The sequence below is a fragment of the Pseudomonas serbica genome (assembly GCF_028823535.1).
Classification (GTDB): Bacteria; Pseudomonadota; Gammaproteobacteria; order Pseudomonadales; family Pseudomonadaceae; genus Aquipseudomonas; species Aquipseudomonas serbica.
On record NZ_JAQIYM010000090.1, the window covers coordinates 718,597 to 815,175 of the forward strand.

The 96,579-nt window shown below is 54.4% G+C and carries 176 protein-coding genes and 1 pseudogene (2 of these 177 cut by a window edge); 132 read left to right on the plus strand and 45 right to left on the minus strand.

What is annotated here, in order from left to right:
• The 11 genes from NQL71_RS34235 to NQL71_RS34285 all read left to right on the plus strand — a co-directional run.
• Nucleotides 1-589 carry the 3' portion of a DUF808 domain-containing protein gene (locus NQL71_RS34235; RefSeq protein WP_274644038.1) on the plus strand. 356 nt of this gene lie to the left of the window's left edge, so only the last 589 of its 945 coding nucleotides appear in the window; the start codon falls outside the window, past its left edge; the stop codon is at nucleotides 587-589.
• 15 nt (nucleotides 590-604) lie between these two features.
• Nucleotides 605-889: a hypothetical protein gene (locus tag NQL71_RS34240; protein ID WP_274644039.1), complete on the plus strand. Its 285-nt coding sequence runs from the start codon at nucleotides 605-607 to the stop codon at nucleotides 887-889.
• Entirely contained in the window at nucleotides 882-1,214 is a 333-nt protein-coding gene (locus NQL71_RS34245; protein ID WP_274644040.1) for a hypothetical protein, read from the plus strand. Before NQL71_RS34240 ends, NQL71_RS34245 begins: the two co-directional genes overlap by 8 nt.
• A gap of 59 nt (nucleotides 1,215-1,273) precedes the next feature.
• Nucleotides 1,274-1,543, plus strand: a complete 270-nt coding sequence (locus tag NQL71_RS34250) for a hypothetical protein (RefSeq protein WP_274644041.1) — start codon at nucleotides 1,274-1,276, stop codon at nucleotides 1,541-1,543.
• A 40-nt stretch (nucleotides 1,544-1,583) separates the two neighbouring features.
• On the plus strand, nucleotides 1,584-2,072 hold the full coding sequence (locus tag NQL71_RS34255) for a DUF4262 domain-containing protein (RefSeq protein ID WP_274644042.1): 489 nt from the start codon (nucleotides 1,584-1,586) through the stop codon (nucleotides 2,070-2,072).
• Between the two features lie 22 nt (nucleotides 2,073-2,094).
• On the plus strand, nucleotides 2,095-2,625 hold the full coding sequence (locus NQL71_RS34260; RefSeq protein ID WP_274644043.1) for a hypothetical protein: 531 nt from the start codon (nucleotides 2,095-2,097) through the stop codon (nucleotides 2,623-2,625).
• Between the two features lie 186 nt (nucleotides 2,626-2,811).
• Nucleotides 2,812-3,225 carry a CFI-box-CTERM domain-containing protein gene (locus NQL71_RS34265; RefSeq protein ID WP_274644044.1) on the plus strand — a complete coding sequence of 138 codons (414 nt, stop codon included), beginning with the start codon at nucleotides 2,812-2,814 and terminating at the stop codon, nucleotides 3,223-3,225.
• The gene (locus tag NQL71_RS34270) at nucleotides 3,225-3,803 is read left to right on the plus strand and encodes a CRISPR-associated protein Cas4 (protein WP_274644045.1); all 579 of its coding nucleotides are present in this window, start codon (nucleotides 3,225-3,227) and stop codon (nucleotides 3,801-3,803) included. The genes NQL71_RS34265 and NQL71_RS34270 overlap by 1 nt, the downstream gene beginning before the upstream one ends.
• A gap of 12 nt (nucleotides 3,804-3,815) precedes the next feature.
• Entirely contained in the window at nucleotides 3,816-4,172 is a 357-nt protein-coding gene (locus tag NQL71_RS34275) for a hypothetical protein (protein WP_274644046.1), read from the plus strand.
• Nucleotides 4,150-4,368 (plus strand): hypothetical protein, encoded by a 219-nt coding sequence (locus NQL71_RS34280; RefSeq protein ID WP_274644047.1) that lies wholly within the window; start codon nucleotides 4,150-4,152, stop codon nucleotides 4,366-4,368. Before NQL71_RS34275 ends, NQL71_RS34280 begins: the two co-directional genes overlap by 23 nt.
• Nucleotides 4,365-4,643: a hypothetical protein gene (locus NQL71_RS34285; protein WP_274644048.1), complete on the plus strand. Its 279-nt coding sequence runs from the start codon at nucleotides 4,365-4,367 to the stop codon at nucleotides 4,641-4,643. The genes NQL71_RS34280 and NQL71_RS34285 overlap by 4 nt, the downstream gene beginning before the upstream one ends.
• Nucleotides 4,644-4,727: 84 nt before the next feature.
• Here the strand turns inward: NQL71_RS34285 and NQL71_RS34290 are convergent, their stop codons facing one another.
• The 8 genes from NQL71_RS34290 to NQL71_RS34325 form a co-directional block, all read right to left on the minus strand.
• Nucleotides 4,728-5,066, minus strand: a complete 339-nt coding sequence (locus tag NQL71_RS34290; RefSeq protein WP_274644049.1) for a hypothetical protein — start codon at nucleotides 5,064-5,066, stop codon at nucleotides 4,728-4,730.
• The gene (locus NQL71_RS34295) at nucleotides 5,066-5,347 is read right to left on the minus strand and encodes a hypothetical protein (protein WP_274644050.1); all 282 of its coding nucleotides are present in this window, start codon (nucleotides 5,345-5,347) and stop codon (nucleotides 5,066-5,068) included. Before NQL71_RS34295 ends, NQL71_RS34290 begins: the two co-directional genes overlap by 1 nt.
• Nucleotides 5,348-5,409: 62 nt before the next feature.
• A complete protein-coding gene (locus NQL71_RS34300; RefSeq protein ID WP_274644051.1) occupies nucleotides 5,410-5,778 on the minus strand; it encodes a hypothetical protein in 369 nt (122 codons plus the stop codon).
• Complete coding sequence (locus tag NQL71_RS34305) at nucleotides 5,771-6,067, minus strand: hypothetical protein (RefSeq protein ID WP_274644052.1); 297 nt, start codon at nucleotides 6,065-6,067, stop codon at nucleotides 5,771-5,773. Before NQL71_RS34305 ends, NQL71_RS34300 begins: the two co-directional genes overlap by 8 nt.
• The gene (locus NQL71_RS34310) at nucleotides 6,064-6,297 is read right to left on the minus strand and encodes a hypothetical protein (RefSeq protein WP_274644053.1); all 234 of its coding nucleotides are present in this window, start codon (nucleotides 6,295-6,297) and stop codon (nucleotides 6,064-6,066) included. Before NQL71_RS34310 ends, NQL71_RS34305 begins: the two co-directional genes overlap by 4 nt.
• Nucleotides 6,298-6,346: 49 nt before the next feature.
• On the minus strand, nucleotides 6,347-6,646 hold the full coding sequence (locus tag NQL71_RS34315; RefSeq protein WP_274644054.1) for a hypothetical protein: 300 nt from the start codon (nucleotides 6,644-6,646) through the stop codon (nucleotides 6,347-6,349).
• Between the two features lie 87 nt (nucleotides 6,647-6,733).
• Nucleotides 6,734-7,087, minus strand: a complete 354-nt coding sequence (locus NQL71_RS34320; RefSeq protein ID WP_274644055.1) for an outer membrane protein assembly factor BamE domain-containing protein — start codon at nucleotides 7,085-7,087, stop codon at nucleotides 6,734-6,736.
• A gap of 116 nt (nucleotides 7,088-7,203) precedes the next feature.
• The gene (locus NQL71_RS34325) at nucleotides 7,204-7,431 is read right to left on the minus strand and encodes a hypothetical protein (protein ID WP_274644056.1); all 228 of its coding nucleotides are present in this window, start codon (nucleotides 7,429-7,431) and stop codon (nucleotides 7,204-7,206) included.
• A gap of 136 nt (nucleotides 7,432-7,567) precedes the next feature.
• Here NQL71_RS34325 and NQL71_RS34330 point away from each other — a divergent pair, with 136 nt between their 5' ends.
• The 4 genes from NQL71_RS34330 (at nucleotide 7,568) to NQL71_RS34345 (ending at nucleotide 14,230) form a co-directional block, all read left to right on the plus strand.
• Nucleotides 7,568-8,077: a dihydrofolate reductase gene (locus tag NQL71_RS34330; protein ID WP_274644057.1), complete on the plus strand. Its 510-nt coding sequence runs from the start codon at nucleotides 7,568-7,570 to the stop codon at nucleotides 8,075-8,077.
• Between the two features lie 446 nt (nucleotides 8,078-8,523).
• Nucleotides 8,524-10,428 carry a type II secretion system protein gene (locus tag NQL71_RS34335; protein ID WP_274644058.1) on the plus strand — a complete coding sequence of 635 codons (1,905 nt, stop codon included), beginning with the start codon at nucleotides 8,524-8,526 and terminating at the stop codon, nucleotides 10,426-10,428.
• Nucleotides 10,415-12,298: a type II secretion system protein gene (locus tag NQL71_RS34340; protein WP_274644059.1), complete on the plus strand. Its 1,884-nt coding sequence runs from the start codon at nucleotides 10,415-10,417 to the stop codon at nucleotides 12,296-12,298. The genes NQL71_RS34335 and NQL71_RS34340 overlap by 14 nt, the downstream gene beginning before the upstream one ends.
• Nucleotides 12,299-12,310: 12 nt before the next feature.
• Nucleotides 12,311-14,230 carry a type II secretion system protein gene (locus tag NQL71_RS34345; RefSeq protein ID WP_274644060.1) on the plus strand — a complete coding sequence of 640 codons (1,920 nt, stop codon included), beginning with the start codon at nucleotides 12,311-12,313 and terminating at the stop codon, nucleotides 14,228-14,230.
• Here the strand turns inward: NQL71_RS34345 and NQL71_RS34350 are convergent.
• Nucleotides 14,227-14,808, minus strand: coding sequence for a hypothetical protein (locus NQL71_RS34350; protein WP_274644061.1), 582 nt, complete (start codon nucleotides 14,806-14,808; stop codon nucleotides 14,227-14,229). The genes NQL71_RS34345 and NQL71_RS34350 overlap by 4 nt on opposite strands.
• A 438-nt stretch (nucleotides 14,809-15,246) precedes the next feature.
• On the opposite strand from NQL71_RS34350, the gene NQL71_RS34355 reads away from it, so the two are divergent.
• Together NQL71_RS34355 and ybiA are read left to right on the plus strand one after the other, a co-directional pair.
• Entirely contained in the window at nucleotides 15,247-15,783 is a 537-nt protein-coding gene (locus tag NQL71_RS34355) for a hypothetical protein (RefSeq protein ID WP_274644062.1), read from the plus strand.
• Complete coding sequence (gene ybiA / locus NQL71_RS34360) at nucleotides 15,774-16,424, plus strand: riboflavin biosynthesis intermediates N-glycosidase (RefSeq protein ID WP_274644063.1); 651 nt, start codon at nucleotides 15,774-15,776, stop codon at nucleotides 16,422-16,424. Before NQL71_RS34355 ends, ybiA begins: the two co-directional genes overlap by 10 nt.
• 174 nt (nucleotides 16,425-16,598) lie before the next feature.
• On the opposite strand, the gene NQL71_RS34365 is transcribed toward ybiA, so the two are convergent.
• Nucleotides 16,599-17,378 carry a hypothetical protein gene (locus NQL71_RS34365; RefSeq protein ID WP_274644064.1) on the minus strand — a complete coding sequence of 260 codons (780 nt, stop codon included), beginning with the start codon at nucleotides 17,376-17,378 and terminating at the stop codon, nucleotides 16,599-16,601.
• A 165-nt stretch (nucleotides 17,379-17,543) separates the two neighbouring features.
• On the opposite strand from NQL71_RS34365, the gene NQL71_RS34370 reads away from it, so the two are divergent.
• The 4 genes from NQL71_RS34370 (at nucleotide 17,544) to NQL71_RS34385 (ending at nucleotide 19,284) form a co-directional block, all read left to right on the plus strand.
• Entirely contained in the window at nucleotides 17,544-17,930 is a 387-nt protein-coding gene (locus NQL71_RS34370) for a hypothetical protein (RefSeq protein ID WP_274644065.1), read from the plus strand.
• A gap of 92 nt (nucleotides 17,931-18,022) precedes the next feature.
• Nucleotides 18,023-18,394, plus strand: coding sequence for a hypothetical protein (locus tag NQL71_RS34375; protein ID WP_274644066.1), 372 nt, complete (start codon nucleotides 18,023-18,025; stop codon nucleotides 18,392-18,394).
• A gap of 2 nt (nucleotides 18,395-18,396) precedes the next feature.
• Complete coding sequence (locus NQL71_RS34380; RefSeq protein ID WP_274644067.1) at nucleotides 18,397-18,600, plus strand: hypothetical protein; 204 nt, start codon at nucleotides 18,397-18,399, stop codon at nucleotides 18,598-18,600.
• 81 nt (nucleotides 18,601-18,681) lie between these two features.
• Nucleotides 18,682-19,284, plus strand: a complete 603-nt coding sequence (locus NQL71_RS34385; protein WP_274644068.1) for a hypothetical protein — start codon at nucleotides 18,682-18,684, stop codon at nucleotides 19,282-19,284.
• 79 nt (nucleotides 19,285-19,363) lie between these two features.
• On the opposite strand, the gene NQL71_RS34390 is transcribed toward NQL71_RS34385, so the two are convergent.
• Nucleotides 19,364-20,491, minus strand: a complete 1,128-nt coding sequence (locus NQL71_RS34390) for a helix-turn-helix domain-containing protein (RefSeq protein ID WP_274644069.1) — start codon at nucleotides 20,489-20,491, stop codon at nucleotides 19,364-19,366.
• Nucleotides 20,492-20,700: 209 nt separating this feature from the next.
• On the opposite strand from NQL71_RS34390, the gene NQL71_RS34395 reads away from it, so the two are divergent.
• The gene (locus tag NQL71_RS34395; RefSeq protein ID WP_274644070.1) at nucleotides 20,701-20,889 is read left to right on the plus strand and encodes a hypothetical protein; all 189 of its coding nucleotides are present in this window, start codon (nucleotides 20,701-20,703) and stop codon (nucleotides 20,887-20,889) included.
• A gap of 2 nt (nucleotides 20,890-20,891) precedes the next feature.
• Here NQL71_RS34395 and NQL71_RS34400 read toward each other — a convergent pair whose 3' ends face one another.
• The 12 genes from NQL71_RS34400 to NQL71_RS34455 form a co-directional block, all read right to left on the minus strand.
• Nucleotides 20,892-21,419 carry an ImmA/IrrE family metallo-endopeptidase gene (locus tag NQL71_RS34400; protein WP_274644071.1) on the minus strand — a complete coding sequence of 176 codons (528 nt, stop codon included), beginning with the start codon at nucleotides 21,417-21,419 and terminating at the stop codon, nucleotides 20,892-20,894.
• Nucleotides 21,416-22,015, minus strand: coding sequence for a hypothetical protein (locus NQL71_RS34405; RefSeq protein ID WP_274644072.1), 600 nt, complete (start codon nucleotides 22,013-22,015; stop codon nucleotides 21,416-21,418). Before NQL71_RS34405 ends, NQL71_RS34400 begins: the two co-directional genes overlap by 4 nt.
• A 17-nt stretch (nucleotides 22,016-22,032) precedes the next feature.
• A complete protein-coding gene (locus NQL71_RS34410) occupies nucleotides 22,033-22,299 on the minus strand; it encodes a hypothetical protein (RefSeq protein ID WP_274644073.1) in 267 nt (88 codons plus the stop codon).
• 3 nt (nucleotides 22,300-22,302) lie between these two features.
• Nucleotides 22,303-22,779 (minus strand): hypothetical protein, encoded by a 477-nt coding sequence (locus NQL71_RS34415; protein WP_274644074.1) that lies wholly within the window; start codon nucleotides 22,777-22,779, stop codon nucleotides 22,303-22,305.
• 24 nt (nucleotides 22,780-22,803) lie between these two features.
• Complete coding sequence (locus tag NQL71_RS34420; RefSeq protein WP_274644075.1) at nucleotides 22,804-23,127, minus strand: hypothetical protein; 324 nt, start codon at nucleotides 23,125-23,127, stop codon at nucleotides 22,804-22,806.
• Between the two features lie 39 nt (nucleotides 23,128-23,166).
• Nucleotides 23,167-23,370, minus strand: coding sequence for a hypothetical protein (locus tag NQL71_RS34425; protein WP_274644076.1), 204 nt, complete (start codon nucleotides 23,368-23,370; stop codon nucleotides 23,167-23,169).
• Nucleotides 23,367-24,194, minus strand: a complete 828-nt coding sequence (locus NQL71_RS34430; RefSeq protein WP_274644077.1) for a hypothetical protein — start codon at nucleotides 24,192-24,194, stop codon at nucleotides 23,367-23,369. The genes NQL71_RS34425 and NQL71_RS34430 overlap by 4 nt, the downstream gene beginning before the upstream one ends.
• A gap of 58 nt (nucleotides 24,195-24,252) precedes the next feature.
• Nucleotides 24,253-24,903 carry a hypothetical protein gene (locus NQL71_RS34435; RefSeq protein WP_274644078.1) on the minus strand — a complete coding sequence of 217 codons (651 nt, stop codon included), beginning with the start codon at nucleotides 24,901-24,903 and terminating at the stop codon, nucleotides 24,253-24,255.
• Nucleotides 24,904-25,019: 116 nt separating this feature from the next.
• Nucleotides 25,020-25,253, minus strand: coding sequence for a hypothetical protein (locus NQL71_RS34440; RefSeq protein WP_274644079.1), 234 nt, complete (start codon nucleotides 25,251-25,253; stop codon nucleotides 25,020-25,022).
• Between the two features lie 31 nt (nucleotides 25,254-25,284).
• Complete coding sequence (locus NQL71_RS34445) at nucleotides 25,285-25,638, minus strand: hypothetical protein (RefSeq protein WP_274644080.1); 354 nt, start codon at nucleotides 25,636-25,638, stop codon at nucleotides 25,285-25,287.
• 56 nt (nucleotides 25,639-25,694) lie between these two features.
• Nucleotides 25,695-26,126, minus strand: a complete 432-nt coding sequence (locus tag NQL71_RS34450; RefSeq protein ID WP_274644081.1) for a hypothetical protein — start codon at nucleotides 26,124-26,126, stop codon at nucleotides 25,695-25,697.
• Nucleotides 26,127-26,158: 32 nt separating this feature from the next.
• Nucleotides 26,159-26,587 carry a hypothetical protein gene (locus NQL71_RS34455; RefSeq protein ID WP_274644082.1) on the minus strand — a complete coding sequence of 143 codons (429 nt, stop codon included), beginning with the start codon at nucleotides 26,585-26,587 and terminating at the stop codon, nucleotides 26,159-26,161.
• A 171-nt stretch (nucleotides 26,588-26,758) separates the two neighbouring features.
• Here NQL71_RS34455 and NQL71_RS34460 point away from each other — a divergent pair, with 171 nt between their 5' ends.
• The 31 genes and pseudogenes from NQL71_RS34460 to NQL71_RS34610 all read left to right on the plus strand — a co-directional run bounded on the left by NQL71_RS34460 (nucleotide 26,759) and on the right by NQL71_RS34610 (nucleotide 43,473).
• Nucleotides 26,759-26,968 carry a hypothetical protein gene (locus NQL71_RS34460; protein ID WP_274644083.1) on the plus strand — a complete coding sequence of 70 codons (210 nt, stop codon included), beginning with the start codon at nucleotides 26,759-26,761 and terminating at the stop codon, nucleotides 26,966-26,968.
• 94 nt (nucleotides 26,969-27,062) lie between these two features.
• Nucleotides 27,063-27,407, plus strand: a complete 345-nt coding sequence (locus NQL71_RS34465) for a hypothetical protein (RefSeq protein ID WP_274644084.1) — start codon at nucleotides 27,063-27,065, stop codon at nucleotides 27,405-27,407.
• A gap of 251 nt (nucleotides 27,408-27,658) precedes the next feature.
• Entirely contained in the window at nucleotides 27,659-27,985 is a 327-nt protein-coding gene (locus NQL71_RS34470) for a helix-turn-helix transcriptional regulator (protein WP_274644085.1), read from the plus strand.
• Nucleotides 27,975-28,304 (plus strand): hypothetical protein, encoded by a 330-nt coding sequence (locus NQL71_RS34475; RefSeq protein ID WP_274644086.1) that lies wholly within the window; start codon nucleotides 27,975-27,977, stop codon nucleotides 28,302-28,304. The genes NQL71_RS34470 and NQL71_RS34475 overlap by 11 nt, the downstream gene beginning before the upstream one ends.
• Complete coding sequence (locus NQL71_RS34480; protein ID WP_274644087.1) at nucleotides 28,301-28,717, plus strand: hypothetical protein; 417 nt, start codon at nucleotides 28,301-28,303, stop codon at nucleotides 28,715-28,717. Before NQL71_RS34475 ends, NQL71_RS34480 begins: the two co-directional genes overlap by 4 nt.
• Before the next feature lie 20 nt (nucleotides 28,718-28,737).
• Nucleotides 28,738-29,028 (plus strand): hypothetical protein, encoded by a 291-nt coding sequence (locus NQL71_RS34485; RefSeq protein ID WP_274644088.1) that lies wholly within the window; start codon nucleotides 28,738-28,740, stop codon nucleotides 29,026-29,028.
• Between the two features lie 28 nt (nucleotides 29,029-29,056).
• Nucleotides 29,057-30,877 carry a hypothetical protein gene (locus tag NQL71_RS34490; protein ID WP_274644089.1) on the plus strand — a complete coding sequence of 607 codons (1,821 nt, stop codon included), beginning with the start codon at nucleotides 29,057-29,059 and terminating at the stop codon, nucleotides 30,875-30,877.
• A gap of 131 nt (nucleotides 30,878-31,008) precedes the next feature.
• Nucleotides 31,009-31,503, plus strand: a pseudogene (locus NQL71_RS34495) (nucleoside 2-deoxyribosyltransferase); the annotation flags it as partial.
• A gap of 157 nt (nucleotides 31,504-31,660) precedes the next feature.
• Nucleotides 31,661-31,909: a hypothetical protein gene (locus tag NQL71_RS34500; RefSeq protein ID WP_274644090.1), complete on the plus strand. Its 249-nt coding sequence runs from the start codon at nucleotides 31,661-31,663 to the stop codon at nucleotides 31,907-31,909.
• Between the two features lie 37 nt (nucleotides 31,910-31,946).
• Nucleotides 31,947-32,195, plus strand: coding sequence for a hypothetical protein (locus tag NQL71_RS34505; protein ID WP_274644091.1), 249 nt, complete (start codon nucleotides 31,947-31,949; stop codon nucleotides 32,193-32,195).
• Entirely contained in the window at nucleotides 32,185-32,703 is a 519-nt protein-coding gene (locus NQL71_RS34510; protein ID WP_274644092.1) for a hypothetical protein, read from the plus strand. The genes NQL71_RS34505 and NQL71_RS34510 overlap by 11 nt, the downstream gene beginning before the upstream one ends.
• Complete coding sequence (locus NQL71_RS34515) at nucleotides 32,700-32,966, plus strand: hypothetical protein (RefSeq protein WP_274644093.1); 267 nt, start codon at nucleotides 32,700-32,702, stop codon at nucleotides 32,964-32,966. Before NQL71_RS34510 ends, NQL71_RS34515 begins: the two co-directional genes overlap by 4 nt.
• Before the next feature lie 275 nt (nucleotides 32,967-33,241).
• Nucleotides 33,242-33,844, plus strand: a complete 603-nt coding sequence (locus NQL71_RS34520) for a hypothetical protein (RefSeq protein ID WP_274644094.1) — start codon at nucleotides 33,242-33,244, stop codon at nucleotides 33,842-33,844.
• A gap of 126 nt (nucleotides 33,845-33,970) precedes the next feature.
• Entirely contained in the window at nucleotides 33,971-34,234 is a 264-nt protein-coding gene (locus NQL71_RS34525) for a hypothetical protein (protein ID WP_274644095.1), read from the plus strand.
• Complete coding sequence (locus tag NQL71_RS34530; RefSeq protein ID WP_274644096.1) at nucleotides 34,227-34,913, plus strand: hypothetical protein; 687 nt, start codon at nucleotides 34,227-34,229, stop codon at nucleotides 34,911-34,913. The genes NQL71_RS34525 and NQL71_RS34530 overlap by 8 nt, the downstream gene beginning before the upstream one ends.
• Nucleotides 34,914-34,960: 47 nt before the next feature.
• Complete coding sequence (locus NQL71_RS34535) at nucleotides 34,961-35,182, plus strand: hypothetical protein (RefSeq protein ID WP_274644097.1); 222 nt, start codon at nucleotides 34,961-34,963, stop codon at nucleotides 35,180-35,182.
• A gap of 54 nt (nucleotides 35,183-35,236) precedes the next feature.
• Nucleotides 35,237-35,602 carry a hypothetical protein gene (locus tag NQL71_RS34540; RefSeq protein ID WP_274644098.1) on the plus strand — a complete coding sequence of 122 codons (366 nt, stop codon included), beginning with the start codon at nucleotides 35,237-35,239 and terminating at the stop codon, nucleotides 35,600-35,602.
• A gap of 10 nt (nucleotides 35,603-35,612) precedes the next feature.
• Nucleotides 35,613-35,840 (plus strand): hypothetical protein, encoded by a 228-nt coding sequence (locus NQL71_RS34545; protein WP_274644099.1) that lies wholly within the window; start codon nucleotides 35,613-35,615, stop codon nucleotides 35,838-35,840.
• Nucleotides 35,837-36,106: a hypothetical protein gene (locus NQL71_RS34550; RefSeq protein WP_274644100.1), complete on the plus strand. Its 270-nt coding sequence runs from the start codon at nucleotides 35,837-35,839 to the stop codon at nucleotides 36,104-36,106. Before NQL71_RS34545 ends, NQL71_RS34550 begins: the two co-directional genes overlap by 4 nt.
• 181 nt (nucleotides 36,107-36,287) lie before the next feature.
• Nucleotides 36,288-37,127 carry a hypothetical protein gene (locus NQL71_RS34555; RefSeq protein ID WP_274644101.1) on the plus strand — a complete coding sequence of 280 codons (840 nt, stop codon included), beginning with the start codon at nucleotides 36,288-36,290 and terminating at the stop codon, nucleotides 37,125-37,127.
• A gap of 36 nt (nucleotides 37,128-37,163) precedes the next feature.
• Nucleotides 37,164-38,087, plus strand: a complete 924-nt coding sequence (locus NQL71_RS34560; protein ID WP_274644102.1) for a hypothetical protein — start codon at nucleotides 37,164-37,166, stop codon at nucleotides 38,085-38,087.
• Between the two features lie 263 nt (nucleotides 38,088-38,350).
• A complete protein-coding gene (locus NQL71_RS34565) occupies nucleotides 38,351-38,809 on the plus strand; it encodes a hypothetical protein (RefSeq protein WP_274644103.1) in 459 nt (152 codons plus the stop codon).
• Nucleotides 38,810-38,854: 45 nt separating this feature from the next.
• The gene (locus NQL71_RS34570; protein ID WP_274644104.1) at nucleotides 38,855-39,190 is read left to right on the plus strand and encodes a hypothetical protein; all 336 of its coding nucleotides are present in this window, start codon (nucleotides 38,855-38,857) and stop codon (nucleotides 39,188-39,190) included.
• A 43-nt stretch (nucleotides 39,191-39,233) separates the two neighbouring features.
• Nucleotides 39,234-39,791 (plus strand): hypothetical protein, encoded by a 558-nt coding sequence (locus tag NQL71_RS34575; protein ID WP_274644105.1) that lies wholly within the window; start codon nucleotides 39,234-39,236, stop codon nucleotides 39,789-39,791.
• Entirely contained in the window at nucleotides 39,784-40,002 is a 219-nt protein-coding gene (locus NQL71_RS34580; RefSeq protein ID WP_274644106.1) for a hypothetical protein, read from the plus strand. The genes NQL71_RS34575 and NQL71_RS34580 overlap by 8 nt, the downstream gene beginning before the upstream one ends.
• Nucleotides 39,999-40,211: a hypothetical protein gene (locus tag NQL71_RS34585; RefSeq protein WP_274644107.1), complete on the plus strand. Its 213-nt coding sequence runs from the start codon at nucleotides 39,999-40,001 to the stop codon at nucleotides 40,209-40,211. The genes NQL71_RS34580 and NQL71_RS34585 overlap by 4 nt, the downstream gene beginning before the upstream one ends.
• A gap of 48 nt (nucleotides 40,212-40,259) precedes the next feature.
• Complete coding sequence (locus NQL71_RS34590; RefSeq protein WP_274644108.1) at nucleotides 40,260-40,502, plus strand: hypothetical protein; 243 nt, start codon at nucleotides 40,260-40,262, stop codon at nucleotides 40,500-40,502.
• Nucleotides 40,503-40,576: 74 nt separating this feature from the next.
• Complete coding sequence (locus NQL71_RS34595) at nucleotides 40,577-40,960, plus strand: hypothetical protein (protein ID WP_274644109.1); 384 nt, start codon at nucleotides 40,577-40,579, stop codon at nucleotides 40,958-40,960.
• Between the two features lie 42 nt (nucleotides 40,961-41,002).
• Nucleotides 41,003-41,785, plus strand: coding sequence for a hypothetical protein (locus tag NQL71_RS34600; protein ID WP_274644110.1), 783 nt, complete (start codon nucleotides 41,003-41,005; stop codon nucleotides 41,783-41,785).
• A gap of 78 nt (nucleotides 41,786-41,863) precedes the next feature.
• Nucleotides 41,864-42,700: a hypothetical protein gene (locus NQL71_RS34605; RefSeq protein WP_274644111.1), complete on the plus strand. Its 837-nt coding sequence runs from the start codon at nucleotides 41,864-41,866 to the stop codon at nucleotides 42,698-42,700.
• Between the two features lie 77 nt (nucleotides 42,701-42,777).
• Nucleotides 42,778-43,473 (plus strand): hypothetical protein, encoded by a 696-nt coding sequence (locus tag NQL71_RS34610; RefSeq protein ID WP_274644112.1) that lies wholly within the window; start codon nucleotides 42,778-42,780, stop codon nucleotides 43,471-43,473.
• 11 nt (nucleotides 43,474-43,484) lie between these two features.
• On the opposite strand, the gene NQL71_RS34615 is transcribed toward NQL71_RS34610, so the two are convergent.
• Complete coding sequence (locus NQL71_RS34615) at nucleotides 43,485-43,883, minus strand: hypothetical protein (protein ID WP_274644113.1); 399 nt, start codon at nucleotides 43,881-43,883, stop codon at nucleotides 43,485-43,487.
• Nucleotides 43,884-44,054: 171 nt separating this feature from the next.
• Between NQL71_RS34615 and NQL71_RS34620 the strand changes: the two genes are divergently transcribed.
• Entirely contained in the window at nucleotides 44,055-44,543 is a 489-nt protein-coding gene (locus NQL71_RS34620; RefSeq protein ID WP_274644114.1) for a hypothetical protein, read from the plus strand.
• Nucleotides 44,544-44,597: 54 nt separating this feature from the next.
• Here NQL71_RS34620 and NQL71_RS34625 read toward each other — a convergent pair whose 3' ends face one another.
• Nucleotides 44,598-44,921, minus strand: a complete 324-nt coding sequence (locus NQL71_RS34625) for a hypothetical protein (RefSeq protein ID WP_274644115.1) — start codon at nucleotides 44,919-44,921, stop codon at nucleotides 44,598-44,600.
• 67 nt (nucleotides 44,922-44,988) lie between these two features.
• Here NQL71_RS34625 and NQL71_RS34630 point away from each other — a divergent pair, with 67 nt between their 5' ends.
• Genes NQL71_RS34630 through NQL71_RS34640 form a run of 3 tightly spaced genes read left to right on the plus strand, consistent with a single transcriptional unit; the run spans nucleotide 44,989 to nucleotide 46,294 of the window.
• A complete protein-coding gene (locus NQL71_RS34630; protein ID WP_274644116.1) occupies nucleotides 44,989-45,192 on the plus strand; it encodes a hypothetical protein in 204 nt (67 codons plus the stop codon).
• 38 nt (nucleotides 45,193-45,230) lie between these two features.
• Nucleotides 45,231-45,662: a hypothetical protein gene (locus NQL71_RS34635; protein ID WP_274644117.1), complete on the plus strand. Its 432-nt coding sequence runs from the start codon at nucleotides 45,231-45,233 to the stop codon at nucleotides 45,660-45,662.
• Between the two features lie 53 nt (nucleotides 45,663-45,715).
• The gene (locus tag NQL71_RS34640) at nucleotides 45,716-46,294 is read left to right on the plus strand and encodes a helix-turn-helix domain-containing protein (RefSeq protein WP_274644118.1); all 579 of its coding nucleotides are present in this window, start codon (nucleotides 45,716-45,718) and stop codon (nucleotides 46,292-46,294) included.
• 178 nt (nucleotides 46,295-46,472) lie between these two features.
• Here the strand turns inward: NQL71_RS34640 and NQL71_RS34645 are convergent, their stop codons facing one another.
• From NQL71_RS34645 to NQL71_RS34655, 3 genes are read right to left on the minus strand one after another with little or no spacing between them, the layout of a single operon-like run.
• Nucleotides 46,473-46,811 carry a hypothetical protein gene (locus NQL71_RS34645; protein ID WP_274644119.1) on the minus strand — a complete coding sequence of 113 codons (339 nt, stop codon included), beginning with the start codon at nucleotides 46,809-46,811 and terminating at the stop codon, nucleotides 46,473-46,475.
• A gap of 56 nt (nucleotides 46,812-46,867) precedes the next feature.
• The gene (locus NQL71_RS34650; protein ID WP_274644120.1) at nucleotides 46,868-47,269 is read right to left on the minus strand and encodes a hypothetical protein; all 402 of its coding nucleotides are present in this window, start codon (nucleotides 47,267-47,269) and stop codon (nucleotides 46,868-46,870) included.
• Nucleotides 47,266-47,460, minus strand: coding sequence for a hypothetical protein (locus NQL71_RS34655; protein WP_274644121.1), 195 nt, complete (start codon nucleotides 47,458-47,460; stop codon nucleotides 47,266-47,268). The genes NQL71_RS34650 and NQL71_RS34655 overlap by 4 nt, the downstream gene beginning before the upstream one ends.
• Before the next feature lie 197 nt (nucleotides 47,461-47,657).
• Between NQL71_RS34655 and NQL71_RS34660 the strand changes: the two genes are divergently transcribed.
• A complete protein-coding gene (locus NQL71_RS34660; RefSeq protein ID WP_274644122.1) occupies nucleotides 47,658-48,104 on the plus strand; it encodes a helix-turn-helix domain-containing protein in 447 nt (148 codons plus the stop codon).
• A 53-nt stretch (nucleotides 48,105-48,157) separates the two neighbouring features.
• On the opposite strand, the gene NQL71_RS34665 is transcribed toward NQL71_RS34660, so the two are convergent.
• The 9 genes from NQL71_RS34665 to NQL71_RS34705 all read right to left on the minus strand — a co-directional run bounded on the left by NQL71_RS34665 (nucleotide 48,158) and on the right by NQL71_RS34705 (nucleotide 52,091).
• Nucleotides 48,158-48,643: a hypothetical protein gene (locus NQL71_RS34665; protein ID WP_274644123.1), complete on the minus strand. Its 486-nt coding sequence runs from the start codon at nucleotides 48,641-48,643 to the stop codon at nucleotides 48,158-48,160.
• Nucleotides 48,644-48,751: 108 nt separating this feature from the next.
• A complete protein-coding gene (gene coaD / locus NQL71_RS34670; RefSeq protein WP_274644124.1) occupies nucleotides 48,752-49,882 on the minus strand; it encodes a pantetheine-phosphate adenylyltransferase in 1,131 nt (376 codons plus the stop codon).
• A 28-nt stretch (nucleotides 49,883-49,910) separates the two neighbouring features.
• The gene (locus tag NQL71_RS34675) at nucleotides 49,911-50,183 is read right to left on the minus strand and encodes a hypothetical protein (RefSeq protein ID WP_274644125.1); all 273 of its coding nucleotides are present in this window, start codon (nucleotides 50,181-50,183) and stop codon (nucleotides 49,911-49,913) included.
• 23 nt (nucleotides 50,184-50,206) lie between these two features.
• Nucleotides 50,207-50,413, minus strand: a complete 207-nt coding sequence (locus NQL71_RS34680; RefSeq protein ID WP_274644126.1) for a hypothetical protein — start codon at nucleotides 50,411-50,413, stop codon at nucleotides 50,207-50,209.
• 8 nt (nucleotides 50,414-50,421) lie between these two features.
• Complete coding sequence (locus NQL71_RS34685) at nucleotides 50,422-50,766, minus strand: hypothetical protein (RefSeq protein WP_274644127.1); 345 nt, start codon at nucleotides 50,764-50,766, stop codon at nucleotides 50,422-50,424.
• 40 nt (nucleotides 50,767-50,806) lie between these two features.
• Entirely contained in the window at nucleotides 50,807-51,043 is a 237-nt protein-coding gene (locus NQL71_RS34690; RefSeq protein WP_274644128.1) for a hypothetical protein, read from the minus strand.
• A 181-nt stretch (nucleotides 51,044-51,224) separates the two neighbouring features.
• Nucleotides 51,225-51,446, minus strand: coding sequence for a hypothetical protein (locus NQL71_RS34695; RefSeq protein WP_274644129.1), 222 nt, complete (start codon nucleotides 51,444-51,446; stop codon nucleotides 51,225-51,227).
• A gap of 27 nt (nucleotides 51,447-51,473) precedes the next feature.
• Nucleotides 51,474-51,869, minus strand: coding sequence for a hypothetical protein (locus NQL71_RS34700; RefSeq protein WP_274644130.1), 396 nt, complete (start codon nucleotides 51,867-51,869; stop codon nucleotides 51,474-51,476).
• A 27-nt stretch (nucleotides 51,870-51,896) separates the two neighbouring features.
• Nucleotides 51,897-52,091, minus strand: a complete 195-nt coding sequence (locus tag NQL71_RS34705; RefSeq protein ID WP_274644131.1) for a hypothetical protein — start codon at nucleotides 52,089-52,091, stop codon at nucleotides 51,897-51,899.
• A 574-nt stretch (nucleotides 52,092-52,665) separates the two neighbouring features.
• Here NQL71_RS34705 and NQL71_RS34710 point away from each other — a divergent pair.
• The 35 genes from NQL71_RS34710 to NQL71_RS34880 all read left to right on the plus strand — a co-directional run bounded on the left by NQL71_RS34710 (nucleotide 52,666) and on the right by NQL71_RS34880 (nucleotide 68,297).
• Nucleotides 52,666-52,998 (plus strand): hypothetical protein, encoded by a 333-nt coding sequence (locus NQL71_RS34710; RefSeq protein WP_274644132.1) that lies wholly within the window; start codon nucleotides 52,666-52,668, stop codon nucleotides 52,996-52,998.
• A 20-nt stretch (nucleotides 52,999-53,018) separates the two neighbouring features.
• Complete coding sequence (locus NQL71_RS34715) at nucleotides 53,019-53,342, plus strand: hypothetical protein (RefSeq protein ID WP_274644133.1); 324 nt, start codon at nucleotides 53,019-53,021, stop codon at nucleotides 53,340-53,342.
• A 27-nt stretch (nucleotides 53,343-53,369) separates the two neighbouring features.
• Nucleotides 53,370-53,648 carry a hypothetical protein gene (locus tag NQL71_RS34720; protein WP_274644134.1) on the plus strand — a complete coding sequence of 93 codons (279 nt, stop codon included), beginning with the start codon at nucleotides 53,370-53,372 and terminating at the stop codon, nucleotides 53,646-53,648.
• Nucleotides 53,645-54,499 (plus strand): DUF6685 family protein, encoded by an 855-nt coding sequence (locus NQL71_RS34725; protein ID WP_274644135.1) that lies wholly within the window; start codon nucleotides 53,645-53,647, stop codon nucleotides 54,497-54,499. The genes NQL71_RS34720 and NQL71_RS34725 overlap by 4 nt, the downstream gene beginning before the upstream one ends.
• Nucleotides 54,500-54,543: 44 nt before the next feature.
• Nucleotides 54,544-54,909 (plus strand): hypothetical protein, encoded by a 366-nt coding sequence (locus NQL71_RS34730; protein ID WP_274644136.1) that lies wholly within the window; start codon nucleotides 54,544-54,546, stop codon nucleotides 54,907-54,909.
• 277 nt (nucleotides 54,910-55,186) lie between these two features.
• Nucleotides 55,187-55,441 (plus strand): AbrB/MazE/SpoVT family DNA-binding domain-containing protein, encoded by a 255-nt coding sequence (locus NQL71_RS34735; protein WP_274644137.1) that lies wholly within the window; start codon nucleotides 55,187-55,189, stop codon nucleotides 55,439-55,441.
• Nucleotides 55,438-55,782 carry a type II toxin-antitoxin system PemK/MazF family toxin gene (locus NQL71_RS34740; RefSeq protein ID WP_274644138.1) on the plus strand — a complete coding sequence of 115 codons (345 nt, stop codon included), beginning with the start codon at nucleotides 55,438-55,440 and terminating at the stop codon, nucleotides 55,780-55,782. The genes NQL71_RS34735 and NQL71_RS34740 overlap by 4 nt, the downstream gene beginning before the upstream one ends.
• A 17-nt stretch (nucleotides 55,783-55,799) precedes the next feature.
• Entirely contained in the window at nucleotides 55,800-56,378 is a 579-nt protein-coding gene (locus tag NQL71_RS34745; protein WP_274644139.1) for a hypothetical protein, read from the plus strand.
• Between the two features lie 60 nt (nucleotides 56,379-56,438).
• On the plus strand, nucleotides 56,439-57,008 hold the full coding sequence (locus NQL71_RS34750) for a hypothetical protein (RefSeq protein WP_274644140.1): 570 nt from the start codon (nucleotides 56,439-56,441) through the stop codon (nucleotides 57,006-57,008).
• 114 nt (nucleotides 57,009-57,122) lie between these two features.
• The gene (locus NQL71_RS34755; protein WP_274644141.1) at nucleotides 57,123-57,521 is read left to right on the plus strand and encodes a hypothetical protein; all 399 of its coding nucleotides are present in this window, start codon (nucleotides 57,123-57,125) and stop codon (nucleotides 57,519-57,521) included.
• Nucleotides 57,522-57,691: 170 nt separating this feature from the next.
• On the plus strand, nucleotides 57,692-57,841 hold the full coding sequence (locus NQL71_RS34760; protein ID WP_274644142.1) for a hypothetical protein: 150 nt from the start codon (nucleotides 57,692-57,694) through the stop codon (nucleotides 57,839-57,841).
• A 54-nt stretch (nucleotides 57,842-57,895) separates the two neighbouring features.
• On the plus strand, nucleotides 57,896-58,357 hold the full coding sequence (locus NQL71_RS34765) for a hypothetical protein (RefSeq protein WP_274644143.1): 462 nt from the start codon (nucleotides 57,896-57,898) through the stop codon (nucleotides 58,355-58,357).
• Nucleotides 58,347-58,748, plus strand: a complete 402-nt coding sequence (locus NQL71_RS34770; protein ID WP_274644144.1) for a hypothetical protein — start codon at nucleotides 58,347-58,349, stop codon at nucleotides 58,746-58,748. Before NQL71_RS34765 ends, NQL71_RS34770 begins: the two co-directional genes overlap by 11 nt.
• Entirely contained in the window at nucleotides 58,748-59,386 is a 639-nt protein-coding gene (locus NQL71_RS34775; RefSeq protein WP_274644145.1) for a thioredoxin fold domain-containing protein, read from the plus strand. The genes NQL71_RS34770 and NQL71_RS34775 overlap by 1 nt, the downstream gene beginning before the upstream one ends.
• A 12-nt stretch (nucleotides 59,387-59,398) precedes the next feature.
• On the plus strand, nucleotides 59,399-59,782 hold the full coding sequence (locus NQL71_RS34780; RefSeq protein WP_274644146.1) for a hypothetical protein: 384 nt from the start codon (nucleotides 59,399-59,401) through the stop codon (nucleotides 59,780-59,782).
• A gap of 19 nt (nucleotides 59,783-59,801) precedes the next feature.
• Nucleotides 59,802-60,020, plus strand: a complete 219-nt coding sequence (locus NQL71_RS34785) for a hypothetical protein (protein ID WP_274644147.1) — start codon at nucleotides 59,802-59,804, stop codon at nucleotides 60,018-60,020.
• Nucleotides 60,017-60,439, plus strand: coding sequence for a hypothetical protein (locus tag NQL71_RS34790; RefSeq protein WP_274644148.1), 423 nt, complete (start codon nucleotides 60,017-60,019; stop codon nucleotides 60,437-60,439). Before NQL71_RS34785 ends, NQL71_RS34790 begins: the two co-directional genes overlap by 4 nt.
• Nucleotides 60,436-60,687 carry a hypothetical protein gene (locus NQL71_RS34795; RefSeq protein WP_274644149.1) on the plus strand — a complete coding sequence of 84 codons (252 nt, stop codon included), beginning with the start codon at nucleotides 60,436-60,438 and terminating at the stop codon, nucleotides 60,685-60,687. Before NQL71_RS34790 ends, NQL71_RS34795 begins: the two co-directional genes overlap by 4 nt.
• 13 nt (nucleotides 60,688-60,700) lie before the next feature.
• Nucleotides 60,701-61,234, plus strand: coding sequence for a hypothetical protein (locus NQL71_RS34800; protein ID WP_274644150.1), 534 nt, complete (start codon nucleotides 60,701-60,703; stop codon nucleotides 61,232-61,234).
• A 20-nt stretch (nucleotides 61,235-61,254) separates the two neighbouring features.
• A complete protein-coding gene (locus tag NQL71_RS34805; RefSeq protein WP_274644151.1) occupies nucleotides 61,255-61,536 on the plus strand; it encodes a hypothetical protein in 282 nt (93 codons plus the stop codon).
• Between the two features lie 56 nt (nucleotides 61,537-61,592).
• Nucleotides 61,593-62,171 carry a hypothetical protein gene (locus NQL71_RS34810; protein ID WP_274644152.1) on the plus strand — a complete coding sequence of 193 codons (579 nt, stop codon included), beginning with the start codon at nucleotides 61,593-61,595 and terminating at the stop codon, nucleotides 62,169-62,171.
• A 285-nt stretch (nucleotides 62,172-62,456) separates the two neighbouring features.
• Entirely contained in the window at nucleotides 62,457-62,864 is a 408-nt protein-coding gene (locus NQL71_RS34815) for a hypothetical protein (protein ID WP_274644153.1), read from the plus strand.
• Between the two features lie 3 nt (nucleotides 62,865-62,867).
• Nucleotides 62,868-63,233: a hypothetical protein gene (locus tag NQL71_RS34820; protein WP_274644154.1), complete on the plus strand. Its 366-nt coding sequence runs from the start codon at nucleotides 62,868-62,870 to the stop codon at nucleotides 63,231-63,233.
• A gap of 137 nt (nucleotides 63,234-63,370) precedes the next feature.
• Nucleotides 63,371-63,982 (plus strand): hypothetical protein, encoded by a 612-nt coding sequence (locus NQL71_RS34825; protein ID WP_274644155.1) that lies wholly within the window; start codon nucleotides 63,371-63,373, stop codon nucleotides 63,980-63,982.
• Between the two features lie 182 nt (nucleotides 63,983-64,164).
• Nucleotides 64,165-64,326 (plus strand): hypothetical protein, encoded by a 162-nt coding sequence (locus NQL71_RS34830; RefSeq protein ID WP_274644156.1) that lies wholly within the window; start codon nucleotides 64,165-64,167, stop codon nucleotides 64,324-64,326.
• Between the two features lie 13 nt (nucleotides 64,327-64,339).
• Nucleotides 64,340-64,828: a hypothetical protein gene (locus tag NQL71_RS34835; RefSeq protein ID WP_274644157.1), complete on the plus strand. Its 489-nt coding sequence runs from the start codon at nucleotides 64,340-64,342 to the stop codon at nucleotides 64,826-64,828.
• 44 nt (nucleotides 64,829-64,872) lie between these two features.
• Complete coding sequence (locus NQL71_RS34840) at nucleotides 64,873-65,199, plus strand: hypothetical protein (RefSeq protein WP_274644158.1); 327 nt, start codon at nucleotides 64,873-64,875, stop codon at nucleotides 65,197-65,199.
• Nucleotides 65,189-65,398 (plus strand): hypothetical protein, encoded by a 210-nt coding sequence (locus NQL71_RS34845; RefSeq protein ID WP_274644159.1) that lies wholly within the window; start codon nucleotides 65,189-65,191, stop codon nucleotides 65,396-65,398. Before NQL71_RS34840 ends, NQL71_RS34845 begins: the two co-directional genes overlap by 11 nt.
• 354 nt (nucleotides 65,399-65,752) lie before the next feature.
• Nucleotides 65,753-66,112 carry a hypothetical protein gene (locus tag NQL71_RS34850; RefSeq protein ID WP_274644160.1) on the plus strand — a complete coding sequence of 120 codons (360 nt, stop codon included), beginning with the start codon at nucleotides 65,753-65,755 and terminating at the stop codon, nucleotides 66,110-66,112.
• Nucleotides 66,113-66,214: 102 nt separating this feature from the next.
• Entirely contained in the window at nucleotides 66,215-66,661 is a 447-nt protein-coding gene (locus NQL71_RS34855) for a hypothetical protein (protein ID WP_274644161.1), read from the plus strand.
• 66 nt (nucleotides 66,662-66,727) lie between these two features.
• Nucleotides 66,728-67,039, plus strand: coding sequence for a hypothetical protein (locus NQL71_RS34860; RefSeq protein WP_274644162.1), 312 nt, complete (start codon nucleotides 66,728-66,730; stop codon nucleotides 67,037-67,039).
• Between the two features lie 93 nt (nucleotides 67,040-67,132).
• Entirely contained in the window at nucleotides 67,133-67,309 is a 177-nt protein-coding gene (locus NQL71_RS34865; RefSeq protein WP_274644163.1) for a hypothetical protein, read from the plus strand.
• Nucleotides 67,310-67,313: 4 nt separating this feature from the next.
• Nucleotides 67,314-67,496, plus strand: a complete 183-nt coding sequence (locus tag NQL71_RS34870) for a hypothetical protein (RefSeq protein WP_274644164.1) — start codon at nucleotides 67,314-67,316, stop codon at nucleotides 67,494-67,496.
• A gap of 66 nt (nucleotides 67,497-67,562) precedes the next feature.
• Nucleotides 67,563-67,751 carry a hypothetical protein gene (locus tag NQL71_RS34875; RefSeq protein ID WP_274644165.1) on the plus strand — a complete coding sequence of 63 codons (189 nt, stop codon included), beginning with the start codon at nucleotides 67,563-67,565 and terminating at the stop codon, nucleotides 67,749-67,751.
• A gap of 126 nt (nucleotides 67,752-67,877) precedes the next feature.
• The gene (locus NQL71_RS34880) at nucleotides 67,878-68,297 is read left to right on the plus strand and encodes a hypothetical protein (protein WP_274644166.1); all 420 of its coding nucleotides are present in this window, start codon (nucleotides 67,878-67,880) and stop codon (nucleotides 68,295-68,297) included.
• A gap of 65 nt (nucleotides 68,298-68,362) precedes the next feature.
• Here NQL71_RS34880 and NQL71_RS34885 read toward each other — a convergent pair whose 3' ends face one another.
• Nucleotides 68,363-68,596, minus strand: coding sequence for a hypothetical protein (locus NQL71_RS34885; protein WP_274644167.1), 234 nt, complete (start codon nucleotides 68,594-68,596; stop codon nucleotides 68,363-68,365).
• Nucleotides 68,597-68,739: 143 nt separating this feature from the next.
• On the opposite strand from NQL71_RS34885, the gene NQL71_RS34890 reads away from it, so the two are divergent.
• The 16 genes from NQL71_RS34890 (at nucleotide 68,740) to NQL71_RS34965 (ending at nucleotide 78,273) form a co-directional block, all read left to right on the plus strand.
• Entirely contained in the window at nucleotides 68,740-69,573 is an 834-nt protein-coding gene (locus NQL71_RS34890) for a peptidyl-tRNA hydrolase (protein ID WP_274644168.1), read from the plus strand.
• Between the two features lie 52 nt (nucleotides 69,574-69,625).
• Nucleotides 69,626-69,883 (plus strand): hypothetical protein, encoded by a 258-nt coding sequence (locus tag NQL71_RS34895; protein ID WP_274644169.1) that lies wholly within the window; start codon nucleotides 69,626-69,628, stop codon nucleotides 69,881-69,883.
• Nucleotides 69,884-69,892: 9 nt separating this feature from the next.
• Nucleotides 69,893-70,462 carry a hypothetical protein gene (locus NQL71_RS34900; protein WP_274644170.1) on the plus strand — a complete coding sequence of 190 codons (570 nt, stop codon included), beginning with the start codon at nucleotides 69,893-69,895 and terminating at the stop codon, nucleotides 70,460-70,462.
• Between the two features lie 22 nt (nucleotides 70,463-70,484).
• Nucleotides 70,485-70,739: a hypothetical protein gene (locus tag NQL71_RS34905; RefSeq protein WP_274644171.1), complete on the plus strand. Its 255-nt coding sequence runs from the start codon at nucleotides 70,485-70,487 to the stop codon at nucleotides 70,737-70,739.
• 281 nt (nucleotides 70,740-71,020) lie between these two features.
• A complete protein-coding gene (locus NQL71_RS34910; protein ID WP_274644172.1) occupies nucleotides 71,021-71,221 on the plus strand; it encodes a hypothetical protein in 201 nt (66 codons plus the stop codon).
• A gap of 8 nt (nucleotides 71,222-71,229) precedes the next feature.
• Nucleotides 71,230-71,589 carry a hypothetical protein gene (locus NQL71_RS34915; RefSeq protein ID WP_274644173.1) on the plus strand — a complete coding sequence of 120 codons (360 nt, stop codon included), beginning with the start codon at nucleotides 71,230-71,232 and terminating at the stop codon, nucleotides 71,587-71,589.
• 68 nt (nucleotides 71,590-71,657) lie between these two features.
• A complete protein-coding gene (locus NQL71_RS34920) occupies nucleotides 71,658-72,095 on the plus strand; it encodes a hypothetical protein (RefSeq protein WP_274644174.1) in 438 nt (145 codons plus the stop codon).
• 83 nt (nucleotides 72,096-72,178) lie between these two features.
• Nucleotides 72,179-73,669: a hypothetical protein gene (locus NQL71_RS34925; protein ID WP_274644175.1), complete on the plus strand. Its 1,491-nt coding sequence runs from the start codon at nucleotides 72,179-72,181 to the stop codon at nucleotides 73,667-73,669.
• A 53-nt stretch (nucleotides 73,670-73,722) separates the two neighbouring features.
• The gene (locus NQL71_RS34930; protein ID WP_274644176.1) at nucleotides 73,723-74,760 is read left to right on the plus strand and encodes a hypothetical protein; all 1,038 of its coding nucleotides are present in this window, start codon (nucleotides 73,723-73,725) and stop codon (nucleotides 74,758-74,760) included.
• A gap of 49 nt (nucleotides 74,761-74,809) precedes the next feature.
• Nucleotides 74,810-75,223: a hypothetical protein gene (locus NQL71_RS34935; RefSeq protein WP_274644177.1), complete on the plus strand. Its 414-nt coding sequence runs from the start codon at nucleotides 74,810-74,812 to the stop codon at nucleotides 75,221-75,223.
• Nucleotides 75,220-75,387: a hypothetical protein gene (locus NQL71_RS34940; RefSeq protein WP_274644178.1), complete on the plus strand. Its 168-nt coding sequence runs from the start codon at nucleotides 75,220-75,222 to the stop codon at nucleotides 75,385-75,387. The genes NQL71_RS34935 and NQL71_RS34940 overlap by 4 nt, the downstream gene beginning before the upstream one ends.
• Nucleotides 75,384-76,169, plus strand: a complete 786-nt coding sequence (locus tag NQL71_RS34945; RefSeq protein WP_274644179.1) for a hypothetical protein — start codon at nucleotides 75,384-75,386, stop codon at nucleotides 76,167-76,169. Before NQL71_RS34940 ends, NQL71_RS34945 begins: the two co-directional genes overlap by 4 nt.
• Nucleotides 76,162-76,338: a hypothetical protein gene (locus NQL71_RS34950; RefSeq protein ID WP_274644180.1), complete on the plus strand. Its 177-nt coding sequence runs from the start codon at nucleotides 76,162-76,164 to the stop codon at nucleotides 76,336-76,338. Before NQL71_RS34945 ends, NQL71_RS34950 begins: the two co-directional genes overlap by 8 nt.
• Nucleotides 76,328-77,275 carry a hypothetical protein gene (locus tag NQL71_RS34955; protein WP_274644181.1) on the plus strand — a complete coding sequence of 316 codons (948 nt, stop codon included), beginning with the start codon at nucleotides 76,328-76,330 and terminating at the stop codon, nucleotides 77,273-77,275. Before NQL71_RS34950 ends, NQL71_RS34955 begins: the two co-directional genes overlap by 11 nt.
• 8 nt (nucleotides 77,276-77,283) lie before the next feature.
• Nucleotides 77,284-77,643: a hypothetical protein gene (locus tag NQL71_RS34960; protein WP_274644182.1), complete on the plus strand. Its 360-nt coding sequence runs from the start codon at nucleotides 77,284-77,286 to the stop codon at nucleotides 77,641-77,643.
• 276 nt (nucleotides 77,644-77,919) lie between these two features.
• Nucleotides 77,920-78,273, plus strand: a complete 354-nt coding sequence (locus tag NQL71_RS34965) for a hypothetical protein (RefSeq protein WP_274644183.1) — start codon at nucleotides 77,920-77,922, stop codon at nucleotides 78,271-78,273.
• Nucleotides 78,274-78,296: 23 nt separating this feature from the next.
• Here NQL71_RS34965 and NQL71_RS34970 read toward each other — a convergent pair whose 3' ends face one another.
• Nucleotides 78,297-78,830 carry a hypothetical protein gene (locus NQL71_RS34970; protein WP_274644184.1) on the minus strand — a complete coding sequence of 178 codons (534 nt, stop codon included), beginning with the start codon at nucleotides 78,828-78,830 and terminating at the stop codon, nucleotides 78,297-78,299.
• 179 nt (nucleotides 78,831-79,009) lie between these two features.
• Between NQL71_RS34970 and NQL71_RS34975 the strand changes: the two genes are divergently transcribed.
• From NQL71_RS34975 to NQL71_RS35000, 6 genes are all read left to right on the plus strand, one after another.
• Nucleotides 79,010-79,411: a hypothetical protein gene (locus NQL71_RS34975; RefSeq protein WP_274644185.1), complete on the plus strand. Its 402-nt coding sequence runs from the start codon at nucleotides 79,010-79,012 to the stop codon at nucleotides 79,409-79,411.
• Nucleotides 79,399-80,124, plus strand: a complete 726-nt coding sequence (locus NQL71_RS34980; RefSeq protein WP_274644186.1) for a hypothetical protein — start codon at nucleotides 79,399-79,401, stop codon at nucleotides 80,122-80,124. The genes NQL71_RS34975 and NQL71_RS34980 overlap by 13 nt, the downstream gene beginning before the upstream one ends.
• A gap of 87 nt (nucleotides 80,125-80,211) precedes the next feature.
• Nucleotides 80,212-80,847, plus strand: coding sequence for a hypothetical protein (locus NQL71_RS34985; RefSeq protein WP_274644187.1), 636 nt, complete (start codon nucleotides 80,212-80,214; stop codon nucleotides 80,845-80,847).
• 36 nt (nucleotides 80,848-80,883) lie between these two features.
• Complete coding sequence (locus NQL71_RS34990; RefSeq protein ID WP_274644188.1) at nucleotides 80,884-81,183, plus strand: hypothetical protein; 300 nt, start codon at nucleotides 80,884-80,886, stop codon at nucleotides 81,181-81,183.
• 134 nt (nucleotides 81,184-81,317) lie between these two features.
• A complete protein-coding gene (locus tag NQL71_RS34995) occupies nucleotides 81,318-81,782 on the plus strand; it encodes a hypothetical protein (RefSeq protein ID WP_274644189.1) in 465 nt (154 codons plus the stop codon).
• Nucleotides 81,783-81,799: 17 nt separating this feature from the next.
• Entirely contained in the window at nucleotides 81,800-82,072 is a 273-nt protein-coding gene (locus NQL71_RS35000; RefSeq protein ID WP_274644190.1) for a hypothetical protein, read from the plus strand.
• A 113-nt stretch (nucleotides 82,073-82,185) separates the two neighbouring features.
• Here the strand turns inward: NQL71_RS35000 and NQL71_RS35005 are convergent, their stop codons facing one another.
• The 4 genes from NQL71_RS35005 to NQL71_RS35020 all read right to left on the minus strand — a co-directional run bounded on the left by NQL71_RS35005 (nucleotide 82,186) and on the right by NQL71_RS35020 (nucleotide 85,505).
• A complete protein-coding gene (locus tag NQL71_RS35005) occupies nucleotides 82,186-82,725 on the minus strand; it encodes a hypothetical protein (protein WP_274644191.1) in 540 nt (179 codons plus the stop codon).
• Nucleotides 82,726-82,765: 40 nt separating this feature from the next.
• Nucleotides 82,766-83,338: a hypothetical protein gene (locus NQL71_RS35010; RefSeq protein ID WP_274644192.1), complete on the minus strand. Its 573-nt coding sequence runs from the start codon at nucleotides 83,336-83,338 to the stop codon at nucleotides 82,766-82,768.
• 178 nt (nucleotides 83,339-83,516) lie between these two features.
• Nucleotides 83,517-83,960, minus strand: a complete 444-nt coding sequence (locus tag NQL71_RS35015) for a hypothetical protein (protein ID WP_274644193.1) — start codon at nucleotides 83,958-83,960, stop codon at nucleotides 83,517-83,519.
• A gap of 279 nt (nucleotides 83,961-84,239) precedes the next feature.
• The gene (locus NQL71_RS35020; protein ID WP_274644194.1) at nucleotides 84,240-85,505 is read right to left on the minus strand and encodes an RNA-guided endonuclease InsQ/TnpB family protein; all 1,266 of its coding nucleotides are present in this window, start codon (nucleotides 85,503-85,505) and stop codon (nucleotides 84,240-84,242) included.
• Between NQL71_RS35020 and tnpA the strand changes: the two genes are divergently transcribed.
• Nucleotides 85,456-85,872: an IS200/IS605 family transposase gene (gene tnpA, locus NQL71_RS35025; protein WP_274644195.1), complete on the plus strand. Its 417-nt coding sequence runs from the start codon at nucleotides 85,456-85,458 to the stop codon at nucleotides 85,870-85,872. The two genes, NQL71_RS35020 and tnpA, sit on opposite strands and share 50 nt — an antisense overlap.
• A gap of 169 nt (nucleotides 85,873-86,041) precedes the next feature.
• Here the strand turns inward: tnpA and NQL71_RS35030 are convergent, their stop codons facing one another.
• Entirely contained in the window at nucleotides 86,042-86,281 is a 240-nt protein-coding gene (locus NQL71_RS35030) for a hypothetical protein (RefSeq protein ID WP_274644196.1), read from the minus strand.
• Nucleotides 86,282-86,462: 181 nt separating this feature from the next.
• Here NQL71_RS35030 and NQL71_RS35035 point away from each other — a divergent pair, with 181 nt between their 5' ends.
• The 7 genes from NQL71_RS35035 to NQL71_RS35065 all read left to right on the plus strand — a co-directional run bounded on the left by NQL71_RS35035 (nucleotide 86,463) and on the right by NQL71_RS35065 (nucleotide 90,724).
• On the plus strand, nucleotides 86,463-86,723 hold the full coding sequence (locus NQL71_RS35035; protein ID WP_274644197.1) for a hypothetical protein: 261 nt from the start codon (nucleotides 86,463-86,465) through the stop codon (nucleotides 86,721-86,723).
• Between the two features lie 32 nt (nucleotides 86,724-86,755).
• Nucleotides 86,756-87,211 (plus strand): hypothetical protein, encoded by a 456-nt coding sequence (locus tag NQL71_RS35040; protein WP_274644198.1) that lies wholly within the window; start codon nucleotides 86,756-86,758, stop codon nucleotides 87,209-87,211.
• A gap of 115 nt (nucleotides 87,212-87,326) precedes the next feature.
• Nucleotides 87,327-87,827, plus strand: coding sequence for a hypothetical protein (locus NQL71_RS35045; protein WP_274644199.1), 501 nt, complete (start codon nucleotides 87,327-87,329; stop codon nucleotides 87,825-87,827).
• A gap of 318 nt (nucleotides 87,828-88,145) precedes the next feature.
• On the plus strand, nucleotides 88,146-88,652 hold the full coding sequence (locus NQL71_RS35050) for a hypothetical protein (RefSeq protein ID WP_274644200.1): 507 nt from the start codon (nucleotides 88,146-88,148) through the stop codon (nucleotides 88,650-88,652).
• A gap of 91 nt (nucleotides 88,653-88,743) precedes the next feature.
• Nucleotides 88,744-89,352: a hypothetical protein gene (locus NQL71_RS35055; RefSeq protein WP_274644201.1), complete on the plus strand. Its 609-nt coding sequence runs from the start codon at nucleotides 88,744-88,746 to the stop codon at nucleotides 89,350-89,352.
• Nucleotides 89,352-90,167 carry a ceramidase domain-containing protein gene (locus NQL71_RS35060; protein WP_274644202.1) on the plus strand — a complete coding sequence of 272 codons (816 nt, stop codon included), beginning with the start codon at nucleotides 89,352-89,354 and terminating at the stop codon, nucleotides 90,165-90,167. Before NQL71_RS35055 ends, NQL71_RS35060 begins: the two co-directional genes overlap by 1 nt.
• Before the next feature lie 119 nt (nucleotides 90,168-90,286).
• Nucleotides 90,287-90,724: an RNase H1/viroplasmin domain-containing protein gene (locus NQL71_RS35065; protein WP_274644203.1), complete on the plus strand. Its 438-nt coding sequence runs from the start codon at nucleotides 90,287-90,289 to the stop codon at nucleotides 90,722-90,724.
• 38 nt (nucleotides 90,725-90,762) lie between these two features.
• Here NQL71_RS35065 and NQL71_RS35070 read toward each other — a convergent pair whose 3' ends face one another.
• Nucleotides 90,763-90,999, minus strand: coding sequence for a hypothetical protein (locus NQL71_RS35070; RefSeq protein WP_274645083.1), 237 nt, complete (start codon nucleotides 90,997-90,999; stop codon nucleotides 90,763-90,765).
• A gap of 173 nt (nucleotides 91,000-91,172) precedes the next feature.
• Here NQL71_RS35070 and NQL71_RS35075 point away from each other — a divergent pair, with 173 nt between their 5' ends.
• The 9 genes from NQL71_RS35075 to NQL71_RS35115 form a co-directional block, all read left to right on the plus strand.
• Nucleotides 91,173-91,466: a hypothetical protein gene (locus NQL71_RS35075; protein WP_274644204.1), complete on the plus strand. Its 294-nt coding sequence runs from the start codon at nucleotides 91,173-91,175 to the stop codon at nucleotides 91,464-91,466.
• A 94-nt stretch (nucleotides 91,467-91,560) separates the two neighbouring features.
• Nucleotides 91,561-92,454, plus strand: coding sequence for a HigA family addiction module antitoxin (locus tag NQL71_RS35080; protein WP_274644205.1), 894 nt, complete (start codon nucleotides 91,561-91,563; stop codon nucleotides 92,452-92,454).
• Nucleotides 92,455-92,540: 86 nt separating this feature from the next.
• Nucleotides 92,541-92,747 carry a hypothetical protein gene (locus NQL71_RS35085; RefSeq protein WP_274644206.1) on the plus strand — a complete coding sequence of 69 codons (207 nt, stop codon included), beginning with the start codon at nucleotides 92,541-92,543 and terminating at the stop codon, nucleotides 92,745-92,747.
• The gene (locus NQL71_RS35090; RefSeq protein WP_274644207.1) at nucleotides 92,737-93,522 is read left to right on the plus strand and encodes a hypothetical protein; all 786 of its coding nucleotides are present in this window, start codon (nucleotides 92,737-92,739) and stop codon (nucleotides 93,520-93,522) included. Before NQL71_RS35085 ends, NQL71_RS35090 begins: the two co-directional genes overlap by 11 nt.
• A 43-nt stretch (nucleotides 93,523-93,565) precedes the next feature.
• The gene (locus NQL71_RS35095) at nucleotides 93,566-93,931 is read left to right on the plus strand and encodes a hypothetical protein (protein ID WP_274644208.1); all 366 of its coding nucleotides are present in this window, start codon (nucleotides 93,566-93,568) and stop codon (nucleotides 93,929-93,931) included.
• Between the two features lie 82 nt (nucleotides 93,932-94,013).
• On the plus strand, nucleotides 94,014-94,829 hold the full coding sequence (locus NQL71_RS35100; protein WP_274644209.1) for a hypothetical protein: 816 nt from the start codon (nucleotides 94,014-94,016) through the stop codon (nucleotides 94,827-94,829).
• A gap of 68 nt (nucleotides 94,830-94,897) precedes the next feature.
• Nucleotides 94,898-95,815 (plus strand): hypothetical protein, encoded by a 918-nt coding sequence (locus tag NQL71_RS35105; RefSeq protein ID WP_274644210.1) that lies wholly within the window; start codon nucleotides 94,898-94,900, stop codon nucleotides 95,813-95,815.
• Nucleotides 95,816-95,988: 173 nt separating this feature from the next.
• Nucleotides 95,989-96,303, plus strand: a complete 315-nt coding sequence (locus tag NQL71_RS35110) for a hypothetical protein (protein WP_274644211.1) — start codon at nucleotides 95,989-95,991, stop codon at nucleotides 96,301-96,303.
• A 19-nt stretch (nucleotides 96,304-96,322) separates the two neighbouring features.
• Nucleotides 96,323-96,579, plus strand: the 5' portion of a protein-coding gene (locus NQL71_RS35115) for a hypothetical protein (RefSeq protein ID WP_274644212.1). Its footprint extends 79 nt past the window's final position; only the first 257 of its 336 coding nucleotides appear in the window; the start codon lies at nucleotides 96,323-96,325; its stop codon lies beyond the right edge, outside the window.

Here is a 96,579-nt window from a genome sequence, read left to right on the forward strand (position 1 = left end):
GGCCGCCGAGCAACTGAAGAAAGCCGTTGCTGATCCTGCTGTCGATATGGTCGCCTTCGAGCGCCAGAAAATTAAGGGCGCTATCAGAACGGACTCGATTTTATCGCTTGAGATCATAGTAATCTCGCTTGGCGCCGTGGCTGGTGCATCGCTGCTGAATCAAATGCTGGTACTGACCCTGATCGCGGTTGGTGTGACAGTCGGTGTGTACTCTATCGTTGCCGGTATCGTTCGATTGGATGACCTGGGCTTCTATCTGATCAAACAGGAAGCCGAGTGGAAAAAGTCTTTTGGTCGCTGGGTGTTGCGCTTTGCGCCGAAGCTTATGAAGACCCTTGCCGTGGTCGGCACGGCAGCGATGCTGCTGGTGGGTGGCTCAATCCTTCTGCATTCCATTCCGGTGCTGGGTCATGCGCTGGTATTGCCAGAAAGCGTGGGTGAGCTTCCGGTAGTGGGTGGTGTTCTGTCTTTTGTGGCGCCGATGGCGATTGAAGGCCTGTTTGGTTTCATTGCCGGTGGTGTCGTGCTGGTAGCGGTTTCGATGGTCAGCAAGCTCAAAGGCTTGTTCAACAAACAACAAACTGCATAAGTCTGGAGAGATGGTATGGGGAAGGAAATCGCGGTTGCGGTCGGCGTGTTGCTCTGCGTTTTTGGGATGAGCATGTCAGTGATCATTGGCTATGCCGCTTCCCTTGGGCAGGCCGATATCGGTATGCAGATCGCTCCTGTGATCAGTGATTTCCTTCTGCGCCATTGGAACATCGCCATGGTGATGGGGCCTTTGGGTTGCACCGTGATTGTCTACCTGGGTTCGTGGGCGATCAGCATGGGGCTCCAGCCGGCACTGACTTTCGACGCAGTAATCAAAAAGGAGTTTGAACATGCGTAATGCAGCGTCGCAAAAACGATCTGATGTCATCCTTGCGCACTGGCGAGGCATGAGCAAAGGCCAGAAGAAGTACGTTTTTCTGGCTTCCCCGCTGACATCCGGGATGATGGGCTTAGTGTTCGTCTTGATGGTTAGCTTGGTGTGGACGTTAGGCCATATGGCCTTCAACTTGTTCTTCGGCAACCCAGATGACGGCTTTGTCTCTAACTTCTACTACGTGGTCAAAGGTGCGTTGGAGTACTGGTGGTTGGCCCTGCTGCCCCCAGTCTGCTCGCTGTTGACGCTGAGCGGCGTTGAACTCTGGTCGCGCAAATCGGCACGTTAACCTGATCCAATCAAAGGCCCGCATTCGTCGGGCCTTTTTTCATTTCTAGCGAGAGCACAATGGACATCCCGAACCGTATCGAAAAGAAAATTGACTCGACTGGCTATCAGACGTGGGTCAATGGTCAGGCGGTGCAAGTTGAAGACCTTAGCCGGGACGACCTTATTCAGGTGGTCTGCGAGAGCATGAATGTCCTGAGCACTTTGGAGAGTTTGCAGATCGCAGCAGCTGGAGTGATGGAGCGCTGGGTGTGGGGGAGGCCGCAAGACTCTCTTACCGATATTGGCAATCGACTGATCGCCGATGACCCGGATGGGCGTTCGGAATAATTTGAGGTAGTATGCCTGGCATTCACAAAGGGTTTTGTTTATGTTCCAGGCCAGCAATCAAGACATTCGAGAAACCATCAAGCGGTGCGGACTCATAGTTTTGCGCGATTGCGGCGGTGAACATGGGCAAGTTCGCACCATTACCTGTGGATTTACCGAACATGGCCTGCCGGAGTTGATCTGCCTGGGCTTGGATTCGGAGCTTATTTGGCGCCGGATGAACCAGGTTTTCCACGAAATGGTCATTGCCAAGACTCGCCAGCCCGGCCCGTTCGTTACCGATGAGTGGTTCAGCATGTCGATGCACGTGGTTCAGGCGAACAGAAAGCTTGCCGCCCAGTATGCCTATGGCACCGAACGCTACTACGCCGGCACCGGAAAGACTCCACAGTACATGCAAATGGCCTGGCCGGACGCCACGGGTAAATTCCCCTGGGAACCTGGTTTTGCAGAGGAGTACAGGGCTCGGCAACCAAACCTGAAATCTCCGGTTGAACTGGTTTCGGACATCTCCACACCTTCCCCTTAAATCCATTGATGCTGAGGTTTTAATGCTTGAGGCTACCCCTGAGAGCGTAAGGGCAGCGCTTGGATTCCCGTTTGATGACACGCCACCACCAGAGCTCGACAAGGTCTACAAGCAGCTCTACCTGGGCCTGTCGCTCTGTGTGGCAAGGGAGCCAGATAAAAACTGGCACAAGCTGAAGCAAAAGTGGACGGAGTCAGGATGTCCTGGGCTTGATATTTTGTTCAAGAACCCAACGGATCAAGAGGTGGATCGCCTTTGGCATGAACTCGATCCAGACCCGGCGTGCCAGGAATCGCATTATTGGCGGACGATACTGATCAGTCTCTACGCCGCCGTGCACCAGCGACCGTACCTGTACATCCCGCAAAAGCCCCTGACGATCCTGCTCAACGAGCTTGATCCTCTGTTATGTGGCTTTTTAGGTGAGTTCGGACGGGTATCCATCAAGTCAGATCACCTGATTCTCTCGAATTATCTCTACCATGAGTCGATTCTTGGACGTCCGGTGCCGCTGGACGAGATGACCGCATTGCGTGAGGCGGGGCTCGTTTAGGGTTGACCAGCGCCAGCACTGACAATTCAAGACAATTATTCAAGGCCAGACCGGACACAAAAGCGAAAGTCAAACGCGGTTGAAGCGAGGTTTGGGAGCAAAACAAGAGCGCTTTTTTCGGCTTTTTACTTTAATCATTCAGACTCGCTGGAATCCCCAGAAGAAAAGCTGTTGGAGCATTAGGTTGTGAGCAAAAACAAAGCGCTTGTTTCGGCCTCTGACATCGGCAAGGCAGCGTACTGCCCGCATTCCCTGTATTTGTCCAAGAAGCTTTCTCCCGAAAGCGCGGAATCCCATGTTGCCCGGCAACGCGGCACCCACATGCATGAGGATCTAACCAGCAAGGTGATGAACGATCTGGACAGGCGCTGTTACGTGGCGACCTATGCCTTTGGCGAGGATGATGCGGTGACGGTGTCCCTGCGAGCCTGGCGCGACCGTGTCTTGAAACCGACGTGGTGGGGGCGGGTGCTGGTGCGGGTGTATTACCGGTGTTCCCCATGGCTGGTGAAACAGTGCCAGCGTTCACCGACGTTGGCGCGGATTGTTAAGGCCGGGGTGCAGCGAATAAGCAGGTCGGTCAGGAAGGGTGATGAGTGATGGATCTACATACGCTTGCCGGTCTCGTCCCCACGGTGCCGTACGACGTGCTCATGATCTTGGGCCTTACGTTGTTTGGCTTGTTGCTGGTGTTTATCGCTGCCAATGTCGGCAAGCGCCGCCGAGAGGCCGTGATCGCACACCTGGGCTTTGACGCTGAAGTGGTTTATGCCGACCGTGGCCGCGCTACACCCTCCCTGGTGTCGAAAGAGTTTGGGATCGTGGCCAAGCCTGATTTCGTGCTTCGTTTTGATATGGGCGCCTACGCCGTGGTGGAGTACAAGAGCCGCAGCAGCGGACGGCTGTTTAACTCCGATGTCGCCCAAGTGAAGGCCACGGTCATTGCTGCCCGAGAGCGCTTTGATGTCTCCCTGGCGTATGTGATCGTCGGCGACCAACGTCATAAGGTCGATGTCGACTTTCCGAGCGATGAGATTTACGAACAGATCAAGCCCCTGGTCAAACATGCCAGGGCTGCCAACGCCGGCGAAGAGATCAGGGTATTTGCGACCAGTGAGGCGCTTTGTCGAGGCTGTGCGGTGCGCAGGAACTGTCAAAAGCCAACGCGGGCGGCATAATAGGAGACGCGCATGGGGATGTACGACGATTTAAGCTTCGACCATCGGATGCCAGATGGGTATGAGGGCGGGATCTTCCAAACGAAGAGTCTCGACTGCCGTCTCGACGAGTACGTGATTACGCTGGCTGGCCGACTGGTCATGGAAAAGCCCTGGAATGAGCGCAGCGAGCCCATCGGGGATATGAACTACTCCGGTGTGCTGAACGTGATTTCTTATGGGCGGCCAGGCGCTCTGTATGACCTGAAGTTTATCGATGGCACGCTGGTCGAGATTCACTGCTGCGATACAGGCGCCACAGAGGTGTTCCTACCAGTGATTGAACATGAAAACGGGAGACTCGGCCATGAGACACAACTACCTGGATGACAGCCTTTCTGGAACACACTGGGGCGTCAGTTCCGGGGGATTCGGAAGTGACCGGTATCCCTTGGTGCAGCTGCAGGATGATGAGGGCCGGCAAGTTCGGGTCAAGATGACGCCAGAGCATGCACGGGCCATGGCTCGTGAGCTGATGCGTTACGCTGACGCCTGCGAGCCGAAGGTGCAGGGCGCACCGGAATGACTTACCAAATCATCGATGGCTACGTGATTCATAATCCCCCGGTGTATCCGCTGGATGAGAAAGGCGTGCCAACGTTCCTCGAGGGCGTTGACCGAATCGTCTGGCTCACGCGGGCGAGGATGGGCGAGCGACAAATCCGGTATTCAGCGGAAGGTTTTTTCAGGCCTCGCAAACGCGATGTGCGCGAAGTTGTCGGGGACAAGGCCTATGTTTGCTATTCCTATTCAGGGGATGGTTGTGACTGGTATGAATGCGGATGGGAGAACGAAAAATGATGAGCTCTGAGCGCCTCCAGGCGAACCTGAAAGGCTTCAACATGAAAAGTGCAGTGATCGACACGGGTACCAAAACTTGTGACGCTATTCGACTTCCTGACGGCAGCATGCAGGTTGTGAGTGGTTCGAGCCTCGGGCTGGAAGCTTTGTTGGCCGAGAGCGCAGCGAATGCCACAGCCCCCAGCCACACCCCAGCACAAACAGAGACGGGGAATAGTATCGCCATTCCAGATTGAGGCCCGCCAGCGTCAGGATCTCTGAACTGCCACGCCAACCGCAGATGATCGCTATGGCGATCAGCAACAGGATGGTGTATTCGTCCACCAGTGGCTTTGCTGGCCCCTGGTGGTTGTCCGTCAACAACAGATAGCCCATCACCACGGACAGGGCCATCAGACCCATTCCCGTCAATAAGGCAATCATCAGGCGCCCCGGCCCGCTGGTGGAGCGCCCAGGAACATGCCGACGAATCCTGGCAGCGGCGCCAAGAGCAAAAGCCAGAAGCTCAATCCCGTGCCCCAGCAGAGCAGGGCGATACCGATCAGCCCCAGCACCAACGACATCCAGGAACCGATCAGAAATGCCTGGGCAACCGCCCGCGACGCTTTGACGTCGTATTTGACCGACACCGCGCCGAACGCGCCCGCCATCAGCAACACCACCAGGCTGGCGATGAACAACAGGCAATTGAAGATGAAGCTCATGCAATCTCTCCTAAGTGACCTCAAGCCCGGAGGTCGGACAGGAGGCGCGGGGTGGTGTGGCGTTACTTCTCGTCAGATCCGTGAACCTGGTGATCGCCGGCGTACGAGTTCGAGTTACGGGTGAACCATTGCTTCATCAGGTACGGCAATCCAAAGGGCGGCATTAGCAAAAACACCATTGGGAAAATGAGATGCGAATAGTCCGTCATCAGCAGGGCGATGAAGAGAGCGGCATAGGCGCTGATCGCCCCGATCCACAGCAGCAGAAGGCGCATGCAAGTCTGCCGCCTGGTTCTGGTGGCTGAGCACTCATAGTGCGGGGCGTACCCAGCTCTGTAGCTGACGTAGGACAAGCAGATCAGACCGATCATACCGACGAGCTGAACCGTGGCAATCACGAGAGCTGGGTATTCGGCAGTGTTCTCAAACATTCTCAGGTGTTCCTGGTAGGTCAAAAACGGCATCGAAATCAAAAAAACCTCGATACCCGTGGTTCCACAACGTCCTTACGCTGGGTTTCATGCCCAGCTTGCTCACACTGGCGCCACAGCTTTCACAGCTAACGCTGCACATCAGCGCCTCGCCAAAGTACCTGGCATGGCCGCCGCAGGGGCACTTGTCGATACCCGTGCGAGCGCATTCATCGCAGTAAAAGTAGGCGTCAGCCGGATTGCAGTTGCCGCCGTGTTTTGCACACAACTTTCCGGTCGGGCCGCTCATGGCTTTCCTTTCGAGGACAGAGATTGCAGGTAGAAGTAGAGTCGAAGCGGGATCGAGACGATGAATTCCAAACAGGCCAGCACCATCAGCACAGTGCTGAAGCCGGCGCACGCGAGGGCTACTTTCCAGTTGTACTTGCCGAACTTGGGATCGTCCTGCAGCAGCACACGGACGAACACAAGGAGCGCGAACAATGCACAGGCCAAGGCCAACAATTTCAATACAATCATGGACAGCCACCTAATTTGAGTATGGTGTCAATATACGCTTAATGTTGATTCATTTCCTCAGCAGGAACGGCGTGAGCAGAGCGAAACCAACAAAGCCAGGGAGCAGCAGGGTCAAAAACCACCACGCTGAGCAAGCTGTTACCTGTTGCATTGCACCAATGGCGAGATAACCCAATAGGCACGAGCAGGCGACTGAAAACCCAAAGAGAACCTTGGAGCCGAAATGGTCGGCGCAGTTGGATGTTTTTTGCCTGGGATTGGCATCCTGGAATGCGACGGCGGAGAACATCCCCGAGAGCAAGCTCAGGATAAATAGGAATCCGGCAATCACCAGCAAATCGATTCCCACCAGAAATCTCCATGAGCGACAAATATCGGGCAAGTATCCCGATATATTGCCTGCATGCAAAGCGGGAGGTCGGACAGAAGGATCCGGTTAAGAGGCGTCCCCATCTGGAATCAGCTTCTTGCGGGTTTTCTGCAGGGTGCCGTCTTTGTTGAATTCGAAGACTACCACCTGCTCGTATTGCTTACGCCCACCGAAGGGGAGGGCCGGGCTGCGGATGTAGTGGTACGACCAGAACGTGCGACCGCTGAGTTGACCTTTTTTGTCGGGCTTACCCACGGCTTTGAACACATCGTCTGACGTGCTGCGGCCTTCGACCAGGGCAGCGAGCTGCTGGTCGGTGATGGGCGTCCCATACTGATAATCAAAGGCGCTGGTGGAGCTACAGCCAGAGCTAGCCGCCAGGGCGGAAAAAGCGAACACGGCGAAAAGCTGTCTTATCATGGTTTCCCCCATCTGCATGGAATACCGTGAACCCCGCCAACCCGAACAAAAGCTGGCTGGGCTTTCCCCCATAGTACTGAACATCCAGCCGTGGATCGATTCTTTGTGCGGCATGGTTAAGAATTGACACGGGTCGCGTAGAACCTGCTCCAAAAGGTTGGGTCGCGCTCGGCCTTTCTGGCATACCAAGGATCGTCTGAATATGCCTCTTTCAAGCGCAGCGATCCTCGAGCTCTCCGCTCGGCCTCATCCAGGCTGATCACGCCAGCCTCAAAAAACATCAACCAATAGCGGTCTGCGCTCAGAATCGCAGAAGGCACTGGCGAGGAAATGGTGATACTCACAGGCTGCCTCCGGCCTCAAATTACAGGTGACCACAAGCCCAAAGTCTCAATCATGCGCTAGATGCTGTCCAGCATCATAGGCCCCCAAGTTCTGATAAGCTGGATCCACCGCAAGCCTCTCTGAGAACCAGTACTCATGAAACAGATTCCCCTGAGTCTGATCGCCGCCGTCGCGCAAAACGGTGTGATTGGTATCAACAACACCATGCCCTGGCATCTGCCGGGCGACTTCAAGTACTTCAAGGCCAAGACACTCGGCAAACCGGTCATCATGGGGCGCTTAACCTGGGACTCCCTGGGTCGTCCTCTGCCGGGTCGACTGAACCTGGTGGTGAGCCGTCAAAAAGGCCTGCACCTCGATGGCGCCGAGGTGTTTGATTCTTTGGATGCTGCCTTAGAGCGAGCCACGACCTGGGCCTATGAGCACTGCGCCGATGAGATCATGCTGATCGGTGGGGCGCAGCTTTATGCCCAAGCCTTGGAGCAGGCCGACCGTCTCTATATCACCCGCGTCGACTTGAACCCTGATGGCGATACCTGGTTCCCTGAGTTCAAGGCTGGTCGGTGGGTTCTGGCGTCGAATACCCCGAACCTCGCCACCGACAAAAGCCCGGCGTACCAGTTTGAGGTCTGGGAGAGACTTTAAAGGCGTGTGAGGTTTGACATCAATTTTGAAGGGCATTGTGGGGCGTGTTTTGCTCTCAATGTCCTATGCTGTTCGGGCCACATACTGACCAATCACAGCATCTTAGATTGGAAGGCTGGTAGGGGTGGCCAAGACAACGGCATGGTAAAAAGCATGATAAAAAGACAACAGCGAAAAGCAGGTTGTACAGATGGTAGGCATTTTAGGCTTTCTTCGAAAGCCAAAATAAGGTCGCCTTCGGCGCCGCTTCTAGCGTTATACCTGACAGCCTAAGAGCGTCGGGTTGAGCCCAACTTTGTTCACCGCATTGTAGCGGGGCTCCAATCGCGGCCCTGACAATTCTAAAGCACATATATTGACACTTTCTCAGTCCGACATTCATGGACTAATGGGTCACTCATCTCTACAATAATCAGCATAACTATAATAAAAACATTGGTGTTGCCGTGCATTCTTCCAAATCAAGGCAAAAGGGCGCCACCCTCATAGAGGTTGTGTTTGTCGTCAGCCTGCTTTCCATCGCCGCCGTGTTTACCGTGGAAAGCCAGTCGGCAGACTTCTACATCAATGCCGCCAAAGGCACGGGTGGCCAGTTGCGTGATTATGGAAAAGCCGTCCAGAAGTGGATTGCTGACCACCCAGGAGCGTCCGGCAGTTACTCCGGTACCAAATGGTTGAAGCCCGTCTCCTGCGGCGGCCTGGCGCCAGCGCCAGGCTATCTGGATTGCAAATTCCCCACGGCAGACATCACCGATGTGGTCAATCCAGAGCCCCTGATGCCTGGAAGCCTGACCGTTAAAACCATCATTTCGACGGTCACCAACGCTGAAAAAACAGAAACGATGGGGCAGACCACGTTTTCGCCTTACCTGCTCTCCGGCCTTCCTCGGGCAGATCTGGCCGGCGTTGCGGCAATGGCTGCCTTGAGTGGTAATGCATTCGACCGCACCATGTTCGGCTCGATCAATGCCAACGCAAAAACCGCTGTGATCGCCATGACGACCAGAAAGCCGGAATCTGGAGACGCCTGGCTGCGAGCCGACGGCGGCAACACAATGGATGGCAACCTGTCCTTTGACAACTCATTGGCTGCGAATCGCCGCATCGTTGGCGCCTCACGCATCCAACCTATCCCTGGCCAACCTCTGATATTTGGTTCTTCAAGTGGCCTAGGGATCCCGGCTGGCGCCACGGTGGTGGTTGACTCGGACACTGAGGTGCTTGGCCGTCTGCTGGCCGACGGGGGCATTGATTCTGCCAACTCGGTGGTTATCGCTTCGGGTAACACGAAAATTCCGCTAGGCAATTTGATCACAAAGCAGGGCCTCTACAACTCGGCTGCTGGTGCCTACATGGCAAACCCTGGAGGCCAGAGCAAATTCAGTACCCTGACGCTCGACGGCGCGGCCAGCATCACTCCAGATCTTTCCGTGCCGGTGGCGTCTCGTCCTGACCCTGTACTGGAGATCAACACGGTTGTCGTGGAGCTTGCGGGTTGTCCCACGAATGGCGAAGTCGCCAAAGATGCTGCGAACAATCTGTTGTCGTGTCAGGGCAATTTATGGCTAAAAGTCGGCAAGTCGCCGGTATTGCACCGTTTTGTGTTCACATCCAGTGGCAGCTGGACAGTGCCAGATCACGTCACTAGCGGATTCATCTCCGCTGCCGGTGGGGGTGGTTCTGGCATGGGCTGGCGTGTCGCATCCCACAGTAGCTCCGGCCACTCGGGTGGCTTTGTGATGAACCATCAGGTGCCTATGGTGCCAGGTGAAGTACTTCAGATAAACGTAGGTAAGGGTGCATTAGCTTACGCACCTGTAAACAGCGGCATACTCTCGAGCGCTGGTTACCCGTTCTACGTTTTTTGGGGAAACCCAGCTAACTCTGGTTTAACCGGACTTCCAGGCGGTACCACGAGAGTCACGTCCCCAACCAATGGGCTATTGCTTGAATGCTCTGGAGGGGCAGGAAGTTCGGGTTCGGGGATCACTTCTGCGGCTCTTCATGGAGAAAATAACACGAACCCAGTAGCTTCAGTCGCTTCCATCGTCATGGTTCCGTTTGGGCCGTCGACTTACACCTGGCAGGCACAAAAGGCCACACATTCCGCTGCTGGGGATGTTTGGGGGCCCGGTTTGTGTGGGGTTGGTAACTACGGCCTTGGAGTAGAAGCCATGTATAACTCTGCTTCTGTCGGCGACATGGTCAGCGGAGGGCGCACTCCTTTTGGTTATGGCTCCGGTGGTGATTTGGTTATTTCCCGCTGCTTTGTCACAGCTGCGCAGCAAGAATTGTGCAGATTTCCTCAAAATGGTTCTGACGGGGTGGTGATGATCGATGTTTTCTATTAATTCGAGAAAAAGCCACCGCCCCAATATATCTCCCAAGCAGGCTGGATTCACCTTGCTCGAAGTGGTGTTAGCCATGGGACTGGTGGCGATTGCTTCCTTGCTGACAATGGAAGCCAACCGAGCAGAGAATGACCAAAATCAGGCGCGTTTGGCTGGCAACATCCTGGCTCAATACAACAACGGCGTGCGCTCGTTTGTGTCCCAAAACCTTGGTGCGAACGGGATCTACAGCGGCACTGACTGGTTGAAAAGCACCAGCTGCGGTGGGCTTTCGAGCATTGAGTATCTTCCGTGTAACTTCCCATCCTTGAGTACAGCGGTGCCATTCTCTCGGGGTGGACTATCGGTGCAAACCCAGATTATCTCTGTTCCCAAAGGTTTCTCCTTTGAGACAAGGGCTACATCGTCAGTCACAGCCTACAAATTGGACACCAAGACGCGGGCGGACTTGGCCGGCGTCATTGCTATCGTTGTTGCCAGCAGCAAACCCACCCAAGCGGACGCCCTAAACTCTGACGGTAAAGTGAATGCTGATCCAAAGACCGGGGTGATCACACTGGAGGCCAGTAACGTCGCCACCAATGACCCATGGCTGCGCGTCGACGGCGGCAACATGATGAGCGGTTCATTGAAAATGGGTAACGTCTCGCCATTGCTGCGAAACGTGGTCGGGGCATCGGCCCTCGAAAGTTTTACTGGAGAACTGCTCTATCTTGGCCCAGCAAGTGGCTTGAGCTCATCCTTGACCAGTGGCGTAGTGATTGATTCGGATGCAACGATCCTGGGCGAATTACAAGCGCGTGATCAAATCATAGCTGATGCGTCGATCAATATCCTGACTGGTAACCTTGATCAAGGCTCTGGATCAATCACTGCGAAAGCCTTGCAGAGTGTTGACAATTCAACACTGTTGTTTGACCCGGACAAGACCAGTTCAACCAAATCGGCGGATGTGGTGAGCAAGCTCATCGTCAAAGATTCACTCATGCCTGGTCAGCAATCGAAAACCACCTGTCAGACCCCTGGCGCCATCTCTTCCGACGCTACAGGACGGATCATGACTTGTCGTGGAGCCGATTGGGAGCGGGTCACGAAGTCGCCGAAGGTTTACCGCTTTACCTTCACCGCCGATGGTACCTGGACAGTCCCTGAAGGGGTGACCAGCGCCTACATCTCGATAGCTGGCGGCGGTAGTTCTGGTGTGGGTTGGCGATCCCGCAACTACACGGCGACAGGGCACTCGGGTGGGTTTGTGATGAACCATCCAATGAATTTAGAGCCAGGTGAGGTTTTGCAAATCACTGTGGGGGCTGGTGGGAGGGGCTCTGGGCCAATTATAACAGGTATCCTCGCTGATCCTGGCCCTCCCTATTATATCTATTACAACCCTGATAGCACGACGACCGATGGTTTGTCTGGCTACCCTGGCGGCTCGTCAATTGTTACCTCCCTCACCAGAGGTCTATTAATTGAATGTTCTGGCGGCAGTGGCGTGTCGATGAATGGTTATAACTCGATGTTCGGCTCTGCGGTGACGCCTACCGCCTCCATTGGCAATCCAATAGAGCCGGTGCTGAAAGACTATGCGCCAGGCGTTTATGCAACGCCATCGCGGATGGCAACCGGGAGTTACGCGAAAGAAAACGGGCCGGGTGCCTGTGGCCCGGCTGACTATGGACGGGGAAATTCTGGAACGGCCATCTACGAGGTTTCTGCGGGTATCAAGTTGGGAGGGTTGTCCCCCTTGGCTTATGGCTCGGGCGGTGATATCGCCGCTAGTGGGTGTTACGTGACGCATGACTTCATCGGTAGCTGCGTTTACGTCAATAAAGGAAAACCCGGCATTGTTTATATCGACGTGCTGTATTAATGGGAAGCGGCCATGAAACGTAATCAACGCGGCTTTACCCTACTTGAATTGATTCTGGCAGTCAGCCTGACGATGTTCGCCCTCATGCTCAATTTTTCGAGCAAAACCGGCGATCTTCAGATTGATCAGGCTCGTCAAACAGGGCACGTGCTACTCGAATACACTAACGCCTTGCGTAAGTGGATCGCTGCCAACCCATCCCAGCCAGTCGACCAGTTTGGTTCGAATTGGCTAAAACCAGCATCCTGCGGCGGCCTTTCAGCGATTGAGTATTTGCCCTGCAGTTTTCCAGCGGCGACGACGGCAGTTCCAATTCCAGGTGGCATGGTCAGTATCAAAACGTCGATAACGGTCGCCGGCATCGCACCTAAAGAGTTCACCACAGCGACCTTGCAGGTGTCACCGTACCAAGTGATGACGGTTGGTGGGGCAGCGGCCCGCTCGGATCTGTCTGGGGTGGCCGCGCTTGTGGTGGCAGCAGGCAACAGGTTGGCTAACCAACCTCAGTTCTCCAGCACCCACTTGTCAGTCAACTCAGATCCAAAAACGGGCGCGATAAACATCGTTGCCAGAACCAATCCTTCGGATGACGCTTGGATCCGGACTGATGGCAAGAGCAGCTTGCATGTGCCATTAGTGATGAGCGGCCCCACGTTAGCCTCCCGGATGATTACCGGGGTCAGCCGAATTCAGAACCTGGTCGGTCAACCCCTGGTCATTGGTAATAGCTCCGCCAAAACAGCCACCTTGTTACCAGTCGTTGGCGCTGGGGTGATTGTGAGTGCCGACGTTGAGCAGATGGGGCGACTGTATGTTCAGAATGGAATTCGCTCTAACGCCGGTCTTACCTCGGCGCAAACAGCACTTCAGGTAAATCACGGGGACATCTCGGTAAAAACCGGCAAGGCCATCGGTTCGCAATTGATTGACGCGGACAACGCGGCTTATACGCTCAACCCAAGTGCGTCCAGCCGCCTCAATCGGTTGAATGTGAGCGGCAAGATTACCTCTGCAACTCCAGTACTCTTTCAAGGAATCAAATCGGACGGCACCCCATGTACCGCCAACGGTGCGATGGGCGTGAACGCCAAATATGAAATGGTGTCGTGCCAGGAAGGGAAGTGGAAAGGGATCTCTGACCCGCCGAAAATGTATCGTTTTACCTATACCAGTAATGGCACCTGGGTCGTTCCTCAGGGCGTCACCGGTGCTCAGATCAGCATGGCTGGCGGAGGTTCGTCGGGGCTCGGATGGCGTAGTTGGAGTATGCAATCTGGTGGCCATAGCGGCGGTTATGTATACAACCACCCGGTCACATTGGTTCCCGGAGAAACCCTGACCATTGAAGTAGGTGTGGGTGGTAAAGGTGTTAACCCTGTTACAAACCCGGCTTGGGTAGCAGCCCCTGGGTTGCCCTACACCTACTACAACCCTCCACCAGGTGGTGAAGATGGGACGGTGGGTTTTAACGGGACTTCCAGCAAGGTCGTCTCGGCGACCAATGGAACGCTGCTGGAGTGTGCGGGCGGCAGTGGCGCCGCAATGGGCGGAATCGACGGCTACAATGGGGTTGGGCCAGGTGGCGTTACGATGATCATTACGGGTTCTGGCAAGCCTAAATGGCCAACGGCTTCACCTGCTGCAGATGGGCCATACGCCACTTACGCGAGTGCTGGTACGTGTGGCCCAGCTCCTGCAAACTTCATTCCTGGTGCCGGAGGAGGCCCGGTCTATTACGGACAAGGAAATAGCGGGTCTCAACGCTATGGCCAAGGATTTGGAACCATCCAAGGCGGGAAGTCACCCTTCGGCTATGGCTCTGGCGGCAATACCGAAGTGGGTCAGTGGTACGTCACCTACGACACGGTTGGCCTGCTTATCCAAACGGCAGCTGGCCGGAGCGGTGTCGTTTACATCGACGTCATGTATTAAGTGTCTTGTTTCTTGATCAGGGTGCGGACGACGGTCTTGGCCGCGTTCGCAATGCCCCGGTAGTTGTCGATGTCTGAGGATGCGATGGTGACCACCATGTTCAAGTCGATATCGCTGGGGGAGAAAGCCATCTTGCATTGGCCAGCCTCGTTGGCGCCGATCAGGCAGTGGATCATGTACTCGAGGTTTCCACGGCTATCGCTTTTCAAGTAAAAGTCATCGCGAAATTCCGCGCCTTCGAACAGTGACCCCTTGATGAACACCATTCCGTTCAAGCGCTCAGGGGCCTGTGAAGGGAAGCCGTTGCCGCTTTGATAACTTTCCCGGCTGTACAATTTCTTGATCATGTCCCCGGTTTTTACGGTAGGGGCTTGGTCAGCCGGTTCAATGACCAGGCTGTAATTGGCCACTGGCGGCCTGACCCAGCTGTCGGCACTGACGGTCTGGAGGCTGTTGACCTGCAACTTCATTTCGAGCTTTTTCAGCCTGGAGTCGCACACCTCAGCGGGGTTGAGCGTTTCCATCTCGGTCGTGACGTTGCGAATGGAGAAGGGGACGCTGACGTCGTATTTACCCATCACCCCGCACCGTACGTGCGACTGGGTTAATTTGCTGGCATCTGGGCGCATTGGTAACGCAGAACCATCGACTGGAAAAAAGGCCAGAGCCGCTGTAATAAGGGTGAAAAAAGTGGACTTGATCATGATTTTAGATGGCGTTGTGCTTTAATGAGGGCGCGGAGTCTACCCATGGCCAAACAATAGCGCAATTTGTTTGGAACTTTTTTTAATGGCTATGGTCACGTTCATCGGAATGCGCCGACAAAGGCCTTAAATTGCTTGACGTGGCGTCAATTGACACGATTCATCTGGAGGCCTGTCTAGTTGATGCCGTACCGGCGCACGCTCTATGATGGATAGATCAATACCGCATCACAGCCGTTACAACGCTCTGAGGACTGCCTGCCCACGATTCTGCTGGCGCTGGGCGGTGCGGCTGAACCATCAGGGTTATACATGAATCAGCAGCCTACGCTTGCGCAGTTCTACCACCAGCTCAAAAGCACCGACTGGTTCTTCAGCGCTTCGGACGAGTCCAGGGTCTACAACATCGGCGTTGCCGCACTCGACAAGCTGCAGATGATCGCCACGGAAGCCGGCCCCCAGTACCTCTGGCTGTTCAAGTGCTTTCGCGATTCGATGTACAGCGGTGAGCCCTGGAAAACCCCGAAGATCGATCTTCCACCGGCGCCGACCGAGCCCACCCTGAACGATCTGATCGACCTGCGTGCTCAGTACGAAAAAGGGAATATGCAGATCCTGGCTGACCAGGCGGTGGCCAAGGTGCTGAGAGTGGAGGGCCGCAAGCTAGGCCATATCCCTCCCGCCATGCGTCACCGCGAGGTGCTCCATAAGGTCACCTGGATGGCGTTCTTCTCCGAAAGGGGCACTGACTGCCCAAGCTTCTTCAAACGCGACCCATTGCTCTCAGCGGCCTGGCAGGCCGGGTTGGCGCAAGGGACTGACTACGATCCAAAGAGGGCATGCCAATGAGCAACATGATAACCGTCGGGAAGTACACGTTCTTCTACGACAAGACCTGCCCACCGTCGAATTGGTACATGATGGATTTCACCATCAAGGGCTATAAGTTCAACTGCGGCGAGCAGGCGATGATGTTCTCCAAAGCCATGCTGTTTGGGGACAAAGAGATCGCAGATCAGATCCTGGCTGCAAAGTGGCCTGGTGATCACAAGGCATTAGGTCGCAAGGTTAAGGGCTATGTTGAAGAGGTTTGGGTCGCCCGGCGTAGCGGGATTCAAGATGCCATTGTCTTTGCCAGGTTCGATCAGAATCCGAAAGAGCGCCTGGATCTGTTCAAGTCACTCGACACCCTGATGGTGGAAGCGGCCAAGAACGACAAAATCTGGGGCATCGGCCTGGGTATCACCGACTCCCGTATCCACGACAAGACCAAGTGGCAGGGTCTCAACCTACTGGGAGAATCGATGGATCGCGGCAAAGCGCGGCTGATTCTGAAGTACCCAGAAGAATATGCGGCGGTGGTGGAGGAATCGAGGGATGCTCCGGCACCTGATCTTGAGGAAGAGCCTTATTTTCCTGAGACCGATGGGGTGGACATCAATTTCGAAGAGGAGTGGCAAAATCGCAAACAAGAAGGGCCGCAACCGTGAGTTAATCCGGTGCCAGGCATTTCATGGGGATTGTTTACCGTGTTAACCTGGATACTTCCAACAGGTTCCGCACACCGGTGTAAGCGTCCGTCCTCCTCGAAAGAGGTGTGACTCCGGTACAAAGAGAAAACCCCGCTGGTTTGCGCCATGCGGGGTTTTTTGTAACTGCTGGAATCAGAGGCTAGGGGAGAGGTCGTCGTCTTCGCGGCGGGAAGCCGCTGGCTTGCTCTCACGTTTTTCCTCAATCACTGGAGCGCCCACCAGCGCCAGCATGTCCTTTGATATCCCCGAAGTGACTATCTCGCAGTAGAACGCACGAGACTCTGGTTCTGCACCCGCTTCCAGGATCTTATCGAACGCATCAACGACCGTGATCTGGAAGTCCTCCGGTACCTCCACCGCAACGGTGAGGTGGAAGGAATTCAGAGCGCTTCCAGCCTTCTGGGCATCGGTCAAATTGGATTCAGTAATGTCGACCGAATACACACCGCGAACACCCTTGTCGTACGGGTGTAGTTCCGCTTGTGGCCGGACAGGCACTGCGACAACCAACACGGTGGACTTCCTGTGTCCAGGGGTCTCTACGATAGGTTCTACGCCATCGACCAAGTCTGCGATCCAGCCACGAACAACAGAGCTGATTTTTTGGAATGGTAGAACCAAGGGTTGGTCTTCATCACTTGGCTCGATCACCCGTCTTCCCATCGGGTCGACGACTTTGATGACAAAATCCTCAGGGTACGAGATGGCGACTCTTGTGTGAAACGACTCCAGGGCGCTGGCAGCGGCTACACCGCTAGGAGTGGACGTGTCCGCGATCAGCTCATAAACGCCAACAGCGCCGGCGTCCTCGGCGTGCAATTCGGTATTGGCGGTGAGGGGTAGAGCGACGACGAATAGCGGGCGGTCTGCCATGACAATTCTCTTTAAATAGTGGCGTTCTGTATCCAGCATAGAGGATCCGTTTTCGCACAAGCAAGGATCCTTTCGTGTTTCTGCATCAATTAAATGTATTACAAATAAATATTGGATGGGTATCAGAACTGGGCTATATTCAACAGGCGGCAAAGGCCACCGAGGGTTGCAGCACATGGCGATTAGGAAAAAGAGGGATTGGATATGCCAAGCACGTCGCAACGCAAGGAAATAGGCCGGGCAGCATACGCAGCTGGATCTGCGATTGCGGTGCGTAGCGCTCGTCTGTCATTGGCAAAGCGAATTGACCCTATTCGTGAGGGTGACCCATTCGTCAAGGGCATCACCTCATCCGGACGCACTACAACTGCAGCCGATTACGTCGCTGGCGGAAAACTCAGTGGTACGCAAATTGATGGCGGTCGAGAGCCATTTCTGCTGTTTGAAGACATCTTGAACGAAGGCGAATTCAACACGATTCCTGTACATGACAGCTTCCTTGAGCGCGAAAAACGCACCGGTAAGTGTGTTCTGGTGCTTCATCGCGGAGAGGTACTCGTCCCAGCAGATACACTGATCTACTGGAAGTAAGGAGCTACCTTAGCGCCCAAAGCCCGCCATCGTTGCGGGCTTTTTCAGTACGAGAGTCGCATTGGCTGCGACCAACATGATAAGGAATCATCGTGCAGACAACCCAATCCCCAACGCCGGCCAACCTGCTGCAAGCGCTAAGCAAGAAGCCGGTGACCAAACCGCAATTGATGATTTACCTGGCCCATTTGAAGGGCTACGGCGAATTCCAGGTGGAGGAGGCCCAGCGCAGCAACGCAAATGCGGAACACCCGTTTCATACGGAACAGGGTAGGGAGGGCTTCTTCGATGAGCTCACCCTCATTCAGGATGTGTTTGCAGACGTCCAGCGTGACCTGCGCAACCATCGGATCACGCTCCAGACCCACGAAATGCGTCTGGTCGGCGATATGATCAAAGAGGCCAATCTAGATTTGGTTAAAGCAATGGCGACTTTTCATTTGGCCTTAAGAGCAGTTCAATAATCATGGTCAACCAAACAAACACGAAGCAAGCCGTTCATCTCATCGAACAGGCCATGTTGCGCCTTAAGGCAGTCATCGCCGAGCTAACTTCCGAGAATCCTCAGGTGGTCATCCTGCGCAACCGCCATATTGCGGAGTTGGACGTCCTTACCGCTGTGCACCAATCGCTGAACGGTAACCACATTGATTTGCGCCTTTACGTTTAAGCAACGCCTACAGCGGTAAAACGCACCACCATGGAGATGTCCGCCCCAATCCCTGGGGTGGCCACAAGAAAGGAGTTGCCCATGTACGACATTATCGAACACCGTCACCGGTTGGCCGTTTGGGGAGCGGGTCGTGCCTACTCCCGCCAGGGGCCTGGCCACACCATCGCCGTGGCTCGTCAACTGATCGAGAACTCGAAGCTCAACGAGATCAATACCCCGGATGACCTGCCTGACGCCGACCTGATGGATGCGTTCATTCATGAGCGTATCCATCAGGTTATGGCCGCGAGCTTGCCGATCCGCTACACCAATAAGGACAAGCAGGTCGTTCCGCTGCTGTGCACCTATGGCCGGGCCCAGAAGTTGGTCAATATGTACCTGAAGCTTAAGATCGTCTGCGCCGGCTTCGAGACCCACGAAAAGGTTCATGCCTTGCACCCGCCGCTGGACAAGGTGCTATTGGATGCGTTGTTTGCCTCCAAAAAAGTCGACCGGGATGAAGACCTTGGCACTTATCAGACAGCGCTGGCGAAAGCCAAGACGCTCGGCAAGTCATGGACAGTGTTCGACCGGCAGACCTACGACGCCTACATCGCCGCGATCAAGGTGTTCCAGGGCAAACAGCCTCTGTGGGCCGCTGAGCGCTTGTGGAACCCGGAGCGGGTCAAGGTTGCGGATTGAGTCTCACGAAGCCTGGGGCGGTGCTGTAGGCCGCTGATACGGACAATAAGAAACCGCCGAGAAGGCGGTTTTTTGCCGATTACGGCTGAAGGTCTGTATCCGGCGACAAGGCTCTATTGTGTTTGGAGCCAGGCGGAGTCTTAAAAACCCTGAAAGTCTTTTGGACGTCCAAACTCAGGGGCTTTAGGCCAAGCGCCTGTTCAATACGCCGGGCCGACTGGTCGCCAATTTTGCTGATTACGCTGTCAGAAAGCATCCCAAAAACAAAGGCTTTGGTGCGTTCAAGCATGGGTACAAATTCGATCAGCGCCATGCCGCGCTCATGCAAAATTCGTTTGGTGTTCACGTAGCGGTACAACGGAATACCAGACTTGATTTCATTGAAGGCCTTCTCACCGATGATGAAGCTCGATTGATGGGAAGCGTAATCAAAAGCTGGGACGAACTGGTCGACAGCACCTGGCTCCAGGTTGAAATGCCGCTCGAAGGCTCGCGCAGAGTCAGTGTCGATCACATTTTTAGGAGGATCTGCCAGCTTTTCCGAGGCTCTGAGTTTAAAACCGACAATAGTGTCAATCTGGTTGTAGGTGAGACGGTTGCTCAAAAAGTAATTTTTTATATTCAAGTAGCGGTTCAAGTATGTGCCAGTTCCGAGAATATCGATAGTCTCAGTGGATAATCTTTCGATGTGTTGTGACTCAACGAGGTTGTTTAACTCATGTCTTTTATCAAGGACAAGTGGAGTAAGCCCTAAAGCATCCTCAATCAATCTAGCTCTGCTATCTACAACTCGATATCTAGGGTTTTTTGAAAATAGTTGCGAGCAATGAACATGGAATATTCCGGTCTTTGTTGAGAACTCACCCGGTTTCATTGTTTCCATTAGATCACGAACATTCCAGTAGCGATTAACACAGCGACTATCACCAAGAAACGCATTGATGGCGTGAGCACGCTCTTGCTCAACTGCCGCTTTTGATTCCAACAGCAGCGAAGCTGACTGATCCAGAATATTAGGAGGGACATCAAGCGCAATTTCGAGGGTTCTCGCCACGGAATCAGAAAGGTTTTTTCGGCCTGATAGTATTGAGCCGACTCTGGATGCATCCAGTCCAGCTGTCAAAGATAGCTTGCGAGGTGTTAGATCATGAATCTCAAGCAGGCTCTTGAGGTTCTCGATTCTATTTTTTGTGAGAGTTTCAGGCATTTTTGACCTTTGAGCCATCCGCCAGTAGGACTGGGCTTTCCAATGACTCATTCTACCACTGGAGCGAGTGCTGAAGGCAGATTGGTGTCAAGCTGCAAGTTTTTCGAGACTTGTATCGTTTTTGGTAATAGTGATTTGCGATATAAGTGATTAATTTATTTGTCGCGTTTATATGATGATGCTTCAAAGAGCAATAACGGAGCTTGAACATGTATCGCAGCATCTTTGCCGCCATTCTCGCAGTAACCTCGGCTGGCGCTTACGCCTCTGACGGCGCCGACCGTCTCGAAAAATCCCACAGTCGCGTCAGTGCCCAGGCCGGCACCAGCACGGGTCAGCAGAGCGCTCATCTCGCCCAAGCCAAGCAAGTTAAAGACAACGACTATCCGCCAACCTGATACTACAGCAGTCGCAGGGCCTTGATCCTGTAGCTCGCGGCCTGGTTCGAGACGCCGAATACCTCCGCCATCTGCTGCAAGGATTTGACGCCGTCGAATACCTGCCGCAAAAAACGCTCAGGCATCAACAGAGCCGCCGCGAAGGCGTTGGCCTGTGTCATTTGCGCAGAGGTATCGCCGTATTCATGATGGCACAGCATGGCTTCGCCCGCGTGGACGTGCCCGAGAAGAATATGGCCGATTTCATGTGCGACAACAAAGCGGTTGCGATAGCTGATCTCGTCGCTGTTGTACTCGCAGAGAAACCTAAAGCCATCAGGCGTCTGTTCAAGCCTGACCTGGCTGCTGGCGCCCAACAGTTCTGTGCCGGCAACCCCACGGACAACGATAGTGCTCTTCACCACATCCCCAGCGGCGTCTTTAACGTCGACCAGGAGCTTGCTGGCAAGGAGCGCGGGATTAACCGGCAGTCGTCCATCCCAAGCGATATCGAGCGCCTCTTGCGCGATCTTGAGCGCCTTGCTGTTCATTCTACGAACTCGATATCAGCAGGCTGAATAGCACTGATGATCGGCTTAAAGCCGCAGTGGCCACAGGTATCGATCTCGAGCGACGAGCCTTTCGGACTTTGGCTTTTGATCAGCGCCAGCGAGCCGGCAGGGATAATGCCAAGACCGTTCTTCAGATCAGAAAGGGTGCGCACGCGCTTCCCTGGATAATCTCGCTTCAGTTTCGGGTGTTTCACTACGGCCATTTGGCCTTTGAGCTTGGCGAGACGCCGGGTGGCATCGGCGATCTTCTTTTCTTCAGCTTGAATGGCATCCTCAAGGTCTTCGGCGTGAACTGCGTCGTGATCAGGATGATTCAAGGCTGGCGTGAAGCGTCGACTTTCGACAATCGCCTCACCCAACGTGCCGGTCATAGTGGACACGGGTGGCAGCAAGTTCACCAGCCCCATCGCGACTTTTCGGCAGGTGGCCTCATAGATTTCCGCCGCCGTGCGGTGCGCGCCCTCACTGTCGTGATCCGAGAGACCGAAGTAGGCCATTTCGGCACGCAGGTAGGTTTCCATGCGATTTTGCATGTCGGGCGGCAAAACGACGCTTATGGGGGTGGTGTTGTCCATCGGTGGTGCTCCTTTCCTTACGATAGGCTGTTCAGGTCTACCGGTTCCGGCATGCGGCACTTATGACAATAAGGGCCATACGTGAACTCGATAAACTCGTGTTTGCAGTTCGCCATCCGCGCTCGATCAGCTAATACCTGCTTGCGGAGTTTCTGCACCTGGCCAAGTACTTTCGAGACCTCTGGCTGATACACACGTGGAGAGGCCTCGAGAATTTCTTGAACGAGCGTCAACTGATCGAGAGTCAGGGGCAGGGCGTGGCGTTCGGCATTTGGGTCGATCATCGCTTAGGCCAAATCTGCCACTTCGGTTTCAACGGCAAGCTTCGGCGGATACTTCGCACGGATCTGATCAACGAAGTCCGGGATGTGCAGCCATTCGCTATGGTGGAAGCCGGCCTTGTCGTCGACCAGGATCGAGAAATAGAACTTCTCGGCCACTCCGCAGGAATCGCTGCCTGTTTCGTAGGGGTTGTGGTTGAAGCCGGCTACGCGGATACCCGCATCTTCGAAGAACTTCAGGTAATGGGCCTTCTCGGCGTCGTGCACCGAACTCCACAGGATGATGTGGGTTTCCGGGTGTGCGGCCAGACGCTGCAGGGCTTCTTTGACGTAGGGGTTGATCCACTCATACGAGGCAGGTTCGTTCGCCGCGTACGTCGCGTGCAAGCAGGTATCGTGCAGATCCAGTGCCCAGTACACATTCGGCCAGCCGCGCTTGTTGGTCTTGATGTAGGCCTGTTCGATGCCACGGATAGTGCTCATACAACCTCCTGATGTATTGGGTGATTAAGCTTGGGCAGCTGCCGCTTTGGCTTGGAGAATATTCGCGATCCACTCGGGCACTTCGTCTGCGACTTTGGTGCAAGGGCGGCTGGTGGTGGACTTGATGGCTACGCGTTCAGTCAATTCGGCTTTGGCCTGAGGGTCGAACACGTTCAGCGCATAGTTGGCGAACATAATGTTCAAGCCAATGAAATCGATCAGGGACTCAAGCGCGATGTCTACCACTTGGCCAACTGACAACTCAGGATCGATACCGTCGATCTGATACAAACCGCACAAATTGTCAGGTTTAGAGCTGGTGACGGTAACAACGATGGTGCGGAACATTTATGCATCCTGGTGTTGAGATTTGGCTACTTTGAAATTCTAGGGGTAGAGCAGGTGTTTGCCGCAGGTCTTGCAGTAGTCGGTCTTAGCGTTGACGTTCTCGACCTCGCACCGCAATCGGCTTTCCCACTTGTAGTCGTAGATCGTCTGCCCGGAGTCGTCCTGGTAGCTATCGTCGACCTTTACCTCGTACTCACAGTCGGTTCGCCACCCAACGGTACGGACGTCAACTGTGGTTCTCATAGCGTCGAAACCTTGTCTGAGTCGTCGGCTTGCTCCTGCTCAAGCACCTTCAGCAGACTGCTATAGCGATCCAGCAGCCGGTACATGTCTTTTTCAAGAGAGCTACAGGGCATACCGAGGAACTCGCGAATCCCAGCATTGAGCTCCAGCGCGAGGTGACGAGTTTTGGATACGTGCTTTTGCAGATCACTGTAGTCATCGATATCGTCGCCGACCATGTTGGCATGCGTATCTTGAAGCTCAAGGTAGAGAGGTCGCCGCTGCGCAACGGCCTGAGCTAATCGGCCTTGCGTGCCAGCAGAGGGCGCCGCCTGGTACTCACGGATGATCCCGCTCAACTCCAACGCCATAGCGCTGGCGTCGGCCAGCTCCTTACGTAAAGCGACGTCGGCGTGATTAACACTCAGCGCATACGTCACCGAGTCATCCAACTGGCGGTTCATGTCTTTGACGTTTCGTTCCAAAGTAGGAGCGACGGCAGCGATAGCAGGATCAGAGAAAAGCTCGGGATAGTCCGACTCTTCGGCGAACACCAGCACCGTGATGTGCTCGGCCAAAGGCACGCCCGCAATCACTCGATCAACAAGCGCCGTGCGAGCAATGTCCAGGTGCGCCTCGCGGTGCTCAGGGGTACTCGCATCCAGTATGAGTAACACGGTGCACTTTTTGTGGCTGTTGCACATGTCTTGTACAAGGCCAGCGTCCCGATCACCTGCGACACGCATATGTTGAACCCACCACGGATAGACTGGATTTCCAGCCGCCATCGCAAAAGGAACAGCATCGCTGCTGTGGTGACCGTTGCGTTTAATGAGGTGATCCATGTCTAGATACTGCCGTGGCATTTGTTAGACATTATTGTATGACGCTAGAGGTCAATTATCAAGGTGCGATGGCAAATACTTTGTTCTTTTCGCTGGCGCCAGGCTCACTGTTGATGCGCTCCACGACAAAGGACGGCAAGTACGTCAGGCCCTTATCTGGCAGGTTCAGGCGGCGAGCTAGGTTGACACATCTTCCCAGCGAATCCGGCACGGCGCCCACCGAGGCCAGTGCTTTGCGAACAAAATCATCGCCGAAGTTTTTGGTCAGCTGCTGGTGCACACTGTCGGTCATCCACGGGCTTTCAACGCGGATTTCCTCCAACGGAATCCCTTGCTCCACTGCCCATAGGATCATGGCGCGGATTTCGCCGGCTGACTGAGCCAGGCTGGCGATGATCACCGCGTGCTTCACCGGGGCCTGTGACGATTGGAACTGGTGCATCAGGATGGCGATGTTCTCGCCGCCGTTGGGCAGGTCGTAGGAGTTGAACCACAGTACCGCCTGACGGCCAGGCCAAGCAGGGATGGCATCCATGTACCCATCGGCAAAGAAGTCGGCATCCAGCGGGGACATGATCAACAGGGTATCAGGCCCTACCGGGTGATCGTAGTCAGCGTGGCCAAGACCGGTTTCACGGCCAATGGCGGTGATCAGTTGCCGTGCAACCATCTGGTCGTCAGCTTCCAGGAATTCAATCAGGGTCTTCATGCGCGTCGTCCAGGGGTGGAGAGAGAAGTCGCCCCTCCGCCATTTGGCGGCTTGGCTTTTGCCATTTGGCAGTTCAGCTTCTGCCAAATGGCACTTTGGAAACTGCCATTTGGCAATTACGGCTTTGCCAATTGACCTTTGCGGTCGACAACAGAGATGTCGGCGTCTAGGCCTTTCAAGCGAAAAACAAAGCCTGCTCGCCAGTCGAGGTCTTTCCCGAACGCGCTGATCCAAGCGTCCGCCTGAGCTTTGGAACGAAAACCGCGATCATAGCGAGTGGTTGCACCGTGCTTAATGAACCACCGGCACTTGTTCTGCGAGGGAACTTGGGAAAACGAAAAGCCGGCCATTAGGCCTCCATGGTCAGCAGCGAATAGTGGATCAGGCACTTTTCTCGGTGGCTTTTGGTGCATCTACCGGGGTCAGGGTTGCCATCTTCGAGATCATGTAACCGACGCCGGCCATCTTGAGTTCATGCTTAGGCTCGAAGGATCCTAAATGAGCCCGGACGCATTTCTGCAGGATTTGCGGGGTAAAACCATCGAACATGGTCACTTCAAGCTCAGGCAGCTCGGTTCCGTAGAACAGGCAAGATGCAAGCTTGCAGTACACATTGCGTCCGACTTTAAATTCTTCTGGAATGTCGGCCCAGGCGGGCAGAAGGCGGGTGGTGCCATAGGCCAATTCCAGATCGGTCGTGGCAGCGGCTTGTTCCGGCGTCAGCGTGTAGGTCATGGCAATAACTCTGGGGCAGAAGGGGGATGCCGGATTGCTCCGGCGCCACCTGGCAACTAAACGTCTACGGTTTCGGACGCTGGGGTTTCTCTCACAAAGCCCTCAACAGGCGGAAAAGCCTCAGACACCATTTGGAGGGCATCGCGGTAGCGCTTCACGGCCTGGCTCAACGCCGACGGACTGAACCCTTCAAACGGGATTTCGTTCTGAGGCACGCCATCAACCAACACGGCGCGAGCGGCAAGGGTGGTCGGCGCTTCCGGACTGCCACGGTGCAACTTCACGATCAGGTCGAACTGGCCGGCGAGGTTGTTCGCGTCGCTGAACTCGTTCACCACCAGGTCATAGTTTTTCTTGTAGCGGTTGACGGTGATGTGAATCGACGCCCGCTTCTTGCCGCTTTCGCGGGTCGCCTGCGGGATCGGCACGTTATCGCACAGGACACGGCTGGCGGCGATGTTCGAGGGCGTTTCGAGATTGCCTCGCATCAGTTTCACCAGCGTGTGAAATTGTTCAAGCCTCATAGTTCAGCCTTCTTGAATTGCGAATCTGGGGTTGTTTCGGGTTTTGGATCGGTTGCCATATCAATGGCGTGCTCCAGCCAGCCAGATCCAAGGCGCTGCAGCTTTCGCCAGCGCGACTCATCCAGCCTTACGGAGCGTGTTTTTCGCTGGTCTTCATCCTTAACCTTGGTGCCAGGTGGTCGACCGGGTGTACGTGAGGTCGGCATGGTACCAGAAGCAGCACGCTGCTCTTCAGCCCAGCGGGCAGCACGAGCCCAAGCTTCGTCAGGGTTAGCCCCGACGCCGATCACTTTGCCACTGGCCAGAGTGACGACATGGGACTTCGACCCAGATTTGCCTCTGAGTACGCATTTTGCGTCCGGAGGAATCCCTCGAAGCGAATTCGATGCAGGCCTCTCGGTGACACTGGCGTCGCTGTCGTCCATCCAGAAATCCATTTAGGGTTTTGGTATCAATGCACAGCCTATGCTGATTTACGCTAGGAGTACAGTGTTTTCCGTAACACATAAAATTATCGCCCATCCCCAGGGCCCAGTTGTGCAAATACATTTTGTGAAGCTATGCTTGGTCAGCCCTATATCTCATGGAAATGGACTATGCGGGAAGCACATCGAGTAAAAAACGGATGCCACCAGTGGAATAAGCTGCCTGAAGGCTACGTGAATCTTCAGGACGGTGATCGTATCCAGGTCGGCGACGTGATCCGTATTCATCCTGAGTATTTTTCTGAGTACATCAATGGACTGCTGATCGACACCTACTGCAGCAACGTGAATATCTGGTATCGCAAGCAGGTCACTCACTGAAGGCCCCGCCCTGGGGTAATCCAGATAGCGCGTAAATTGTCACCTCCTGCATACTGGAGATCTGATATCGCGCTTTCCCTAGGGAGATCAACGCATGCCTATTACGATTCGGCTCGGCGACGAAAATGCCCGAACTGTTTTAACCCGAACCGAGCTTGGCTTACCGCCAAACCCGCTGGTTCAGGGAATTCTGGATAAACATGCCGGGGAGGGTGAGGGAAGTGTTGCGGAGGTTCTGGGCAATAGGTTCGAGCGTACCGAGCTTTTAAAAGAGCTTGCCCTTGTCGGAATGGAGGGTTGGTTGAAAAGCGGGAGCAAGGCCAGGTTCGAGCAATTGGTTAAACAGGCTATCAGCCGGCCTTTCGACGGCTACATCACCGATTACGGTCGATGGGAAAGAGAATACGGCCAACAAAAAGAGCAGGAAGTACCAGAATGAGCACTTTTCCCATGTGACAACTGGAGGACGCCGAGCCTCGGTGTGGGAACTGCAACCTGCCAATGAAAAACCAACCAAGCCCGCGCCTCGTCGGGTGACCAGCACCAGCAGCACCTTCGAGCCTTAACCTCAAAATGCGCCATGTGCGCTACCAGTTATAACAACTGGTAGCGTATATGACACATTGAGCTTGTCGATATCAAATTAATGGCGTATATTGACATCATTGAATCAAACGATGGCGTCAACCCATGGCTACTCGCACCTACTCACCGCAGACGCAGGACGCTCTTAAGGTCATGGGGCAATTGATTGCCCTGGCCCGAAAAGAAGCCCAGATGACTGCCCAGGCACTGGCCGAACGCGCCGGGATTTCCCGCAGCCTGCTGCACCGGATCGAGAAGGGTGACCCAAAGTGTGAAATTGGGGTCGCCTTCGAACTGGCCACTCTGCTCAGGATTCGTCTGTTCAGCGAGGAAATGCCCCTGCCGTTTCTTGCGGATCACCTGGAAGCCCGGATCGCCGTTCTCCCTAAAATCGTCCGCACCTCAGACAAGAAGGTGAGCAATGACTTCTGATATGCCACAGGCGGTAACGCAATGGCTCGACACACTCGCGGCTGAGTATGGCGACAATTTCACCGTGCAACTCAAGCGCGATGGCAGCGGGCGCATCAAGCATGAGCAAGGCGCTGACACCTTTGACTGCCCAGCGGCGGCCATTGGGCCAGTGGCGATGCTGCGCTACCGGATTACCTTGACCAATCAGTGGAACATCCACAACCTCGCGGTGACGGTCACCTGCCGCAATCGCCAGGAAGGGATTGAGCACGCTGTAGAGAGCAATCCAGGCTGGACGTTTGTTCGGGCCAAAAAGCTAAAGGAAGGTGAAGAGTGATCCCGCTCAAGCACGATGACGACTTGGACATGGAGCTGGCCGAGGCCTTTGGCGTCGACAAGATGTCGGAGCGTTGCGAGTTCTGCGAAAAGCCAACCAGGTTTCGTCACGAGCCGAGCGTCACGTACATCTGCCCGGCCTGCGCCAAGACGCACAAGGAATCCGAGTTGCGTGAACCCCTGTGCAGCAAGATCAACCGCAAGAATGCCAAAGCGCCCGTCATGACTGAAGCGCAGATGGTCTTGCGCGAATCCGACGATGACCTGTTCCTGGAACAGGTGGCTCTGGAAAAGAAATTGCATCACCTGCGCAACCAGCGCCGGACGATTCAGTACGAAATGAAAAAGGCTGGGCTGACCACCAAACGACCGGTGGATGCCGAGCTCACTCCCCACAAGTTGCGACACAACTAAAATTTCAGAGAACGAAAAGCATGAAAATCCAATTAGATGGTGGCGGCAAATTGTTTAAAGACGCCCCCAAGCAAAAGTGGAATGGCGACAACCTGCTGCAAACGGCACTGTTCGCCGGCCACAGGATGATGGCGATCACTGACGACAAGGGTGGTTACAAGCTGAACTACCTGAATTACGAAAGCGGTCAGTTAAAGACCATGGCTGATGCCAAGGCTGCCGGCCCTGAGTTCGCCAACTCCGTGCTGAACGATATGTTGTCCCTGATCCAGACTGTGCCAGAATCTGCGCCGGCCACCCCGTCGCTTTAAACATCACGGAAAACGAAGGATTCGAACCATGATCGACTACGCCACGCTGGACAGCATTTCCGAACGACTTGATGCCTATCGTGGCGATGGTAAGAGCCTGGTGCTGTTCGATGACCGCGATCACTACAACTACAGCACCCGTGACGTGGTTCGAAACACTTTCCCGATGCTCAAACGTGCTGATCCCACCGGCCTGGCCATGGGCATGCTGCTCAACGAGATGCTGGAAGCCACCATCGACGGCTCACAGGTAAAACTGAGCAAGCTTCTGCGTCAAGACGGCTTCCTGGACGAGCTGTGCGAGATCCTGCGCATCAAGGCCGATCTCAATGCCATGGTGCTGGCGCCGACCATACAGTTCCAGGATCGGATCGAGCGCTTGATCGGCAGGGTATCGGCTGACTTTGGTCGCCCGACCACCCGTGAGATCGCCTGCTGTCTGCGCGACGCCATCTACAGCATGGATCGGGGCCTGACCATTCGCTGGGTGCGCTTTGATGAGGTCGGCAGTAACGAGCCGGTTGGCCTGCACGACAAGATCGTGGAATGCGCGACGGTGGCTGATTTCGTTGATGCGCTCAAGACCAGCCTGCCGTTCGGCGCCTATCTGGCGAAAATCGGTAAGAGCAAGACTGCCATCGGGATCAAGAAGCCTGGTCGTATCGCCTATCTGTCTGCGATCTCCATCGACAGTTACAGCGGCAAAATGCAGCAAAACGGCGACAGCGAGCGCCATATGCGCGATAAGCTGGATCTGCAATCGCCCTACGAACGCTACCCGCAATGGCGAAATCTGACTTTTAAAGAAGATCGTTACATCGACATTGGCGATACGGGGGTTGTCGAGATCTCCGACCTGGATCGAGACGTTCTCATTTGGGTGGCGATGGTCATTGAGCTGGCTGGCCAGAAAATGGCTGAGGTTGAGCCAGGCCTGATTCGCCTCTCCGAGACAGTGAAACTGGCCACGGCTGATTCTGATCAGGTTGCCAAACTGCCGGTGCTGTTCCGTCCGAACTGGACACTGCATAAGCCAAGCCTGGCCTCGATGCTGGCGCTACTGGGCTTCGACGATCCGTGGATGGCTGGCTTCTTTGCCGAGGCGCTGGTCGGGATGACAGCGGACACCTTTCTGCCGATGGGGGAGACCAAGCTCGGCTTTTGTGCGCAAACCCGCACCTACATTCGCTATCCCGACCAGCACGACAAGGAGTACGACTACCACGAGCAGCAAAAAATAAAGAAAGAACGCTATTACTTCATCGCCGTTTCCCAGGGGATCGCCGGCACCGAAGAAGAGATCGATGACGCGATCAAGACCATCTTCGCCCGCAACCTTTCCGAATACCTGTTTAAGTGGGGCAATGAGAAATTCGAGCTCCTGTGGGCGCGTGATAAAGACTGGTTCTTTAAGCGCATCCAGAAGAACATGGAAAAGGCCATCGACCATGAATCCACCCAGGTGTTTTCAACGTACGATAAGGCACAAACCGGCCAGGCCATTAAGAGTCTCTACGCCCAAAACCCCAAGCGCCAAGGTTTTAGCCCGCTGTGCGTGTTTGATGGAAAAAGCCCAATCAACGCCGTAGCCAGGATTTCCCCTCGAAATGCTGAGGAGCTGGCTCAGCTCCTGGGGATGAAGTCGGTCAACTATCTGCCGGACTACCTCAAGCTCTGGAAGCGGGATCTTGGCTGGATGACCTCTCATGAAGTTAACGGTGACGCTCCGTTCAACATCAACAAACGCTGGGAATTCAGGACAAAGGGTAAATCGCCGAGCGTCATGTTCAGCGCCCTGATTCTGTTTAATACCATGAACCACAAAATCACAAAATCACTGGCAGATTGAAAGAAATGGCTACTGAAAAAACCAAACAAATGCTCGAAACGATCAGGCAGCGTCTCAGTGAGCTGACCCCAGAGGAAGTTATCCAGCAGTTGCATGAGTGCGGCAGCGCAGGGCCTTCCATCGAAGAGTTCATCGAAGGGTTCGGGTGGCCACAAGTCTACCTGGCTGGCTTTGATGTGTTTCGCCAGGATGGCCTGGAACGTGGTGCCTACCTGAAAGACCTGTGCAGCGAAAAGGCTATGGTTGGCCTGTATCCATTCGACAATGAGGTCGATCAGAGCCTGCCCCCGGCGCAGATGGCCGCCATGATCAGTCAGATGAACATGGACATGATTCGCCGGGCCGATGCCGTCCTGGCCAACCTGAACTGCTTCCGGGGCCTTGAGCCTGATTCTGGTACGGTTTTCGAGGTCGGCATGGCCATCGCCCTGGGTAAACCGGTGTGGGTCTATTTTGACGGCCCTGAGACGCTCAGGAAGCTGGTGCCGCACGATGCCGGGGGCTATGACGCCGAAGGTTTCATGGTCGAGGACTTCGGTCTGCCGATGAACCTGATGCTCGCCTGCACCTGGGCCGGCCACAGCAAGACCGTGGAGGAAGCGGTACCGGCGCTGGCAAGTACGCTGTGGGCGGCAAAACAGCAAAAGGAAGTGGAGCGCCAGGCCTATCTCAAGATGATTCAGGAAACCGAACACGCTGGACTGGAAGGTGTGTGGCAGGGGAATCTGCAGCCGCCTGGCCTGAACCCACGACCAACTGACCCAGACGATTCGGTGACTGGCCTTGAGCGATAAGCTTTTGGTTGCCTGTCAGGACATTCAGCTGATTCTGGAGTCACTCGTCGAGGCGAAGCTTTACCACCGGGTGGTCATCCAGAGATTCAAGGATGACGATGAGGATGGTGAGATTGCACGTCGTGGCTGCCCTCAGATTGACTATCGAAACAGAAAAATCAAAGACATCGAAGCGCTTGAACACAGGCTGAAGCACGTTCTCGATGTCCAGGTCGCTGTTACCCAGACTGCAAGATAACGGAACGGCAATCCCGGAAAGGAAAAGGAGCAGAACAATGAGCCCAGAGGGCATTAGTCTCTACATCGATGAGCATGAGGCAGAAATCGGAAAGGGGGAGAGGGCTTCAGACCCATCCTTACATCCGGTCTTGGCGTCATTACAAGCGCAGCTAACGGATGCCAGAAGACTACTGGATGCGGTTCATGCTGACAGTGGCTTTCGCAATCTCTTCGAGCAGCTGCAAGATGAAATTGCGGACTACCTTAATCCGAGCACCGACCAGGGTGACAATCATGAGCAATAACCAGACCGCAGAAGCAACGACTTCGGAACTTTGGAAATTGATCACCCGAGCATCCACTGGTCAGATGACTGAGGCTGTCGTGGTTTCTAAGCTCAAAAAATTGCTGCTGGAATCAGCGCTGGCCCAAGAGCCCTGGGGCTGGATTGCCCATTGCGCCAAGAGTGGCGGCGAGCCGATCATCGTCACTGAAGCCATCGCCAAAGAGCTGAGTAAGTTTGATGACTGGGATGTGTTTCAGGTTGCCAGGTTGCCACAGACCGGCGCCTTGCTTTCGGTCATCTCCAGCGAAGTGCCGGTTGCTGACAAAGCAGAGCAAGGGGTGAGCAAGGCCTGTGACCAGCCTCAGGCGCACCCAGCGCGTTGCGGTTGCGTGCCAGAACGGAACACAGCGAACCAATTGCTGGCCCGAGTAGTGGAGTTCGACAAATCAGCCAGGACTGATCAAGGTTTCAACCTGAGCAAGCTGGTCAATGACATCCAAGATTACCTGCAGGAGCAAGGCCAATGAGCATTCCGCCGAACGCTGGGACGCTGAGCCCAGATGACGTGATCAGCGCCAGCAAGCTCGCGGTAGAGCAGATCCTGAAAAGCGATGTAAACGATTGGTTTCTCGCCCAGGTGGAAGGCCGGCAGAAGGTTCTGGTCGAGGACAAGTGGATGCTGGCTAGCAACGCCTACACGGCGGGCATCGAGCTGGCGCTGGCCGAGGTGACCCGGTTGCAGGCCTACATCGCGAAAATGACTCAGGAAGCCGGAGGAAAGCCGACATGACGGATCTGATCTGCAGGACGTCGATGATGCGTTGCCAAACGCCTGGCATGTGCGCTCCCCATGGTGGTTGTCACGCAGTCCCTTTCCCGTCGGTAGCATCGATCATCGGTGTAAAGTGCGCTCAGTGCTCCAAGCACTATCCGCCAGACAGCTACAACGCCGGGTACATGTTGGCGAATAAGGGGGTGTGCCACGGCTGCACGTCTGCCCAGTCCGAAATGAGCTGGTGCGGTTGTGGCGATGGCTACCCGAAAGGCTCTTTGGACGCTGGGTTCATGGATGCCAGCGGCGGTATTTGCCAAAACTGTGCAGCTGCGAAACCGCAGGCGACGTCCGATAAAGCACCTGAATTGCCAATCCGGCCAGTTGTTGACTGGCGCGTGTGGGCGGTCGGCGACACCGTGCGTTACTTGGGCAGCGGCGGTGACGAGGATCGCTGGTGCCACGCCCGGATGACCATCGACGGTGACTACCTGATCCACGAAGCCCCGGACGAGCATGAGTCGATGCTGGTGCTGGATGACGACGGCGACGAGATCAGCGTGCTGGTCGGGGAGTTTGAGTTCGTCTCAGCACTTGGAAGGTTGGAGGATGTGAATCGCATGTCCAAACATTCCGCCGTTTTGGCCAGTACAGATGGAGCGATGGGCGAAATCAGCTCTTCCGCCTGCGAGTTGACTTACCTCGACGGCAAAGCTGGCGATATGAGTGAGTTCTTCAAGTTGACTGAGCAAATTCGCGATGCTCTGCCCGCTGAACGAGCCCAGGAGGTTGCCCTAGTGTTTGCTTCTGAGGAGCAAAAGGCGCTGTACGCGCAATGGGTGAAGCACGCGGCAGAAAACCCGGTGGATGACAGCGGCGCTCTCTGCGGCGGGTAGGTTATCAGAGCGCAAAGAAAGGCCTCACTCTTTCGGGTGGGGCCTTTTTGTATCTGTAGGATTTGACAAGCTGACAATTTACGCTTAATGTTGAAATGACATCAAGGCACCAGGCAGGATACGGACATGTCGGCATACCCGATCAAACACGAGCAATTTGAAAAGCTGATCAAAGCCTACATGGCAGATCCGCTTAACAACTACGTGCTCGACCAAAAAGGGCCGGTTGTTCGTTTCGAGATCTATGAAACGGAACAGGCCGCCAAAGGTTGGTCGGTGCATTTTTACTGCGAAAAAGAACCGGGTCGCTCGTTTGATCTGTGGATTACCCCGGAAGACCTTTTGTCCTGGATGTGGGAAAATTCCGCCAGAGTGCAACCTCATGGGTGATTTATTGATGTTCAGGTATTTCCAGGTGTTGGGGATTCTCCCCAAGTCCTTGCTGGGGTTCGGTCAACGCGCCCCGGTGCTACTGCGCTTCGAAGGGTGGGTGGCCAAGATGGCGACCATACTCAAGTACAGCGCAGTCATCCCGATGTTTCTGGCCATTCTTTGCGCGTTAGGCCTGGCTCCATGGGCGCCCCCACAGCTGAGCCTGGCGCTGGCGGTCATGTCCGTGGCCACGCTCCTGATCGCCTACGTGCTGTGCATGTGGTTGATCTATCGCTTGTCCAAGCACGTGTCTGCCGAAGAACTCCAGTGGTGTGAATCGGTCTACCCGTCGTTGAAGATGCCTGAGCCGTTTCGACACATGAATCGTTACATCCTGGCCAGCTATGTGGACAGGGCTATGACGTCTAGCTCGCCGGTGTCGCTTGAGCGCGGCCAGAAAAATCAGAGCTGGTTGAGCAAGCGAGTGCAGATCGCCCGCAAGGTCGTCAGCTTCAAAGTTCTGTACCGGGTTGTGTACAGCAATTTGGCAGTCATGAGCGTCGGTTTTCTGTGCCTGCCGTATGTCAGCGCAACGAAAGTAAACTGGGTACTGCTGGGCGTTGGCGGCTACACCTTTGCCGCGTTGATCGTGGTGGTGGCCGGTGCGTGGATGCTGACCCGCAGGCCGAAAGGCTAAATTCAACTTATTCATAAAATTGACATTCAAAGACAGGAACACGTTGGATGAACATCTTGGAACAGCTTCGAGCGATGGGATACTCCGTAGAGAACGGCGCTCGTACCTTCGCGTTGTCGGTGCAGTCTCGCAACCTCATCACGCATTGCACCGTTGATGGCGCAATCCAGAGCATCCAGTTCTCGGTGGCCAAGGGTCGTTTGAAGGCCAAGCCAATCATCAGTGATGCGAGGCCTGCCTTCATGGTTCGCCGGGTATCTACGGGCTGATTTACGCGCTTGGTGCACTGACAGAAACCGCCTGCTGGTAAATGGGGAACCGCAATGGGATGCAATAAGAGCTACACCGCTTTCGAGGCATCAGTGATTGCTGCGTACGACCTCGGTAAGTTGGACAAGGATCTGCTGTCTGTTCTGATGGAGCCGTACCGCGACAGGGACATCGACAGCGGCGGTTGTATGGACTTGAAATCCCATGACGGTAAGGGGATCGAGCAAATCGTCATCGAAACCTGGGGACTGGTGATGCCAACGGCCCCAGCTGTAGAGTTCGACGACGACCCCGACGGCTGGGACGAATACAACGACGCGGTGTACGACCAGAATGCAGGTTGTTACCAAATACTTTGGCTGGGGCTAATTCGCCGGCCTGATCACCAACGCAGTAAGCAGTTTGTACCTTCAATATGAGGAAGTAACCATGGAAGTGTTCAAAATCAACGAAGAAGTTCCGAACGATAACCGCGTTGTCGTGTTGCAGGATTACCAACGTGACCAGCCTCTGGCGATGGCCTGCCGCTTCGTTGGCGACCGCTGGATTGGTGTATCCGGCAATACCGATGTCACCGACTTTCTGACCCCTGACGCCGTCTGGTTCGAAAGCGCCCTCCAGGCGAAAGCGGCACAGCCGGAACGCCTGGCCTCTTGAGTCTGGTCGCGGTGGGCGAGGGGCTGCCGCTGCGGGAGCAGTCCCTGATCGCCATTGTCGGCAACGAGCTGCAGGTGTTGCTGCGTGACCTGGCACAGGGCAACGAGGCGGGCGCCAAAGCCTGCTTCAGCCTGATCACCAGGCTCTACAACCAATCCCAATCCCCAAGTGCCAGCGTCAGCGACAGCGGCTCCCTGCGACTCTCACGTATCTTTAAAGATGCCGAGCAAGCGCTTCAATCGTGGCCGGTGCTTCGCGCTGGTTGAGCCTCCAGAAGTTGTTTGACGGCTATTTGATTGGCCACTCAAAAAAATCTCCCAAGCCTCGAATTTATTGGCCTTTGAGCCAGAATTTCTATTTGACGGGTATTTGACCGTCACCCCTGTGGCAATTCTTTCGCAATATCTCCGTGGTATAGTGCACCGAAATATTCGCGGAATCCCCTGGATGAATGATAGAAATCTACCTGATCTGTTAGTCGATACTGCTGGTGCCGGAAACGACCTAAATCAGTTCGAGTATCTCGATGGAAAGAGCATTTTTTCCATCAAGGTGGGTGATATCGATCCTTCTGAGTTGCGGATGAGCTACAACAGCAAGCAGCTCTGGATTGAGGTTGATCCTGTTTGCCATGGTTTTTTGATCCCTGCCAAGTTAGGAAAAACCGACAAGAAGCTCTCTGTGCGTGAGCGCACCCACCTGGAGAATAACTTGGAGCTGCATTGGGCTGACTGCAGAGCTTCAGAGTTGATCGCGCTCATTTCGGGATGGTTTGAAGAATTGGAGCTTTCCGTAAGCCAGAATTTCCCTGATCTAGTGAAACTGCTGGTTACCCCGGTGGCCGAGGGATTGATTCGGCTTCGGGATACGCACCGCGTGAGGCTCACCACTGAAATGTTCTTCGAGCATCTGATCCTTGATGTGTATGAGCAATACAGCACGGGCGACTGCCCACCGTCGTTTAATGCTGACGAATTCAAGCTGTATCTGGACGCTTTGCCGGGGTACAGGCGAGGAAGTCCGTCAGAGTCACAGCCAAAGGCCTACTCGATTCACGGCTACGTCCTGATGCAACTGGTCGGCCTTATGCGTGACCACGCGCCTGGCGTTGGCAAGTACCGTCGTGAGCGCATTTTCAGTTCATCAGCCTGTTTTCCATCGAGAAAGCCAATCTCTTCGGCCAAGGCTGATTTGCGCGGCAAGATGTTAATCGTTGAATTAACACACCCGGCCCCAGACGACTTCGTAAAACTGGAGCTCAGTTCAGCTATCCCATATCACTGGTAAATCTTCCACTAAAAAACAAGAAAGGTAAAAACCTTCATGAGTAATTCATTCGCAAAAGAGTTTGTGCAACTGATGGCTGTTGGCACTTCTACGCTGCTAAAGCAGTCGGCAAGCGGTATCTCAACGATTCTTAAGGAGTCCGCCAAAGTCATCGAAAAGGCGGCGGATGTGGCTGATTGGCCGCAGTTCGAAGTTTCCTCATCCCCAGACTCAACCGTTCTCACGTTTGACTTGAAAGATCTTGATTCCTCCGAGTTTGAGGTCAGTTACAACGAGCAGTCGGTCAGGCTGAATATCAGGCCTTACTGCGAGGACTACCTGATCCCCAACGTCACCCGCTTTTTCAGTCGTCCTCGGTACTCGACTGCTGAGCAGCTGAAACTCGCCAAATTCGCAAAATCGCATCAGCATGTACGCTGGAGCACGTGCACTGCCGATGAGCTAACCGACTTTTTCACCGGTTGGGTTTTCCGTGCGGAAGGCCAGGGCGATGGGCAATTTTGGCAATCGCGAGCCATGGTCATGCTCAAGCCACTCATCGCTGGCGCAATCTCCATGCGTGATGCTGGAGCCTGCGTGCTATCAGCGGCATGGTTTAAAGATCACATGCCGTTGGACGCATATCTGACTCTGATCGATAATGAATACGTCGATCAGCAAGCGCTTATGGCATACCTCGATGCTTTACCTGCCTTCTACATCCAGGAAGCTCAAGAAAACAATCTCTCGCCAAAATGCTATGAAAATCATGGTTATATGACGATGCAGGTTTTTGATCTGCTGGAAACCGATCAGAAATCCGGCGTTGTGCGTACGGATCGCCGGCCAGATCGCGACATCGCTCGCAATTTCATATCCAAGACCATTGTTTCGGCTGAGGCGGTGAGGGTCGAGAATCGCCTGGAAATCACCGTTAAGCATGCCTCCAAAGAGTTCGTGCGATTGAAAGTCCAGGGCTGATCGAATTGGCCGGCTGCCAACAGCGGTCGGCCTCACTTCAAGCCTCCAATGAGCGTGTCCGGTTGGACTAGAAAGCCTGACGGGGAAGGGTGGCGGGTGTTTTTTACCACGGATGATGTCAATTGATGCAAGTTGTTTTTGTGTCTATACTGGCCGCCTTCTTAAAACATCCGGTACACGTCATGGCCCAGAGCTCACCAAAATATACGTCCCTGGTAGCGTCCATCAGCATTTTCTCGATGGCTACTTTCGGCGTGTGCGTTATGGCCTCTGCCATTAGTTCGCACTACGTGGACAAGCAGGTCGTGGAGAAAATGGAGGCCCGGATTCCCGCAGAACGCAATGCACTTCGGGTGTTCAACCATTTGCAGGATGGCACCTTCGCCGACGTGCTGATGCTGCGTGACATGGCCAAGTCGGGCTTGCCGCTGACCAATGTCCTGCTGATGACCGCTTACGCACAGGCCGGCGCCCCCCGCGACCAGGATGCCCACCTGATGCAGGCCCTGACGTCGATGCAAGACCCGGATCTACTGTTGCTGCTGAGCTTCGCCCAAGAGCGTTTTGTCTCCAAACCACAAGACAGCACTCTGGATGACAGCCAAGTGGCTCAATTGAACACCTGCTTTGACACGCTCAAGACGCGTTATGAAGGGCGCCTTGGCGAAGTCCGCAGCCGTTATGCTTACTTGAACAACCTGAAGTCCTGTCAGAAGGCCTGATTTTAAGAACAAATGCTCAATATTGCCTTTTACGGAATTTCACTAATGCCCGGACTACCTTACGCCATCAATCTCGACCCTGATCAGCAGCCGTACCGCGAAAACCAGCTGGTCTCCCGCGATGTTGCCCTGTTCGATCCATCGTTGGGCCGTGAGATTGGCCAGATTGCCCGTGTAGCGGTCAATCGTCGTTCTTGCGACTTCGGTAGCCCCGACTTCGTTGGTACGGCCTATGAGCAGTACGATGTGATGTGGAGCAGCGGCGAAATCACGCACGATCACTCCCGCCAAGGCCTTAAATCGGAACAATGGACGACGGCGGAGATCAATGCTGCCGAGAAGGAAGCCGAAGGCTTTCAAGCGAACATCACATGGGATTAAGCTTGGACAGATCAACCGCTGAAACTTATGAGGGGTATTGAACATGCACAGCACCGATGATGCCCGTGGCTCAAAGACCGGCAAGACCTCGTCCGGATCTAATGGCAAGCCGTTCAATGCTGCGTCCCTGCGCAAGCGGGTTGAACAGCGGCGGACGCTTAAAGTCGGCACCATCGGTGTCATGCCGTTCTCGATCTCCTCGCTGCTACCCCAAACGACCCCGTCCCAGGACGGTCGCAAGAGGCTTGAGCAATACCTCGACGCTGTTATCAAAGGCAATGAGACCTTCATCAAGCACCAGCTGCGCCAGGCGGAGTTGCAGGTGAGGGGTGTCAGGTTTGTGCCAGACCAGGTCGTTAATGCGATCTACAGATCGGCTATGCGGGAGGTCAAGCTCAATGGCCGATTCGTGATGGCCAACGGTGAACTGCTGAAAGAAACTCTGCCGCAGCCGAGTTACACCGTTCCGACCCTGAAACCGCTTGATCTGGGTTTAGTGCGCGATCCAAAGAGGGATCAAGAAATTTACCGTTCCATGATGCAATTCTCCCTGGATGACACCGGGATCGTTGCTACGGCTCAAGGAGAGGACAATGTCTGATTGTGGTGGCTGCGTCAGCTTCCTAAAGATCAAGGGCACCTTCAGCGGCGGCATCTGCACGTTTCTCGATGCCCGCACCCGTTCTGACCATGGCCACAAGTGCAAGGACTTCAAGGCGCCGAAGCATGACCGCCTGCAGACCAAGCGCGAGGCCAAGAAACTGATCAAGACCGAGCTGGTGACCAGCGCCAGCGAGCACTGGGCAGCATGAGCGGCGTCATCGACCAGCTGTTGACATTGCTGCCGGCTCACGTGGCCTCAATCCTCGGGCTCCTCAGCCTGTCGCCCGTGTTCACGCTGTTGATCGCCCACCGGATCCTCAAGTTTCAGTTCAAGGCACCCCGCGTGATGGCCCACATCGTGACCGTGCTGATACTGGCCGGCATCTTTTGCGTGGCCACCATTCTCCACCAGCGCTAGTGCGTCTGCTGAGCTCGTCAAAGCCATTTGAACAAAGAGGTGTCCCCGATGGATAAGTCCCTGCCTGAACAAGCCTACAACGCACTGAAGGGCCTCAAGGCCCAGGCCGCAGCCGTCAACGACCAGATCGAGAACGGCCATCAGTGTCGTAAAGCCCTGAGCGAAGCGCAGCAGTTGATGGCCGCAAGTCAACCCTGGACGTCGGCGATTGTGAAGAAGCTCATGAGCAGCAAAGAACCCCTGAGCGTTGAAGACGTTGACGATGCCTGGCTTGTGAAAGTCTTTGCCTGAGCCGCCCGGCATAAACCGCCGATACTCCATTGCCCTGGGTTACAGGGTGCTGCCGTTTCCTGGAGCCGCTGAAGTTGCAGATAACCCCCGAGCAGTTTGCTGATTTTCGCACCATTGTCCTGACTCATATTGACCAGAAATTGCCACAGGAATGGTGGATCTGGCTGCGAGCTCGAGCGTTCGAGCAGGTCGAGGGTATTACTCCTAGGCCAGACGTCGACCTCGATGCCACGCCTGCGCAACTGGTGGCAGAGAATGTCTACGAGGACACCTTCAGGGCCTGCGATATCCTCAAAGTCTATGAAGGTCGAGGGCGAAATCCCGAAGTGATTGGCCAGATCGACGATCAGCCGGTGTATTACCTGCACACCACCGGGATTTACATCTGGGGCCCGGCAAACGCCTCGAGCTCAATATCGTTCTGGATCTCCTATCCGTCGTACCCACCAGGCTGGTAGTTCGCCTCAGCGCCCACTTATTTCAAACCACTGGAAATGCCCATGAAAGCAATCAAGTTCGCCGCAAGTGCTCTGACCGTCCTGGCCCTGGCAGTTTCGGCAGGGTGTCAGATGCTCCATTCGCCGGCCCCTACCAAGCCTCCAGTGGCTAAGTCAGCTATCCCACAGGTCAACGTGGATTTCGACTTTGACATGTACAGCGTGAAGCTGAGAGATCCCAAGGCCCCGGACGTTGACTGGCAGCGCCTGGAAAATGACATCCTGGCGCAAGCATCGGGTGCTCAAATACTGATGCGCGGGAATTTTAAGAGCAGCTACGCCCAGAGCCAGGAAGTCCACCTGAGTGCGGAAGTTACCCCGGAGATCTTTCGTAAAGCGCTAGAGCATCAGGGAAAGGTTGCAACCGAGTCCACCCATGCCACGACCGTAAACGGCTTGGATATGAAGTTGGGCTACACCGACTCTAAAGCTTTTTTGAAGTTGCCGCTGTGTCAGCCGGACGTACTGGTGCCTGGCAAGTTCTCGTCAACCCAAGCCATCACACTGAATCCATTGATTCGTAGCGAGGACAACATTCTGTTGACCTACGAGATCAAGTTCACCCCGGAGATTTTGATACCAGGCTGCCCTGATACGGACACTCGAAGCATCCTGCCGGGTGCACACGGTATGAAGCGCGTGTCGGCATCGACAGTCCTTAAAGGGAACTCCGTGGTCGTTTCAGGGCTGCGTGAGCAGGTGATGGATCCGGTGACCCAGAGCTATGCGGACAATGCTGACAACGAAATCAAGATCGTGGTGATCAAGCCAACCATCCGCCAGTAATCACGCATTGGGGCAAGCAGGGCAGGTGGGCTTTATAGCTCGCTTGCCTTTTTCCGTGGTGCACCAGGAGAAAAGATCATGAATTTCCGAAAATTGACGGCAGCTTCGCTGGCCGCCCTGACCTTGTCGCTGGCTACCAGTAATGCGTATGCAATCGCTCATACCAAACAGGAACACTACACGGCGACCTACAACACCAGGGTGTTGACCTTCAAAGTGACACTCAACGATTCCCGAGCCACCGATGTGGACTGGAGCCGGTTACGGGAAGATGCACGCCAGATTGACCAAGGGGTCGAGCTGAAGCTGCGTAATACCTACAAGCGTGATCAAGAAATCGACCTGACCGAAGCACTGCTCAGCAGCAATCTGAGCACTACCGCCTTCGAAGATGCCCTTTCTAAACAAGGCAAAGTGGAAAAAGCGACGGAGAGCGATGTGCTCGTAGGCGGGAACGGTAGTCCGATGCCGTTTGATAAGGATACCGTTACGGCCATAACTGCTAAGGAATGCTTAGGTGTTCAGGTTGAGCCTGGTTTTATTCAAATGCGGGAGCGAGTGAAAGTAACTCCGACAGCGGGTAGACAGGAGAAGGTTATCGTCAGTTACGACATCGAGTTTTCCGGCAAGGTTCATAGGGTGATTTGCCAGGAGCATGAGGTGCCACGTACTGGTTACGGTGACGCGGATGAGTTGTCGGAGTACCGTCGCCCGGCAGTGACCACTGTCCAAACCGTGACCGATGAAGAGCTCCCGGTTAATCGTCATGCCGCTATGACGGTGCTTGAGCAAGGACAGACATTGGCGGTCTCTGGCTTCCACCTGAAATCAATTAACTCAAGCTCGCGTTACGCGGAAGATGCCAAATCGAACGAAGTGACTGTGGTGTTGATCCAGATCGTTCCAGCCGATTAATCGACCTTTCTACCGAAGGTAGGCTTGCCAGCGGCTGCATCGCTGGCTTCAACCCCTCAACCCGTACGGAAGCACCCATGAAGATCAAGAAACTGACCGCTGCGCTCTGTGCGGCCTTTGCACTGACCACGCTGGCCGGGTGCCAAGCCTCATTCACCTTCAGCGAATCCTCGTCATCCGGTGTTGTGCTGTATCGCTCGGTGGGCCTGGTCTCGACCCTCTATAGCTTTAAAATGCCGGATGGCCCAGGTGTGATCGACTGGAGCAAGATCGGAGCTGTAACGAGCACTGAAGGGCCTGGGACAGTGATCCTGCCGAAAACATTGAAGGCCGAAGATCTCATGGATGGCCTGCGCAAGCAGGGTGAACTGACCTTTATTACCAGTTCCATTGGCTACGCAGAGTTTGGGCAAGATGTGCCAATAGGGCAGGGTGCGACCGGTTACATGGTCAAGAAGACCTGTGATGCGAGTAAGCATGAAGCTGAACCCATTTCACCAGTGGCCTCAGTCCAGACCCTGCCGGGAAATCCCCCGAAATCTTGGGTGTCGTTCGATTCGAATTTCGCAATGCGCGATTGGCAGCAGCGGATGAGCAGTTGCTGGACTGTTGAGGAAGCTCGACAGGTCGAAAGTAATCCCTACGCGAAGCACCTGGTCGTGATCAGCGGCGGGGAAGGCATTGCAACGGCCTGGCCGGAGAAGACGTCTTCTGGCCAACCTGCCGGCAAGACTCTAACGCTGATGGTTCTACGCCCGCTGTTGATGGAGTGATGCGCTGCGGGCTACCTGACCAGCTTTAGGCTGGCCCGCCGTTCGTTAACCGTCAGTTCTTGGATCTTCTCCCGGACAAGCCTGGCGCTGTTGATCGAAATCTCAGCGCCGACATGGTTACCGCGATTGCGAAGCTTCTCCGCTTCCTGTTCCAGGGCTGCAGCGCCAGCCTCCATCACCTGTTGATGCTGAAGCGCACGGCGTGCGACGGCGATGCTCAAGCCCTCCCGGTGTTTGGTCGCCAGGTGCAGGGAGTCTGCCGCAACGCCAATAAGCCCAGCCAGCAGCGCGTCATAGCTTTCCTCGCTGTATTCCTCATCCGGTTTCTCAAGGTACAGCTCCAGACCGGTCGCTGCCGTTTTCAGGGCGGACAATTGGCGCTGCAGTTCTTCCTGGTCGGCGAGGTTCATCGGTTGTCCTGACCCATGGCTGGTGAATTACCATCATTCTACATCACGAATTCGGTAGCTGTCTGTGACGTGTGTCGCGGTGGAAACCACCTGATCTTGTTTGTGATGGCGGGCCAATGCTAGTGTCAATATAGGCCTTAAAAGAACAATAAAAGACAAGGACACTGGCCAATGAGCCTAGTATTTGACGAGCCGATTGAGATCAATCTGGCCGAGCGCACGCCTGGCAATCTGAACTCCCCAGTTATGGAGGACACTCCGACTGCCTACCGTGATCAGGCATTCGTGGTGGATGTGGTGCAATTCAATGTCGCAGAGCACGCACACGCGCCAGCTGACAGCTTTGGCACGATCATGAGCAACGGGAAGGGTTCTGTGCAGGCACTGATCGATTCGTCCCAGAGCATGAAGGACACGATCAGTGTTCACACCAGGGTCATTGACCGGGTGATGGAGCAACACGGCGGGCTCAAGAACTACAAGCCTTCAGCCCTGTTCGAAACGCCAGAGGCCCTGGTTGCCAGCATTACCGGGGACGCGTCACTGGCCAGTCTGTTCAAGGCCCAGTCCATCGCGAAGGGGCTTTATCCAGCCGGCCCTCTGTCGGAGAGATCTCGAACCATCGTGGCGGAGTTTGATGGTTTGCCGAGTAGAGGCTGAGCCGGAACACCGCCCCAGCAAAAGAATCGTCACTCAGGTGGCGATTTTTTCTTTTCAGGCCATGAACGAATCGGCCCGCTCGACCACTGCTTCCAAGCGCTCATAGACAGCCGAAATTTGAGCGGCGTCGAACTCCTTGAGCGCCGATAACTTGGAGACTTCTCCAACGAAGCCGCGCAGGGCTCCCATTTCGGTGTCCGCCAGCTTTTGCTCATCATCCGATAGTGCCTGGCCGGAGACCCGCGTTTGCAGACTTTCAGCGGTTCTTTCCAGCAACATGATTTTGTCGACGATTGAATCCGTGAGCATTTCTTTGTGCGCTGCATCCATGGTTTTAACATCCTCTGGTGGTGCCGTAATGGTATCATCGGTTGCCATGAATTGCCCGAGCCTGCATTAGCGATTTCGGGTATGTACTGTAGGCCTCATTTCCTGCGGAATCTGCATGACAAACCAAGAAATACTGGATGACTTCGGCCACCTGGTCGGCAAAGCTTATTCCGAGTGCCTTCGAATGGACATCGCCGAGCAAACGGGTCGCACCGTGCGCTACTGCGGTCTTGTCCTGGAGACGGAAGATCACAGGTCGGATCGCCTGAACATTCGGGTCAACAACGACGGCATCATCAGCGGGTTTTTGTTCATCTGATGGGTGCCTTCGACCACATACAAAAGATAGGATAGGGAATGATTAAGCAAGTATTGCTGTTTTGCTCGATGCTCTGCGCGTTTCCAGCCATGGCTGAGGAGAATGAGCACTTTCTTCCGCCGCTGCCATGCTCAGGCGTGGTGGAATCAGCCAGCGACATCATGGGGAAATTGTACTCGATTGATACAAATCTGATCACCGTTGACGTCCTAAGCGTCAGTAAGCTCGAAAACGACACCGAGCTGACCTCCAAGGTGATGACGACCTATCAGGGCCACCAATGCGATATGGTATGGTCGACGCCGACGATAAACACTGCGATAGCCTTCTGTGCGCCTGAATTGTCATCCCTTTCTTGCAAGGCCGCTTCTCCAAGTCAAAAGGAACTGGACGAACTTGTTCGGTTGAAAAAAATGCGTAAGCCTGCAGATGCCAAACCAGGTTCTAGCTATGTACAGCCGTTTCCTTGAGCCTTGCATGGCCAGGCGTTAATGTTGACCAAAATCAGCCGTAGGGAACGCAGATGGAAATCTTTGATTTTTTGCGCATCGACAAGCCGCTTGAGCAGTTGGAGTCGAGCTATTTCGCCATTCTCTCAGACATGATCGAGGACTGTTTCGGCGGGACGAAGGCTGAGCTGGGCCAGTTCTCCGATTTTCTGCAGGAAACGTTCATTGCGCAGTTGAGAGCAGTCTCCCCTGAAGTCCGTGCGGCGATTGTCCAACACCAGCCAGTTTCCACGGAGCTGCGCCAGGCGTATGTACTGGGTCAGTTGTCGCTGGCGCAGAGTTTGATCAGTTCCATTTGCAGCAAGCGTGTTGACGATAACTTTGAACCGACCCTGCTGGAGCGCAAGTATCGCGATCTGCTGAAGCTCCTATTGGCCAAAGACATGACCGACGCAGAGCTTGCCGAGCTGACCGCCAGCACCCCGGAAACCATCAACCGCAAGATGCGGCGCTTACGCATGATCGGTGCCGCAGATTTCCGGAAGGATTTTCGCAAGGATGGTTCGCACGTGATCAACTTCCTGACATTGCCGGCGAAGGGTGTCTTGGAACACCACCGTATCAGGCCGAAAGCAGTGCGTGATGGCATTTAACGGACGGACAGTCGTTGCTGCCTGGAAGGCCTGATCTAGAATGATATCTCGTAGGCCGATTGGCTTACTCGAATGTGCGTCAAAAACACAGGCGAAGTGCAGTAGTGTGCACCCCCCGTTTCGAAAGATCCGGGGGTTTTATATGGGGTTGTCGGCGCCTGGGCCTAGCTGGATCGCGCTACTCAGCGGCCTTAGCTGCCCGGCGATTCTTCGCATCGCTGATCGAGAACACCGCCGCAGTCTTGAACGCTGCATCGGATTGATTATGCCGATTTGCAATGGATAAGAGCAGATTTTCCCGGTGTTCCTGCACGATACTTTGGGTATTTTCTAGCTCGGCATTGAGCTGGGCCAGCATGCGGGCATAGCTTTTCTCAGGATGGGGGTCATCACTTTTGGTGACCCAGCCTTGTATCAGCGAAGCCGCTACTCTCAAGCTGGTCAGCTGGCGGTTCAATTGTTCTTTGTCGTCGGTGTGCATTGGCAGCCCTGGGTGCAGAAGGTAGTGAATCGCCATGATTCTACACCAGATTCACCGGGAACGGCTGCCGTCAGCATTTCTGCACGGGTCGGTTACTTGATTGCATGCTCTTTGACGCCGTAGCCACGGATGCCGCTCAGCTGGCCGTTCTCGAAGAACACCACCACGTTGCCTTCCAGATCGTCGCGGATGCCGTAACGATGGATGTAGAAGTCCACAATAGCCCGGCCATCGTCGGTGAGCGGGACGCCTTTCTTGAAGGTGAGCCACTCAACCCGATCTTCGAGATCCGTGTCTTCCCAGGTGCCGTCAGTGCTGCGAGTGACGCGAGCGATGTTGATGCTCGACTCGACGGTGTGATCTTGCATGTTCAGGCGCACGCCAGGTTGCAGCTTGATCTGATCAGCCTTGATGCCCGACTCTAGAGCGGCGGCAGCCTTGATGACCTTGCATTGCGCCTGGGAGGGCTTCCAGATCTTCGCCGGCGTGTTCATTGTGGCTCTCCCTTCAACTCTGGCTGCGGGATGTCCGGCAGTTGGCTCCAGTAAGGATTGAAGGTATCTGGACGAGTCATCCAGACCGTGTTGTCGTTGCACCGAGCAATGACCACCAACTGATGATCCTTGGTTTCGGACACCTTTTGGTTGATCGCGGTGATTTGTTCGATCTTGCGTGTCTGATCCATCTCGGATTTCCTTTTATTTGCGCGGCTAGGGCGGTGATTTGGTGCCAATCCAGGCCGTAAACTGTGGCGCGGATAGCCTGGTGGCAAATTACCATCCTAAACGACGTATCGGCAATATATGAACTATGAATTGCGCTGTTCAATTCGAATAATTCGATTATGATGGAATTCATCTTCCTACCAATGCGGTGCTTGCCATGCCAACCCTTTACACAATCCCCGGCGCTTTCGAGCGTGCAACCGCTGAAAAGGCATTGCCACCCCTGCGTGACCTGCTTGATACGGGCGCAGTCACTCACCGGATACGCCTGTTGGATGAAAACGTTGAAAGAGAGGTCGAGGTACCGGCTATTGCGCTCTGGCTGCTTCAGCATGCGCTGGAGGAGATTGCGAAGGGTAACGGTGCTCAAGTTGTGCCGGTACAGGCCGAACTGACTACACAGGAAGCGGCTGACCTGCTAAACGTGTCCAGGCCCTATCTGATCAGGTTGGTTGAGGCGGGCGCCATCCCTTTCACCAAGGTCGGACGTCATCGCCGGCTGCGCCTGGTGGACGTTGTTGCGTACAAAACGAAGCGAGACGCGGAGAGTGCATGGATGATGAATGCGCTGGCGGAGCAGGGCCAAAGCATCGGGACGGTGTAAAAGCGATGGCAGGTCGGACAGGGGCCGTCTAATTGAGGGCCCCCATTCGTTGTTCAGCGACCGCTAGCAGTCATGACGTCACCACCCTGCATCAAAGCGTCGAGAGCGCCGCGAAGGGTGTCACCCTTGAACGTCTCGGAAATCGGCGTCAAATCCCACGTGACCTCCGCGTGGTAACCATCCACGACATAAGTAAACTCAACTTGCTTGTGGAGTGTCTGGTGGCGCTCAATGAAGTCCAGCATCTGACTGTCGGTGAACTGATATTGGCGGGGGATGAATTCCCCTTCCATTGGCGGTGGAGCGACGTCAAAAGTCTGCTCTGGCGCCGTTACTGGGGTGACCGCGACGACCTGGATTTCTTGAGGATCGTCAGGCATCGAAATTCTCTGACCGGTAATCTCATCGAACTCTTCGCACAGCATCACACCGTCGACCCATAGCCAGTGGCCTAGTCGACTGTTTACCGACGGTTTGTACTCGGCAATTGTCCAGACGCCTTTATATTTGACTCGGTAGTAGCCTTTTAGTCGTTCCATCTTTTCTATCCTTTTAACGCTGAATTATTGTGTTCTGTGTTCAGGGGGCCGGTTTCAATAGTCCTGCTGCGATCATGTAACTGACCAAAATCATATTGCAGGTTGTTTTTATTTACCGTAGTAGTCACCTTTAAGCTGTTCATACAGGTTAGCAATCAGATCAAGGTTACTTGAGGAATTGTCGAAGTCTACAATATTGCCAAAGTGTGCACTTGAAATAGACCTCTTGATTTGCGCTCTCTTGGCGCTGTTGCTTTTCATGTGCTTGATGCGTTTTTCAGCAACCACGGGGTCAATGTTCCTGAATTTCACCAGACGCTCATGGCGCACTGCGTCTTCAGCGTTGACCAAGATCACATGGTTGTTGCAGAGATTGAGCAGGTCACTCTCAACAAGCAAAGCTGCGTTGATCAGCACGATGCCTTTCTTGCCACGTAGTTCCTGGCGTAGCAGAACCATGACAGGGTCTTTGAAAATGTTGTTCAAAAAGTCAACATGCTCCTTGCTGTTCTCGCTGCCGAAAGCGATCTGCCCAATTTTTGACCGGTCTAGCGTTCCAAAGTGATTTTGGATTTTTTCACGAATGTCTTTGTAGCCCGGTTTATCTGATTCATATACTTGATGGGCCAGCTTATCAAGTTCAATGTTGTGAACCAGCGGGTTGCTTTCTGATACCGCATGTTGGGCCTCGGCATAGATAGCAAGTTGCTCGGCAACGTATGATTTCCCAGATCCCATTACGCCTGTTACCCCGTAGACAAGCTGGTGTGAGATCTTGCGTTCGAGCATTTTCTTAACTGGGAGCGGAACATATTCATGAATGAGTCCGTTCTCGGCCTGTAGTGCTTTCACGTTGCTGGAACTTACATGTGCAAGCTTGGAGCGTGAAAACATGAAAAAAGTATCAATGTTCATCTGAGAGCCATTGATCTGATCGAGGGCTTGTTCGGCCACTGCATCCGAGGCGTTTCTGATGCCACGAACAATGATTGTGGCACCTTGTTCAAATGCGAAATCCACAAGCAGGCCTTCGAAGAACATCACCTCAACATTATTTAGATGGGAAAGCGATTGTTTGGCAACAGCTATCCGCTCATGAGGAGTCAGCATGTATTTTTTGTTTGGATTTACACCAAGCCCAACAATGAGATGATCAAACCCAGCGGCGGCTCGGTTGATGATGTCAATATGACCAAAAGTGATAGGGTCACCCGAAAGTGCGTAAACGGCAGTAATCATGATGTGCTTCTCCAATTGCTTCAGATATTTAGACCGGCTGGGGCAACAGGCCGGATGTGATCATGTCGATAACCGCCACACGCTCGAATTCCACCCCATGATATTTTGGGTTGGCCAGCCAGCGTTTCACAGCACCGCAGCCTTGGGCAGTCATCTGCTTGGCATTGCGAGGATCGCGGCTGAGCTGCGGGCCGTCGTAGTTGGCCTGGTCGGCGAAGCTGTAGTACTCGCCTTTTGCGTTGCGCAGGGTGTAAAGCTTGCCCCTAACGGCTGTTTGAGCTGGTGCTGGTGCTACTTTCATATGAAAAATTCCACTCAGGTCGATCAGGCAGAAACCTTGGTCATCTGGCTCCGGCAAAAGAAACAGGTTACCTCGTTGGCATCCGTCGTCGTTTGAGGGCGCACGTAACCGCACAGCGTTCCTTTGAGGCCTTCACGGTGGTACTGCTCTCGCACGTGTTCGGGCATCAACGGATCAGCGGTGACCCAGTAGTTGTACATGTGCGTTTTAGCGCGGGCAGAAGTCGCCATGGGTATGCCTACTTTGTTTGCGGTGTATTGACGTATGGCGTCACTTCGAGCCCGGCGTCATCAATTAGTTTGTGATTTTCTTTAGCCAGCAGTACAGCTTCGGAATGGTGCCGGGCCTGAACTGGGTCTTTCTGCTCGCCGTTCAAAGCGACTTGCCAATATAAAAGATCGCCAACTTCCGCGCAGCGGCCTACAAGGGGCAGCCAACGGCGACCCGTAACTTGCATCCAGGCGTGTGAGGTTACCTGCTGCTGAATGGCGCCACAGTGCTGACACTGGCGGTGAGGCTCGCCCATGAGCATCTTGCCGGGGCCCCAGGATGGGTGCGTGTACGGTAGCCAGTCGTGCGCCATGTAGATATCCTCTAAACCGGTGAAAGGGTGGGCCTGGTTGCTATCCCAGTGTGCGACGCTGCTCCAGCAGCTCGGCACGGGTCTGCCGGGCATGGATCTCAACCTCGCCGGACTCCGTTCGAATAAAGCGCAGGCTGATATGGCAACTCTCGCAGCGATCATTCACGGCAGATTGGGTCGCCGAGAGGTAATCCTCGACAGGATCGCTCTGCGGTTGTTTGCAATCCGGGCAGCAAGCCAGTTGGCAGGCCTTGAGCGTGATGAAAGGTAGAGACATACGACATTCACTCTTTTGCTGTGGCTGGTTGACGAGCATGCCTACCGGCCAATAACCTGTACACAACGCACTTTCGGTTCTGCCGATTTTGCCCAATCTCCGAGGCCCGCCTGAGCAATCTTGCGGGCTTTCGTGTTTCTCGCTACCGGAAAAGTTTTTCCAGAAAGGTGCAATTCCTTTCTTACAGCTTCGTCCAGTACGGCTTATCGTCAGGAATCGGCTGAATAAGGCCTTTCTGGCGCTGCCGGATGAGTAGACGGTCTGTGGCACGCATTTCAACCGCATCAGGGACGCCGGCCTTAATAGCAGCTTCACGGACATCGGAGGCGCGAAAGCGCTTACCCATTACGCTGAGCATGGCGCTGATTTGAGCCTCAGTGATCTCGATTCCTTCAACCTTCATGGTCACTTCCTTAAGTTGGATAGCAGGTTACTCGAACGGACAGAAGATTTCGCCGTACTCGCCAAACAAACGCCTTTCCAAGATCGTCAGGCCCTTGATGTTTCCGACATAGATCTTCGGGCTCTGGGAGGACAGGAAGGCGGCGCCGGGGGAGTGCTCCAGCCAGTGATCAGCCGTGCCTGAGGAGAACTCGAGGTTCAGCTTGTCGGACACATCGATGCCATGGAGCAGACCATGCTGGAACGCCAACAGCAGCGACATGGCGGCCTGGTGGTAACCGAACGGCACGTAGGACACTCCCCACGAACGCTCATAAATGAACTCCCGTGTCAGATCCGCCTCATTCAGGGGAGCTGGACGACTCATATGAACGTCGCACATCTTCCACCACATCTCCTTGGTGATCTCTGGTGTCTCAGGCATCTGCATGCTTCCCTATGAACAAAGTGGTCATTCGCCGTGCAACCATTGGCTGGCGGTAATTGTCTCCAGGCTCTCCCACTCCTGCAAAGTCGGCTCACGGTGGTCTACCCAGAGCAGGTTCGCACGGGCCTCTACCTTTCGGCGTTCATCCACGGTCTCTGCTGTCACGACAAACCATTGGCCAAACTGCTTAATGGCTGTCGCATTGGCGTGAATTGTCATCGTCGACCATCCGAAAACTAAAATAATGGATTGAGCTTCACCTGGCAGCGTTAAAACTTAACCCGGCTGTATACCCGATACTTAAAACTCGCGGGGTTTTTGCTTGGACTTAAGAATAAATCCCTAGAGTCATACGGTCAAGACTTATCGCATGAATTGACGCGCAGGTTTTGTAAGCCGATTGCCCTGTAAGTAAAGGGCTTTGGAGGTGGTTGGCGGTCGAGGTCAGGGTTAAGTCGGTTTAAGTCCCGAGGTTTAAGTTTTAAGTCTTCTCCTCTTACTGACTCTCTATGTACTCCCCCTACAGGTCGGACAGAGGGGGCGGATGCGGGGCAGGGTTTCTGCGTTGCCTGGCGGCCCGCGCTGTCGTGAACCGAGCCCTGCGGTCTCGGCCCTTCGGGCTTCCATCGCTAACGCCACCTACGGGAGTTACGCAGAGAAAAAAGTAACTTTTCAGGCCGGTCGAATTTAAGTTGATGACCCGCTTGCGCGTATAACGCTAGAGGTGTACATTGAACTCATAGAAGAAATGGTGGCTTTACGCCAGTTAAAAGAATTTTGAGGGATTCAGCAAATGCAGACATTGAGCGAGAAAGAAAACGCGTTGCTCCTGACGGTTGCGCTTCCAGACAATGACGACTGGCGATTGCCGGAAGGCAATGATGAAGTGATCAAAGAGCTAAACGAAGTGCTCGTCGCAGCGCTTGAATTCGCCAAAGCTGGCGACCGTACCTGGGGCGATATTGCCGAGGAAATCTTTCCTGCTCTCGCCAAGCTCGATGCAAAACATTCAAAGCTCGGGATCCTTGAATCCGATGGCTACACGACTGTTGCCAGGTTCTTCGCAATCAACCTGAACACAGCGATCTACGATTACCTGCGTTACTACGACGGCGCTCAAGCCTAAGCATCAACAAGGAATTCATCATGGCCACCAAAAAACTGACCCAGGCTGAGCAGGACGCAATCTACACCTGCAAGCACTGCGGAAAGCTCAAGGGGAAGCACCAGCTAGACACCCTGCATTGCCCGGTACCGGCTGCCGAAGGCGAACCCGTGACATTTCATGCTGAAAACACTTATCAGCTGATTTTGCGGTATCGCTGCAAGCACTGCGGGAAGGTTGAGGCTGATCACCAAGCAGGAAAATGCCCGATCAAAAGCAGTTCGCGTACATTCCTGCACTTTCACCCGGAGCAGAAGTACGAGCCCACCGAGAAAAATCCGGTGAAAATTCGTTTTGTACTTTAAGACTCTGACCTTGAGTAAGGAAAACACGTGAGCACTATCAACATTGCAGGCCTCAACAAAGCAGAAGTCCTGATTGCGCTGTTCCATGGATCGCAGAAGATCCGGCTCGGTCGGGTAGTGAGCAGCCTGAGCATGGAAAAGGCCGAGAGCTTGTTGCAAGGCGACTGCTATTTCGACTACCTGGATGGCTTTGTGATGAAGGTCGACCTTAGCTCGGACGAAGTCGAAACCTGGCTGTATGACCGCGACCTTGGCGCTGGCGCTTTTGAATCGGCCATCTCTCAATTGCAGACCGTTAAAAAATGACCGAGTCCACTGCTTTGACCGTCCAGCAGTTTTTGGAAAAGCACAGCCCCACACCGCTCACGCTCACTGCTGCGAAAGATATCGTCGCCAGCAGCGTGACCCAGTGGCATAACTTCGGCCAATACGACACGCCGTCAGGCAAGCCAGGCTATTTGCTTGGCCTTCGAAATGAGAACGGTCTCTGGGGCAACCTCCACGAGTGCTTTTACGACATCGCCAATTTTTCCGTCGACGAGGTCGAGCGCTGGGAAGGAGACATTCGTGATCTCGCAGGAATGACCTCTTCAAAATATTTCCTGCAGGGTTTTGACTGCCTGGATCGTTTTGTGGAGCTAAATTATCCCCATCTGGTGGAAGAAATCAGCCAAGAAAGCCTTTCCAAAGCGCTGGATGATACTGATTTACGCGTTTTGATGAGCGGGGAAGGCGTTTTCCGTTTCTACGGCTGGGACAATCGAATGTTCCTGGACGGAGAAGTCGGTATTGAGCGGCTTGCCGCTGCTCGCTATATCGCCGGCAAACTGAACACGAAAGTCCCGCTTACCGGGGCTGTACAAAGCCACCATATCAGCAACAAGTCCGTGCGTGGTCTCAGTGACGACTACGAGCTGTATGCGGTCGCGAAGTCTTTTGAGTTGGAGCTCGATTTGTTCCATACCATGCGTGAGTTCGGTGCTCCATACTTTCAGGCTGCTTTGCCGGCTCCCAACCGAGGCACCGTGATTTTGCTACCAAAACACGAGCCCAAATCGATGGCGGTTGCAGCGCAGTTTGCCCAAGCGGACGTGACGGATCTTGGACTGCACCTGCTGGCCTTGTCATCGAACCAAGCTTTTGCCCCGAACACTTGATAGTTCGATAAACTCGATCTCAACTGAAAACAAGGACGCACACGATGAACCAAGAACTGATCAAAATGCAGAATCTCACTGAGCGTGAGCAGGTCGACTTCGCCGCTAAAGCCGTAGGCCTGACTATCGAATGGCCGCGCATGGATGATATGCCACCGGCGATCATGCCGTCGTTTGAGTACTGGCGCCCAAAAACCAACGGCGATGATGCGCTGGCGCTGGCGGCGGCCCTGGATATTCAGATCGAACAGATTGGCAAAACCAGCGGCAAGACCACGGAAGTAGTTTGCCACCCGAGAGGGCGATTCGACTGCGCCGTCACTGTGTTGCATGGTGACGACAAGGTAGCCGCCACCCGTTTGGCGATCTTCTACGCCGCCGTGCTGCTGGGCATGTCGATCAAAGAGTAGGTCGATACAAGTGAAGGTGACCAGGGTCGGCCACGCGGTGGCGCTAAAGCTTTCCGGAAAAACCGAGCAGACGCATCCGTATTTTTGATCCTTGAGGTCGGCCTTAGGACGGGAGCAAAGCGATAGCCGCTGGCGCGGAATGGGCGATTTCCCCCTGATCAATCCCCCTGCTCGCCAGGCCTCAGCCCTTCAAACAAATGTATATACAATGTATATACAAAATGCTTGCGGATCTTGCTGGCTTGGGGCTATTCTCGACTCTCAGCAGGAGGTGGTTATGCAAGTGAAAATTCAGCAGTGGGGCAATAGCGTCGGCATTCGATTGCCGGCGACGGTGCTCAAGCAAATGGGCTTGGTCAGTGGCGATCTTCTGTCGCTCGATGTGTCTGCCGAGGCGATGACGCTCAAGCCGCTTAACGTCAGGCCACATTATCGTCTCGCCGACCTCGTGGCTCAATGTGATCTGACTGCTCCAGAACCTGCAGATCTCGCCGCCTGGAAGACAATGGTACCTCAAGGTCGTGAAGTATGAGCGGAGCCAAATTCGCCCGAGGCGACATCATCATGGTCATGATGAGTGCTGCCGGTGATGAATACGTCGAGTCCCGGCCTGCGCTTGTTCTTACACCTGCGCTGTACAACGCCAGCGGACTCGCGCTTGTGGCTCCGATCTCCCTGGGTGGCGACTTCGCAAGGCATGCAGGCTTTGCAGTGCCTATCAGCGAGTACTTCGGCACGAGTTCGCAGGCTGTTGTTCTGTGCAATCAGGTCTTCACTGTTGACCTTGTGGCCAGGGACGCTGTTTTCGATGGGTTGCTACCTATCGAGGTGGTTAACGATGTCCTGGCACGCATTCAGGCGCTCATTGATTAGCAGTATAGGAGTTTGGAATGGATTCACTCGAACACCCGCTGCACATCAAGGACTTGCTCAACAGCGACAAGGTGAGCAGTACCCAGGCGAAGAGCCTGATCAAATCAGGCTGGCAACTGCGCAGCCTGACGGAGCGCGATTGTTACTGCTCATTCGGTGCGGCGGGCCTCTACACCCACTGCCTGCACGACGGGCAGCGTGGTTTGCGCCAGCTCACCGACAAAGCCATCAAAGGTCTGAAGCTTGTTGATCCGTCGCCAGCGCCCGTCCTGTTGTTCGACCAGACATGGGTGATCCTCAAGGTTCCGTTTGAAAACAGGGGCGAAGCTAAAGCCGCTGGCGCGGAGTGGTTACCAATCTTCAAGCACTGGGGTTGCACACCAGCTGAGGCCGAGGAGGGCGGGCCGCTCTTGCACTGGCTGACGTCCCCGCTGATCACTGCAGCCGGCGAAGAAGACCGCCTGCTACTCAGCGTACCAGGTGATGACGTTGAAGCTGTAAAGGCCGCTGGCGCGTTCTGGGGACTTAACGATACCGGCAATGGCTGGTATTGCTTCCGCACCCAGGCCGAGAGCTTCGAGCGCTGGATTAGCTAGGCCCTGATATTTTAAAACTCAATCACTGACGTAATAACTTTTCTATAAAGGTTTCAGTTCATGTCATTGGTCAAAATAGTTAAAGGTGAACCGGTCATTGTTTTCAGTGACTTGCTGAAAGAAGTTGCAGCTCGAACAGGGAAAAGTATTCACGATTTTAATAATTCTGGCTCACATTTTGATAGGTGGGCTAGAAGAAAAGGTTATCGTGGAAAAGATCCAGAAGGGAAGGCGATTGGATCTTCACAGATTTGGTATTCCGAGTACCGAAACGATCCAGCTGGGGAAGTCAAACGACCTCTCTACCAGAATTTCTGGCACGTTTGGAGGGTTTTTGCCAAATTCAAATCGGTTGGCGGTAGTAAAAAACTGGTGATCTCTGCAATCCACGAAAAAATCAAAAAAGCCACCGGAAAACCTAGCCGTAAACAGGTGCAGGATTATGAATTTGTTAGGCAATACATTGATAATCTCTCGGAAATTGATGACCAGAGCCGTATAGCATTGCATCGCCAATATCTTCGCAGCCACCAACAGGATTTCGAATTGGCATGGACTGAAGAGATATTTGAAGTTATTTACGACCTGGTCGGTGAATACAAAAACGATAAGGTTCGTATTATGTATTAAACCGCTGTATTACCGACCGGTTATGCCTGGTTCTGACCGGGTATTTGTTGACCGATTGAGCGGCGGATCCTTCAGCCGCAGAAAATCCTTAAACTGTTCAACTGGACTGGCACCATGAACCTAACATTCGAAGAAATCATCGAGCTCGAAAAGAACTTTCGCCACATCGACGACGATAATTTTGTCGCCAAAGTGCGCCTGGAGGTTCGCCGCCACGTAAATGCTCTGTTCGACAATAATGGCAATTTTGTCATGCGCAATTTCGACGCCCACCGCTCGTACCGTTATGATGTCACCGATCCGAAGCTTCCATGGCAGATGGAAAGTCGACGGATGCACGAATTCCTCTTCGACGATGACGGCAATCTGCGTGAAATGGTTGCCCATGAATTGCCAGGTGTGATCGACGAGCGCGGCTTCACCTGGCGAAGCAAAGCGGTGCATCTGCACTACGCCAACGAACACGGCAAGACAACCAGCGGGTCGTACCCGGCGACCTGGATGGATAAATAAACGCTAGAGATTCATTGCACTCTTCCTAAACCACCATTATCCTGTACGGAGTTACAGTGCATAAGGGTTTGGCCAACTGCTTTATGCGGTTGGCCTGAGTTGATGATTTCAAGGTGCCGAAGATGCCCCAAAGCAATCTGTGACACCAAAGGCCTTGGAGGGCTTGCCAGATGAGCAAAGAAGAATGCGTCCAACGTGCACGGAACCTGAATCACCAGGCCATCGGCTACCGCATCAGCGGGGAAAAACGCCAACTCAAGATCGCTGCTGAGTTTCGCATGCGACGCGACGAGTTCATGAAGCAAGCCCGAGCGGCTTAATCGGATCGCCCTCGGTGCGCCGGGGGCTTCAAGGCCTTCAAAAAGGAATTCACTGTGAGTGACGACACACTGGTCAAAATCCCCCGCGAAGCGCTGCTCGATCTGATCAGTGTCGCTCGTTCGGTCAATCGCGGTAAACAACACGAAGTTCGCCTCCCAGGTGAGGACGAACCTTGCTACTGGCAGCGCAAGGAATGGGTCGACTGGGCTGTGGAGGCCGGCGAACTGGTTGCCGCAGAGATGAAGCGGCTTAATCCCGAATCCATTCTTGCCAGCAAGCCGACAACCGAACAGGAAATCGCCGTGAGCGCCGAAAGCGATGCCCGCAGCTGGATTGAGTTCTCGCTTGGCGGTGAGCGTTGGTCGTTCGATGGCGATCAGCTGGTTTTATGGGATGGCGAGGAAGAACTCTTCATGTTCCATTCATATCATGGCCTGGCTGAGCCAACCAAAGACACGGTGATCGCCTACGTCAACCAGCTACTGTCATCGAAGGCTGGCACTGATGGCCAGTAAAACCGTCTTCAAATCTTTCGCGGCAAGGAAGGCCGAAATCCTAAGGCGCAACCGATGGATCAATCGCGCCTGGTACGAACTGACCGGAGTCTATTTCTTGGGCGTCCCAGTGCCATTCTGGCTTCTTCTGGTTTGTGTCCTGCTCCCCGCTATGACCCTCTACGTGGGGGCGACATCCTCGCGGCCAACCTATGTGTTCTGCGACGTCAAGGGCATGGCTTTCGCCAACGCCTCAGAGGCTGGCAGCATTCCTTGGATGGTCACTGCTGACGGAATAAAGAACGGCGATGAACCCGGAGCCATGTCAGGCACCCAAATGACCTGCGACGAGGCGATCAGGGTTTTTGACCTTCGCCAGTCGGAAGCCCATCACCAAAAGAAGGATCAGTAATGTTTTCCAAGAAATCCAAGTTCGGTTTTCCTACAATCGGTCTGATCGCGGCGTTCAGCCTGATGCCACATGTTGCCCAGGCTGAAGGGCTCGGCAGCTTCCTTTCGGAACTGACTCAACCGCCACTCCCCAAGCCGGCGCCGCAGTATCGATTTGTGCGCGATGCGATGAGTAAGCTGACTGCGGACGAATACATCTCCTTCAGCCCTGCCAATCCCAAGGCTCATGTTTATGTGTTGGCGGATGCCTTTTGCCCATGGACTCGTGAACTGCACAAGAGCGTGCCTGAGTTCAATGCCAAGGGCATCGAGGTGCGCTACGTCGCCGCTCCGGACGGGAGCATAAGCGGGCCGGCCTGGACGGCATACAGGAACATCTGGTGCAGCAACGACCCCGCAAAAGCATTTGATGACGCAATGAAGGGGAGAGCGGTAAAGGCATCGACCTGCGGCGATAACAAGCTGCGCACCCTGGCGGCCCAAAGTCAGTTCATGCAGGCTATGCCCACTAATGCGACCCCAACGACTTTCTTCCAGGATGGCTCCTGGATTGAGGGCACAGACGCGCAGATCGTGTCTGCCTTGCCAGATCGTGCCATTTTGGGTGCAAAAATTGTCGGCCAATACGGCGCTCGATAAGGATTTGATGCGATGACCACGATTGATCCAGCAGGCATTGATATCGATGCGATGGTAGAACAGGTTTTTCTTGGAGTGGAGGACGCCGAAACGAATGAGGCTATCCATGCCGGGCTTGTCGCTCAGGCCTACACCATCCGTCTTATCGCGAAGGCATGCGAGGGCACGAAAGTGTTTGCTCGCGCTGAAGTTCAGTTTGAAGCCTCCAAAAGTGATTTTGAATCGATCACTGAACCTTCGCAGAGGCTTGCAAACGCCTGGCTGGAATTCCTGGTGAAATTCGTCGATGCGCCAACCCAGTTACACCGGCTGACCACCATTCGATTGTGTTTTCCGCTGGTGGCTCATTACCTGCCGAATGAATCGGTAATGCCCACTGGGCCTGTCCTACTCTGAGTCGTTAAGGAAAATCCGGATGGAAACCACGGTGGAAGCTGCGTTCGAGAAAGGTCTCTCCGTTGGCAAAGAGGGACGGGCGCAAGGTGACATGTCGATCACGGCTTGTCGGCATGCCTGTCCGTGGCCAAAGGACGATATCCTGCGCCGGGCGTACATCCGAGGCTGGAAAGTCGGCACCGGTCGCGTTGATCCAGAAGAAACATCAAAAATCATCAGTACGGACGATAGAAAATGAAGCGCATGACACTGGTGTTGCTGGCGGCGCTCAGCCTGTCAGGTTGCGATATAGCAAAGGATATGGCTGTAAGGGTTGGCACTGAGTTCGCAAAATTGTCGCCGGATACAGAGCCAATGACTATCGTGTTCTGGCCTTACACCAAGTTCATGATCGGCGGTAAACCTGCGATGGTAGTCGGAAATGAAATCTGCCCACCGGTAACCACCTTTTTTGGTGATGTGGATCCGGCTGTAGGCAAACCGCTGTGTACGTTCGTTACACCAGAAACAAAATCGGTATTGGTGCAGGTGTTGCTGCCTGAAAACTTGTCGGTTGAAGTCTGGTCAGTCGAGCGCTCTGATGACCGAACGGTACTCCGTCGTGCGGATGGCAGCCTTATCGGTGCTGCCCCTCAAAACGATGAAGGTGAGTCATGATCGAGACCCAGCATGAGCCGAACTGTGCGTACGTCGCCAGCGACCTTCCAGTGCCATGCACCTGCATAGCCGGAAGGCTCGCTGCAAATCCGTATATCGGCAAAGGTGACCTTGAGTCAGCCTGGGTTAGGGGGTACCGTGGCGAAGCCGCCCAGGCGCCAGCACCGGCAGCCTGGACTGAGGCCTTTGAGGCCGGACGTGAGAAAGAACTGGCCGACCGGGCTGAGTTGCTCAACTTTTTCTGCTGACAGGGACGAACAGATGACCGATAAAACTATTGAATTGACAGTCACGCTCACCGAGCGGCAGGTGAAAGATCTCCAGCGCTTTCATGAGACCTCGGAAGACGGGCAGGGGTATGACGTTCCCGCCGAGCGTATGACGTCGCTGGCGCGTGCTGGCATGATTCGCTCGACGGGTTTCTCACGCTACGAGTTCACGGACGTGGGTTCTTCGGTGATCCAGCGCCTGAGCGCGAACGAAGACAAGCTGGGCCTGGACGAGCGCCTCAAGGCCGCCAACCTGTACTCGGTGGCCGAGTTGCTGGCCAGTGGGCCGCTGGATGGGTTTCATGTACACGCCGGCGTGCACAACCTTGAGACGTTCCGTCAGTGGCTGGAAATGCGACGAGGCGAGATGATGCGGTTGCAAGCCCCGTACGACCTGAAAGAAAAGCCAAAAGACGAGATGTACGAATGGGTGTTTTCGCACTCTGCGGCTTTCAGCGAGGTTCACATCAACTTCAAAGCCGCCATCGCCTCGCTGGCGCCGGCGCCAAATCCAACGCTGAACTGACTTAATTGCCGGAGATCTCAATGACAGAAGCGAGCACTCAAACCCTGAAGGCTTACCAGGTCGGTGATTACGACATCGTTGCAGCGTTCACGCCGGAAGGGGCAATCGAAATTCTGTGTGAGAAATTCGGTTATCCACGGGAAGACTACACCATCGATGAAGTCCAGTTGGTAGGCGATAAGCACCTCGATTCCCTGGATGTGTTTAACGTGGACGAGGGAAAAACTGAAAAGCTCGAAACATCACTGCGCCAGGACGTGGCAGCCCTGAACGCGCCAGCGTACATCTACGGCTGGGAATGAAACACTGAGGCTGCACCCCGGCTAAGGCATCATCACAAGACAAGAAGGACAGCACCATGCAACAGAACATGGCCATCCAGACTAAAGGCCCGATCTACAAAATCTCGGACGAAGATCTGCTGCAATTTTCGCTGGTTGGCGGTAAAAACCAGGCATTCGAATTCAGCAAGCAATTCGTATGGGTGGCTGAGTCTTCTACCGAGATCGAGTATCACCACGGTGGGAAGATCTTAAAAAAAGGCGCCCATTACAATGACTACTACGGATTTTTTACGTCCCTGAACCACAAGGAAGCACACGATTTCGCTGAATCGTTTGGTATTACCGAGGAGAGCTCGCTGGTCTTGGTATGTAGAACATACGTTCATCTGACTCCATACCTTGACCAAAATAAGGCTCATAATGCCGACAAACGTGCCGGCCAGACACGTCACTTTGAACAGATCCCTGCGGAATGGTTGCAAAAAATTCAGCCAGGTGAAGATAGTACCCAGATCTATCGCAGCATCAAGGAACCGGTGCTACTGACCAGCGAAATAACCTGGTCGAGCAAGTACTCGCCCGAAGAGAACCTGGCTCTGGCTGAGGCGTTGAAAGGTCGTTTTCCCTGCGAAGACTTTGCGGTAGTGGTGTGATTGACGGCTACCAGGTCGCGCTTTACCATCGAATGTGCACTATCCTCACGCATCAGGCCGGCCATGTCCGGTGCTGCGCACCAGTGGACTGTTGTTAAAAACCCCCACGCCTCGGGTCGGATTTGTCCGGCACTGCGCACCAGGGGGTTACTTGTTTTTGAGCCGAGCCCGAAGGTGCCCGCAAGCCAACCGCCTAAAAATAATTGCATTAAAATGCCATAACTACTTGCAAGTGAACCCCTAGGGTAATACATTGTAGCTACAACAGTTATGGAATGGATTTTCATGAGAACGCGCACCTCAGCAACGCTCGTCACAGTCATATCTTTGGGCTTTATGTGCCTGGCACAGCCGGCGCTGGCGGAAACCACCAAGGTTTCGACCATGACCAGCCTCGACAACCTGCACGGCGGTAATTCCCAGGCAGTCTTGATCGACATGAAGGCCCGGTGCACCTACGCAGGAGCCTTAATGCCTGCCGAAGGCAGAAATAACTTCAAGGTCGAGGTTGAGCGCAAATCCTGCCCCAACGACGTCGGCATCCTGGTCGAAGAGATCCATGGCACTGCCTTCCTCGGTGAGTTTCCCATCGTGGAGCCTTGTAAAGACAGTGTCGATTGCTACCGGTCGCTGGAAGCGGGTGCAGTTGTCACTCTCGATTACACATCTGTGGCTAATGGAAATCAGGAATAGGTCATGGACATTCATTCCCTAAAGCTAAACCTGACCAACGTAATGCCGATTCTGGATGCAAATCTGGGTGCAGCATACCGCGAGTACATGGCTGGAGATTTACCCAAAGGCGCATACAGCTATGTGTTATCACGACATGCGATGGCGCTTTCTGTGTTATCCAAGGACGAACTAGAACCAAAAGTTGCTTATAAGTCTTGCGCGTTGCTTGCGATGGATTTGCGCTGTGGGCTGCAAGAACCGACTATGCGAACCTCAGGTGCTGAGTCTCAAGTCGAGGCTTGGTGGCAATGCTACCGGGATGCTGGTTACACCGAAGTGAACTCGTTTTTTAATGCGCCTATGCTGCCTTCGCCCTTGGCTGCTTGATTATCGAGTTGGGGCAGGGCTGGCGAGTAGAGCATCAAGAGAGAATCGACACCTCCGGGCCGGCCCGGCTGCTTGCAAACAGCGTCAGCCATCGCGCTTAATGGGATATGGATCTCCCCACCACCAGGATTTCAATCATGAGCAAAGCGAACCAAGCTTTCCAGCACACCCCCGTCAGACCGGCCCGCGAAGGTTGTCTGGGTGAGCAGGTGTTCCTCAAGAACTGGCAGGAGCTACTGGCGCAAGACAATGGCTATCACCCGGATTTTGACGGCCCCAACGGCATGCTGATGCACGTTGTTTCGCCGGGCGACGGAATCCTGACCCAGCGTCATGCCACGGTCGCGGCCAGCCTGGTGCGTTGGTTGGGAACAAACAATGGCCTGGGCTTCTTGCAGAAAGCCGACCTGATGTGCGACGTGATTGGGGACAAGGAAGAGGGCTACATCGCCGAGTGGGCGTTGGAAAATCGCCGGAGCAGTACCACAAACAGCGGTGTCCGCACTTTGGAAGCGGTGATGATGGAGCCGGGCGCTGTGAAGCCGCCGAAACTGAGCGCGGATGACTGCGAAACCATGGAGCAGGTCTTGATGTGGCTGGCGTCCCCCCACAGTGTCTACGTGGTCTCGGGCCAGGACTTCTTGAAAAAATGCCGTAGCGATATCGAGGCCTGTCTGCGCGAAGAGCGTAGCCGCTTGCGTGCCGCTCGCGGATTGGCGACCTCTCCTGAATCGGCCATGCAGCCTTGAGCCTTATTGACGCGTTGCCTCCTGATGTGGAAGCGCGTCTTCCCGGTATCCCCGGTGCTCGGAGCCATAGTCTGTGCACCTTCCAGTCAAGCAATTAATTTCACCTAAATTATTGCCAAGTTATCTCTAGCGTCATACAATGATCACACAGGATACCCCTGTTATTGGCGCTTGGAGCTTTTATGTCGTTCGCACTTTTAGGTTTCGCCTCTCTGTTGGTAGGCGCCGGTATGACCCTTGCCTTCAGCGATCATGCTGCGGCTGGCTCGGCTACCGGTGCATTCCTCGGGGCCGGTCTTTTTGGTATTGCCACGGCAATTTCGCTGCTCAAGCCAACGAAGTGAGCCAGGAATCAAAATGACCCCCGATCTGTTGAAGTGCCCGTACTGCAACGAGAAGCTGGAAGGCTACTCAGTCCCTGCCTTTACAGCGCCGTGCTGCGGGAAGCTGGTCGCGGCCCGCGAACGCGTCAAGCCTGTCGACGTGATGGTTTTCATCCCTCAACTCCATTACATGAAGGAACATGGTCTTGAGGGCGACATCACCAAAATCCCAGGCACCGTGCGTCGTGATCCATTTCGCCGCGATAGCCTCTGGACGATGGTCTACTTCGACGGCGATTTTTACGTCCGCCTGACCCCAAAATTCATGGAGTTGGAAAAGGCTGGGTTCTCCCATGGGGTGGCCATCAGTTCCAGGTTCAGCACCGAGGCTGGCGCCCATCAGTTTGCTGATACCTTGGATAAATTCTTCGATGCAATGGCTAAAACAATGCGGGCAAATCCAGAGCGCATGAAGCAGCTCAGGAAGAAGTGCAAGAAGCTCAGAAAGAAGCGAATCGGCTGATTCCCTGGAACAGGGCTGAGCTCTCAGGCTGGAGGAGATCCTCAATGACTACGTTTGATTTACTGATGAAATCGGTGAAGGACTCCGGCCAGCTCGTCGAGCGCCAGCCTGAATCCACCGCTGAGCTTCCACCTGAGGCTACGCCAGTGGCGCAGTCCAAACGCTATCTGGCCCTGCAGAAGACTGGCCGGCGAGCGAACGGAAATGAGCGGGATCACGGCAGCGTGGTTCACGCGGTCAAGTCTGGCGCCTGGGACGCGTTTTGCGGCGCCCACCCACAAGGCTCCTCTGACTGGAGCTGCACCGAGTCAGAAGCTGTGACATGTGATAGGTGCTTGCTCAAGATAGCGAGTCTGTCCGATGGCCAATGAACAATTTGCCAGCGTGACGTTCGATGATTTGGCTCTGGAGGACACAGTGGTGATCCAGGATCACGGCCACAACGCCCACGGAGCCAGGGGGAAGGTGTATTTCCTGGACGCCGACACCCAGCTCGTCTCGGTCGTCACGAACGGCTGCGTAGATACTTGGGAAGGCTACGCTGACGGTCTTCAGAAATTGGTTGCCTGAATATATCGAAGTTAAGGAGTTTATGCTCCGAGCATAATTTGCCTAATTTCGGTATAAACCCCTTAGCCTTGCCATGAAAAACGGTGCCGAGTCAGTAAAAAAAGCACCCATTTTGACTCTTATGGAGAAGACCCTATGCCGAGTAAAAAACCGCTTACCGCGCTTCAGATTGCCGAAAAGCTGGAAGGGGAGCATAACCTTGCCATCCGTGCCATGGACATGGCTAGTGGGCACCCCCCGGCTCGGCAAAGCATGTCCAGTTCTTGGCCAAACACGACCGGCACACCAAGCAGTTCGAAGAGCTGATGGTTTCGCTCAAAACCCTTTTGAAGGACGCCTAGGGGGCGTGGTGTTTTGAAAACTTTTCTGACTCTGTCGCAATACGGATCTACCTTTGATTGGGTAATAGCCTGCGTTGGCTTGAGTATGATGTGCCTGGGTTTCTGGCTGGCCGGGTACCGGTTTCTGACGGTGGTGGTCTCGATCCTAATGGCGGGTAGCGTCTTCCAACTACTATTTGGAATGGATACTCTAATATGGGAGTCAGGCTGGATGTGGTATGACTGGAGGGTGCCGTTGACCATGCTCATGGTGGGTAGCCTAATCTCCCTGGTGATCACCGCGTTCATCGTCAGGGACATGCTTGTTGCCAAGCGCAAGAACGCTGAAATCGAGGCATGCGCTGAAAAACCTGATCAGGAACCTGATCAATAGACTATTCGTTTCGCTTCAGATCGAAGCCCCGCCCTCAAAAGCGGGGCTAAGTCAGTAGGGGAGGCGCCGATCCAGCGCCATAGACCAGACCTGGAGCATCACTTGGACAAGAAATTCATCGAAGAAAAACTCAACCTGCTGGGCTCTATTCAGGCTGCTGCTGTGAATGTGCGGGAAGGTGAATTTTCCCAGCATACCCAAGTCGTACTCGCGGCGGTGATTGTTTCGGGGATCGTGTCTGTACCACTCCAATCATTGGTTTGGTCTTTGATCATCTGTACGCTCGCTTTCTTTCTGGCATTCAAAATGTGCAAATTGCCGAAGTCGTGGGGCGAGGCAATGGATAACAGATTGACCGATTACGAGCCGGTCGACTTTTTGGCCTATGCAAAGTTGCAGGAACAGACGAAAGAATGTGGCGAACTCGGTTTTAGTGCAGTGCTGAAGTGGGCTGCGCATGAAGAAATGGTCATTCGAGCCAATATACCAAAGCCTACAGATGGCGTGGGTCAGCGGTTCATGCGTAAGGAACTCCCCCAGGTTCGTTGAACCGAGGGGCGGGAACTGAGCAAGTAGAAATGACTAACCTGTCAAAGCAATAGAAGGGAAATCAGCATGGCACAAGTACAGAAACTCACTCTGGTCGACCGTGGCCAGGACTTCACTGAATGGTACGTTCGTGATGGCGTGGTGATTGACGTACAGCCCTTCGGTGCCCGAGTCTTCATCGGGTCGAAGGTGCTCACGCCGATCACCGCAGTTGGTCAGTCGATCAAGTATGTGTCGCGACAGGGCAATGAAGGAATTCTCAACTACCCGGTGGAGGCCATCGAAATCCTGGACGATGTCGAAGGTGCTGAAGTTGAAGGCTATGGTCGAAAATGGGCTGAAACGATTGGTATCCCAGCCTCGGATCTGGGCCTCTGATTGAGCCCAGCGCTAAACTCACAAGCCCCGCACACGCGGGGCCGTGTGCGTAGAGAAGGGGCATTTCTGCCCCAGGAAATCCCAGGAGAACCCATGGCACAGACTCTGGAACAATTCGTCGCAGAGGTGAAGGTCGATATCGAAGCCTTTGCTGCCGAATATCGCGCTTCGCACGCCGCCAACCCCGAGATTTTCCCGTTGAAGCTTGGCGACAACAACGACGGCCTGTGGCTCGAGTTCTTCACCGATTTTATGACTCGCGAGCGATAGGATCATGGAAGTAGGTTTTGGGAAATCGTTTCACCTGACGATTAATCTGCTCAATGAAGTTGGATTTCCGTCGGTGGGTCTTCGTGCATCTTTTCATCGGGAGAACGAAAAGCGAAAGCTTGATCCGTTCACTCCGGCCTTTCGCAGCAAAGGCGAGAAAGCCCGCAATCGCCACAAGCGGAACTAGTACCCTTCAGCAGGCGATGCCAATATAAGGTGATCGTCTATCAGCGTGCAGCTACGGAGCGTTATCATGACCGAAGGCTCGGGAATGTCGTATTACCAAAACAACGAACACAGCCGCGTTGTGACGCCGCTGGGAAAGATCGCCGACCTGCGAAATTCGTTTTATCGAGAGAATGAAAAACGTAAGGGCGATCCGTTTTCGCCGGCTATTCGCAGCAAGGGTGAGAAGGCCAGGAATCGCAGCAAGCGGAAGTAGACAGCGCCTGCATAAAACCCCGCCGACAGAAAGGGGGATTTTTCAGAAATATATCCAAAAAGTCACCATCGGAACGGTTTTGGATGCTCGATACACTGACCTCATCAACAAGATATGAGGTGACGTATGCGTTATCCAGAACAGATCTTCACCGCTGCTAGCTATCGCCGGTTCAAAGTTGCCTTCCGCTACCGGGAGGTAGGATCGTACACCAAGATCGCAAAGGAAGAGGGTGTCGGTGTCTCGGCCATCAGAGCAATGATTGTTAAGGCCGAGCGAGCAATCCGCCATTGGGAAATCCAGTCAATAGCGGAAGTCCGCTGTGCAGGCTTACCAGATGGCCCAACAACCGTACTGAATTGTCTCGGAAGTATGGATAGGGATGAGGTTGCCAAGTCACTGGCGACACTGACGCCTGATTTCATTGAGAACATCGGTGTGGGCCCGATTGGACTTAAGGAAGTCTACAACTGGGCTGGCGTGACATGTCCTCGTTGGTTAACCGACAGGAAGACGCCTGAGCAGGCCGAGATCGGACTTCGCTAGAAACCAACGGTTAGGGCACGCGTCCTGCTGTTCAGCTGCTTAATTCGAGCTGACGGCATGCTTGTTCATTCCGACGAATCGTTGACGCGGTTAAGCTCACGGATCGTGGTATTCAGTAGCTTACCGACATTGAGGTTCTGGGTGCCGACCGCTGCACTGAGCGCCACAACTGCTGTATCCAAGTCGCCGGTCTCGATCAACTCCTTCGCTTGCTGCTCGATCAGCGCGGCCCGGCTGCGCAAATCTTCGGCCATTTCCTGCATCACCTTGGCAATGCGTTCTGCGTTGAGCTGTTTCATGGTTTTCCTTTTTCGTGGATGCTGACCAGTTCAAATTAGCATCGGGGTGCTTGCAAGTAAACCCCTAGCGTAATACGCTACAAATCTATAAGGCGGCCAGCGCGGCGCTGTGAATTGCGGTAAAGCTGAAGAAGGTTTAAAAAATGGCTGAATGTAATCCAAATGGTTCACCATCCATCGGCATTCTTGAACCTGCAGTGGGTCAATCTGACGTGCCGATGTGGCTCATGGAGATCTTCGCCCGCCGCGATCTCAACATGCGTAAGGGGAAGCTGGCGGCCCAGGTAGCTCACGCGGCCTGCGCTCAGCTGCTCAACTCGATGGATGACTTCGGCGAGTACCGGGTTCTCTCGGCGCTGAACTACCAGAGGCTGTTGCAGCTGATCGAACATGACGCGGTTGTTGTCGAAATGGTGGCTGACGAGGCCGAACTCCGGGGTTCGCTTGAGAATCCAGAGCTATCGACGGTCATCACGGATCGCGGGCTTACCGAGTTTGGCGGTGTGCCGACGGTGACCACTGCTGCCCAGGGCGTATTCACGCCGTCTGCCAAAAAAGCTGTTCCGCTCGCCGGCGCCGACCTGATTGCTCGCCAGTGGTTCGTGTTCTCCAAGCAGCAGCCGCTGCCCAAGGAGGTTGCGTCCAAAATGGCAGCACTGGGTTGCCTGACGATGATGGCGAGCCTCCTGACGCCGCTGGCGGGCTCCAGTGACGGCTCTATGAAGCTGTGCCTGTCCGATCCCGCACTGCGCGGTTGGTTGACGGCAGGTTTCGGTAAGATCGGCATGGGCATCAAGACCGACGCTGACCTCGAGGTGTTGAAGGAGAGACTCGACACTTCCAACGTGCATTTCGTTGGCTTCGATTCTGGCACCAGCAAGTTGCTGGTAATCGGCCCTGAGTTCCCCGAGCGTATGTCGACCATCACCGGTAAGGAATCGGAGCTGTACACGGCGGGGGCGCTGTCGCTTCTGTAGGCTGGTCGATTTCATTTTTCGCCCAGGCTTCCTGGGCTTTCTGGAGGTTTCAATGAATCTTTATGTACTGTTTGGTCAGCGGATGTGCATCAACTACCCCGGCGAATACGCGCTCGAAGCTTTATCCTGCGCTTCAGAAGCGGACATGGACGGAAACCCGGACTACATTCCTGAGCAAAAGGCTAAATACGAGGCGACGAAAGAGTTCGAGCGCCTGGCGGTGGTAACGCTTAACGTCAAAGAGAGCGATATCCGGGCGATCATGTTCCCGGAAAACAATGCCGTACCGGCCACCGTCATTGCCGATTAAGGGGTCAGCATGTCCAGCAGCTTCAATGATCGAATCATCCAGTGCTATGACCGCTGCGACCTGATGGTAGGCCGTTGGCGGATGACCGAGGCGATCTGTTCGTCGAAAGGGATCTGCGTTCTGCTCGATGGGAAGCCGTTCGTTTTCTGCGGCATGCATGATTGCGACCAATCCGTGCGCCAGGCCAATGATCTGGCTGGCAGTGCGCAGCTGCTGGCGGCGGTCAAGGGCTTTGGGCTTGGCACGACGCTGTCTGTTGGCGTGGTCAAAGGCCGCTCAATCGATGCAAGCCACTTCCCCAGTGTGCTTCTGAAAGAAGAGTTCGGGGGAGGCGTGGAGGGAACGATGGTCGAGTTCTTCCGGATTGATCACCCTGGGCAAATCCTCATCGCTCAGATGCTTGTCATCGACGATCAGATTGGGCCGCTTCTCCATCCTGGGGAGTGGACGAAGACGGGTTTCGACATTGTTCATGAGTGGCAAGAAATCAAAGAGCACTGCGCCGGCTTGTTCATCGCGGATGAAATGGACAAACTCGCTGAGCTTGCAAAGCAAAACAATGCTACTAAAATGACATGAAATAGCACTGTGAGTCATTCCCATGGCCGATCCGAATGAAGACGTAAAATTGACCGAGGAGGGCGCCAACAATGGCGTCCTTAAGACCTCCGCCCCGGTTCATGAGGTAGCCTGCATGTATTGCGGTGCAGATGACACCAAGGGCCACTGGGAATGCGTGCATACCGGCGACGAGGAGTCATTCGAAGGCTGGGAGGACTGGTTCTGCTGCCACGTTTGCCGTGATGCCGGCCAACCATGCGAAACGTTTCATAAGATCCCGTTACCCATCGAATAGCACTGGACTTACCGATCATTATTGACGCGTCTTTGCGGGTCAAATATGATCAATTGACGTGACTGCATCCAGTGGATGTCGCAGATGAGGCCCGCGCCGAATTCTGCAAAACGAAAACCGCCTCTCTCAGGGCGGTTTTTTGTTTTTGTGGCCAAGGCCTGGCAAATCCTCGACCGCGCCGGCGACTATTCCAAATAAATGGTTGCCAATTAATCCCTAGAGGCATACATTGTGCGTCAGACAAATCTGTTTTGATCCATATATTTAATGGAATCTCACGAATGAAGCCATCTAAGCGCAACGCCATCAAAGCCATGGCAGACGAAGCGGCACGGGAAGTTTCTCGGCTCGAACAGGCCGTCGTGAAATTCATTCCAGGCACCTTGCCCCACAAGCGGCTCAGCGCCCAGCTGGAAAAGGCCCGTGGCCGTCAGCGTAGCGCTGAATTGAGCCTGTCCCGAACCACGCAGCCCTCCAACTGAGTCTAGCCATGTCCTTTGCCATTGAAAAAAGCCGAATTGATTTTCCATCGCGGTGGTTCACCCTCGGCATCGCCATAATGACCATTGCTCTGGCTTGGTGCATGGTTTTCCTTGATCAGGCAAGGGGTGCGGCCTACTTCACCCTGCCCGTAGTGATGCTCTTGCTTTGGTGCAATGACGCTAAAATCACCTACCTGAACACCCGCAAGATTAAGCTCTGCGTATGGGCTTTTTGCTTTGTGTACTGGATCGCCGGCAATGCCTTTCTGGTGCAGGTGATCAGTGTCGAGGGTGGCCAGCCGATCATCTCCAGCGGCCCGATCTACGATCTCTCTGCGCTCATGGCCCGGAAGGCGCCGCAAGCTTAAGAACTCCAACGACTTCATTCGTGGCGTCTATGCTGGCGCCATAAACATAACATTTCGAGAGAATTGCCATGGATACCACCCAGCAAGCTGTAGCAGCCCCTAAGCCAGCCATTCAAGAGCGATGGGTGCTTGTTCCTGTTCAATGTGATGAGAACATCGCTGCGGCCATCTCGAACAACACTCCTGGGCCTTGTAACGCAGCGACTGCCAGCTTGATCTGGAATGCGGCGGTGACTTGGGCGCCGTCTCACCCGTTGTCCCAAAATCCACACGGGGTCGAGCGCATGAAGGTCTGCCGCCCTGGCTACCTTGGCCCGGCCAACCTGATGGTTGTCGACGCTGGCGACTACGATGCGCTGTTGGCACTGCTGGATGACCCGGATTACCCGGCCAAGCATGCTCGCCGGCTGATCGCCGAGCTGCGCGAAAAGGTTGCTCAACTGGAAGGCGATAAGAAGAACCTTCAGTCTGAGCTTGCGAAGTTTGGGAAAGTTGATCTCTTGTAACTCGGCTGATCAACCCACACCGGAAAATCGCCGAGCGTCTAACCGACGACGCGAAAATCGAATTTAGAAAGGACTGTTTACCCATGACCAAGCACATCAGCGACTCAGGCGATGAGACTTCCAATAATGCTCAGGATGTCAGCCAGCAGGGCAGCGATCCATCGCAAATGCATGAGCAGCGTAACCCATGGTTGCAAATCGAAAAGGATTTTCAGGCCTCGTTACCTCAAGATCTGAAACCCGGCCAACGCAAAGGCATCAATGTCAGTAGCCCATCCATTTTTGGTGCGCAACATAACTGCATCGAAGGGCAAGACTTTCAGTCGACTCTGGACATGGGTAACAGCCTTGCGAAAGTGTCGGACATGGGTTCGGTCATTCACGCAAGCGCCCAATCCGGCAACATGATGCCAATGGGAGGCTTTAGTAAGGCCACGCTGCTGAAAGATGTCAACGTCCGCAGTTCGGCCAACACTGAACCACTTCCTGCTAACGGGGCCGAATGTCTGGACGTGAAACCTGCGCAAGGTCTTTTCAAGGTAGTGCACGGGCCTCTGGGCTCCGATGGCTTGCCGGAGTCGGTGCGGCTGGAATCGCTCGGTGACTGGGATATCGAAAACCTCCCAGCGGGAACGATCCTGTCCGCTGCGGCTGATCTCCCGAATGGGTGTGAGCTTCACGACCGTGCGGCTTTCGAGGCGAAATTTCCGATCCCGAATTTCCTGAAGTTCTCCGACGTCCACAACTGCTACGTTGTAACGGTTATGGATGCCAGCTTCTATCCGCTTGCCGACTCCTACAATGCGCGACTAAACACCTGGAAAGCCTGTGCTGAGGCCGCCAGAAGCCTGGCTGATGGGGAGGAGGGGCGCTGGCAATCCCTGCACTCTGCAATGCAGCTGCAGCGCGATCACCACCGCAACGTTTCGAACGGTCTGCGCCAGCAAGCAGATTCTCTGGCTGAGACCTTACGTCAAACGATTGCAATGTACGCATCTGTTGCATGCGTTGAAGATGAAGACGATGACTCGTTGTGCACCCGTGTTAACGCGGCGCTGCTGGAATATGCGCGGGCGTTGAAATCGAGTGACGCACTGGCGTTCAAGATGATCGGCGTGAAAGTACCAAGCATGGCGACTGAGCCGGTGGGCGAGGTTAAGCGTTATGAAGTCGACCGATTTGGCGACAAACACCAGGACGAATTTGGCGAGTATGTGCTGGCTTCGGACTTCGATGCGCTGGTGGCGCAGGTGATTACCCAGGGTGAAGTTCCGCCTGCTGAGGCGATTCTGTACCAGGGTGAGCCTGGCAAGTTGGCTGTGCGATTGCCGCACGAGCCGGCGCCGACAGGCCTGGGCTGGAATTTCCACCGTAAATGGGAGCTGCGCCGTAGTGCCTACTCCTTTGAAGCCATGACGGCCCGCCTGGAAAGCTTTGCCAAGCTCCTGGAGACCGCCGACGTGATCATTCGCCACTGGATCAACAACGAGACCATGCGCGGCTTTACGCTCGCGGCGTCGGAGCGGTTCCTCGAGGACTATCGACGGTTGAATTCGCCAACGGAGAGCGTTTAACCATGCCTGAATTTAGGACTATCACCATTGGCTACGCTGCTGAGGATGCCTTGATGTACAAAGCTCAAAAGCCTGCGGGCTACGTTGACGAATTCGACTTAGACCAGGTCGATGGCAATGGCAATGGCAATGGACTTTATGCAACGCTTTGGCGCCACGGTGGGGATAGTCCAAGCGGGGAAAGACGCATCGCGTTGTTCCGCGACCCGAGTGAAGAGCTGCAGCTAATCCGTGGGCGCGTGGCCATGCTGGAAAAGTACGAATCAGAGTTCCTACGCCTGATTCGTGAGGCCGAGGCTGAACGGGACTTCTTGAAGGAGCAGAACGCGAGGTTTGTAGACCTGCTCGAAACCAGCTCGAATTTCTTGTATGACTGGGGCCGTAGGGACGGGCTGGCGCATGCCGAGGAGATCAATGCTGTCCTCCAGGAAGCGAAAGCTGAGGTGGTGCACGGCGACCCTACCGACAACGTGGTGCTCATCGACTATCTGGAGAGCAAGATCGTCGGTAAAACGATCAGCGTTGATGTGTCGACCTGTGACCACGATGCAGGCAATCGCATTTTCTGTACCGTCGCTGAGCTGATGCGCGAGGGAGATGGCTTCAGCATCCTGGCGGAAGATCCAAAACCGAACTACAGCGCCGCAGAAGAACTGCTTCAGGTGGAGGCCCAGCGCGACGCTAATAACGCGCAAGTGCTTCAGCTTCAATTGGCTATTCGCAGGTTCCTTCGTATCGATGGGATCTCTGTAGACGGCTCATCCGCTCGAAACAGCGCATTGATCGCCCTGGCTTCGTTCGCGCCATCTGTAGTCGGTGAGCCTCTTACATCGCTTTTGGCGGAAGGTCATGTTTCAGCGGCGGAACCGGAACAGGCCAAAGCTGAAGTTGCTGATTTGCTCGGCCTGCAGATCAGGCTGTTGGACTGGAACCGCGCCCACGCCGAGCCGCCGATCAAGCCTGGCTACGAATACGGCGTCGCTGCCGCAGTCTTTGAGCAGTTGATGCCCGCCGACACCCAGTTGGGTCGTGTGCTGAGACAAGTCGTGACTTCAGCGCTGGGCGCTGGCTCCGATGTGCCGTCCACATAACGCTATTCAATTGAGAAAGTAAGGAACGATCATGCCTGGTATGGGACTTTTGAACGACGGCTACAAGCCGAATAGCTGGGACAACAAGAGCGCAAAGGAAAAGCAAGCGCCAGTAAATGCCCCGAGTTACAACGGGGTAGGCCTGAACAGCGGCCCGATTGATCTGGCGCCGCGTGCGGACGAAGGTTTCGCTCTGCTGCACTGTGGCGGCACTGCTGTAAAAATCGGCTTCACCAATATGCGCCAGATCTGCACCTTGCTTTCTATCGGATCCCGCGATTTTGGCGGCTCCCCTGAGGTCGACAAGATTCTGAAGGCGTTCGCGGGTGTCGCCTGTGAAACGTCGGTTGGCAACCTGCCTCTCACTTCAACGTACTCCGAACAGCAACTGAAAGTGGCAGAAGAAAAACTGGCTCGTATCAAGAGCGCCTATGTCGCCCTCGAAGAGGCTGTCCGGTCATGAGCAAGTCAATGGTGCATGTGCTGATTCCCTACACGACCGAGGTCGCCTGCGGCATGCCGGGTCACATGGCGAATGCTGGTGTAAGGGAGGACGTAACCTGCAAACGCTGCAAGAAGACGGATCAATACAAAAAACTGCCCAATGCTAAGAAGGTGAAGCGATGACCGCTAAAACCGTTGAAATGCCCCTCGATCTTCTTAATCGCATGTCGGCGCTCTGGCCGGAAAGCGTTGGAAACGACGGCTCTGGCGGCATTGGCTTTCTGCCGCACGTCACAGAGACGGTGAACGAGTTCCGCACAGCGCTGGCTGCCCAAACCTTAAGGGCTGCGCTGGCTTCGGCTGAACAGCCTCATGCTGAGGAAGTTGGGGGCAACCAGGAAAGAATGGCGGCGGGGCTGACTGCTGTGTCGGAGACGCTCCAGCGCCTGATGACATTCCTGTACGACACCGGACAGCGGCGCAGGGCCACCCTCAATCGGAACCCGAGCGGGCACTATGTGTCGGCGACCATCGCCGGCGTCGCCCCAGTGGCAGCCCGATTCCACAATGACGTCGAATCGGCAAACATGGTGTTGATCGACATGATCGCGCACCTCAACGAAGGTACCGACGGCCTCGAGGTCGATGTCCTGCGCCAGCGCAATGTGCTGCTGGAAAAAGCTCACCAGGATCTGCAGGCGAAGTTCAAGGTGCTGACGAAAGTTCCGCCGTTGTACGCGGCAGTCGAGCGGGCCGCTGGCGAGCTTCCGGAAGGCTGGGAGATCCAGATGGGCATCGAGCGGGGCGCCGGCACCGTCAATCTGTTCGACCCGGATGATTGCGAGGTTGAGTTTGCGACCAACCATGAGCGCCTGGACTATACGGTGATCGACGCGCTTGAGGCCGCCAAGGCCCAGAGTCAGGGGTCAGCTGCTGCGAGCAGCGGGGAGGGAGCCCATGGATAAGCACTGCAAAGGCTGCATGCACCACTACAACGCCGGCTGGCCGAAAGGCCACAAGAACGCGAAGAGCAACGACCGGTGCACAAAACACGGCACCTATGCCTCGCAAGCAATCGGCCACTGCAAAAACACGAACATGAAAACGATCAAGGTGGTTGAAAATGGAATTTGAGCTGATTACGGCAACGCGAGCGCTGTTGAAGGGTATCGAGGGTGATTTGCCCGCCGATAGTCCATTCCTGGCCGACCTGCAGGATCTCCTGGCTGGCGCCAACGAATACCGTGTGGCTGGCGCAAGGCTGCCGGCTCTGCGCGTGGCTGACGAGGGTCAGGAGCTGGATACTTTTGACAAGGGCTGGAACGCCTGCGTTGAGAAGGCGACTTCTCTGAACAACCCTCGCTCCATTTCCACTCTTCGTGGCAGCGCCGGCGAGCCAGAGGTTTTCATTCATGTGCACGAGCTGATCGGCAGCGGCGGTGGTATCTGGCTGGGCAGCTCGAACGAGGATGATGTTCGCAAGGCCTACGACGAAGGTGAAACGGGTACCGAAATTGTTTCCCTGGTGCGCCTGGGGGATCACCGTGAGCATGTGTCCAAGCTTCTGATCCGCAATATGGAGCTGGAAACCGAGGTCAAGGCATTGAAACTGGCCGACACGGACAATCCTGCTAAGCCTTGCACCAACCTGGAAGAAGCCAATAAAAAGCTTCTGCACTATGGGCAATGGGTGGCGGCCCAGACCCATAGGCTAACTCAGGCGTGGGGGCGAATCGATTTGCTCGAGGCGCTGGCGAGTAAGCGTCAGGTTGGACAGTGCATTGATTTTGCTCCACCACCAGCTGTATCGGGTACAAACTGGTGGGATGGCCTTAAAGCTGAAGCCTACGGTGTGTTCTGGACGGATAACGGGGTTGCCCACTCGCGTTTTACGCAGGAAGGTGAAGGCCCGCGCTCTCTGGCTTTTGGTCGTGATTACGTGAAATCGCTATTCGGCGATGATTGTTCCGATATCGAGCCTGTGGTTCGTCTGTCGGAAGTCATACGATTGTCTGCTGGCTGCACGTGTAGGCAGGCTGAGGCGCCAGCTAACAATTCAGTTCAGGGGTAGGCTTACCAGTGGCTAAAATCAGAACTTTCAGCGCTCACTCAAAGGCTCAAGCAGTACTTGCGATTGCTCATACCTTGATGGACGAAGACCTTCCAGATACCCACGATATCTACGTCAGTGGTCGAAACCCTGGGCTTTCGCTCATGATCTGGGACGGCTCTCGTAAGTGCAACGTGCACGGCCATGGCAACAGTAACTCGATCATCGTCACCGTTGGTGAGCGGCAGGATTTTGAGTTCCCATCCGGTGATCCGAAGGATTCGGCGGAGGTCTACACCTTCTCCCACCGCAATTTCTACGACGCTGCAGTGCTGGTTGTTGACTGGCTGTGCAAAGGCAAGCGCACCTACGAGGAGTCTCTCGCGTGAAAACGTATCCCCTCAAAATTGAGTGCGATGCCTCGCCTGATGGCGGCGCCATATACTTCAGCCGGGGGCAGCACGATTCTGAGCTATTCCTCGCAGCGGTGCGCGAATTCGGGATGCAAGGTTTCTTAACGAAACCTGAACATTCACGGTTGCGGCGCATTCGACCTGGCGGCTTCCTGTGGCTTCCCAGCTATTTGCTGGTGAGACGCTACGATTGGTTCCCCTGCACGATTTCTAGTGCATGGGAAAGGTGCTAACGAAATGGAGCAAGCAGAAATGACGCTACGACTCGGTGATACTGTCGCCAAAGCCGCATTGGATCTGCTGAACAGCATGGACAGCGACACCTGCTACGACGTCGGCCCGCTGCAGGAGGCCCTGAGTGATTGGGATGCGGGGAAGGCCACTTTGGGAAATAGCGTCGAGGGCGGTGATAAGCCGAAGCCAAGGTACCGACTGCTGGAGGACGGGGACAAGATTCTGCCTAGCGACTATTGGCTGCTTGATGACACCGAGACCTGGGTCAATGTCGGTGATCGGGCCAGTTCCTGGATAGGTGCGATTTTCAATGGAAGCTTTCACCATCCTTGCCGGCGCCAGATCCAGGACGAGCTCCAAGATGCCGTCTGAGTTCGACCCAGACGGAAACATGGTTACAGCACAGCGAAACCATCTTCAGATGATTGTGGTTCTGGTTTCTTCTCTAGATTCACCATTTCCCCACTGCGTGCGGTTGCCTCCAGAGGAATTCGCCCTTCGCTGAAAATATGGGTCAGATACCGAGGAATGGCCTGGAAAACCTCTGGCGACATCTCGCTGAAATTGGTGCAGTGAATCAGGTTCAGATGTTTGATCGCTTGCGCCACAGAAGGTGTTGATTGCAGGTCAAAATCCTTCACGGCCTCGTTTACGACGCAGACATCGAAGAAGCTCCCCCCGTTGAACATCTTTTCGACTGATTTGATGAGCTTGGCCATCGCGTGGTCGTGCCAGATGTTTTCCTCTCGCTGCTCTGGGTAGATGATCTGTTGGGCAATGCTCTTGGCCTTCCGGATGGTCAGATAGCGCCGGCCATCGATCTCTCGGATCACGAACTCTTCCGGCTTAACGTCATCCGGGGTCGCATAATCGACCTCCCGTCCTAACCAGTAATCCAGGGTCTTTTTGGCGTACATAAGAATGTTCATAACCTTTCCTTGAGGGGCTTTGAAGCGATTATTTATTTAACCATAAATTGTCACTAGGGTGCCTTTCTACCACCAGTCCATCACGGCGGGCGACCACATTTTTAGGTGATTTTCAAAGATAATGGTGTTAAATTGCCATTCTCAACTGATAGTGACCTAGACATTGCATGGATACGAACATGGGCAAATTGATTGGAGTCCCGCAGAAAGACGTCGAAGAGATGATCAAGGTGTACGAGCGCCTGGCCGACAAAGAGCCGGATGACGGGGAAGGGCGCTACCTGGCCCAGCACTACCGCTTCAAAGCCAACGAACTGCGTAACCTGCTGGTGCCAGTCAATTTCACCCCGCCGCAGGCCGATGCCAACTGGCCGGTGCTCGAAAAGCCGGCAAAAGTGGGCGCAGCTCGGTTTCAAGCGGGAGTTTCATCTCATCTGGTGGTGGAGGCAGCGCAGCGTCTGCACGCCTACGAAGTTACGCCAGAGAAAGAAGCGGCCCGCATCGCTCGGGGCAAAGAATCCCTCACTGAACTGCGCGAGCGACTCGGTCTTGAAGGGGAGCAAGGTGCATGGCTTCGATGATTCAGATCGACCTTACTCGACCGATTGTAATCGAGTCCGCTCAATACAAGCTTGATCAAGGCGGCGTCACAGTAGGCGTGCCGGGGACTCAAGACATCATCCTAGAAGGCGAGGATGCAGAGACGTTTTATTTGTGGGTGCTCAGTTACTGGAAACAGGAATTCGAGGGCAACCTGCAAAGTCTGTGTACTAACGCTGTGCACGGCCCGATGCTGACCACCTGGCTGCCGCTGGTGACCTTTCGCGAGGACATATGCTTCAGAGGCTTTCCCATCCACAATGAGGCGATCCTGGCCCTCATGGAGCGCCTTAGGGTGCTGACCCGTGAGTGGCGAGCGGCTGGCGTAGACACGGTTTATTTCCATGGCTGTCGGCTTCCAGACACTATTGAGCCGGCTCGCCTCTCGGCAGATCAGCAGATCTCTCCAGTTGAGAGGGTCGGAGCATTGATCCTCCCGGCCCGTAGGCCTGACGACTATCCCTCACCGCGCACGCGAGATGCCTGGAACGAGTGTATCGATGAGACGATCCAGTTAAACGGTCATCTCGCGCAGATGGCAGCCAATGCCCGGCGCTATGAGAAAATCCGCGCACTGGTCGGTATGGATCAACTATCCATATCGATTGATCATGATTGCTACACCCAGTACGTCGATTCCAGTGAAGAACTGGATAGCTCCATCGACAATCTGGCCGCTCGGCTCGGGAAGTAAGACATATACACCCACGCTAACTAACGCACCGTTTGGTTTGGTGCAACTTAATTCTTTCGTGGCCGGATTAATTAGAAAAGGAACTGAATGATGCTGACCATTGATGCCGCTCGCCGAGTCACCAAGACCAAAGAAAATTGCGACGACATTCCGAAACTTGAAAGCGCACTGGAAAGTCTTTTTGAAATTGATGGGCTCGACCGCCACAAGCTGTGGAACACTTGGACGGAAACCAACGAGTATCGCCATCGCCTGAAAGGCTATTGGATCAACAAATGGAATTGCACCGACACGCACGTTGGGGAAATGGCATATTTTCTCGATGACGAATTGGTGTTTACTTGCGAGCTGACCGCACGCACAGGTGTGACTAAAATCTACTTTGTTGATCAGAATTCGTACAACAAAATTAAAGTCTATATGGACTTTTTCCGTATTCCTGCTGAGCTTTGTGAGCCGGATTTTATCGGCGATCAGCAAACCGATGAAAGACAAACTCGCAAATATTCAGATAGCTGCCTGCACCGTCGTGGTTCTTATCAAAATCGCGAAGTTGAAATCGCCCACATCCCCTATGAAATCCGAAGAGAACTGAATCTCCCAGGTTCAGACTGTAACTTTTTCTACGCGCTTTTCCCATATGTTTACGTGGTAGAAGATGGCTGTAAAAAACCTGTGCACATGAGCGAATTGAGCTTCGGCTTGAACGTAGACGGTAATTAAGCAGTCGATCATTTATTGAGAAAGGTTAACGTGACAATGAATAACCCGCTTGTTGAGTTTGCAGTAGTAATAGCTTTGTTCAGTGTTATTGGCTCGGCGACAATTGCTTTCCTGCCATTTATCTCGTTCTTTACAGTATTGCCAGTTTGCCTGCTGATGTTAGTGTTGCATCTTGGGCACGGATGTTTGTTCATGGCCCATATGCGGCCTTTGATTGCAGATCACCCGAAAAGGTCGAGAATGGAATCAGGACTTAATACCGTGGTGGTAGCGAGCGGTGCTATAACGGTCATTATTTTGCTGATGTTTACAACAGCTAAAGTGCTTACGGCCTAAAGTCAGCCATGCCTAGGCCGTTACAGGTCGTCGCCAGCCATGGGGTAACGAGCCGAGGTTGCTCCGTGGATGCGTGTGTTGCTCCACCGGTATCATGGGATTTACCAGCAACTGAAATAATAGGGTGCGGCTGAATGAAGAAGATGAGTGATTTTTCCAGGTCGCAGATCAGAAAAATTGAACAGACGATTGAGCAGTGCAAGGATCAGGAGACCAGGCTTAAATCGTTTGCCTTCCTCGGCGCCTATTACATGGCTTCTGATGCCTACCATTCTCTGGTCAAAAACCACCCAGAAGAAACGGATGCCATTGAGAAATTGCAGTCAGTCTACAAGGCTGCTGAAAAGATGCAGTTCAGCAACGAGTTTCCATTTTCAACTGACGCCTTAAAAGAAACTCTGAAAGAAACTGAGAACTTAAAAGATACGGTCAGCGATTTTGCATACCGGTTCGCCTACCGAAAGCTCAATGATTTTGTTCAATGGGCAAAAATCAATAAGAAAGCCCCTGAGGTGATCCAGCAGTATGCCGATCACCTGAAAGGTTTTCATAAGGATCGAAGTCAGAACCATATCGAGCCTTCCGGCCCATCGCTGTAATCGAGGAGGTTGAAGTCGTGTCAGACCCCACAAAGTGGAAACCCATCGATGCCAACCGGGCTGTGCGCTCAGTTAAGGCCGGCGCTAAGGTCTGGAAGCTGCAGAGTCCATTCTTTTCTGGCGGTGCGACGTACGCCCATGCCCTGCAGACCCCACGCGGAACCTGCTACGTTGTCAGCAATTGGGTGATGTCCTCGGTGGTGGCCGCCCAGGCAGAAATTGCGCAGCTGGCGATTGAGGCCATGAAGTCAGGTGGTCGTGGGGAGTCGTCTGATTTTCAGCCGTGTTGATCGGAGAGAGCTCGTACTTCCCGCGTAAGACGGGCTTACTGAAATCATGGTTGGCTTAAACCAGGCGCTAAAATTATCGTTGACGCCTGGTTTTTTAATATTAAATAGAAGCGTCAATCTTCCACTATTGGCATTGTCATAAACGGCCCTTTGGGGCTAATGTTGACGTTCGTGGACAAATACTGAAGATGCGCATTATGAGACTTAATCGCCTGGCGCTCGTCTTCGAACCATGATTTGAATTCAGCCTCTTCAATACAGCCTTTTATTTTGACTGCATTTTGAAATTTCTGAAATCTACCAGCATCAATTGGCGTATACGAGCAGAGTTTTTCTTCGAACATCATGACCCATGTTGGTTTGTTTCTTATATGGTGCTCAATAAACTTGGAGGCTATGAACCAGGTTGCCGCACCCATTGAAATACTGATTATAAATCCTAGAATAATCAACAGTACAGCGTCCTTTGGAATGATTGAAGCAGCCGCACAAAGTGACACTAAAAATACTGACCAACTAATTGCGTAGATTGCGGCTTCAGCCCAATTAACAGCTGGAACATCACCAAAAGACAGCGCATATTCATGAGCGGTCTTGATATCGCGCAGTTTTTTCCTGGTTTCTGCACATTGTGAAAGTGTTTCAGGCAGCATCTTACAAGCCTCTCAATAAATTCAGGTGGCAACGTAGTGTTCAAGGTTGTAGCCAAAAAGCTAATTCCGGGTAGACGGGTAAAGGCCGGTAAGGATTGGCACGCGGGACGCAAAATCCACCGTGCGACAACCCGTTAATGCCGATGTAACCCCGTGTTTGAAGCTGAATCCGAATGAAATCCCCACCTTCCTGATACTGATCGTCCAGGATGATCTGGTCTTCATCGATGCCAAGATGCTTCCCGACCGCCCAGGCCCAAGCGGTGACTTCAGAGTCGCCGCATTGGAGGAGGGCGCGGGAGACCGGTTCATCGGGGTTCATGAGGTCGATTTCCGGATCTGCAAAGATCTGCCGCATGCTGGCGTACAGGTTGCCACTCATCATGTGTCGGTATCGTGACGGAATTACCGCCAGGTGTCCGGCTTCGTGGAGCAAGACGGACGGCAAGCACTTTGAGTCGACCTGCACTTTACCCTCAACGAGCGCGATGTTCTTCACGAAACCAGTGGCTCCTGGAACAACCGAGACCGGCAGGCCTGCCTCATTCAAAAAGTCCATCACCTTCTGGGCGAGTGGACAGTCGAGTTTTGCTTCGGTCGATTGGTTGTTCATCAGGGCGTCCGTGTGATTCGTTTTCGAGGTGTGCAGAGCATAGCGAAGTCGATTTGCTACAGAAATGACAACCGTTCGAAAGAGACCAGATGGTACTCAAACGGCTGACAATTTACCAATATCGTCGACGGTCAGGAGAACTTGCAAAGTCGGGTAGGTGAACCCAGCCATTGGTCGCTCAGGGGGTTGGGCTTTCGTCATGGTCTCTGGTTTCGATGGCGCCAACCACATCCAGGACAGGGTAGCTTTCAAGGTCGATACCACTCATAGCCTGAAGTATCCAGTTAGGCAGGTAATTGAAGACGACCTCACCACGCGATTCATAAACGAAGCGATCACTGGATCTGATGAACACCCCGTGTTGCGCTTCTTCTCCCATCCACATGCGAGCTCGGTAGTCGATGGTGTATCCGTTAGGGAGCTCAACCCAGAAGTGCGTCATTTCAGGGGTTGCCCCATCCAGGTCGCTCAAGATGCCGCCAATCACCTCATGCTCGATGTCGTTGGCGCTCAGCACTGCCGAGATCAACCGGCACATACCATCACACTCGACCTGCGCAGCGTCCAGAGGATCAAGCCAGGCTTGGAGTTTGAGGGCAAATTCTTTGGTGGTGATCGGCATTCTGAGGCTCCGTTTTTTCATCGCTGGTTGTCAGTCTAACAAAGCACGGCGGTCTGCTTCATCCGTTTCCGGGCCGCTGCCAGAGAAGCGTGTCTCTCCGACGATGACCGAACCACTTGGATCGACGTACATCTCCATGTCCATGTGGGTGCAGAGCGTTTCGTTGAGCCTGATGGTACGCGGGCCGCGTACGCTAACTCCATGAACTACTCCATCCAATTGCTGATGCAAATGGGTGGAGTTTCGCAGAGATAAAAAATCCCTGCCTCGGCAAGTTCCCTACCGGATTGGTGCTGTCGGTTGCTCGTGCAGAGCCCAATTCAATGCCACCCGTGCCGAGGCCGCATCTCGCGGCTCTTGGTGCCCGCACGGGCACCGATGAAAACGCTCCGCCAAGGTCTTTTTAACGACCGCGCCGCAGGCGGGGCAGGTCTGACTTGGTTTTGCTTTTCGGGTCGGCACGTCAACGAATTCGCCACCAGTCTCCGTCACTTTGTAGCGAATCAATTGAGTGAATAATGCAGGGGCCGTATCGAGAATTTCTCGATTCAACCCGGATTTTTGTGCAACGTTTTTGCCTGGTTTTTCCGCTGTGCCTTTGGCGCTGCGGGTCATATTACTGATCTGCAATTCTTCCATCGCGACCAGCGCATTCTCGCCGGCCAGCTTGGCACTGACTTTGTGCAGGTGATCAAGCCGGCGCCGCGCTTGCAAGGCTCGAGCCTCGCTCAGCACCTTGATTGCCCGCTTGCGGCGATTGGAACCTCGTTTCTTACGCGAGACTGACTGCTGCAAGCTGGCGATATGCGCGGCGGATTCCCGGTGGAGGCGTGGGTTCTCCACGACCCTGTGACCGCCGAATTCATCGGCGATGCTCAGGAAATACTCAACACCCCAATCCATCCCGACCGCTGCGTGGGCCGTTCGCTCACGTACGATGCTCTCCGGTTCGACTGTCAACGACAGGTACCAAGTATCGTTGCGAAATAAGAGATCCGAAGCGCAAATGCGCCCGCCCTGGCGAGCGATGCCCCGGCACGGGATGTGGCCGATGCCGCCGATACGCAGCCGGCCATGTTTCCAGTTAGCGCCGGGTGTGAACGTCCAGCCATCACCATGGCTCTTGAAGCTGAAACCAGGGTAACGCTGTAGGGACTTGAAACGCGGATAGCCGGGAGTTTCACCGGCCTTGATGCGGCGGAAAAACGCTTGAAAGGCTTTGTCGAGTTTGCGCAGGGTCATTTGCTGACTAGAGCAGTTGGCAAACGTCCATTCCGGCAGGCTCTGGCGGATAACCGTCAGAGATTTGCATTGGTCAGCGTAGGAAATTGATTTTCCACATTTCTGCCAGGCTTCCGAACGCTCTTGTAGCGCTGCGTTGTAAAGTTGCTGATGCCCGCGCAGCAGCTCGAACAACAGGACTTCCTGTTGTTTCGAGGGGTAGAGCCTGTAGCTCACCTTGCGCTTTTGAGAGGCATCGGCCAAAATGGTTACCATGACAAATATCAATGTAAACACCTTAAACCATTGCGAATATTCACTCAACTACCATTTGGTTATGGTGACTAAATATCGCAAGAAATGTCTGACACAAGCGATGCTTGACGAGTTTTCGCAACAGGCTCGTGAGCGTTGCGAAGCCTGGGGCGGTGAGGTCAAGGAGGTTAACGGCGAGGCTGATCACGTCCATTTACTGATTGAATTGCCGCCATCGGTTGCGCTGGCAGATTTTGTGAATGCTTTAAAAACTGGCACCAGCCGACGCCTGCGCAACTTGTTTGCCGATCATCTGGCGAGGTTTTATCAAAAACCGACGCTTTGGAGCCGGAGCTATTTCATCGCCAGTTGCGGCGGAGCACCACTGGAAGTGATCAAGCAGTATGTGCAACAACAAGAAAGGCCTGGGCACTGACGTGCCCGCGATTCCCCTCCAACCAATTCAGAGAAATGGATGGAGCCCCCTCGCTACTTTTGGTGGGCAACGAGGTAGGCATCAATCGCGGTCGCCACCTCATCCCCGGTCATTTCAATTACGACGCCTGGGCCCAACTTGGTCTGGCCATCGCCATACTTAACTTCCATTAATACGTACCTTCAGGGAGTGCCAGGGCTTCGCGCACGCGGGTCAGGAAGTCCTGCTTGGCAGCCAGCTCGGTGTCGTGATCCGTATCGATTCGGCAGCCACCCCTCTCTGGATTGGCGTTGACACGGAATTTCATTCTGCCGTTGTCCAGAATGCGCTCCAGTCTGATGTTAACGTACACGAACTCACTCATACTGAGCTCGGCCATCTGTGTTTCTTTGTAGTCGCTTTCGGACATTTTCCCTTCCTCTTAATAATATTCAGGCGGAGAGCCATTCTTGGCATGCCGGCGAGGATAGCAACAAATAGCTTGCGCGTGAAGCCCTAGGGTAATACATTTGTGGGCGATAGAGCGGAGCGGACAAAGCTGCGCTCCAATTAACCGGCGCCGCCCGTGCCGAACACAAGGAAGGCTCGAAATGTTGATTAACAACACCCCGATGTGCGAACGCAAATTTGGACACAACTGCAAAAATGGCACCGAGATCAAAGCTGACCGCTGCGACTTCAAAACCGGCGTGACGGTCATAAAGCCTGCCAACATCAGCGACGTGAAGTTCTGTCAGGACATCAGCGAATTCAGCTCGTTTCATGCCATGCACATCCGCGATGATCTTCATGAAGGGTTTTGCGGGTATGACAACATCAGCTTCACCATCGAAACCTGCAAAGACGAATAACCGACGAAACTTGCCTGGAGGGCTTCTGACGCATGGCCGACAAAGAGCTTAAATGGGGACAAACCCCGTTCGATGAATGCACTCGCGAAGAGCTCATTCAACACTGCGCTCGCCTGTATAGCGCGACTTCCGCACTCAGTTCTGTAGCAGGAATGCTTAAAGACAGCAGCGGGTTCTGGAAGCACGGAACAGGCGGTGAAGCGGTAGAGAAGGGCCGTCAGGCCTTGGAACTGGCTCGCAACGGTTATGATGACGTGAACATCAGACGCGCTCATCTGCGCTACGCAGAGAGTTTCCTATTCGCTGATGCGCCTGGACTTGAACTTCGGTCGGACTGGAACCTTTGCCCGGACTGCGGACAAATGATCTCTCCCATGATTGGCCCAAGTAAAGCTGGGAAGCTATGTAGCGATGTATTCTCGGGAAATTGTTCCGGGGTTCTTCGCGAGCTTTCTTGGGATGACCTCAAGCCAAAAGTCGATAAATAGCAGTGAATTGGCGATAACTGCTTGCTAATGAATCCCTAGAATAATACAATAGTCCTACTTTCCAGCGGCCAAGCCCTTCCCGGCGTGGCCGCAATCGACCAGGACGGAAGACTCCATGACCGCAAACGACAAAAGCGCCACCGTTCATCAAGCAGATGACGTAAAAGAGGCCGTACTGAACGTCCTCGACAACACCAGCAAGGTGATTCGCGAGTTTGCTGATGCCAAAGCGTTTGTTGCCTTCTGCGATGAGCATGGACTTCTGGCCACCGACACCGATCAGGACGCCTACACCGAAGCCGGGCTTCTGACGGCCTATCGTGAGCTGCTGGTCGAAGTTTTGACCTACGATCAGGTTCTGGGTCACTACCGTCGCCTGCTGGAGCTTCATCCAGGCAAGGCGCTGCACATCGGCCAAGATGACTACGCTGTCCTGGACAAGGATGGTTACTTGTACGGGGTTAACAAATCCAACACGGAAACCTTCACCGAGGCCGGCGTCTACGATTTTGATAGCTCGGCGTACAACACCTGCGTCGGTGGTTGGAATGCGGATACCTTCGTTGAGACCTGGCGGTATATCGAAGATCCTGTGTTTCTCGATTTCGCCCAATAACATGGAACCGCGCCGGATTGAGAGATTCGGCGCCGTGCATAAAGGAAAAGCATCATGCCAAACGTTACCCGGCCCGATGGGCAGCCTGTAAATGTAACCTTCACAGCAGGGCTACCAGGCCCATTTGATGGCCCCTGCATTTTCTTGCTCGATGATGGTTCGATCCACGCCGGCGATGTGTTGCGGAGTTCGAAAACGTTCCCAGCGGGTGCGCTGAGCACCACGAACCCAGCTGGTGGTCTGCACGAAAAGTTCGAAATCCCTCTGTGTCGAGTGATTGGCTGGGCTGACGCCGGTCGTCGTGACAGGAAGGCTGGAGTGGCCGCCAGTGTCACCACCGCCATCCAGGCTAGCGATATCAAACTGGCGGTGATGAACGTCCTTCACGACTGCGGTGTGACGGTTCACGACGCCGAACCCAAAGGTTTCCTCGCCATCTGTGCCGATCACGGATTGCTGACAACGGATGTGAAAGGCGGTTTCTACACCGAAGCCCAGTTGATGCAGGCCTATACCGAATTGCGGCTTGAAATTTTTACCTACAACCAACTTCTGGGACGCTACCGCAAATTGCTGGAGGCTAATCCAGGCAAGGCCTTGTTTATTGGCCGCTGTGAGTACGCATCCCTCGACAAAGATGCCTATCTGTATCGTGTGCACCGATACGATGGTGAAAGCTTCAGTACGGCGCGTATCTACGACTTTGACCGGGACGCCTACAACACTTGCACCGGTGGCTGGGATTCGGAATCCTTCGTCGAGACCTGGCAGCACATCCAAGCGCCGGTGTTCGTTGACCTGGTTGATCGAACGCAGGGCTGGTGAGGGATCGAGAGAGTCGACACTCCTCCGCAGGAGGCTGGCTCTTTCCCTTAGCGCCACAGATCTCCAGCACAACTTTTCAAGGAAATTGCCAATGACCATGTTTCCGGACAATCACTACGCACACTGCGCCCATTGCGGTGAACACGAAGGGATGGGGCTTGCCTCGGAGCATGGGCGTGGCTTCGTACTGTGTTTTTGCGGGGCTCGCGGGCCAGCAGTAAACCGCAGTGATTTCGTGGACAGTGCCAGTAAGTTTGATCTGGATGGCTTCGATGCCGCTACTCGCCGCGCATGGAACACCCGCGCTGGCTCGGACGGGCGTGCTGAGCTTGAGGAAAAGCTCGTCAATGTGGGCAACCGGATGGCTGTTCACATCGAAGCCGGCAATGAACCTCCAGAAGGGATGTTTAAAGAGCGCCAGATGTGGCTAAGTTATCTCGTCGGTGAGGCGCTCAAAACAGACCAGGTGCCACTTACGCCAGGCTGGCACGCAGAGTCTGCGATGCAGGCGCTTCCACGTGGTTGGTATTGGGCACCGTTCCCCGGCGATTGGGTTTGGTATTGCCCGGAACGGAACATGGCTTCCGGTCTCTTTCATGGCGATACCAAGTGGCACGAGCTTATGTCCAAACGGTATTGGGGGCCATGGGTTAAGCCACCGACTGAAACTGCAATCCCTGAAGATCGTAAGGAACAATAATGAGCGTTACCGTGCAGTTCAGCATTTCGGCTGTGAAAGCCTGGGTCATGGCCGCCGTTGCGGTGGTCGCTTTCATGGCGTTGTTATTCATCCCGGCGATCAGTCAGGATCCTGCCTACCACCTGTTTGTTGACCACCGGCACCTGCTGGGCGTCGACAACTTCTGGAATGTGGCCTCCAATCTGCCGTTCATCACGCTGGGCGTGTCCGGCCTGGTTCTGACGTGCATGGTCAAGTTTCGGCAGGCCTGGCGGTTCGCCGGCAAAGAGGCGACTTCTCTGTTCATCACGTTCTTCATCGGCATCCTGCTGACTGGGCTCGGATCAGCGTACTACCACTCCAATCCGACCAACCTGACCCTGGTATGGGACAGGCTGCCGATGACCATTTCGTTCATGGCCTTCTTCTGCATGGTGATCGGGTACCACGCGAGCATGCCGCTGGCCAAAGCCTTGCTTGGGCCGCTGCTGGTGCTGGGTATCGGCTCGGTGGGCTACTGGTGGTACACTGAAGGGCAGGGCCATGGCGACTTGCGTCCATACGTCCTGGTGCAGTTCCTGCCCTTGGTTTTGGTTCCAATCCTCATTAGCAAGACCAAGGCCGAGTTCTTGAAGTCGAAAACGATCTGGCTGGTGATCGTGTACTACGCCACAGCCAAGGCCTGTGAGCACTGGGACGGCGCGATCTACGAGGCCTTCATGTACGTCAGTGGCCATTCGATCAAGCACCTGGTGGCGGCTCTGGGCGCCTATGTGGTGTACGTGCACCTCAAGCGCGATTTTCGGAATGCGCGGGCGGCGCTGGTCGCGGGATAACGGTTGACACCCCCACCAGCTTCACCACAGCCCGCTTTGCGGGCTTTGTCGGTAGGAGAGGGCCATTTACAAACCAGCAGCCGACCCTGGATTAGCTGTTAACCAGACAGGACGAGAAGATGGGACACAAATACTACGCTGTCGCGAAAGGCCTTAACCCCGGCATCTACGAGTCCTGGTACTACGGCGCGTACGAACAGGTACATGGCTTCCCAGCGGCTCGCTATCGCCGGTTCTCGACCCACGAAGACGCCGCCCGATGGATCAGGCAGTTCAACAATCCGAAACTGTCTGTTTTCAGCGTTTTCACCAAGGAACAACTGGCCCGTGTTGGCGTCGCCACGATTGTGATGATGCAACCGCACGGGAAGGGGATGGGGGATATCGTCTTGCTCGGCAGCAACATCTACGATGGCGAATGCAAAATGGCAGCCACGGAACGTGGATTGGCCGAGTTCTTCACGGCTGAGCATGCCGCCTCCGGGGTGCCCGTGGTAGAGACCAATATCCTTCGGGGCGCGGAGCTGTGTTTCGATGAAGAAGACTACCTGCTCTAGCCGATCCAGGTCAGGCGGTAAGCCAGGGGCTGCGAATCTTACTTTCGCATTTCTTCCGGGTGGCGGCACGGAATCCCAATCCACTGCTTGCCGTCCTTGTGCATGCTGTACGGATTGAAGAACTCTTTCAGGTGGTGCGATTCGCTTTCAGGGTCGCAGCTCAGGCGTTTATTCTCAGCTCGGCGAAAAGCGCGGTGCCACTTGGCTTTGTCGAAGGATTCGGAGACGGCTGTGGTGTGGCCGATTATCGGGGTCTTGCGGCGTGATCTGCTCATGTTCGGTACCAGGACTCTAGGAGCACGCCACTCGCGAACTCGCCCTGAATTCAACAGAGCCATCCAGGTTAACAGAGCCTCCCAAACAATCAAAATAATTGTGCGGATGCTTGCTAATTAACCCCTAGCGTAATACTATCTTCCTCAATGACCCATTCAGCAGGAAGCCTGGTATGTCGACCTCCAAACGCACCACCGTTAAAGACAAGACCGCATCGGAGCAGCGTCCTCGACTGACCTTTGCCGCTGTCAACGACGCGCTGGCCAAGATCGGCGCAAAAGAGCGTTTGGTCAAAGGGAATGGCTACCTGTACTTCACCGGTGGCGGAGCGGCCAACTGGTCGAGCTGCTCGGTGATGGTGCCTCGCTTGAGTGATTACACCTTGGATGAGTGGCTCATAGTCTGGCGCAACATGCGTTCCGAGGCTGCCCGTCAGCTCGAGTACTCCTTCACGGGCACTTGGTAGGTTAAGCAAGTTATTTGCTGAGTATTGACTATGTAGTTGCGCCTTACGCAAGGAGCAACTACAATCGGATCATTACCTCAGGATAAGCCTCATCATGACGATTAGATCCCCCGGCGAAATCATCTCTTCTGACATCCTGCCCCATATGAATGTCCGGCCTTCAGAACTGGCAGTGGCCATGGGCATGTCTCCCGCCAGCATCAGTCGGATTCTGACCGGCAAGGCCGCAATCACCCCGGAGACAGCCATCCGCCTCGAGAAGGTACTCAACGAGAAGGCTGATTTCTGGATGAGCCTGCAGACCTCCTACGATCTCGCCAGAGCCAGAACTACGGTGGATGTGACCTCGCTTGCGCAGTTGGAGGCAAAACCAGGCCTGCACAGCGCCAGGGCCTTGCTCAAGAATATTTTCGAGCGTTACGTGGGCACTGACCGGAGTATTCCGCTGACCGATCTTGTGGAGGTCACTGAACTGTGTGGCGTCGAGCCGTTGTTCATGCTGATGCGCCAGGTGGATCCGGAGCGCAAGCTTTTCGATTACCCGGCGACTAAAATGGATCGAGGTATTCACGGATTGCCGCTGTTGGAAGGCTATTTCAAGACCTTCTCGTTTTCCGAAGATTGCGGGATTTTGGATGAGGATAATCTGCTTTCTCAGGAGTTTATCGCCTCGGTCTACAAAACTTTCAGTGGAGATTTCCATGGTCATGCGCTGGTTGCTTATGATTACCAGCTGAAGACTGAGGGTGTTCTTGTTTGGGTTCTGTTGAACAAGAAGTATGTTCCTATCTCGGCTGACATGCTGGCTCTTCAAGAGACAATCAATGCTCCGGTTTCTTGCTACGTCAAACCTGGGCGCAAATGGTTCGGGGAGGGGTTTCTGCTGACCGCTTTTATTGCCGATAAGAAGCGTCTAAGCCCACTTAATTTGAACGTCATCCGCGACGAACTTAAGGGCCTAGCAGCGAAATGGCGTAATCACCCATAAAGCAGGAAGCGAAAAATGAAAATTCACGTCTTCGTTGCTCAACGTAAATGTGCCTATCAAGGTGAATACGGCATTGAAGCCATCGCTTGCATGTCGGAATACGAATAAGCGACAACCCGGAATACCTCAAGGGTGAGCTGGTTAAAGCGCGCAAGTCGGACGAATTCGACAGCGTCGAAATCGTCGAGCTGGACGTTAACGAGAAAGACCTGACCGCGATCCTGTTTCCGGCAAAGTGCTACAACCGAGAGAATTCGAAACCTCAATTTCAGGGAAATTGCTATGAGCCGTGATGTCGATGTGTTGTTTGAGCTGCTCCAGGAAGCCTGTGGTAAGCAATTTGGTTTTGCCTCGGAACGAATCTCGGACAACCTCCAATACATGGGGCCATTGCACGATGGCCAACATCGCTTCCGCGATACACTGTCCCACGCAGAAATTCATCTGACCTTGAATCCTTTGTCTGCCGCGCTTTTTGAGCGACCAGGTCAGCCAGAACTGGATTGGTCAGAAAGTCTGCTGACCGAATACCGAAAATCCGATGATCAACTTCAGGTTGAGCATGATGCCCGGCTGGCAAACATACGGCTGACCCTTGAGTCGCCATTGTGGGCCACTCACGGTGCGTACATCCGCTCCTTGTTCCCTGAGCAGCCGAACCAGGTTACCGGGACTGAGCCGTTTATTGGGGCTTACAACCTGGTCGGTGAGCTGCTTGGTCAGGCAGATCCGGAATTCGTCGCTTTTTCTAAGCGAATGGGAACTCCAGACGTTCAAGAACTCACGTTTTACCTGATTGATGTCTACAAACTCGAAATTGAAGACCAGATCTGGGTGGCGATTAAAGAGAATCCCAAGCTCAAGGCTATCGTGAAAGTGACTGACGAGGTTCTGCTGGGTGTCAGCTCAGCAGACAAAGAAGCTAAGCGCCTCGCTGGGGAGATAGAAGAAACACTCCCTGCACATCTTCAAGGGGAGGGCGTCGCAAGCCAGATCATAATCCTGACCATGCGAAATAGATCGATGATCGCGTCGTCGGAACCAGAACCACCCTCGCCGGCGCCGTAAGATCTTCGCTGACCCAAACTTAATAATCCGAGGGGCGACGAGCATGGCCACGTCAAAGCAGGGCTTCAACACCGAGCTGTTCCGCGTCTTGCTGACTGCTGGACTTGGCGGTGAGATGACCATCGAGGTGGTTACCATTCCCGCTCGGAAAGGGGCGGTGGTATTCGACACCGCTCATGGCAAGCGAATCAAGGTCGAGGCATTGGCCTGTGTGGAATGCGTGGCTTCCAGTACCGGGATTTTGTGTTGGGTTTACGTCGACGCTCCGGAAGACGTTGACGCCGCCATAACGCTCGCCTGGGAGGCCGCCAGGAATAAAACAGCTCAGGCACTGGCCGAAGCGCAAGCGTGCTTCACAGCGGCTCACAGCAAGCCAAAAATCACTCGTAGTAACTGGGTGGCCGAGTAGAAGCCCTTACCGCTGAGCATTGACCCACGCCTGGCTGATTAGTCAGGCTGGAAGCATGCACCAAAATTCCAAGGAATTCGTTATGAGCCGTCGCACCGACGCGTTGTTCGTCATACTGCAAGAAGCCTGTAAAGCGCAGTTTGGTTTTGCCCCGGAGCGCATCTCGGACAATCTCCAGTACATGGGGCCACTGACTGGCGCCAGTCATCGGTTTCGCGATCACATGTCGCATTCTGAGATCCATTTGTCACTGAACCCGCCGACAGCCACTCTCTTTCAGCGTGAAGGTGAGGATGAGCCAGATTGGCCAGAAAGCCTGTTGCAGGCCTACTGCAAATCCGATGAGCAGCTTCAGGCGGAGCAGGAGGCTTGGGATGAGAAGTTGCGTTTTGCGTTGGCGTCTCCGTTATGGGCCAGCTACAGCGCTGACATTCACGCCATGTTCCGTGATCATCCGACCTACAACGGCTCCGCCCCAGTGCCAAGGGTGGGTGCCTACGATCTCGTTGTAGAGCTTTCAGCAAAAGGCGACCTTGAGTTGGCTGCTTTTGCCGAAAAAATGGGGACTCAGGATCTCCACGAGCTGTCTTCATATCTTCTTAAGGCCCACCATCGAGAGGCGGAGCTGGAAGTCTGGGATTTAGTGAAGGATCACCCGAACATTCAGGCTATCGAAAACCTGATCGACCAGGTGCTGGCCGGCGATAAAGCGGCTGACAAAGAAGCCGGTCGCCTTTCAACCGAGATGTTCCCGTTGCTGCCTCAGCATCATCTGTCACCAACCACTGAAAGTCTTCTCATCGTCCTGGTGATGCGTGACAGATCGGCCCGGAAAGCTGAATCAGCACGCGCTTCGGCGCCATCACAAAAGGCGGACGAGCCGTCCATGGAGCCGTAGGGCTTCCAAGCGATTCACCTTTTCACCGAATAGCTCGAGCAGAGCTCCATTTTTCCAAGGATTTCTTTATGAGCCGTCGCATTGAAGCGCTGTTTGTCGTTCTGCAAGAAGCTTGCAAAGAGCAGTTTGGTTTTGCGCCGGAGCGAATCAAGGAGAACCTACAGTACCTGGGCACAGTAGGTGACAGCTCACTCTTAGATGCCATCACTGGGGAACTCAACGCGAACGCTGTCCATCGTTTCAGTGATCGCGTTTGGGGTGCCGAAATTCAACTGTCCTTGAACCCGGTTAATGCGACCTTGTTTGAGCGCCCTCCTATGATGCCTTGGCCGGAAAAATTGCTAGCTAAGTTCGGAGACGCTGAAATTAATCGATTTAATGAAATCTTGTCTGCGCAAGCAAAAAAGATCGGGCAGATTTGGCCGGAAAAAATGCTGACCGAGTATCGAAAAACGGATTTGGAGATTAAGGCGGAGCGTGATGCCAGGGATGCCAATGTAAAATACACCTTGGAGTCGCCGCTTTGGGCATCGGTTGGCCCATTCGTACGAAGTCAATTCCCCGGCCATGAGACCTCCGTCGCTGGAGCTATGTCAGCTATCAGTCTGTACCGTCTGGTCGAAGAACTGGCAGAGAAGGGTGATCCAGATTTCGTGACCTTTGCTGAACACATCGGCGCGAAGACGACGGAGGAGCTCTCCTGGCATCTGGAGATGACCTATCGGTGTGAACATGAGATGGCGGTATGGGAGAAAATCAAATCCCACCCAAGCGTCAAAGCCATCGATATTTTGCTCCCCGAGCTCAACTCCGGAAGCCGTCATGCCAAAAGCAAGGTCGAAGAGCTTGCGTATGAAGTGTGTGACAGCCTTCCTCAGTATGAGGAGGTGGCTGTGGATAGCCACCTCATTATTCTTCTGGTGACGCGTAACCAGGTGGCGAAGCAACCGGTGCAGATACCAGAAGACGATTCTCCGGCGCCATAAGGCTTCCGCAACACTCGAAAGGCCTGGGATTCCCAGGCTTTTTCTGTTTCGAACCCGGCAGAAAATTTGTGCGATGGTGGCCTTGCGGTAATCTCTAGAGTAATACATAATCTGTTCATCGGGCTTACCCTCGCAGTAGGGCGCCGCCATCATTCAACGCAAGAGGCTACGGTATGGAGATCAAGGGATTTTTCGTCGACTGGAATGGCTCTACTCGCCGAACCGAAAATCCAGGCCCAGGCTACACGTGTCTGGTCGACCTTGAGCGTAACCATGTTGACGTGGTTGATGGTGGAAGTTTCGTGATTTTCGAGTGCACCTACTTCCCGACTCTGGAAAGTGTTGTGGCAGCGGACATTGAGATCAAATTGCTCGATTTCCCGGACATCATTCGTGCCTCGAGTGAAGGCATCATTGTCGAAAATTGCGTATTCGAGGCTGCACCCGAAAGCGCTACAGCGCCGGACGCCGGCGAAAACCACCTCTAAACAATAAGGGTAAATTGTGATGCTCAAGCCAACTGAGAAAGAAATCTCCGAAGCTGGCGACTGCGTACTAATCCTGGATACAGGCCCCCTGGACTCGGTCGATAACTCTGCGGTCGAGCAAGGTGTGCGCCAAGGCTGGGACATGGCAGCCCGGAAGTTCACCTGGACACCAGAAGCGCCAACCGAGCCCGGTCTCTATGCGGTCGCGGAAAAGTTTGGCGATACTCCGCCGCGCACTGGCGTGTACACCGTCGAGTACGCCAAGGATGATCGCTT

Coding starts and splice junctions, on each gene's coding strand:
- NQL71_RS34615 (WP_274644113.1), bottom strand. CDS start 43,883: ATGAACCTCGCCGACCAGGAAGAACTGCAGCGCCAATTGTCCGCCCTG.
- NQL71_RS34490 (WP_274644089.1), top strand. CDS start 29,057: ATGATCGACTACGCCACGCTGGACAGCATTTCCGAACGACTTGATGCC.
- NQL71_RS34515 (WP_274644093.1), top strand. CDS start 32,700: ATGAGCATTCCGCCGAACGCTGGGACGCTGAGCCCAGATGACGTGATC.
- NQL71_RS34865 (WP_274644163.1), top strand. CDS start 67,133: ATGGCACAGACTCTGGAACAATTCGTCGCAGAGGTGAAGGTCGATATC.
- ybiA (WP_274644063.1), top strand. CDS start 15,774: ATGCCAATGAGCAACATGATAACCGTCGGGAAGTACACGTTCTTCTAC.
- NQL71_RS34875 (WP_274644165.1), top strand. CDS start 67,563: ATGACCGAAGGCTCGGGAATGTCGTATTACCAAAACAACGAACACAGC.
- NQL71_RS34890 (WP_274644168.1), top strand. CDS start 68,740: ATGGCTGAATGTAATCCAAATGGTTCACCATCCATCGGCATTCTTGAA.
- NQL71_RS34635 (WP_274644117.1), top strand. CDS start 45,231: ATGATTAAGCAAGTATTGCTGTTTTGCTCGATGCTCTGCGCGTTTCCA.
- NQL71_RS34690 (WP_274644128.1), bottom strand. CDS start 51,043: ATGTCTCTACCTTTCATCACGCTCAAGGCCTGCCAACTGGCTTGCTGC.
- NQL71_RS35075 (WP_274644204.1), top strand. CDS start 91,173: ATGTCGACCTCCAAACGCACCACCGTTAAAGACAAGACCGCATCGGAG.
- NQL71_RS34310 (WP_274644053.1), bottom strand. CDS start 6,297: ATGATTGTATTGAAATTGTTGGCCTTGGCCTGTGCATTGTTCGCGCTC.
- NQL71_RS34680 (WP_274644126.1), bottom strand. CDS start 50,413: ATGGCGACTTCTGCCCGCGCTAAAACGCACATGTACAACTACTGGGTC.
- NQL71_RS34365 (WP_274644064.1), bottom strand. CDS start 17,378: ATGCTGGATACAGAACGCCACTATTTAAAGAGAATTGTCATGGCAGAC.
- NQL71_RS34400 (WP_274644071.1), bottom strand. CDS start 21,419: ATGAACAGCAAGGCGCTCAAGATCGCGCAAGAGGCGCTCGATATCGCT.
- NQL71_RS35105 (WP_274644210.1), top strand. CDS start 94,898: ATGAGCCGTCGCATTGAAGCGCTGTTTGTCGTTCTGCAAGAAGCTTGC.
- NQL71_RS34390 (WP_274644069.1), bottom strand. CDS start 20,491: ATGCCTGAAACTCTCACAAAAAATAGAATCGAGAACCTCAAGAGCCTG.
- NQL71_RS34845 (WP_274644159.1), top strand. CDS start 65,189: ATGGCCAATGAACAATTTGCCAGCGTGACGTTCGATGATTTGGCTCTG.
- NQL71_RS34620 (WP_274644114.1), top strand. CDS start 44,055: ATGAGCCTAGTATTTGACGAGCCGATTGAGATCAATCTGGCCGAGCGC.
- NQL71_RS34475 (WP_274644086.1), top strand. CDS start 27,975: ATGACTTCTGATATGCCACAGGCGGTAACGCAATGGCTCGACACACTC.
- NQL71_RS34255 (WP_274644042.1), top strand. CDS start 1,584: ATGTTCCAGGCCAGCAATCAAGACATTCGAGAAACCATCAAGCGGTGC.
- NQL71_RS34675 (WP_274644125.1), bottom strand. CDS start 50,183: ATGAAAGTAGCACCAGCACCAGCTCAAACAGCCGTTAGGGGCAAGCTT.
- NQL71_RS34285 (WP_274644048.1), top strand. CDS start 4,365: ATGACTTACCAAATCATCGATGGCTACGTGATTCATAATCCCCCGGTG.
- NQL71_RS34810 (WP_274644152.1), top strand. CDS start 61,593: ATGCAACAGAACATGGCCATCCAGACTAAAGGCCCGATCTACAAAATC.
- NQL71_RS34525 (WP_274644095.1), top strand. CDS start 33,971: ATGTCGGCATACCCGATCAAACACGAGCAATTTGAAAAGCTGATCAAA.
- NQL71_RS34965 (WP_274644183.1), top strand. CDS start 77,920: ATGACGCTACGACTCGGTGATACTGTCGCCAAAGCCGCATTGGATCTG.
- NQL71_RS35010 (WP_274644192.1), bottom strand. CDS start 83,338: ATGAACAACCAATCGACCGAAGCAAAACTCGACTGTCCACTCGCCCAG.
- NQL71_RS34745 (WP_274644139.1), top strand. CDS start 55,800: ATGGATTCACTCGAACACCCGCTGCACATCAAGGACTTGCTCAACAGC.
- NQL71_RS34340 (WP_274644059.1), top strand. CDS start 10,415: ATGTTTTCTATTAATTCGAGAAAAAGCCACCGCCCCAATATATCTCCC.
- NQL71_RS34930 (WP_274644176.1), top strand. CDS start 73,723: ATGTACAAAGCTCAAAAGCCTGCGGGCTACGTTGACGAATTCGACTTA.
- NQL71_RS34570 (WP_274644104.1), top strand. CDS start 38,855: ATGCCCGGACTACCTTACGCCATCAATCTCGACCCTGATCAGCAGCCG.
- NQL71_RS34725 (WP_274644135.1), top strand. CDS start 53,645: ATGACCGAGTCCACTGCTTTGACCGTCCAGCAGTTTTTGGAAAAGCAC.
- NQL71_RS34785 (WP_274644147.1), top strand. CDS start 59,802: ATGGAAACCACGGTGGAAGCTGCGTTCGAGAAAGGTCTCTCCGTTGGC.
- NQL71_RS34295 (WP_274644050.1), bottom strand. CDS start 5,347: ATGAGCTTCATCTTCAATTGCCTGTTGTTCATCGCCAGCCTGGTGGTG.
- NQL71_RS34385 (WP_274644068.1), top strand. CDS start 18,682: ATGTACGACATTATCGAACACCGTCACCGGTTGGCCGTTTGGGGAGCG.
- NQL71_RS34975 (WP_274644185.1), top strand. CDS start 79,010: ATGGGCAAATTGATTGGAGTCCCGCAGAAAGACGTCGAAGAGATGATC.
- NQL71_RS34795 (WP_274644149.1), top strand. CDS start 60,436: ATGATCGAGACCCAGCATGAGCCGAACTGTGCGTACGTCGCCAGCGAC.
- NQL71_RS34435 (WP_274644078.1), bottom strand. CDS start 24,903: ATGAAGACCCTGATTGAATTCCTGGAAGCTGACGACCAGATGGTTGCA.
- coaD (WP_274644124.1), bottom strand. CDS start 49,882: ATGATTACTGCCGTTTACGCACTTTCGGGTGACCCTATCACTTTTGGT.
- NQL71_RS34445 (WP_274644080.1), bottom strand. CDS start 25,638: ATGACCTACACGCTGACGCCGGAACAAGCCGCTGCCACGACCGATCTG.
- NQL71_RS34410 (WP_274644073.1), bottom strand. CDS start 22,299: ATGATCGACCCAAATGCCGAACGCCACGCCCTGCCCCTGACTCTCGAT.
- NQL71_RS34405 (WP_274644072.1), bottom strand. CDS start 22,015: ATGGACAACACCACCCCCATAAGCGTCGTTTTGCCGCCCGACATGCAA.
- NQL71_RS34345 (WP_274644060.1), top strand. CDS start 12,311: ATGAAACGTAATCAACGCGGCTTTACCCTACTTGAATTGATTCTGGCA.
- NQL71_RS34590 (WP_274644108.1), top strand. CDS start 40,260: ATGGATAAGTCCCTGCCTGAACAAGCCTACAACGCACTGAAGGGCCTC.
- NQL71_RS35015 (WP_274644193.1), bottom strand. CDS start 83,960: ATGCCGATCACCACCAAAGAATTTGCCCTCAAACTCCAAGCCTGGCTT.
- NQL71_RS34455 (WP_274644082.1), bottom strand. CDS start 26,587: ATGGACGACAGCGACGCCAGTGTCACCGAGAGGCCTGCATCGAATTCG.
- NQL71_RS34915 (WP_274644173.1), top strand. CDS start 71,230: ATGTCCTTTGCCATTGAAAAAAGCCGAATTGATTTTCCATCGCGGTGG.
- NQL71_RS34825 (WP_274644155.1), top strand. CDS start 63,371: ATGAGCAAAGCGAACCAAGCTTTCCAGCACACCCCCGTCAGACCGGCC.
- NQL71_RS35060 (WP_274644202.1), top strand. CDS start 89,352: ATGAGCGTTACCGTGCAGTTCAGCATTTCGGCTGTGAAAGCCTGGGTC.
- NQL71_RS35045 (WP_274644199.1), top strand. CDS start 87,327: ATGACCGCAAACGACAAAAGCGCCACCGTTCATCAAGCAGATGACGTA.
- NQL71_RS34755 (WP_274644141.1), top strand. CDS start 57,123: ATGAACCTAACATTCGAAGAAATCATCGAGCTCGAAAAGAACTTTCGC.
- NQL71_RS34870 (WP_274644164.1), top strand. CDS start 67,314: ATGGAAGTAGGTTTTGGGAAATCGTTTCACCTGACGATTAATCTGCTC.
- NQL71_RS34470 (WP_274644085.1), top strand. CDS start 27,659: ATGGCTACTCGCACCTACTCACCGCAGACGCAGGACGCTCTTAAGGTC.
- NQL71_RS34655 (WP_274644121.1), bottom strand. CDS start 47,460: ATGGATCAGACACGCAAGATCGAACAAATCACCGCGATCAACCAAAAG.
- NQL71_RS34565 (WP_274644103.1), top strand. CDS start 38,351: ATGGCCTCTGCCATTAGTTCGCACTACGTGGACAAGCAGGTCGTGGAG.
- NQL71_RS35095 (WP_274644208.1), top strand. CDS start 93,566: ATGGCCACGTCAAAGCAGGGCTTCAACACCGAGCTGTTCCGCGTCTTG.
- NQL71_RS34275 (WP_274644046.1), top strand. CDS start 3,816: ATGGGGATGTACGACGATTTAAGCTTCGACCATCGGATGCCAGATGGG.
- NQL71_RS34555 (WP_274644101.1), top strand. CDS start 36,288: ATGAATGATAGAAATCTACCTGATCTGTTAGTCGATACTGCTGGTGCC.
- NQL71_RS34705 (WP_274644131.1), bottom strand. CDS start 52,091: ATGACAATTCACGCCAATGCGACAGCCATTAAGCAGTTTGGCCAATGG.
- NQL71_RS34700 (WP_274644130.1), bottom strand. CDS start 51,869: ATGCCTGAGACACCAGAGATCACCAAGGAGATGTGGTGGAAGATGTGC.
- NQL71_RS34995 (WP_274644189.1), top strand. CDS start 81,318: ATGAAGAAGATGAGTGATTTTTCCAGGTCGCAGATCAGAAAAATTGAA.
- NQL71_RS34280 (WP_274644047.1), top strand. CDS start 4,150: ATGAGACACAACTACCTGGATGACAGCCTTTCTGGAACACACTGGGGC.
- NQL71_RS34425 (WP_274644076.1), bottom strand. CDS start 23,370: ATGAGAACCACAGTTGACGTCCGTACCGTTGGGTGGCGAACCGACTGT.
- NQL71_RS34535 (WP_274644097.1), top strand. CDS start 34,961: ATGAACATCTTGGAACAGCTTCGAGCGATGGGATACTCCGTAGAGAAC.
- NQL71_RS34685 (WP_274644127.1), bottom strand. CDS start 50,766: ATGGCGCACGACTGGCTACCGTACACGCACCCATCCTGGGGCCCCGGC.
- NQL71_RS35030 (WP_274644196.1), bottom strand. CDS start 86,281: ATGTCCGAAAGCGACTACAAAGAAACACAGATGGCCGAGCTCAGTATG.
- NQL71_RS35090 (WP_274644207.1), top strand. CDS start 92,737: ATGAGCCGTGATGTCGATGTGTTGTTTGAGCTGCTCCAGGAAGCCTGT.
- NQL71_RS34420 (WP_274644075.1), bottom strand. CDS start 23,127: ATGTTCCGCACCATCGTTGTTACCGTCACCAGCTCTAAACCTGACAAT.
- NQL71_RS34330 (WP_274644057.1), top strand. CDS start 7,568: ATGAAACAGATTCCCCTGAGTCTGATCGCCGCCGTCGCGCAAAACGGT.
- NQL71_RS34250 (WP_274644041.1), top strand. CDS start 1,274: ATGGACATCCCGAACCGTATCGAAAAGAAAATTGACTCGACTGGCTAT.
- NQL71_RS34815 (WP_274644153.1), top strand. CDS start 62,457: ATGAGAACGCGCACCTCAGCAACGCTCGTCACAGTCATATCTTTGGGC.
- NQL71_RS34530 (WP_274644096.1), top strand. CDS start 34,227: ATGGGTGATTTATTGATGTTCAGGTATTTCCAGGTGTTGGGGATTCTC.
- NQL71_RS34750 (WP_274644140.1), top strand. CDS start 56,439: ATGTCATTGGTCAAAATAGTTAAAGGTGAACCGGTCATTGTTTTCAGT.
- NQL71_RS34665 (WP_274644123.1), bottom strand. CDS start 48,643: ATGGAACGACTAAAAGGCTACTACCGAGTCAAATATAAAGGCGTCTGG.
- NQL71_RS35080 (WP_274644205.1), top strand. CDS start 91,561: ATGACGATTAGATCCCCCGGCGAAATCATCTCTTCTGACATCCTGCCC.
- NQL71_RS34790 (WP_274644148.1), top strand. CDS start 60,017: ATGAAGCGCATGACACTGGTGTTGCTGGCGGCGCTCAGCCTGTCAGGT.
- NQL71_RS34980 (WP_274644186.1), top strand. CDS start 79,399: ATGGCTTCGATGATTCAGATCGACCTTACTCGACCGATTGTAATCGAG.
- NQL71_RS34305 (WP_274644052.1), bottom strand. CDS start 6,067: ATGAGCGGCCCGACCGGAAAGTTGTGTGCAAAACACGGCGGCAACTGC.
- NQL71_RS34625 (WP_274644115.1), bottom strand. CDS start 44,921: ATGGCAACCGATGATACCATTACGGCACCACCAGAGGATGTTAAAACC.
- NQL71_RS34775 (WP_274644145.1), top strand. CDS start 58,748: ATGTTTTCCAAGAAATCCAAGTTCGGTTTTCCTACAATCGGTCTGATC.
- NQL71_RS34645 (WP_274644119.1), bottom strand. CDS start 46,811: ATGGCGATTCACTACCTTCTGCACCCAGGGCTGCCAATGCACACCGAC.
- NQL71_RS34605 (WP_274644111.1), top strand. CDS start 41,864: ATGAATTTCCGAAAATTGACGGCAGCTTCGCTGGCCGCCCTGACCTTG.
- NQL71_RS34370 (WP_274644065.1), top strand. CDS start 17,544: ATGCCAAGCACGTCGCAACGCAAGGAAATAGGCCGGGCAGCATACGCA.
- NQL71_RS34580 (WP_274644106.1), top strand. CDS start 39,784: ATGTCTGATTGTGGTGGCTGCGTCAGCTTCCTAAAGATCAAGGGCACC.
- NQL71_RS34270 (WP_274644045.1), top strand. CDS start 3,225: ATGGATCTACATACGCTTGCCGGTCTCGTCCCCACGGTGCCGTACGAC.
- NQL71_RS34450 (WP_274644081.1), bottom strand. CDS start 26,126: ATGCGAGGCAATCTCGAAACGCCCTCGAACATCGCCGCCAGCCGTGTC.
- NQL71_RS35005 (WP_274644191.1), bottom strand. CDS start 82,725: ATGCTGCCTGAAACACTTTCACAATGTGCAGAAACCAGGAAAAAACTG.
- NQL71_RS34575 (WP_274644105.1), top strand. CDS start 39,234: ATGCACAGCACCGATGATGCCCGTGGCTCAAAGACCGGCAAGACCTCG.
- NQL71_RS34990 (WP_274644188.1), top strand. CDS start 80,884: ATGAATAACCCGCTTGTTGAGTTTGCAGTAGTAATAGCTTTGTTCAGT.
- NQL71_RS34585 (WP_274644107.1), top strand. CDS start 39,999: ATGAGCGGCGTCATCGACCAGCTGTTGACATTGCTGCCGGCTCACGTG.
- NQL71_RS34660 (WP_274644122.1), top strand. CDS start 47,658: ATGCCAACCCTTTACACAATCCCCGGCGCTTTCGAGCGTGCAACCGCT.
- NQL71_RS34650 (WP_274644120.1), bottom strand. CDS start 47,269: ATGAACACGCCGGCGAAGATCTGGAAGCCCTCCCAGGCGCAATGCAAG.
- NQL71_RS35035 (WP_274644197.1), top strand. CDS start 86,463: ATGTTGATTAACAACACCCCGATGTGCGAACGCAAATTTGGACACAAC.
- NQL71_RS34510 (WP_274644092.1), top strand. CDS start 32,185: ATGAGCAATAACCAGACCGCAGAAGCAACGACTTCGGAACTTTGGAAA.
- NQL71_RS34945 (WP_274644179.1), top strand. CDS start 75,384: ATGACCGCTAAAACCGTTGAAATGCCCCTCGATCTTCTTAATCGCATG.
- NQL71_RS34440 (WP_274644079.1), bottom strand. CDS start 25,253: ATGGCCGGCTTTTCGTTTTCCCAAGTTCCCTCGCAGAACAAGTGCCGG.
- NQL71_RS34300 (WP_274644051.1), bottom strand. CDS start 5,778: ATGTTTGAGAACACTGCCGAATACCCAGCTCTCGTGATTGCCACGGTT.
- NQL71_RS34610 (WP_274644112.1), top strand. CDS start 42,778: ATGAAGATCAAGAAACTGACCGCTGCGCTCTGTGCGGCCTTTGCACTG.
- NQL71_RS34460 (WP_274644083.1), top strand. CDS start 26,759: ATGCGGGAAGCACATCGAGTAAAAAACGGATGCCACCAGTGGAATAAG.
- NQL71_RS34920 (WP_274644174.1), top strand. CDS start 71,658: ATGGATACCACCCAGCAAGCTGTAGCAGCCCCTAAGCCAGCCATTCAA.
- NQL71_RS34640 (WP_274644118.1), top strand. CDS start 45,716: ATGGAAATCTTTGATTTTTTGCGCATCGACAAGCCGCTTGAGCAGTTG.
- NQL71_RS34465 (WP_274644084.1), top strand. CDS start 27,063: ATGCCTATTACGATTCGGCTCGGCGACGAAAATGCCCGAACTGTTTTA.
- NQL71_RS34735 (WP_274644137.1), top strand. CDS start 55,187: ATGCAAGTGAAAATTCAGCAGTGGGGCAATAGCGTCGGCATTCGATTG.
- NQL71_RS34895 (WP_274644169.1), top strand. CDS start 69,626: ATGAATCTTTATGTACTGTTTGGTCAGCGGATGTGCATCAACTACCCC.
- NQL71_RS34545 (WP_274644099.1), top strand. CDS start 35,613: ATGGAAGTGTTCAAAATCAACGAAGAAGTTCCGAACGATAACCGCGTT.
- tnpA (WP_274644195.1), top strand. CDS start 85,456: ATGACAAATATCAATGTAAACACCTTAAACCATTGCGAATATTCACTC.
- NQL71_RS34940 (WP_274644178.1), top strand. CDS start 75,220: ATGAGCAAGTCAATGGTGCATGTGCTGATTCCCTACACGACCGAGGTC.
- NQL71_RS34240 (WP_274644039.1), top strand. CDS start 605: ATGGGGAAGGAAATCGCGGTTGCGGTCGGCGTGTTGCTCTGCGTTTTT.
- NQL71_RS34830 (WP_274644156.1), top strand. CDS start 64,165: ATGTCGTTCGCACTTTTAGGTTTCGCCTCTCTGTTGGTAGGCGCCGGT.
- NQL71_RS34800 (WP_274644150.1), top strand. CDS start 60,701: ATGACCGATAAAACTATTGAATTGACAGTCACGCTCACCGAGCGGCAG.
- NQL71_RS35100 (WP_274644209.1), top strand. CDS start 94,014: ATGAGCCGTCGCACCGACGCGTTGTTCGTCATACTGCAAGAAGCCTGT.
- NQL71_RS35110 (WP_274644211.1), top strand. CDS start 95,989: ATGGAGATCAAGGGATTTTTCGTCGACTGGAATGGCTCTACTCGCCGA.
- NQL71_RS34835 (WP_274644157.1), top strand. CDS start 64,340: ATGACCCCCGATCTGTTGAAGTGCCCGTACTGCAACGAGAAGCTGGAA.
- NQL71_RS34695 (WP_274644129.1), bottom strand. CDS start 51,446: ATGAAGGTTGAAGGAATCGAGATCACTGAGGCTCAAATCAGCGCCATG.
- NQL71_RS35065 (WP_274644203.1), top strand. CDS start 90,287: ATGGGACACAAATACTACGCTGTCGCGAAAGGCCTTAACCCCGGCATC.
- NQL71_RS34430 (WP_274644077.1), bottom strand. CDS start 24,194: ATGGATCACCTCATTAAACGCAACGGTCACCACAGCAGCGATGCTGTT.
- NQL71_RS34950 (WP_274644180.1), top strand. CDS start 76,162: ATGGATAAGCACTGCAAAGGCTGCATGCACCACTACAACGCCGGCTGG.
- NQL71_RS34780 (WP_274644146.1), top strand. CDS start 59,399: ATGACCACGATTGATCCAGCAGGCATTGATATCGATGCGATGGTAGAA.
- NQL71_RS34740 (WP_274644138.1), top strand. CDS start 55,438: ATGAGCGGAGCCAAATTCGCCCGAGGCGACATCATCATGGTCATGATG.
- NQL71_RS34560 (WP_274644102.1), top strand. CDS start 37,164: ATGAGTAATTCATTCGCAAAAGAGTTTGTGCAACTGATGGCTGTTGGC.
- NQL71_RS35040 (WP_274644198.1), top strand. CDS start 86,756: ATGGCCGACAAAGAGCTTAAATGGGGACAAACCCCGTTCGATGAATGC.
- NQL71_RS34395 (WP_274644070.1), top strand. CDS start 20,701: ATGTATCGCAGCATCTTTGCCGCCATTCTCGCAGTAACCTCGGCTGGC.
- NQL71_RS34350 (WP_274644061.1), bottom strand. CDS start 14,808: ATGGGTAAATACGACGTCAGCGTCCCCTTCTCCATTCGCAACGTCACG.
- NQL71_RS34320 (WP_274644055.1), bottom strand. CDS start 7,087: ATGATAAGACAGCTTTTCGCCGTGTTCGCTTTTTCCGCCCTGGCGGCT.
- NQL71_RS34760 (WP_274644142.1), top strand. CDS start 57,692: ATGAGCAAAGAAGAATGCGTCCAACGTGCACGGAACCTGAATCACCAG.
- NQL71_RS34840 (WP_274644158.1), top strand. CDS start 64,873: ATGACTACGTTTGATTTACTGATGAAATCGGTGAAGGACTCCGGCCAG.
- NQL71_RS35055 (WP_274644201.1), top strand. CDS start 88,744: ATGACCATGTTTCCGGACAATCACTACGCACACTGCGCCCATTGCGGT.
- NQL71_RS34820 (WP_274644154.1), top strand. CDS start 62,868: ATGGACATTCATTCCCTAAAGCTAAACCTGACCAACGTAATGCCGATT.
- NQL71_RS34985 (WP_274644187.1), top strand. CDS start 80,212: ATGATGCTGACCATTGATGCCGCTCGCCGAGTCACCAAGACCAAAGAA.
- NQL71_RS34910 (WP_274644172.1), top strand. CDS start 71,021: ATGAAGCCATCTAAGCGCAACGCCATCAAAGCCATGGCAGACGAAGCG.
- NQL71_RS34885 (WP_274644167.1), bottom strand. CDS start 68,596: ATGAAACAGCTCAACGCAGAACGCATTGCCAAGGTGATGCAGGAAATG.
- NQL71_RS34710 (WP_274644132.1), top strand. CDS start 52,666: ATGCAGACATTGAGCGAGAAAGAAAACGCGTTGCTCCTGACGGTTGCG.
- NQL71_RS34505 (WP_274644091.1), top strand. CDS start 31,947: ATGAGCCCAGAGGGCATTAGTCTCTACATCGATGAGCATGAGGCAGAA.
- NQL71_RS34970 (WP_274644184.1), bottom strand. CDS start 78,830: ATGAACATTCTTATGTACGCCAAAAAGACCCTGGATTACTGGTTAGGA.
- NQL71_RS34630 (WP_274644116.1), top strand. CDS start 44,989: ATGACAAACCAAGAAATACTGGATGACTTCGGCCACCTGGTCGGCAAA.
- NQL71_RS34485 (WP_274644088.1), top strand. CDS start 28,738: ATGAAAATCCAATTAGATGGTGGCGGCAAATTGTTTAAAGACGCCCCC.
- NQL71_RS34770 (WP_274644144.1), top strand. CDS start 58,347: ATGGCCAGTAAAACCGTCTTCAAATCTTTCGCGGCAAGGAAGGCCGAA.
- NQL71_RS34290 (WP_274644049.1), bottom strand. CDS start 5,066: ATGATTGCCTTATTGACGGGAATGGGTCTGATGGCCCTGTCCGTGGTG.
- NQL71_RS34900 (WP_274644170.1), top strand. CDS start 69,893: ATGTCCAGCAGCTTCAATGATCGAATCATCCAGTGCTATGACCGCTGC.
- NQL71_RS34600 (WP_274644110.1), top strand. CDS start 41,003: ATGAAAGCAATCAAGTTCGCCGCAAGTGCTCTGACCGTCCTGGCCCTG.
- NQL71_RS35070 (WP_274645083.1), bottom strand. CDS start 90,999: ATGAGCAGATCACGCCGCAAGACCCCGATAATCGGCCACACCACAGCC.
- NQL71_RS34245 (WP_274644040.1), top strand. CDS start 882: ATGCGTAATGCAGCGTCGCAAAAACGATCTGATGTCATCCTTGCGCAC.
- NQL71_RS34730 (WP_274644136.1), top strand. CDS start 54,544: ATGAACCAAGAACTGATCAAAATGCAGAATCTCACTGAGCGTGAGCAG.
- NQL71_RS34540 (WP_274644098.1), top strand. CDS start 35,237: ATGGGATGCAATAAGAGCTACACCGCTTTCGAGGCATCAGTGATTGCT.
- NQL71_RS34955 (WP_274644181.1), top strand. CDS start 76,328: ATGGAATTTGAGCTGATTACGGCAACGCGAGCGCTGTTGAAGGGTATC.
- NQL71_RS34715 (WP_274644133.1), top strand. CDS start 53,019: ATGGCCACCAAAAAACTGACCCAGGCTGAGCAGGACGCAATCTACACC.
- NQL71_RS34355 (WP_274644062.1), top strand. CDS start 15,247: ATGAATCAGCAGCCTACGCTTGCGCAGTTCTACCACCAGCTCAAAAGC.
- NQL71_RS34905 (WP_274644171.1), top strand. CDS start 70,485: ATGGCCGATCCGAATGAAGACGTAAAATTGACCGAGGAGGGCGCCAAC.
- NQL71_RS34860 (WP_274644162.1), top strand. CDS start 66,728: ATGGCACAAGTACAGAAACTCACTCTGGTCGACCGTGGCCAGGACTTC.
- NQL71_RS34415 (WP_274644074.1), bottom strand. CDS start 22,779: ATGAGCACTATCCGTGGCATCGAACAGGCCTACATCAAGACCAACAAG.
- NQL71_RS34805 (WP_274644151.1), top strand. CDS start 61,255: ATGACAGAAGCGAGCACTCAAACCCTGAAGGCTTACCAGGTCGGTGAT.
- NQL71_RS34260 (WP_274644043.1), top strand. CDS start 2,095: ATGCTTGAGGCTACCCCTGAGAGCGTAAGGGCAGCGCTTGGATTCCCG.
- NQL71_RS34520 (WP_274644094.1), top strand. CDS start 33,242: ATGGATGCCAGCGGCGGTATTTGCCAAAACTGTGCAGCTGCGAAACCG.
- NQL71_RS34880 (WP_274644166.1), top strand. CDS start 67,878: ATGCGTTATCCAGAACAGATCTTCACCGCTGCTAGCTATCGCCGGTTC.
- NQL71_RS34925 (WP_274644175.1), top strand. CDS start 72,179: ATGACCAAGCACATCAGCGACTCAGGCGATGAGACTTCCAATAATGCT.
- NQL71_RS34380 (WP_274644067.1), top strand. CDS start 18,397: ATGGTCAACCAAACAAACACGAAGCAAGCCGTTCATCTCATCGAACAG.